The organism is Tardiphaga sp. GW821-FHT12E02 (genome assembly GCF_058807155.1).
Map to the genome: position 1 here is coordinate 342,203 of NZ_JBXAQK010000002.1, position 112,579 is coordinate 454,781.

At 62.5% G+C, this 112,579-nt stretch carries 104 protein-coding genes, 1 other RNA gene and 1 pseudogene (1 of these 106 only partly in view); 49 read left to right on the forward strand and 57 right to left on the reverse strand.

What is annotated here, in order from left to right:
- From AC1RQ5_RS29170 to AC1RQ5_RS29200, 7 genes and pseudogenes are all read left to right on the forward strand, one after another.
- Positions 1-387, forward strand: the 3' portion of a protein-coding gene (locus AC1RQ5_RS29170) for a glyoxalase (RefSeq protein WP_493204210.1). 519 nt of this gene lie to the left of the window's left edge; the window shows 387 of its 906 coding nt (coding positions 520-906); the start codon falls outside the window, past its left edge; it ends in the stop codon at positions 385-387.
- A gap of 46 nt (positions 388-433) precedes the next feature.
- Positions 434-1,789 carry an alginate export family protein gene (locus AC1RQ5_RS29175; protein ID WP_493204212.1) on the forward strand — a complete coding sequence of 452 codons (1,356 nt, stop codon included), beginning with the start codon at positions 434-436 and terminating at the stop codon, positions 1,787-1,789.
- Between the two features lie 622 nt (positions 1,790-2,411).
- Positions 2,412-2,654, forward strand: a pseudogene (locus AC1RQ5_RS29180) (histidine kinase dimerization/phosphoacceptor domain -containing protein); the annotation flags it as partial.
- Positions 2,655-2,678: 24 nt separating this feature from the next.
- Complete coding sequence (locus AC1RQ5_RS29185; RefSeq protein ID WP_398475804.1) at positions 2,679-3,086, forward strand: sensor histidine kinase; 408 nt, start codon at positions 2,679-2,681, stop codon at positions 3,084-3,086.
- Entirely contained in the window at positions 3,083-4,225 is a 1,143-nt protein-coding gene (locus tag AC1RQ5_RS29190; protein WP_493204214.1) for a sensor histidine kinase, read from the forward strand. Before AC1RQ5_RS29185 ends, AC1RQ5_RS29190 begins: the two co-directional genes overlap by 4 nt.
- A gap of 8 nt (positions 4,226-4,233) precedes the next feature.
- Positions 4,234-4,863, forward strand: a complete 630-nt coding sequence (locus AC1RQ5_RS29195; protein WP_493204535.1) for a response regulator transcription factor — start codon at positions 4,234-4,236, stop codon at positions 4,861-4,863.
- A 144-nt stretch (positions 4,864-5,007) separates the two neighbouring features.
- Positions 5,008-5,961: a helix-turn-helix domain-containing protein gene (locus AC1RQ5_RS29200; RefSeq protein WP_493204216.1), complete on the forward strand. Its 954-nt coding sequence runs from the start codon at positions 5,008-5,010 to the stop codon at positions 5,959-5,961.
- 34 nt (positions 5,962-5,995) lie between these two features.
- Here the strand turns inward: AC1RQ5_RS29200 and AC1RQ5_RS29205 are convergent, their stop codons facing one another.
- Entirely contained in the window at positions 5,996-6,817 is an 822-nt protein-coding gene (locus AC1RQ5_RS29205; protein WP_493204218.1) for a creatininase family protein, read from the reverse strand.
- A 130-nt stretch (positions 6,818-6,947) separates the two neighbouring features.
- Here AC1RQ5_RS29205 and AC1RQ5_RS29210 point away from each other — a divergent pair, with 130 nt between their 5' ends.
- The 6 genes from AC1RQ5_RS29210 (at position 6,948) to AC1RQ5_RS29235 (ending at position 12,035) form a co-directional block, all read left to right on the forward strand.
- Positions 6,948-7,937 (forward strand): ABC transporter substrate-binding protein, encoded by a 990-nt coding sequence (locus tag AC1RQ5_RS29210; RefSeq protein WP_493204536.1) that lies wholly within the window; start codon positions 6,948-6,950, stop codon positions 7,935-7,937.
- Positions 7,938-7,940: 3 nt separating this feature from the next.
- Positions 7,941-8,723, forward strand: coding sequence for an ABC transporter ATP-binding protein (locus tag AC1RQ5_RS29215; protein WP_493204219.1), 783 nt, complete (start codon positions 7,941-7,943; stop codon positions 8,721-8,723).
- Positions 8,720-9,544 carry an ABC transporter permease gene (locus tag AC1RQ5_RS29220; RefSeq protein ID WP_493204220.1) on the forward strand — a complete coding sequence of 275 codons (825 nt, stop codon included), beginning with the start codon at positions 8,720-8,722 and terminating at the stop codon, positions 9,542-9,544. Before AC1RQ5_RS29215 ends, AC1RQ5_RS29220 begins: the two co-directional genes overlap by 4 nt.
- Positions 9,544-10,527 (forward strand): 2-hydroxyacid dehydrogenase, encoded by a 984-nt coding sequence (locus AC1RQ5_RS29225; RefSeq protein WP_493204222.1) that lies wholly within the window; start codon positions 9,544-9,546, stop codon positions 10,525-10,527. Before AC1RQ5_RS29220 ends, AC1RQ5_RS29225 begins: the two co-directional genes overlap by 1 nt.
- Before the next feature lie 20 nt (positions 10,528-10,547).
- Positions 10,548-11,231 (forward strand): AprI/Inh family metalloprotease inhibitor, encoded by a 684-nt coding sequence (locus AC1RQ5_RS29230; protein ID WP_493204537.1) that lies wholly within the window; start codon positions 10,548-10,550, stop codon positions 11,229-11,231.
- 117 nt (positions 11,232-11,348) lie between these two features.
- Positions 11,349-12,035 (forward strand): tetratricopeptide repeat protein, encoded by a 687-nt coding sequence (locus AC1RQ5_RS29235; protein WP_493204224.1) that lies wholly within the window; start codon positions 11,349-11,351, stop codon positions 12,033-12,035.
- A 3-nt stretch (positions 12,036-12,038) separates the two neighbouring features.
- Here the strand turns inward: AC1RQ5_RS29235 and radC are convergent, their stop codons facing one another.
- From radC to AC1RQ5_RS29255, 4 genes are all read right to left on the reverse strand, one after another.
- Positions 12,039-12,752, reverse strand: coding sequence for a RadC family protein (gene radC, locus AC1RQ5_RS29240; RefSeq protein WP_493204225.1), 714 nt, complete (start codon positions 12,750-12,752; stop codon positions 12,039-12,041).
- 90 nt (positions 12,753-12,842) lie between these two features.
- The gene (gene map / locus AC1RQ5_RS29245; protein WP_493204226.1) at positions 12,843-13,664 is read right to left on the reverse strand and encodes a type I methionyl aminopeptidase; all 822 of its coding nucleotides are present in this window, start codon (positions 13,662-13,664) and stop codon (positions 12,843-12,845) included.
- 118 nt (positions 13,665-13,782) lie between these two features.
- Positions 13,783-14,496: a DNA/RNA nuclease SfsA gene (gene sfsA, locus AC1RQ5_RS29250; protein WP_493204228.1), complete on the reverse strand. Its 714-nt coding sequence runs from the start codon at positions 14,494-14,496 to the stop codon at positions 13,783-13,785.
- Positions 14,497-14,500: 4 nt separating this feature from the next.
- Complete coding sequence (locus AC1RQ5_RS29255) at positions 14,501-15,823, reverse strand: mechanosensitive ion channel family protein (RefSeq protein ID WP_493204229.1); 1,323 nt, start codon at positions 15,821-15,823, stop codon at positions 14,501-14,503.
- Positions 15,824-16,024: 201 nt separating this feature from the next.
- On the opposite strand from AC1RQ5_RS29255, the gene AC1RQ5_RS29260 reads away from it, so the two are divergent.
- A complete protein-coding gene (locus AC1RQ5_RS29260) occupies positions 16,025-17,821 on the forward strand; it encodes a potassium/proton antiporter (RefSeq protein WP_493204230.1) in 1,797 nt (598 codons plus the stop codon).
- A 3-nt stretch (positions 17,822-17,824) separates the two neighbouring features.
- Here the strand turns inward: AC1RQ5_RS29260 and modC are convergent, their stop codons facing one another.
- From modC to mepA, 6 genes are all read right to left on the reverse strand, one after another.
- On the reverse strand, positions 17,825-18,505 hold the full coding sequence (modC, locus tag AC1RQ5_RS29265; protein WP_493204231.1) for a molybdenum ABC transporter ATP-binding protein: 681 nt from the start codon (positions 18,503-18,505) through the stop codon (positions 17,825-17,827).
- A 1-nt stretch (position 18,506) separates the two neighbouring features.
- Positions 18,507-19,202 carry a molybdate ABC transporter permease subunit gene (modB, locus tag AC1RQ5_RS29270; protein WP_398475676.1) on the reverse strand — a complete coding sequence of 232 codons (696 nt, stop codon included), beginning with the start codon at positions 19,200-19,202 and terminating at the stop codon, positions 18,507-18,509.
- 1 nt (position 19,203) lies between these two features.
- On the reverse strand, positions 19,204-19,989 hold the full coding sequence (gene modA / locus AC1RQ5_RS29275) for a molybdate ABC transporter substrate-binding protein (protein ID WP_493204234.1): 786 nt from the start codon (positions 19,987-19,989) through the stop codon (positions 19,204-19,206).
- Positions 19,990-20,162: 173 nt separating this feature from the next.
- A complete protein-coding gene (locus tag AC1RQ5_RS29280; RefSeq protein WP_493204235.1) occupies positions 20,163-20,660 on the reverse strand; it encodes a hypothetical protein in 498 nt (165 codons plus the stop codon).
- A 2-nt stretch (positions 20,661-20,662) separates the two neighbouring features.
- Positions 20,663-20,872 (reverse strand): TOBE domain-containing protein, encoded by a 210-nt coding sequence (locus AC1RQ5_RS29285; protein WP_398475670.1) that lies wholly within the window; start codon positions 20,870-20,872, stop codon positions 20,663-20,665.
- A gap of 26 nt (positions 20,873-20,898) precedes the next feature.
- Positions 20,899-21,834, reverse strand: a complete 936-nt coding sequence (gene mepA / locus AC1RQ5_RS29290) for a penicillin-insensitive murein endopeptidase (protein ID WP_493204237.1) — start codon at positions 21,832-21,834, stop codon at positions 20,899-20,901.
- A 367-nt stretch (positions 21,835-22,201) separates the two neighbouring features.
- Between mepA and AC1RQ5_RS29295 the strand changes: the two genes are divergently transcribed.
- The 3 genes from AC1RQ5_RS29295 to AC1RQ5_RS29305 all read left to right on the forward strand — a co-directional run bounded on the left by AC1RQ5_RS29295 (position 22,202) and on the right by AC1RQ5_RS29305 (position 27,343).
- Positions 22,202-24,424: a putative bifunctional diguanylate cyclase/phosphodiesterase gene (locus AC1RQ5_RS29295; RefSeq protein WP_493204239.1), complete on the forward strand. Its 2,223-nt coding sequence runs from the start codon at positions 22,202-22,204 to the stop codon at positions 24,422-24,424.
- A gap of 167 nt (positions 24,425-24,591) precedes the next feature.
- Positions 24,592-25,209, forward strand: a complete 618-nt coding sequence (locus AC1RQ5_RS29300; protein ID WP_493204241.1) for a glutathione S-transferase family protein — start codon at positions 24,592-24,594, stop codon at positions 25,207-25,209.
- 58 nt (positions 25,210-25,267) lie between these two features.
- Positions 25,268-27,343 carry a 2Fe-2S iron-sulfur cluster-binding protein gene (locus tag AC1RQ5_RS29305; protein ID WP_493204243.1) on the forward strand — a complete coding sequence of 692 codons (2,076 nt, stop codon included), beginning with the start codon at positions 25,268-25,270 and terminating at the stop codon, positions 27,341-27,343.
- A gap of 163 nt (positions 27,344-27,506) precedes the next feature.
- Here AC1RQ5_RS29305 and AC1RQ5_RS29310 read toward each other — a convergent pair whose 3' ends face one another.
- Positions 27,507-28,730: an ABC transporter substrate-binding protein gene (locus tag AC1RQ5_RS29310; protein WP_493204245.1), complete on the reverse strand. Its 1,224-nt coding sequence runs from the start codon at positions 28,728-28,730 to the stop codon at positions 27,507-27,509.
- A 366-nt stretch (positions 28,731-29,096) separates the two neighbouring features.
- The gene (gene lepA, locus AC1RQ5_RS29315; protein ID WP_493204247.1) at positions 29,097-30,902 is read right to left on the reverse strand and encodes a translation elongation factor 4; all 1,806 of its coding nucleotides are present in this window, start codon (positions 30,900-30,902) and stop codon (positions 29,097-29,099) included.
- 187 nt (positions 30,903-31,089) lie between these two features.
- Here lepA and AC1RQ5_RS29320 point away from each other — a divergent pair, with 187 nt between their 5' ends.
- Positions 31,090-32,694, forward strand: a complete 1,605-nt coding sequence (locus AC1RQ5_RS29320; protein ID WP_493204249.1) for a glycosyltransferase family 39 protein — start codon at positions 31,090-31,092, stop codon at positions 32,692-32,694.
- Positions 32,695-32,697: 3 nt separating this feature from the next.
- On the opposite strand, the gene AC1RQ5_RS29325 is transcribed toward AC1RQ5_RS29320, so the two are convergent.
- The 5 genes from AC1RQ5_RS29325 to AC1RQ5_RS29345 all read right to left on the reverse strand — a co-directional run bounded on the left by AC1RQ5_RS29325 (position 32,698) and on the right by AC1RQ5_RS29345 (position 36,685).
- Complete coding sequence (locus AC1RQ5_RS29325) at positions 32,698-32,973, reverse strand: HPr family phosphocarrier protein (RefSeq protein WP_398475650.1); 276 nt, start codon at positions 32,971-32,973, stop codon at positions 32,698-32,700.
- Positions 32,970-33,371, reverse strand: a complete 402-nt coding sequence (locus AC1RQ5_RS29330; protein WP_211911731.1) for a PTS sugar transporter subunit IIA — start codon at positions 33,369-33,371, stop codon at positions 32,970-32,972. Before AC1RQ5_RS29330 ends, AC1RQ5_RS29325 begins: the two co-directional genes overlap by 4 nt.
- A gap of 191 nt (positions 33,372-33,562) precedes the next feature.
- A complete protein-coding gene (locus AC1RQ5_RS29335; RefSeq protein WP_493204252.1) occupies positions 33,563-34,033 on the reverse strand; it encodes an HPr kinase/phosphorylase in 471 nt (156 codons plus the stop codon).
- A complete protein-coding gene (locus AC1RQ5_RS29340; protein ID WP_493204253.1) occupies positions 34,030-35,835 on the reverse strand; it encodes a stimulus-sensing domain-containing protein in 1,806 nt (601 codons plus the stop codon). The genes AC1RQ5_RS29335 and AC1RQ5_RS29340 overlap by 4 nt, the downstream gene beginning before the upstream one ends.
- Before the next feature lie 148 nt (positions 35,836-35,983).
- A complete protein-coding gene (locus AC1RQ5_RS29345) occupies positions 35,984-36,685 on the reverse strand; it encodes a response regulator transcription factor (protein WP_211911734.1) in 702 nt (233 codons plus the stop codon).
- 216 nt (positions 36,686-36,901) lie between these two features.
- Between AC1RQ5_RS29345 and AC1RQ5_RS29350 the strand changes: the two genes are divergently transcribed.
- From AC1RQ5_RS29350 to AC1RQ5_RS29360, 3 genes are all read left to right on the forward strand, one after another.
- On the forward strand, positions 36,902-37,642 hold the full coding sequence (locus tag AC1RQ5_RS29350; RefSeq protein WP_493204256.1) for a HugZ family pyridoxamine 5'-phosphate oxidase: 741 nt from the start codon (positions 36,902-36,904) through the stop codon (positions 37,640-37,642).
- A gap of 182 nt (positions 37,643-37,824) precedes the next feature.
- Positions 37,825-39,438, forward strand: a complete 1,614-nt coding sequence (locus AC1RQ5_RS29355; protein WP_493204258.1) for a phosphoenolpyruvate carboxykinase — start codon at positions 37,825-37,827, stop codon at positions 39,436-39,438.
- Between the two features lie 229 nt (positions 39,439-39,667).
- Positions 39,668-40,105, forward strand: a complete 438-nt coding sequence (locus AC1RQ5_RS29360) for an EamA family transporter (RefSeq protein ID WP_493204259.1) — start codon at positions 39,668-39,670, stop codon at positions 40,103-40,105.
- Positions 40,106-40,157: 52 nt separating this feature from the next.
- Here the strand turns inward: AC1RQ5_RS29360 and AC1RQ5_RS29365 are convergent, their stop codons facing one another.
- The 3 genes from AC1RQ5_RS29365 to AC1RQ5_RS29375 form a co-directional block, all read right to left on the reverse strand.
- The gene (locus AC1RQ5_RS29365) at positions 40,158-41,027 is read right to left on the reverse strand and encodes a hypothetical protein (protein WP_493204261.1); all 870 of its coding nucleotides are present in this window, start codon (positions 41,025-41,027) and stop codon (positions 40,158-40,160) included.
- A 228-nt stretch (positions 41,028-41,255) separates the two neighbouring features.
- Positions 41,256-41,729 carry a hypothetical protein gene (locus tag AC1RQ5_RS29370; RefSeq protein WP_493204263.1) on the reverse strand — a complete coding sequence of 158 codons (474 nt, stop codon included), beginning with the start codon at positions 41,727-41,729 and terminating at the stop codon, positions 41,256-41,258.
- A gap of 65 nt (positions 41,730-41,794) precedes the next feature.
- On the reverse strand, positions 41,795-42,385 hold the full coding sequence (locus AC1RQ5_RS29375; protein WP_493204265.1) for a hypothetical protein: 591 nt from the start codon (positions 42,383-42,385) through the stop codon (positions 41,795-41,797).
- A gap of 133 nt (positions 42,386-42,518) precedes the next feature.
- On the opposite strand from AC1RQ5_RS29375, the gene AC1RQ5_RS29380 reads away from it, so the two are divergent.
- Positions 42,519-43,184 (forward strand): response regulator, encoded by a 666-nt coding sequence (locus AC1RQ5_RS29380; protein WP_398475630.1) that lies wholly within the window; start codon positions 42,519-42,521, stop codon positions 43,182-43,184.
- Positions 43,184-44,578 (forward strand): sensor histidine kinase, encoded by a 1,395-nt coding sequence (locus AC1RQ5_RS29385; protein WP_493204268.1) that lies wholly within the window; start codon positions 43,184-43,186, stop codon positions 44,576-44,578. The genes AC1RQ5_RS29380 and AC1RQ5_RS29385 overlap by 1 nt, the downstream gene beginning before the upstream one ends.
- A 4-nt stretch (positions 44,579-44,582) precedes the next feature.
- Here AC1RQ5_RS29385 and AC1RQ5_RS29390 read toward each other — a convergent pair whose 3' ends face one another.
- On the reverse strand, positions 44,583-47,114 hold the full coding sequence (locus AC1RQ5_RS29390; RefSeq protein ID WP_398475626.1) for a glycogen/starch/alpha-glucan phosphorylase: 2,532 nt from the start codon (positions 47,112-47,114) through the stop codon (positions 44,583-44,585).
- Positions 47,115-47,380: 266 nt separating this feature from the next.
- Here AC1RQ5_RS29390 and AC1RQ5_RS29395 point away from each other — a divergent pair, with 266 nt between their 5' ends.
- The 3 genes from AC1RQ5_RS29395 (at position 47,381) to AC1RQ5_RS29405 (ending at position 50,635) form a co-directional block, all read left to right on the forward strand.
- The gene (locus AC1RQ5_RS29395; protein ID WP_493204270.1) at positions 47,381-47,812 is read left to right on the forward strand and encodes a hypothetical protein; all 432 of its coding nucleotides are present in this window, start codon (positions 47,381-47,383) and stop codon (positions 47,810-47,812) included.
- Positions 47,813-48,053: 241 nt separating this feature from the next.
- Complete coding sequence (locus tag AC1RQ5_RS29400; RefSeq protein ID WP_493204272.1) at positions 48,054-49,193, forward strand: helix-turn-helix transcriptional regulator; 1,140 nt, start codon at positions 48,054-48,056, stop codon at positions 49,191-49,193.
- A gap of 179 nt (positions 49,194-49,372) precedes the next feature.
- A complete protein-coding gene (locus AC1RQ5_RS29405; protein WP_493204274.1) occupies positions 49,373-50,635 on the forward strand; it encodes an Lpg1974 family pore-forming outer membrane protein in 1,263 nt (420 codons plus the stop codon).
- Positions 50,636-50,641: 6 nt separating this feature from the next.
- Here AC1RQ5_RS29405 and AC1RQ5_RS29410 read toward each other — a convergent pair whose 3' ends face one another.
- The 3 genes from AC1RQ5_RS29410 to pyrE all read right to left on the reverse strand — a co-directional run bounded on the left by AC1RQ5_RS29410 (position 50,642) and on the right by pyrE (position 53,604).
- Positions 50,642-51,469 (reverse strand): DUF2865 domain-containing protein, encoded by an 828-nt coding sequence (locus AC1RQ5_RS29410; RefSeq protein WP_493204275.1) that lies wholly within the window; start codon positions 51,467-51,469, stop codon positions 50,642-50,644.
- 101 nt (positions 51,470-51,570) lie between these two features.
- Positions 51,571-52,989, reverse strand: coding sequence for a sodium:proton antiporter (locus AC1RQ5_RS29415; RefSeq protein ID WP_493204277.1), 1,419 nt, complete (start codon positions 52,987-52,989; stop codon positions 51,571-51,573).
- Between the two features lie 51 nt (positions 52,990-53,040).
- On the reverse strand, positions 53,041-53,604 hold the full coding sequence (pyrE, locus tag AC1RQ5_RS29420) for an orotate phosphoribosyltransferase (RefSeq protein WP_398464630.1): 564 nt from the start codon (positions 53,602-53,604) through the stop codon (positions 53,041-53,043).
- 142 nt (positions 53,605-53,746) lie between these two features.
- Between pyrE and AC1RQ5_RS29425 the strand changes: the two genes are divergently transcribed.
- Positions 53,747-54,373 carry a glutathione S-transferase family protein gene (locus tag AC1RQ5_RS29425; RefSeq protein WP_493204278.1) on the forward strand — a complete coding sequence of 209 codons (627 nt, stop codon included), beginning with the start codon at positions 53,747-53,749 and terminating at the stop codon, positions 54,371-54,373.
- 106 nt (positions 54,374-54,479) lie between these two features.
- On the opposite strand, the gene polA is transcribed toward AC1RQ5_RS29425, so the two are convergent.
- Both polA and AC1RQ5_RS29435 read right to left on the reverse strand, forming a co-directional pair.
- Positions 54,480-57,506 carry a DNA polymerase I gene (gene polA / locus AC1RQ5_RS29430; protein WP_493204280.1) on the reverse strand — a complete coding sequence of 1,009 codons (3,027 nt, stop codon included), beginning with the start codon at positions 57,504-57,506 and terminating at the stop codon, positions 54,480-54,482.
- A gap of 159 nt (positions 57,507-57,665) precedes the next feature.
- Complete coding sequence (locus tag AC1RQ5_RS29435) at positions 57,666-58,724, reverse strand: acyltransferase family protein (protein WP_493204282.1); 1,059 nt, start codon at positions 58,722-58,724, stop codon at positions 57,666-57,668.
- Positions 58,725-58,874: 150 nt separating this feature from the next.
- Here AC1RQ5_RS29435 and hrpB point away from each other — a divergent pair, with 150 nt between their 5' ends.
- The 3 genes from hrpB (at position 58,875) to AC1RQ5_RS29450 (ending at position 63,636) form a co-directional block, all read left to right on the forward strand.
- Complete coding sequence (gene hrpB, locus AC1RQ5_RS29440) at positions 58,875-61,346, forward strand: ATP-dependent helicase HrpB (protein WP_493204283.1); 2,472 nt, start codon at positions 58,875-58,877, stop codon at positions 61,344-61,346.
- Positions 61,347-61,474: 128 nt separating this feature from the next.
- Complete coding sequence (locus AC1RQ5_RS29445) at positions 61,475-61,996, forward strand: TIGR02281 family clan AA aspartic protease (RefSeq protein ID WP_398483207.1); 522 nt, start codon at positions 61,475-61,477, stop codon at positions 61,994-61,996.
- Between the two features lie 140 nt (positions 61,997-62,136).
- Positions 62,137-63,636: a phosphomannomutase/phosphoglucomutase gene (locus AC1RQ5_RS29450; RefSeq protein ID WP_398483209.1), complete on the forward strand. Its 1,500-nt coding sequence runs from the start codon at positions 62,137-62,139 to the stop codon at positions 63,634-63,636.
- A 129-nt stretch (positions 63,637-63,765) separates the two neighbouring features.
- Here the strand turns inward: AC1RQ5_RS29450 and AC1RQ5_RS29455 are convergent, their stop codons facing one another.
- From AC1RQ5_RS29455 to AC1RQ5_RS29470, 4 genes are all read right to left on the reverse strand, one after another.
- On the reverse strand, positions 63,766-64,275 hold the full coding sequence (locus tag AC1RQ5_RS29455; RefSeq protein ID WP_493204285.1) for an Lrp/AsnC family transcriptional regulator: 510 nt from the start codon (positions 64,273-64,275) through the stop codon (positions 63,766-63,768).
- Between the two features lie 183 nt (positions 64,276-64,458).
- Positions 64,459-65,397, reverse strand: a complete 939-nt coding sequence (locus AC1RQ5_RS29460; protein ID WP_493204538.1) for a sugar kinase — start codon at positions 65,395-65,397, stop codon at positions 64,459-64,461.
- A 21-nt stretch (positions 65,398-65,418) separates the two neighbouring features.
- The gene (nudC, locus tag AC1RQ5_RS29465; protein WP_493204287.1) at positions 65,419-66,357 is read right to left on the reverse strand and encodes an NAD(+) diphosphatase; all 939 of its coding nucleotides are present in this window, start codon (positions 66,355-66,357) and stop codon (positions 65,419-65,421) included.
- Between the two features lie 5 nt (positions 66,358-66,362).
- Entirely contained in the window at positions 66,363-66,785 is a 423-nt protein-coding gene (locus tag AC1RQ5_RS29470) for an HIT domain-containing protein (protein ID WP_493204289.1), read from the reverse strand.
- A gap of 181 nt (positions 66,786-66,966) precedes the next feature.
- On the opposite strand from AC1RQ5_RS29470, the gene ffs reads away from it, so the two are divergent.
- The 5 genes from ffs to AC1RQ5_RS29495 all read left to right on the forward strand — a co-directional run bounded on the left by ffs (position 66,967) and on the right by AC1RQ5_RS29495 (position 70,493).
- Positions 66,967-67,063, forward strand: an RNA gene (gene ffs, locus AC1RQ5_RS29475) — signal recognition particle sRNA small type.
- Between the two features lie 147 nt (positions 67,064-67,210).
- The gene (locus AC1RQ5_RS29480) at positions 67,211-69,079 is read left to right on the forward strand and encodes a DNA polymerase III subunit gamma/tau (RefSeq protein ID WP_493204539.1); all 1,869 of its coding nucleotides are present in this window, start codon (positions 67,211-67,213) and stop codon (positions 69,077-69,079) included.
- A 15-nt stretch (positions 69,080-69,094) separates the two neighbouring features.
- A complete protein-coding gene (locus tag AC1RQ5_RS29485; protein ID WP_398464868.1) occupies positions 69,095-69,415 on the forward strand; it encodes a YbaB/EbfC family nucleoid-associated protein in 321 nt (106 codons plus the stop codon).
- 15 nt (positions 69,416-69,430) lie between these two features.
- Positions 69,431-70,033 carry a recombination mediator RecR gene (recR, locus tag AC1RQ5_RS29490; RefSeq protein WP_398483220.1) on the forward strand — a complete coding sequence of 201 codons (603 nt, stop codon included), beginning with the start codon at positions 69,431-69,433 and terminating at the stop codon, positions 70,031-70,033.
- Positions 70,034-70,049: 16 nt separating this feature from the next.
- Positions 70,050-70,493, forward strand: coding sequence for a hypothetical protein (locus tag AC1RQ5_RS29495; protein ID WP_493204292.1), 444 nt, complete (start codon positions 70,050-70,052; stop codon positions 70,491-70,493).
- Positions 70,494-70,604: 111 nt separating this feature from the next.
- On the opposite strand, the gene AC1RQ5_RS29500 is transcribed toward AC1RQ5_RS29495, so the two are convergent.
- Together AC1RQ5_RS29500 and AC1RQ5_RS29505 are read right to left on the reverse strand one after the other, a co-directional pair.
- The gene (locus AC1RQ5_RS29500; protein ID WP_493204294.1) at positions 70,605-70,907 is read right to left on the reverse strand and encodes a GIY-YIG nuclease family protein; all 303 of its coding nucleotides are present in this window, start codon (positions 70,905-70,907) and stop codon (positions 70,605-70,607) included.
- A 129-nt stretch (positions 70,908-71,036) separates the two neighbouring features.
- Positions 71,037-72,398: an AmpG family muropeptide MFS transporter gene (locus tag AC1RQ5_RS29505; protein WP_493204296.1), complete on the reverse strand. Its 1,362-nt coding sequence runs from the start codon at positions 72,396-72,398 to the stop codon at positions 71,037-71,039.
- A gap of 362 nt (positions 72,399-72,760) precedes the next feature.
- On the opposite strand from AC1RQ5_RS29505, the gene def reads away from it, so the two are divergent.
- From def to truA, 3 genes are all read left to right on the forward strand, one after another.
- A complete protein-coding gene (def, locus tag AC1RQ5_RS29510; RefSeq protein WP_398484574.1) occupies positions 72,761-73,282 on the forward strand; it encodes a peptide deformylase in 522 nt (173 codons plus the stop codon).
- 280 nt (positions 73,283-73,562) lie between these two features.
- Positions 73,563-74,495: a methionyl-tRNA formyltransferase gene (gene fmt / locus AC1RQ5_RS29515; RefSeq protein WP_493204298.1), complete on the forward strand. Its 933-nt coding sequence runs from the start codon at positions 73,563-73,565 to the stop codon at positions 74,493-74,495.
- Positions 74,495-75,235, forward strand: a complete 741-nt coding sequence (gene truA / locus AC1RQ5_RS29520) for a tRNA pseudouridine(38-40) synthase TruA (RefSeq protein ID WP_493204300.1) — start codon at positions 74,495-74,497, stop codon at positions 75,233-75,235. Before fmt ends, truA begins: the two co-directional genes overlap by 1 nt.
- A gap of 15 nt (positions 75,236-75,250) precedes the next feature.
- On the opposite strand, the gene AC1RQ5_RS29525 is transcribed toward truA, so the two are convergent.
- The 18 genes from AC1RQ5_RS29525 to AC1RQ5_RS29610 form a co-directional block, all read right to left on the reverse strand.
- Positions 75,251-77,107 (reverse strand): bifunctional sugar phosphate isomerase/epimerase/4-hydroxyphenylpyruvate dioxygenase family protein, encoded by a 1,857-nt coding sequence (locus AC1RQ5_RS29525; protein WP_493204302.1) that lies wholly within the window; start codon positions 77,105-77,107, stop codon positions 75,251-75,253.
- Complete coding sequence (locus AC1RQ5_RS29530; RefSeq protein WP_493204304.1) at positions 77,104-77,844, reverse strand: ABC transporter ATP-binding protein; 741 nt, start codon at positions 77,842-77,844, stop codon at positions 77,104-77,106. Before AC1RQ5_RS29530 ends, AC1RQ5_RS29525 begins: the two co-directional genes overlap by 4 nt.
- Positions 77,845-77,944: 100 nt before the next feature.
- The gene (locus AC1RQ5_RS29535) at positions 77,945-78,688 is read right to left on the reverse strand and encodes an ABC transporter ATP-binding protein (protein ID WP_493204306.1); all 744 of its coding nucleotides are present in this window, start codon (positions 78,686-78,688) and stop codon (positions 77,945-77,947) included.
- Entirely contained in the window at positions 78,685-79,677 is a 993-nt protein-coding gene (locus tag AC1RQ5_RS29540; RefSeq protein ID WP_493204308.1) for a branched-chain amino acid ABC transporter permease, read from the reverse strand. The genes AC1RQ5_RS29535 and AC1RQ5_RS29540 overlap by 4 nt, the downstream gene beginning before the upstream one ends.
- Entirely contained in the window at positions 79,674-80,549 is an 876-nt protein-coding gene (locus AC1RQ5_RS29545) for a branched-chain amino acid ABC transporter permease (protein ID WP_493204310.1), read from the reverse strand. The genes AC1RQ5_RS29540 and AC1RQ5_RS29545 overlap by 4 nt, the downstream gene beginning before the upstream one ends.
- Before the next feature lie 217 nt (positions 80,550-80,766).
- On the reverse strand, positions 80,767-81,900 hold the full coding sequence (locus AC1RQ5_RS29550) for an ABC transporter substrate-binding protein (RefSeq protein ID WP_493204311.1): 1,134 nt from the start codon (positions 81,898-81,900) through the stop codon (positions 80,767-80,769).
- A gap of 63 nt (positions 81,901-81,963) precedes the next feature.
- The gene (locus AC1RQ5_RS29555; protein ID WP_493204313.1) at positions 81,964-82,848 is read right to left on the reverse strand and encodes a shikimate dehydrogenase; all 885 of its coding nucleotides are present in this window, start codon (positions 82,846-82,848) and stop codon (positions 81,964-81,966) included.
- A gap of 105 nt (positions 82,849-82,953) precedes the next feature.
- Positions 82,954-83,892, reverse strand: coding sequence for a LysR family transcriptional regulator (locus AC1RQ5_RS29560; RefSeq protein ID WP_493204314.1), 939 nt, complete (start codon positions 83,890-83,892; stop codon positions 82,954-82,956).
- A gap of 49 nt (positions 83,893-83,941) precedes the next feature.
- Positions 83,942-84,301 carry a Rieske (2Fe-2S) protein gene (locus AC1RQ5_RS29565; protein WP_493204316.1) on the reverse strand — a complete coding sequence of 120 codons (360 nt, stop codon included), beginning with the start codon at positions 84,299-84,301 and terminating at the stop codon, positions 83,942-83,944.
- Positions 84,273-84,977 (reverse strand): ABC transporter ATP-binding protein, encoded by a 705-nt coding sequence (locus AC1RQ5_RS29570; protein ID WP_493204318.1) that lies wholly within the window; start codon positions 84,975-84,977, stop codon positions 84,273-84,275. The genes AC1RQ5_RS29565 and AC1RQ5_RS29570 overlap by 29 nt, the downstream gene beginning before the upstream one ends.
- Complete coding sequence (locus tag AC1RQ5_RS29575) at positions 84,970-85,770, reverse strand: ABC transporter ATP-binding protein (protein ID WP_493204319.1); 801 nt, start codon at positions 85,768-85,770, stop codon at positions 84,970-84,972. Before AC1RQ5_RS29575 ends, AC1RQ5_RS29570 begins: the two co-directional genes overlap by 8 nt.
- Positions 85,770-86,813, reverse strand: coding sequence for a branched-chain amino acid ABC transporter permease (locus AC1RQ5_RS29580; RefSeq protein ID WP_493204321.1), 1,044 nt, complete (start codon positions 86,811-86,813; stop codon positions 85,770-85,772). The genes AC1RQ5_RS29575 and AC1RQ5_RS29580 overlap by 1 nt, the downstream gene beginning before the upstream one ends.
- Complete coding sequence (locus AC1RQ5_RS29585) at positions 86,810-87,682, reverse strand: branched-chain amino acid ABC transporter permease (protein WP_493204323.1); 873 nt, start codon at positions 87,680-87,682, stop codon at positions 86,810-86,812. Before AC1RQ5_RS29585 ends, AC1RQ5_RS29580 begins: the two co-directional genes overlap by 4 nt.
- A 162-nt stretch (positions 87,683-87,844) precedes the next feature.
- Positions 87,845-88,999, reverse strand: a complete 1,155-nt coding sequence (locus tag AC1RQ5_RS29590; RefSeq protein WP_493204324.1) for an ABC transporter substrate-binding protein — start codon at positions 88,997-88,999, stop codon at positions 87,845-87,847.
- Positions 89,000-89,078: 79 nt separating this feature from the next.
- On the reverse strand, positions 89,079-90,278 hold the full coding sequence (locus AC1RQ5_RS29595; protein WP_493204325.1) for a xanthine dehydrogenase family Fe-S subunit: 1,200 nt from the start codon (positions 90,276-90,278) through the stop codon (positions 89,079-89,081).
- Complete coding sequence (locus AC1RQ5_RS29600; protein ID WP_493204327.1) at positions 90,275-91,108, reverse strand: FAD binding domain-containing protein; 834 nt, start codon at positions 91,106-91,108, stop codon at positions 90,275-90,277. Before AC1RQ5_RS29600 ends, AC1RQ5_RS29595 begins: the two co-directional genes overlap by 4 nt.
- The gene (locus tag AC1RQ5_RS29605) at positions 91,105-93,486 is read right to left on the reverse strand and encodes a xanthine dehydrogenase family protein molybdopterin-binding subunit (RefSeq protein ID WP_493204329.1); all 2,382 of its coding nucleotides are present in this window, start codon (positions 93,484-93,486) and stop codon (positions 91,105-91,107) included. The genes AC1RQ5_RS29600 and AC1RQ5_RS29605 overlap by 4 nt, the downstream gene beginning before the upstream one ends.
- Before the next feature lie 39 nt (positions 93,487-93,525).
- Complete coding sequence (locus AC1RQ5_RS29610) at positions 93,526-94,803, reverse strand: amidohydrolase/deacetylase family metallohydrolase (protein ID WP_493204331.1); 1,278 nt, start codon at positions 94,801-94,803, stop codon at positions 93,526-93,528.
- A 158-nt stretch (positions 94,804-94,961) separates the two neighbouring features.
- Here AC1RQ5_RS29610 and AC1RQ5_RS29615 point away from each other — a divergent pair, with 158 nt between their 5' ends.
- From AC1RQ5_RS29615 to AC1RQ5_RS29630, 4 genes are all read left to right on the forward strand, one after another.
- Positions 94,962-95,462, forward strand: a complete 501-nt coding sequence (locus tag AC1RQ5_RS29615; protein ID WP_398477764.1) for a MarR family winged helix-turn-helix transcriptional regulator — start codon at positions 94,962-94,964, stop codon at positions 95,460-95,462.
- Positions 95,463-95,804: 342 nt separating this feature from the next.
- A complete protein-coding gene (locus tag AC1RQ5_RS29620) occupies positions 95,805-96,854 on the forward strand; it encodes a PspA/IM30 family protein (protein WP_493204332.1) in 1,050 nt (349 codons plus the stop codon).
- The gene (locus AC1RQ5_RS29625) at positions 96,854-97,498 is read left to right on the forward strand and encodes an OB-fold-containig protein (RefSeq protein WP_493204334.1); all 645 of its coding nucleotides are present in this window, start codon (positions 96,854-96,856) and stop codon (positions 97,496-97,498) included. Before AC1RQ5_RS29620 ends, AC1RQ5_RS29625 begins: the two co-directional genes overlap by 1 nt.
- Before the next feature lie 5 nt (positions 97,499-97,503).
- Positions 97,504-99,243 (forward strand): flotillin family protein, encoded by a 1,740-nt coding sequence (locus tag AC1RQ5_RS29630; protein ID WP_493204336.1) that lies wholly within the window; start codon positions 97,504-97,506, stop codon positions 99,241-99,243.
- Between the two features lie 98 nt (positions 99,244-99,341).
- Here AC1RQ5_RS29630 and AC1RQ5_RS29635 read toward each other — a convergent pair whose 3' ends face one another.
- Positions 99,342-100,970, reverse strand: a complete 1,629-nt coding sequence (locus AC1RQ5_RS29635; protein ID WP_493204338.1) for an isocitrate lyase — start codon at positions 100,968-100,970, stop codon at positions 99,342-99,344.
- Between the two features lie 151 nt (positions 100,971-101,121).
- Between AC1RQ5_RS29635 and AC1RQ5_RS29640 the strand changes: the two genes are divergently transcribed.
- Positions 101,122-102,558 (forward strand): helix-turn-helix domain-containing protein, encoded by a 1,437-nt coding sequence (locus tag AC1RQ5_RS29640; protein WP_493204339.1) that lies wholly within the window; start codon positions 101,122-101,124, stop codon positions 102,556-102,558.
- Positions 102,559-102,636: 78 nt separating this feature from the next.
- Positions 102,637-103,815 (forward strand): M20 aminoacylase family protein, encoded by a 1,179-nt coding sequence (locus AC1RQ5_RS29645; RefSeq protein ID WP_493204341.1) that lies wholly within the window; start codon positions 102,637-102,639, stop codon positions 103,813-103,815.
- A gap of 6 nt (positions 103,816-103,821) precedes the next feature.
- Here the strand turns inward: AC1RQ5_RS29645 and AC1RQ5_RS29650 are convergent, their stop codons facing one another.
- Complete coding sequence (locus AC1RQ5_RS29650) at positions 103,822-104,499, reverse strand: GntR family transcriptional regulator (protein ID WP_398477779.1); 678 nt, start codon at positions 104,497-104,499, stop codon at positions 103,822-103,824.
- 171 nt (positions 104,500-104,670) lie between these two features.
- Here AC1RQ5_RS29650 and AC1RQ5_RS29655 point away from each other — a divergent pair, with 171 nt between their 5' ends.
- From AC1RQ5_RS29655 to AC1RQ5_RS29670, 4 genes are all read left to right on the forward strand, one after another.
- Positions 104,671-105,294 (forward strand): TRAP transporter small permease, encoded by a 624-nt coding sequence (locus AC1RQ5_RS29655; protein ID WP_493204343.1) that lies wholly within the window; start codon positions 104,671-104,673, stop codon positions 105,292-105,294.
- A gap of 1 nt (position 105,295) precedes the next feature.
- Positions 105,296-106,561: a TRAP transporter large permease gene (locus AC1RQ5_RS29660; protein ID WP_493204345.1), complete on the forward strand. Its 1,266-nt coding sequence runs from the start codon at positions 105,296-105,298 to the stop codon at positions 106,559-106,561.
- Positions 106,562-106,584: 23 nt separating this feature from the next.
- Positions 106,585-107,568 carry a TRAP transporter substrate-binding protein gene (locus AC1RQ5_RS29665; protein ID WP_398477785.1) on the forward strand — a complete coding sequence of 328 codons (984 nt, stop codon included), beginning with the start codon at positions 106,585-106,587 and terminating at the stop codon, positions 107,566-107,568.
- A gap of 168 nt (positions 107,569-107,736) precedes the next feature.
- Positions 107,737-108,663 carry a dihydrodipicolinate synthase family protein gene (locus AC1RQ5_RS29670; RefSeq protein ID WP_398477787.1) on the forward strand — a complete coding sequence of 309 codons (927 nt, stop codon included), beginning with the start codon at positions 107,737-107,739 and terminating at the stop codon, positions 108,661-108,663.
- A 51-nt stretch (positions 108,664-108,714) separates the two neighbouring features.
- Here AC1RQ5_RS29670 and AC1RQ5_RS29675 read toward each other — a convergent pair whose 3' ends face one another.
- Together AC1RQ5_RS29675 and AC1RQ5_RS29680 are read right to left on the reverse strand one after the other, a co-directional pair.
- Positions 108,715-108,873 (reverse strand): hypothetical protein, encoded by a 159-nt coding sequence (locus AC1RQ5_RS29675; RefSeq protein ID WP_398477789.1) that lies wholly within the window; start codon positions 108,871-108,873, stop codon positions 108,715-108,717.
- Positions 108,874-109,035: 162 nt separating this feature from the next.
- Positions 109,036-109,308: a hypothetical protein gene (locus tag AC1RQ5_RS29680; protein WP_493204347.1), complete on the reverse strand. Its 273-nt coding sequence runs from the start codon at positions 109,306-109,308 to the stop codon at positions 109,036-109,038.
- A 231-nt stretch (positions 109,309-109,539) separates the two neighbouring features.
- On the opposite strand from AC1RQ5_RS29680, the gene AC1RQ5_RS29685 reads away from it, so the two are divergent.
- Positions 109,540-110,589, forward strand: a complete 1,050-nt coding sequence (locus AC1RQ5_RS29685; RefSeq protein WP_493204349.1) for a HoxN/HupN/NixA family nickel/cobalt transporter — start codon at positions 109,540-109,542, stop codon at positions 110,587-110,589.
- Positions 110,590-110,598: 9 nt separating this feature from the next.
- Here the strand turns inward: AC1RQ5_RS29685 and AC1RQ5_RS29690 are convergent, their stop codons facing one another.
- The gene (locus tag AC1RQ5_RS29690; protein ID WP_398477795.1) at positions 110,599-111,414 is read right to left on the reverse strand and encodes a class II aldolase/adducin family protein; all 816 of its coding nucleotides are present in this window, start codon (positions 111,412-111,414) and stop codon (positions 110,599-110,601) included.
- Positions 111,415-111,468: 54 nt separating this feature from the next.
- A complete protein-coding gene (locus AC1RQ5_RS29695) occupies positions 111,469-112,509 on the reverse strand; it encodes an MBL fold metallo-hydrolase (RefSeq protein WP_493204351.1) in 1,041 nt (346 codons plus the stop codon).
- Positions 112,510-112,579 lie beyond the last annotated feature (70 nt).

Here is a 112,579-nt window from a genome sequence, read left to right on the forward strand (position 1 = left end):
CCGGAGAACCGTGTCTATCTGCCGGCGAGCCGGGCTGATAAATTCGTGAAGAGCTTTGTTGCGTTCTCGAAGGGCAATGTCGTCTCCGACACGGCCAAGGCGCCGGGCGTCGAGATCGGCCGCCCCAATGACAGCTATCGCCGCATTCGCATCGCCTCGAAATTCGGCAAGATCACCGTGCTGGTCACGGATGGTGTGCTGCCTTATCCCTATGGCCACGAGCTGACGGGCTATGAAGTGCCGTCGCTCGACGAGACGTTGGCCAAGGCGAAAACGGCCGGCGCCGCCGTGCTCGTCGAACCCTATGTGGCAGATGCACGTCGTGCGGCGCTGGTGAAATTTCCTGGAGGCTATGTTGCCGAGATTCATTCCGCTCTCGGCAAATAAAGCCGTCGCAGCGGCGATCGCGCTGGGACTCTGCACGATCGCAACAATGCCATCTTCGGCAGCTGCCGACGATGTCGCCACGGCGCCGGCGCGCCCCAAAATTCTCACCAATCGCTGGCAGGAGGACTGGTCCGCGCTCGCCAATCCGGCGCTGCGGACAGAGCCGTTCGACGCGCTGAAATACATCCCGCTCTTTGTCACCGATCCGAAAAGCTATGTTTCGCTCGGGGCCAATGTGCGTGAGCGGTTCGAGTTCAACGATGCGCCGAATTTTGGCATCGGCAATATGCGCGGTGATTCCTATCTGCTGCAGCGGCTGCAGATGCATGTCGATATTCGCCTGAACGAGAACTGGCAGATATTCACCCAACTCGAAGATGTTCGCACCATCGACAAAGCGAGCATTTCGCCTGTCGATCAGAATCAGCTCGATTTGCGGTTGGCGTTCATTGCCTATAGCGGGGCGCTGGGTGATGGCATCTTCAAGGCTCGGGTCGGCCGCCAGGACTTTGCCTTCGATCTGCAGCGCTTCGTGTCGTCGCGCGACGGGCCGAATGTGCGGCAATCCTTCGATGCCGTCTGGGCGAATTACGAAACCGGGCTGTGGCGCTTCATCGGTTTCGTCAGCCAGCCCGTGCAATATCGCTTCGGTGATGTGTTCGACGATTTCTCCGGCCAGAACTTCCGATTCAGCACTGCGCGTATCGAACGCAAGGTGTTCGGCGACAATGAGCTGTCGGGCTATTATTCGCTGTTCGAGCGATCGTCCGCCCGCTATCTCGATGCGCTTGGCGACGAGACCCGTCACGTCTTCGACATGCGCTTTGCCGGCAATGCCAACGGATTCGATTGGGATCTCGAGGCCATGGGCCAGACCGGGCATGTCGGCCCGAAGGATATCGATGCCTGGGCCTTGGGCGGCCGCATGGGCTACACGTTTTCAGACGTCGCCTGGACGCCCAGGATCGGCCTGCAGGCGGATGCTGCGTCGGGTGACGGTCGCGCGGGCGACAACACCATCGGCACCTTCAATCCGCTATTCCCGAACGGCTACTATTTTTCGCTGGGGGGCTATACGGGCTACGCGAACCTGATCCATCTCAAACCGACAGTGACGGTCAAGCCGATCGCCAATCTGACGGTGACCGCCGGCGTCGGCCTACAATGGCGCCAGACAGTTGCCGATGCCGTTTATGTCCAGCCCAACGTTGCCGTCGCCGGCACGGCCGGGTTGGGCAGTCGCTGGACCGGCGTGTATTCGCAATTGCGCGCCGACTACGTCTTCAATGCGAATCTGAGCGGGGCAGTCGAGGCCGTACACTATAAGATCGGCGATACGGTGCGGAATGCCGGTGGCCATGATAGCAACTATCTCGGGCTGGAGCTCAAATATGGGTGGTAACCGGGCGCGCTGCTGGCTGCGCGGGCGCGGTTTCAATTTGCACCGTCACAGAATAGGTTGAGCGCTCGCCCGCGATCAGACCCAGCTTTGGCGTGATGGTTCGGAACGATACCGATAAGTGGCTAATGCATAAGTGGCTGACATGTGGAATGAACGCGATCGAATCGCGGCCTTGCATCGATATGACATTCTCGATTCCTCATCCGATGCGGATTTCGAGGATTTCGTGCAGATCGCCTCGGATATTTGCAATGCGCCGATCGCCGCCATCAATCTGATCGACGGTGGTCGTCACTGGACGCTCACCGGCATCGCGCATGGTGACCCTGAATTGCCGCTCGATCATTCGATATGCGCGCAGGCGATACGTCAGACCGATCTGTTTGTCGTACCCGATCTGTCATCGGATACGCGCTTCCAGGACAATCCATTGGTCAGCGGCGGCCCCAAGCTGCGCTTCTATGCCGGGGCGTTGCTGGAAACGCAAAATGGTTTGCCCATCGGCACGGTCTGCGTGCTGGATCACGCGCCACGCCCGGATGGCCTCTCCGAGCGCCAGCGCTTCACGCTACAGGCGCTGGCGCGACAGATCATGACCCAGCTCGAACTGCGGCGTGCCATGATGGATATCACCAGCGGAAATGCCGCGCGTGAGCGGCTGGAAGCCTCATTGAGCGAAAAGGAAGCGCTGCTCAAGGAAGTGCATCATCGCGTCAAGAACAACTTGCAACTCATCAGCAGCCTTCTCAACCTGCAGGCTTCGCGGATCACCGATCCCATCACGTCGGCACTGTTTGCAGATAGTCGTAACCGCGTTCGGTCCATGGCGCTGGTTCACGAAAATCTCTATCGCGCTGGAAACTTCGCCGAGATCGAGATGCAGGCGCATGTGTTGAGTCTGTGCACGCATCTGCGCCGCGCCTATGGCCGAGCCGGTGTCGAGATCACAGCCGCAAGCGATGACGTGACCCTGGACATGGACCGCGCCGTATCATGCGGTCTTATCATCAACGAGCTCGTCTCAAACGCGTTCAAACATGCTTTCCCGGGGGACCGCAGCGGGTCGATCGAGGTCAGATTCAATCGCAGCGACGACGGGACGTGCATTCTGATCGTCGGAGACAATGGCGTTGGCATGCCCGAGCAGTTCGATTTTATCGAGACGCGGTCGCTCGGCCTGCAATTGGTGCGTGATCTCGTCGAGCAGTTGCATGGCAACTTCTCGATCGATCGCAACGGAGGCACGATCTGCACGCTGACATTCCAGTCTGGCCGTAATGTTAGGCAGACGCCATGACGATGCGCGCTCGCGTGATGGTGGTTGAAGACGATCGCATCGTCGCCCGCGATATCAGCGAACAGCTCGGCCGCATTGGTCACTCCGTCATCGGTGTGACCGCACGCGGCGAGGCGGCCGTCGAGCTCGCGATCAGCAACCGTCCCGATCTGGTGCTGATGGACATCCGCCTCGAAGGCGACATTGACGGCATCGATGCCGCCCGGCAGATCCGTGCGACATGCCAGATCCCTGTCGTATTCCTCACTGCCTATGCCGATGACGAGACAGTGCGACGCGCGAGTCAGGCCGAGCCATTCGGTTATTTGTTGAAGCCGTTCGAAGATCTGCAATTGCGCACCGTGATCGAAATGGCCCTGTACAAGGATCGGGCCGATCGCAAGTTGCGCGAAAGCGCTGCAGCCCTTCAGGTGGCGCAGGCGGAACTGGCGCGCATGTCGCGGGTCACCACCATGGGGCAGCTCACGGCGTCGATCGCGCATGAGGTCAATCAGCCGCTGATGGCCGTCGTCATGAATGCCGAAGCGTGCATGCAATGGCTCAAAGATGGCAACATTAATGTCGGTGAAGCCAGGGCTGCTGCGGAGCGGGCCATCGCCGAGGGACATCGCGCTGGCGCGATCATCCAGCGCGTGCGTGCGATCGCCCGCAACGCGCCGGTGGTGTTCGAGCCGCTCGACGTGAATGAGATGATCGAAAGCGTGCTCTTGATCGTGCAGCCGGAACTGTCGCGTCAAGGGATTGCGCTCGATGTCTATCTCCAGCCTGATCAGCCATCGATCACTGGCGACCGCGTGCAGTTGCAGCAGGTGCTTTTGAATCTTGTATCGAACGCAGCCGACGCCATCAATACGTCGGAGACGCGACAACGGCGTGTGACCGTGGTGTCGGCGATGGACACATCGGGAGAAGTTTGCGTCACCGTTGAGGATGCGGGAGCGGGCATCGACCCCGAACATCGCGATCTGATCTTCAATCCGTTCTTTACGACCAAGCAGGATGGCATCGGCATGGGGCTGGCGATCTGTCGATCCATCATCGACGCCCACGGGGGCAGGCTGTGGCCGGAGCCGCGCATGCCGATGGGAACACAATTTCGCTTCACCCTGCCTCGAGGCTCCCTGCAGGTGGCACCGTGATCGACAAGATGGAGCAGGTCCCGGCCATTGTCGCGGTCATCGACGACGACAAGGGGATACGCGAAGCACTGGATGGCATGCTGCGCTCGGTCGGCCTCCAGGTGGAATGCTTTGCAACGGTGCAGGAGTTTCTCGCCAAGGATGATCGGCAGAAGTTTGGCTGCATCGTGCTGGACGTCCATCTGCCCGGTCGCAATGGACTCGATTTTCTTGACGATCTGGCTGGGCTGCATGTCACGACACCGGTGATCGTCATCAGCGGCTTTGCCGACGTCCCCATGTCGGTGCGGGCCATGAAGGCGGGGGCCATCGAATTCCTGACCAAGCCCGTTCGTGCGATGGATCTGTTGGCGGCGGTCGAGATGGCGGTGAAGCGCGACCGCGCCACCAAACATGCGGCGGAGAAGATCGCCGGTCTCAGGGCGGATTACGAGACGCTGACGGTGAGGGAGCGTGAAGTGTTCGCGCATGTTGCTGATGGGCTGATGAACAAGCAGATCGCAGCAGCGCTGGGCCTCAGCGAGGCCACCATCAAGCTTCACCGTGGCACGATGATGCGAAAGATGCGGGCAAATTCGCTGGCGGATATCGTCCGGATGGCCGATCGGCTGGGGCACGAGCCGCCATCGCCTGCCTAGACCAAGGTCTAGTCGCCCTCCACCATGCTCCAATTGTCTGTCCGTATCCAATTCCGCATGTTGGACGCATGGATAGAGCGATTGGGGTGTATGATGACGGGTGCCCGAATTCCCGACCGCGCATCATATGCGGAGCCAGCCCATATGCGTGAGCAGTCGGCTGTGTCTCTCAAGCCAAAGGAATCGAAGATCGATGTGTTTGGCTGTCCTGCCAGCAAGCTTCACAAGGATCAGGAGCTGCGCGGCGCCGGAATCACGTTCTTCCGAAAAGGCAGCGACGACCCCAATCTTGGGCAGATCGCGACTGTTGCCGACGATCGCGGCTTCCTGATCGGCATTTCGCAAGGTCGCGGGCATCGAAGACGCATCTTTCAAGAGCATCATGCGACGAGCCACGAGTTCGAAGAGGGCTCGATCTATATCCGCAACCTCGCAGACGATTACCGCGCCGATCTGCGTGGCGCTTTCGATTTTCTGCTGATGGAGGTCTCCCGGCCGTTTCTGATTGAATTGGCGCGAGAACATGGCTGGCGTGGTGCCGTCGATCTTGCATGCCACGCTGGCGACATCGATCCCGTCTTGCTGAGGCTCGTCAGCGTGGTCGAGCCACTGCTGCAAAAGAGCAGCGAAGCGAGTCCGCTGTTCCTAGATCAGCTCGGTACGACGATCGGCATCCATCTGATCGAGCGATACAACAGCGCAACCAATCTTGAAGCTGCATCACAAGGTGCATCCTTGTCGCGGTCGCAACTGGCATTGGCCGTCGAGATGCTCAGCGGCAACGGCGCTGGCAACTTGCGGGTGGCGGATGTCGCCCAGGCATGCGGGTTATCGCGTGGCTATTTCATTCGCGGTTTCAAGAAGGCGACGGGCAAAGCGCCGCATCAATGGATGTTGTCGCAGCGTGTCGAACAGGCCCGCGGCCTCCTGATTGCCAATGACATGTCGCTGGCCGATGTCGCTCTGGCCTGTGGCTTCGCCGACCAAAGTCATTTCACGCGGGTGTTTTCAAGCGCGATCGGGATGCCACCGGGGGCCTGGCGCCGACTGACAAGCGATGATCGCGGCGCGCGCGCTGCAGCCAAACACGTCGATTGATTCCTGGGGAACAGTCGTCAGTTTGTTTGAAAAACTATCGACCCGCATCCGGCTCGCGATCGAACACCGTCGCATCAAAGCGGTGCATGTCATCCAGCAATTCGCAGAACGCCTTGGCGCCGTGCTTCAATAATTGCCCGCCCTTTTCTGCCGTCGCCTGGGTCGCATCGCCGATCGCGCCTGAGGGATGCAGGTCTTCCGCCTGCCAGGCGAATGGCGCCGGGCGGCCGGCGGAGAGCCAGCGATAGTCCTTTTCCATTGCGATGGTGGATGGCACGAAGTTCGCGATTTTGTCCTGGCGCACGTGTTGAGGATAGCGCGCCAGCATGATCGAGGTCTCGACCGCGCCGCCATGGATGCCGTGGCGAACTTCCTCGTCGCTGAACAGCCCCGGGGGCACACCAAACCGCGACCAGCTCGTGGTCGCAACCAGCATGCCGTATTCGGCGCGCAGATCCTGTGCGGCTAGCGTCATTGCCGCGCTGTTGCCGCCATGGCTGGTCACCATCACGAGCTTCTGCACGCCGGCACGCGCGATGCTCTCGCCGATCGCCGTCCAGCCCTGCAAGGCGATCTCGGTCGGCAGCGTGAGCGTGCCGGGAAAGGAGAGGTGCTCTGTCGAGATGCCGATCGGCTGCACCGGCAGGAAGGTGGCCGGGATATCCGCCGGCAATAGCCGCTGGACCTCGGCGAGATAGGCTTCGGCGATCAGGACGTCGGTTGCAAGCGGCAGATGCGGTCCATGCTGTTCCGTCGCGGCCAACGGCAGCACCGCAATCCATGAGAACGGATCGCCTTTGGCGATGTCGGGCCAATGGATGGCAGTCCAGTCAAGATGCGGTGCGGATGAAGTCATGGCAGGCATTTCTTTGCAGGGGAGCGGGGTAGTCAGTCGCGCGAATGCTTTCTATCATGGGGCAGAAATGTCACTGGAGTCCAATATGGGTCGGTTTCCCCTGCTGCGCGTGTTAACCATCGGCTTGGCGATGATGTCAGCGTCGCTGTCGCCCGTGCTGGCGCAAGGAAAACCCGACGGCAAGCTCGACAAGGTCAGCTTCGGCACCAATTGGGTCGCCGAGGCCGAGCATGGCGGCTTCTTCCAGGCCGTGGCTGACGGCACCTACAAGCAATACGGCCTCGACGTTACCATCGTGCCGGGCGGTCCGAACGTTAACAATCGTATCCTGCTCATCTCCGGCAAGCTGGATTTCTTCATGAGTGCCAATACGCTGCAGTCCTTCGACGCGGTGGCCAATAATGTGCCGGTGGTGGCGATCGCCGCGATTTTCCAGAAAGACCCGCAGGTCTTTGTGTCGCATCCCGATCCGAAGGTCACGAAGCTGGACGACCTCAAATCGAAGACGCTGTTCATTTCGAAGGAAGGCATTGTCGGCTACTTCCAGTGGATGAAGCTGGAATTCGGCTTCAGCGAGTCCAAGGTGAAGCCCTACAACTACAACGCCCAGCCTTTCCTCGTGGACAAGAATAGCGCCATGCAGGGTTATGTCACCTCCGAGCCGTTCCTGATCGAGAAACAGGCGGGCTTCAAACCCAATGTCATGCTGCTCGCGGACTACGGCCTCAATGGCTATTCGACGCTGATCGAGGCGCGGCGCGAGACCGTCGAGAAATCGCCTGACCTCGTACAGCGCTTCGTCGATGCCTCGATCATCGGCTGGTACAATTATCTCTATGGCGACAACAAAGCTGCCAATGCGCTGATCAAGAAGCTCAATCCGGAAATGACCGATGAGCTGCTGGCCTATTCCACAGCTGCGATGCGCGACAAGGGCATCGTCGATTCCGGCGATACGCTCAAGAACGGTATCGGCGCCATGAGCGACGAGCGCGCGGCGAGTTTCTTCGACAAGATGTCCCGTGCCGGCGTGGTCAAGCGCGATATCGATTACCGCCGTGCTTATACGCTGCAATTCGTCAACAAGGGCGTCGGCATCGATCTGCGGCCGAAGAAATAGCCGGTGTCGTCCGTGGCGCCTCAGGATCAGTTTGCGATACGCCTGCGCGGCGTGGCGAAAGTCTATGAGGGCGGCACGCGTGCGCTCGGCCCGCTCGATCTCGATATCCGCAAGGGTGAATTCGTCTCGCTGCTCGGGGCCTCCGGCTGCGGCAAGTCGACGGCGCTGCGCTTGATCGCTGGACTGGCCGCCCCATCCTTCGGCTCCATCGAGGTGCCGGCCCGCGCCTCGCGCCAGAGCATCGGCTTTGTATTCCAGGAGCCGACGCTGATGCCGTGGACGACGGTCCGCGAGAATGTGCGGCTGCCGCTCAAGCTCGCCCATGTGGCAGATGCGGAGTCGGCTCCGCGTGTCGCTGACGCTTTGGCGCAAGTGGGTCTCGCCGACTTCGCCGAAGCCTATCCGCGCGAATTGTCCGGCGGCATGAAGATGCGGGTGTCGCTGGCGCGGGCGCTGGTGACGTCGCCGGATATCCTGCTGCTCGACGAGCCATTCGCCGCGCTCGACGAAATCACGCGGTTCAAGCTCAACAACGATCTGCTGGCGCTATGGCGCAAGCTTGGCAAGACCATCGTCTTCGTGACGCATTCGGTCTATGAGGCGGTCTATCTGTCGCAGCGCGTGGTGATCATGACCTCGCGCCCCGGTCGAGTTCACACCGAACGCCGGATCGATGCCCGCGAGCCGCGAGATGACGCGTTTCGCACCTCTGTCGCCTATTCCGGTCATTGCCGCGATGTTTCGCAGGCACTGATGCAGGCGAGCGAGGCGGAGGCGCTGGCATGAAGGGGCTTGAGCCATTGCCGATGGTGGAGCGGGCGTCCGGTGATGGGCGCTGGCAGCGCATCATCTGGCCGGTGGTCGTGTTTCTCTGCGGCGTCGTTGCGTGGGATCTCGTCGTTCGACTCGGGGAGATCCAGCCTTACATTCTGCCGGGACCGCTCCTGGTCGGACAGACGCTGATGGCCGACTGGCCGATCCTCTCGGCTTCACTGGGTGTCACATTGCTAACGGCACTGGAAGGTTTTATCGCCGCGGCGATCGGCGGCATCGCGCTGGCGCTGCTGTTCAACCAGTCGAAATGGCTCGAATACTCCCTGCTGCCTTATGCCGTCGTGCTGCAGGTGACGCCGGTGATCGCCATTGCGCCCTTGATGCTGATCTATCTGCCGCAGGAGGCGGCCGTGGTCGCCTGCGCCTGGATCGTCGCCTTCTTCCCGGTGTTGGCTAATACGACGCTGGGGCTGAATTCGGTGGACCGCAATCTCGCCGGCCTGTTCCAGCTCAATGGCGCCTCGCGCTGGCAGACACTGCGTTATCTGCAACTGCCGTCGGCCATGCCCTATATTCTCGGCGGGCTGCGTATTGCAGGCGGTCTGTCCCTGATCGGGGCGGTCGCGGCCGAGATCGCAGCCGGTGCGGCCGGCGCTGGATCAGGGCTGGCCTATCGCATCACCGAATCCAGCTATCGCCTCAATATTCCCCGCATGTTTGCCGCGCTATTGTTACTGTCCGTGGCGGGGATTGTGATTTATATGCTGCTCGCGCTGGCGTCGCATTGGATGCTGCGGCGCTGGCATGAAAGTGCACTGCGAAAGGAAAAATAATGGGGACGGGAATCTCTTCGGACAAGATCGACCTGCTGATCTATGGGCCGTCAAAGCCGCTGATCGAGAATGGTTTTTCAGATCAGTTCGTGTTGCATAAATATGAAACCCAGCCCGATCTGGAGCGGCTGCCCCCCGGCATTGCCGAGAAGCTCCGCGGCATCGCCGTGACGGGCCTGGTGCCCACCAATGGCGCGGTGCTGTCGAAATATCCGAATATCGAGATCATCTCATCTTTCGGCGTTGGCTATGATCACATCGATGCGAAATATGCCGCCGAGCATAATATCATCGTCACCAATACGCCGGACGTGCTGACCGAAGAGGTTGCCGACGTCGCCCTCGGTCTGTTCATCGCCACCGCGCGCGAATTTATCAAGGCTGACAAATATGTCCGATCCGGCCTGTGGCTGACCCAGGGCTATCCGCTCACCGTCGGTTCGCTGCGTGATCGCAAGGTCGGCATGGTCGGCATGGGCCGCATCGGCCAGGCCATCGCGCGCCGTCTCGATGCCTCGCTGGTGCCTGTGGTTTATCACTCGCGCAATCCCGCCGCGGGCATTGCGTATCAGCACTATCCGAACCTCGTCGAGATGGCGAAGGCAGTGGATACGCTGATCGTCATCACCCCTGGCGGGCCATCGACGGCCAATCTCGTCAATGCCGAAGTGATGCAGGCGCTCGGCCCGCGCGGCATCATCGTGAATGTCGCGCGTGGTTCTGTCATCGACGAGCCAGCGCTGATCCAGGCGCTCAAATCGGGCACCATCCTCGCTGCCGGTCTCGACGTGTTCGCACAGGAGCCGAAGGTGCCGGATGAGTTGAAGGCGTTGCAAAACGTGGTTTTGCTGCCTCATGTCGGCTCGGCCTCGGTGGTGACGCGCAATGCCATGGATCAGATGGTGATCGACAACCTGAAGCTCTGGTTCGGCGGCAAGCCTGTGCTGACGCCGATTCCGGAAACTCCGGTCAAGGCCCGCTGAGCATGCGCGTGCCGGTTCGCATGATGCGGTTCGCGCTGGCTGTGGCCGGCGCGGTGGTCATTGGCGCACCGGCGCAGGCGCAGGATGCTGCGGCACTGAAGAAGAACATGATCGGGCAGTGGGAGCTCTCGACCACCGAGCGCAGCAAGACCTGTGTGGTCACGCTCAAGCCCGACAGTTCGCCGCAGGGCTTGAAGCTCGAACTCGAGCCCGATTGCCCCAAGGCGCTGCCCTTCACCAAGGATATCGTGGCCTGGGGTATCAAGGGCCTCGACATCGTCCGCCTGCAGACATCGGCGGGCGAGTCGGTGATCGACCTCACCGAAGTCGAGAGCGGCATTTTTGAGGGTATCCGTTCCGGCGAGGGTGTCTATATCCTGCAGAACCTTGCGGCCGCGCGGGCGTTGTCGAAGACGATGGATTCGATGATCGGCGACTGGTCCATCGTTCGCGGCAATGGCCGCGCCATTTGCGGCCTGACGCTCACCAACAACGAAGCCAGCCCCGACAATTTCCAGCTCTTTCTCAAGCCGCGTTGCGACCCTTTGGTCACAAATTTCAAGCCGAAGGAGTGGCGTCTGGAGCGTGGTGAATTGCTGATGTTTTCCGCGAGTGGCGAGACCTGGCACTTTGAGGCCGATGATAACGCCCAATGGCGGCGGATGCCGGATATGGCGGATCCATTGATCCTGCTGCGGCAGTAAATTTACCGCTTGACCAGCCGCATTTGCTGAACGCGAACCTGGGCGGGTTCGAACCTATTTCTGTTGCGGAAGACCAAGGGACATTCGGTCAGACCCTTGGAGGGTAAGATGAGATTTTTGGCTCTGTTGTTCTCGTGCCTTTTATTCTTCTCGCCGCCCGCCAAGGCAAACGATACGGCATCCTTCGAAGCCATGGCGGTCTTGGCGCAGAAGGGAGACGCCGAGGCGCAGTATCATCTTGGCATGATGTACAACAATGGCATTGGCACTCCGCAGGATCGCAGCCAGGCATTCGCGTGGTTTCAGAAATCAGCCGCCTCGAACCACCCGCTCGGCGCCTATAAGCTCGGCTGTTACTATGACGGCCAGGGCGAGGGCATCGTCGCTTCCGATTCTGATCAAGCCTTGAAATACAAACTCGTTGCTGCGGAGGCCGGCTATGCGCTCGCTCAGCACGATGTGGCCAATCTCTATGATCGGCGCGGAAATTCGGAACAGGCACTGAAATGGTGGAAGATGGCGGGCGATCAGGGATACCCCCGCGCTCTGTTCAGCCTTTTCCGCGCCTATTCGGAGGGTAAAGGTGCGCCGCAGGATCTCTCTTTGTCCTACGCGTATTTCAAGCTGTCAGACATGGCACCCCGGAAGAAAGTCGGCGAGATGGCAACCTTTCTATCCGCAGCGGAGCTCAAGGCTGCTGAGAAAATGGTGGCCGAAAGGAAGCCGCAAGTCACCGCTCTCACACTCAAGGCCAAAAAGGGCATCAGCGCCGCGGAAGACCACCTGAAGACCGCCAAGAACTAGAGGTCAGATTACCTTCATTCCCTTCAAGCTCGCATGCCCATTCTTGCCGACGATGATGTGGTCATGAACCGCGATACCGAGCGGTTTGCTCACGTCGATCACCGCCTTGGTCATCTGGATATCGGCCTGCGACGGCGTCGGATCGCCGGAGGGGTGATTATGCACCATGATGATCGCGGTTGCCGATAGCTCCAGCGCGCGTTTCACCACTTCGCGCGGATAGACCGGCGTGTGATCGATCGTACCGATTTGTTGCACCTCGTCGGCGATCAGCTGATTGCGTTTGTCGAGAAACAGGATGCGGAATTGCTCCTTATCGGCAAATGCCATGGTCGTGCGGCAATAGTCGATCACCGTGGCCCATGACGATAGCATGGTGCGCTGTTTGAGCTGGCCCTTGGCGACACGGCTGGAGGTGGCGGCGATCAGCTTGATTTCGGTGATGGCGGCTTCACCGAGACCGCCGATCTCGCGCAGCCGCGCATCGGGCGCATGCACGGTTTCCGCGAAGGAGCCGAAAGCCTGGATCAAGGCCTTGGCCAGTGGCTTCACATCTCGCCGCGGCAGCGCTCGAAACAGCACCAGCTCCAACAGCTCATAGTCACTGAGTGCTTCGGCACCGGCGCTGCGGAAACGCGCACGCAGCCGGTCGCGATGGCCGTGAAAATGCGGCGCTTCGGAAAGGCCGGGCAGGAGGCTGTTCGATGAGGCAGGCATGCGAACTCGCTGATGCGTGTTCGTGAGCATGCCGCGCTCGGCAGGGTTTGCAACCTAAAAATGCGTGACGGCTTGTCGCAATCGAGGAGCTCAGGCCCCTAGCAGCTTTTCGTTATGGCGCTTGGACAGGGTGAACACCTCGACGCCCGTCTCCGTCACGCCCACCGTGTGCTCGAACTGTGCCGACAGCGAACGATCGCGGGTCACCGCGGTCCAGCCGTCGGACAGCACTTTCACATGCGGCTTGCCGAGATTGATCATCGGTTCAATGGTGAACAACATGCCTGGGCGCAGCGTCACGCCTTCGCCAGGGCGGCCGACATGGATGATATTCGGTTCGTCATGGAACAGGCGACCAAGACCGTGGCCGCAGAAATCGCGCACCACGCTCATGCCCTGCGGTTCGACAAAGCTCTGGATCGCATGGCCGATATCGCCGGTGGTGTTGCCCGGCTTTACTGCCGCGATGCCGCGCATCATCGATTCATAGGTCACCTCGACCAGCCGCTCCGCCTTGCGCGGCAGTTCGCCGACGCCATACATGCGGCTCGAGTCGCCATACCAGCCATCGACGATGAAGGTGACGTCGATATTGACGATGTCGCCTTCCTTCAGCGCGCGCGCCTCCGGCATGCCGTGGCAGACCACGTGGTTGATCGAGGTGCAGGTGGAGAAGCGATAGCCGCGATACATCAGCGTCGCCGGGAAGGCGCCGTGGCTGAAGGCGAATTCGCGGACGAAATCGTCGATCGCCGAGGTCACGAGGCCGGGCTTGACCAGATCGGTGAGCGCATCCAGGCATTCCGACACCAGCGCACCGGCCTTGCGCATGGCCGCAAACGCCGATTCGCCGTGCAGTTTGATCTGCCCGGTCTTGCGCAGGGCGGTGTCGGAGGCGTCGGTGTAGCTCATGGGAAATTCTGGTTCTGTGACAATGGGATGATGCGCCCTAATCTAATGATCGGGGCGCTGAGCGCAAGCCAAAGCTGCCCTGTCGTGCTTCACGGGTGAGCGTCATGCCCCCGCCAAGTCACGGTTCGATCACCACTTTTCGGGCCAAGACGATGCTGCCGTGGTCGATTGCGCAGGTATAGGCCAGGACCTCGACGCCTGCAGCGCAAGCCTTGTCGAAGGCGCGGCCATAGGCGGGATCGATGTCTCGGGCGACGGCGACCCGCTGGCTCGACCCGATCTGCGCCACGAACAGCAGCACCGCGCGTGCACCAAGCGCCACCATGGCGGCGAGTTCCTCCAGATGCCGGGCGCCGCGGGCGGTCACCGAATCCGGAAACTCGGCCAACCCCGGCTTGCGCATCATGTGGACATTCTTGACCTCGACATAGCAGGGGGGCCGATCAGGATGCTCGAGCAGGAAGTCGACGCGCGATTTCTCGCCATATTTCACCTCGCGCCGAATCGAGGAGTAGCCCGTCAATTCCGGGATTGCACCTTCCGCCAGCGCCTCGGCGACGATGGCATTGGGATGGATCGTATTGACGCCGACGAGCTCCGGCCCGTTGCCGAAATCGGCTTCGACCAACTCCCATGAATAAGGCAGCTTTCGCGTCTTGCTCGTCGATAGTGACAGCCACACCCGCGCGCCGGGCGCCTGCAATCCGATCATCGCGCCGGGATTGGCCACATGCGCGGTGATGATGCTGCCGTCGGCCAGTTCGACATCGGCGAGAAAGCGTTTGTAGCGGCGAACGAGTATCGCCGGCACCAGGTCGAGCGGAAGCTTCATCGCCTTATTCCGGCCCGGCGGTTACTTCGGCGATCGTCTCCACCGGTAGCGCGCCGCCGCGAATCTTGATCTCGCGCACTGGGTAGGGCACGCGGATGCCTTCGCGCTTGAAGGCGTCCCACAGCGCCAGCATCACGTCGCTTTTCACGGCGTCCATTCCGTCCGGCGAGTCGATCCAGAAGGTGAGCGAAAAGCGCATCCCGGTTTCGGCGAATTCGCCAAGCAGGCAATTCGGTGGCTTCAAAGCCGAAGCGCGCGGCGAAGCGGCGGCGCAGTCGATGGCGAGCTGGCAGACGAGGCGCGGATCGGCGTCGTAATTGGTGCCGAAATTCACCTTCACCAGCGTGTCCTTGTCCGTATAGGTCCAGTTCACGACCTTCTTGGTGATCAGGTCCTCATTGGGGATCAGGAATTCGCGGCCGTCGCCGGCGGCGACCGAGATGTAGCGCGTGTTCATCGCGCTGATACGGCCCGAACTGTCGCCGATTGTGACGAGATCGCCGGGCTTCACCGATTTGTCTGCCAGGAGGATCACGCCGCTGATGAAATTGGCGACGATCTTCTGCAAGCCGAAGCCGATGCCCACGCCGACCGCGCCGGAAAACACCGCGAGCGCCGCGAGATTGATGCCGACTGCGCCCATCACCAGCGCCACGGCGAACACCATCATCAGCAATCGCACGAGCTTGGTGAGCAGCACCTGCACCGAGGGCGTCAGGTCATGGGATTGCCGGATGCGGCCTTCGAGGAAATTGCTGATGATATTGGCCACCCACAGCGCCAGTGCGAGCAGGACGGCCAGCTTGATGACCAGCAGCGGCGTCAGCCTGAGGCCGCCGAGATCGATGCCGGGGCCGTCGAGAAAGGTGATGGTCGGGGCCAGCAGATTGAGGATGCTCAGCGCGGCTACAAACCAGGCCGAGATCGACACCAGCCGCACGATCAGCGGGTTGTGAATGATGCTGGTCACGAGCCGGATCACCAGCCAGGCTAGCGCCAGTTTTGCGACGACCGCGAGCAGATAGCTGCGGCTCGGCAAAGTTGCGCTCAGCATGAGTTCTCGGGCGATGATCGTGAGGATCGCGAAAACGGCGGTCGATATACTGTCGATCAGCACGCGGATGAACATCCGCAGCGGCCCCGGCCATCCCATCACCAGCGATGTCAGATCGATTTTCGCGCGCACCAACGAGCCGATGCCTGCCGCGATGCCGGCGGCGGCCAGCATGAGGCCGAATTGGAGATAGAACCAAGGCGACGAAAATTCTGCGCCTAACGACTTCGCCGTTTCGAGGACGAATGTATGAGCATCGGCCAGATCAAACATCGAAGGGCGCTCGCGGATATATTTGATTCGAATGAGGCAGAGATTCACACAGCCGCCTTGGTGGCGCCATTGCGGCGTTGCCCTCGAGCCACCACATCGCAGCAATTATACCTACAGTCCAACCTCGGGCAGAAATTGTTTGGCGCCGCGTCATCGCGACGATAAGCATGGATTTGCTAGTCTTTCTGCCTTCGGAGACACATGGCCTCGCTCGACTCAGTCAGTATCGCGATCCTGCTCGGTGCCGTGCTCGTCATGGCGGGCATCCTGTCGAGCTTGCTCGCGCTGCGCTTCGGCGCACCATTGCTGCTGTTCTTCCTGTTCATCGGCATGGCGGCGGGCGAGGCCGGCCCTGGCGGCCTGCATTTCGATGACGTGAAAACGGCCTATGTGGTCGGCTCGGTGTCACTGGCCCTGATCCTGTTCGACGGCGGGCTGAAAACACATTTCAAGGCGATTCAGACGGTGCTGGCGCCATCGATGATGCTGGCGACGGTGGGCGTGTTGCTCACGGCGCTGATCACGGCACCGGTCGCCAAATACACGCTGGGCATGAGCTGGACCGAGGGCCTGCTAACCGGGGCCGTCATCGCCTCCACCGATGCTGCAGCCGTGTTCTTGCTGGTGCACGCGCAGGGCCTGCGTCTGCGTCCACGCGTCGGCGCCATGCTGGAAGTGGAATCCGGCACCAATGATCCTTTCGCGGTGTTTCTCACCCTGACGCTGGTGAAACTGCTGTCGCTGGGCGATGCCTCCGCCGGCCACGTGGTGATGGAATTCCTGCAGGAATCCGTGCTTGGCACGCTGATCGGCATGGTCGGTGGCCTGTTGGTGGTGATGGCGATGAACCGCGTGGCGCTCCCGCAGGGCCTGCATGCGCCCTTTGTCTGCACCGCAGCGCTGGTGATCTTTGGCCTCGCCCAGATCGCTCATGCCTCCGGCTTCCTCGCCGTCTATCTCGCCGGCATGGTGATCGGCAACCGGCCGACCCGCGCGCATAATTCGGTGGTCACCTTTCTCGACGCCGCCACCTGGCTGGCGCAGATCGTGATGTTCGTGATGCTAGGCCTGCTGGTGTCGCCCGAGCGGCTGGTGAGCAGCATCCTGCCGGCCATCGCTGTGGCGGTGGTGCTGATGGTGGTGGCTCGGCCGTTGGCGGTCTTTCTCTGTTTGCAGCCATTCCGGTTCAACTGGCGAGAAAAGGCGTTCGTGTCCTGGGTCGGCCTGCGGGGCGCGGTGGCGATCTTCCTGGCCTCGATCCCGATGCTGGTCGGGTTGCCCAATGCGCATTTGTATTTCGACGTCGCGTTCGTCGTGGTTATCATCTCGCTGCTGTTTCAGGGCTGGACGCTGGGTTATGCCGCCCGCCTGCTGCATGTGGCGCTGCCGCGCACCGATCGTGGGCCGCGACGTATTGAGCTGGATCTGCCCGGTCAGCTCGAGCAACAGCTGGTGGGTTATTCGGTCCGGCCGAAGAGCCTGTATCTCAAGCGCGGCCTGATCCCGTCCTGGTCGAAGCCGACGCTTGTGATCCGCGACGAGCAGATCCTGACGCCGGAGGAGGCCGCCCCGGTGGCCGCTGGTGATTATCTCTATCTGCTGGCGCCGCCGGAAAAAGCGGAGTCGCTCGACCGATTCTTCGTCGATATGCCGCCGAGCACGGCGCCGGATCCGCATCTGCTCGGCGACTTCATGGTGCCCGGCGAGACTACGCTCGGCGATCTCGCTGCCATCTATGGCATTGCCATCGATCCCACGCAGGCCTCGCTGACGCTGGCGGATTATTTCGACATTCATCTCGACCGCGCGCCGAAAGTCGGGGCGGCCGTGCCGATTGATACGATCGATCTCGTCGCCCGCAGCCTTGGCGGCGGCCGTGTGAATGTGGTCGGTCTGCGTCTGCCGGAAGACGAGCCGGAGCCATTGCCGCGGTTGAGCCGGGCACAGGTCTTTCGCGTCAAGCTGAAGCGAACCTTGGCGGGGTTGTCGGGAGCGTAGAGCTTACGCCGCCGGCTGCCAGCGCGGTAACACCTCCGTGCCGCCATGCCCTGCCACCCGGCCGCCCTTCAGCAACACCACATTCGTTGCCAACTGCCGCATCTCGTCGGCATCGTGGCTGACCAGCACCATCGGCACATCGCCTTCGTCGCGCAGGCGGATCAGATAGGGCATGATCTCGGCCTTGCGTGCTTCGTCCAGAGCCCCGAGCGGTTCGTCCAGCAGCAGTAATCGCGGTTGCGCCAGCAGTGCCCGGCCGAGCGCGACACGCTGGCGTTCGCCACCCGAGAGGCCACCCGGACGGCGCGTCAGCAGATGGCCGATATCCAGCATCGCAGTGATACGATCTTCTTCCGCCGCATCGCGCGTCAGATGGTTCATACGCCGGCCGTAGTCGAGATTCTGCGCCACGCTCAGATGCGGAAACAGGCGGGCGTCCTGAAAGACATAGCCGATACGGCGCCGATGCGCGGGCAGGTCGATATTCTTGCTGCGGTCGTAGAGAACGGCCTTGTCCATGGCGATGATGCCACGGTCAGGCTGTACGAGACCGGCGATCATGCTGATCAGCGATGTCTTGCCGGCGCCGGATGAGCCGAACAGGCCGGTGACACGGCCTTCGCTGGTGAAGGTGACGTCCACCGAAAAGTCGCCGAGTTGTTTGAAGACTTCCACTCGCAGCATGTCAGTTGCCATGCAGACGTTGCGTCGCGCGGCGCGCGAACCATTCCGAGAGGATCAGAGCGATGACCGCGATGCTGATCGAGATGATCACAAGACGCGACGCCGCAGCGTCACCGTCTGGCGTCTGGATCAGCGAATAGATTGCCGACGAGATCGTCTGGGTCTCGCCAGGAATATTTGAGACAAAGGTAATAGTCGCGCCAAATTCGCCGATGGCCTTGGCAAAGCCGAGCACCATGCCGGCGAGAACACCAGGCAATGCGAGCGGCAACGTCACGGTGATGAAAACCTTCCACGGCGATGCGCCAAGCGTGCTCGCGGCCTGTTCGAGTTTGCGATCGACGGCTTCGATGGATAGCCGGATCGGGCGCACCAGCAGCGGAAACGACATCACGCCGCAAGCCAGTGCTGCGCCGGTCCAACGGAAGGCGAAGACGATGCCGAAATGTTCGGCGAGAAACGAACCGAGCACGCCGCGCTTGCCGAGCATGATCAGCAACAAATAGCCGGTGACAACGGGCGGCAGCACCAGAGGCAAATAGATAAAGGCATCGATGAAAGCTTTACCCCAAAAATCACGGCGCGCCAGCAGCCACGCCACGGCGATGCCGAGCGGAGTCGAGATCAGGGTTGCGATCACGGCGACCCTGATCGAAAGCAGGATCGCCGTCCATTCTTCGGGAGTGATATCGAACACGTCAGCTGGTCGGCTTGGCCAGGAAGGTGAAGCCGTATTTCTCCATCACGGTCTTCGACGCCGAGCTTTTCAGGAAAGCGATATAGTCGGCGGCTTCGCTCTTGGCCTTGGCGGTCGCAGCCGCCGGATAGACGATTGCCGGATGCGAGTCCGCCGGGAAGGTGCCGATGACCTTCACGCCCGGATCGATCTTGGCGTCAGTCGCGTAGACGATGCCGAGCGGCGCCTCGCCGCGGGACACCAGCGTCAGCGCAGCGCGCACGCTTTCGGCCATTGCGAATTTCGGTTCTGCCGCGGTCCAGCTGCCAAGCTTTTCCAGTGCGGCCTTGGCATATTTGCCAACGGGCACCGACTTCACGTCGCCGGTGGCGATCTTGCCGTCGCCGGCGAGCTTGGCGAGGTCAAAACCCTGGCCGATGGTGACATTGGCGAGCTTGGAATCCTTGCCGGCGATCAGCACGATGCTGTTGCCGAGCAGGCTCACGCGGGAGGCTTCGTTGATGTCCTTCTTGCCGACCGAATAGTCCATCCATTCCTGGTCGGCGGAGATGAAGATGTCGGCTGGCGCGCCCTGTTCGATCTGCTTGGCGAGCGCAGAGCTTGCGGCGTAGCTGGACGTCACCTTGACGCCTGACTTGGCCGTATAGGCGGCGTTGAGTTCGTCGAGCGCGTTCTTCATCGAGGCGGCGGCGAAGACGGTCAGGCTCTTGTCCTGCGCATGGACAGGCGTGAAACTCGATCCGAGCAGGATCGAGACAGCGGCGAAAAGTCCGGCAATGCGTTTCATGTTGGCGCTCCATGCGTGAGCGCAGCGCGAAAGGCGCGCAGCTCAGGCGTTGGTGAGGTGGGATGAGCGACAGGCGGAAGCGCCGTTCCGGCAATCCCGGGGACTTACGGTCCATCCGGGATATCGCGCCGCGACAATACTCAGGCGGCTCTGAGGGGTAAAGGCCCCTTGCGCTATTCTGCGGGCAGCACCGCGACGTTGATGCTTGTTTCTGAAGCGCCGGAAATCTGCACGGCGAACGGGCCACCGGAGAGATCGAACTTGACCACCTTGCGAATGCCGGCGCAATCGGTGGCGCCGCTGAATTCCATCGGCTTCAACTGTTCGCCGTCCTGGATCACATCGATCCATGCATTGGAGGACAGGCTGATCGAATAGGCACCGGCTTTTGGGGGAGCTTTGAATTTCACGAAGCCCGCAAACGTGCCTTCTTTCGGTTTGCGTTCGGGTGCGCGCGGCAGCTTCGCCTCGGTCGGATTCTTGAGCTCCAGAGCCGCTTTTGCGGGGATTTCGAGCTCATTTCCAGAGGCCGTCTTGAGGCGATCTTGTGACATCAGTGCGGCACGCTCTTTGTCGATCGGCCACTTGAATTTGTCGCAGCCGCTTGGCTCGGCCGCCCATGCGGGCGCCGCGCTCAGCAGAGCAAGCGCGACAATCAGACGCGCGTGCATGATCAATCCACCGCAATCATGACGTCCGAGGCTTTCACGACGACGATCACCTTGCCGCCAACTTTGAGGGCGAGGTCGGCGACGGCTTCATTGGTGATCGAGGAGGTGACGACCTGGCCGCCGCCGATATCGACTCGGACATGGGAGGTGGTGGCGCCCTTGGTGACTTCGAGGACGGTGCCCTTGATCTGATTGCGTGCACTGATGCGCATGGGAATCTCCTTTGATTTGGGACGGACTATGGTGCGTTCAAAACCTGCCGGCAAGCTGCAGGCATGTCGGCCAGCGTCATCGGCGGCTTCGGCTTCGGCGGCACCGGCGGGGGTTTTGGATGCAGCACGGCGTCGCTGAACCAGTAGGCGAGATCACCGGCTGCGCAGCCTTCGCTTGCGGTCGGCGGTGGCTGGGATTCGCAATCTGCGGCGCCTGCGGGGCACTTGATGCGGATGTGGAAGTGATAGTCGTGGCCGTACATCGGCCGCACCTTGGAGAGCCAGCTGCGATCGCCCTTGGCTTCGCGGCACAGCGCTTTCTTGATCGCGGCATTGACGAAGATGCGCTCCACGCTCGGCTCCTGCGCGGCTGCGCGAATCACCGGCAGATGGCTCGGCGTCCAGGTGGCGGGATCGATGTCGAGGCGATCCTTGCGGACCATCATCACAGCTGACATCTCCTCACGCTCGTTGCGTGAGAGTTGCCGGTTCGGCATCGGCGTCAGCCAGATATCCGCATCGAGGCCGATCTGGTGACTGGCATGACCGGTGAGCATCGGCCCGCCGCGCGGCTGCGACATGTCGCCGACCAGAATGCCTGGCCAGCCCGCGACACGGTTTGCCTTGGCGGCGACGCGCTCGACCAGCTCGACCATCTGCGGATGCGCCCAGTTGCGGTTGCGCGACAGCCGCATCACCTGCCAGGTCGGGCCGTTCAGTGCCAGTGCCTCGGCGCCGGCGATGCAGCCTTTGGCGTAAAAGCCGATGACCTGCGGCGCCGAGCGGGTTGGCAGCGCCTTGCGGCCGAACAGCTCCTTGGCCGGTGTCGCGGGATCGTTGGGATTGGCGAGCGCGGGCAGCGGCCTTGGATCGACCGTGCCTTTGGTCTGCGCCAGCGCGCTGGTGGACGCTGAAGCGAGGGCAAGTGGCAGGATAAGGCTGAGAATCAGGCGGGAGCTCATGCCCGGACTATAGCCGAGCCCGACGACAAGTCAGCGCAGCGCTTCTGGCTCGCAGGATGTTTACCAGGCATTCACCATCCTCCCGCATGGCGCGATTTTTTGCTGCGGATTCATCGCAGCATTCAATGGCTGTCTCCAGCCCTCGCGAAGAGCAGGAATGGTCGGATGCTCCGCTTTGAGACGCTGCCGAGATTGGAATTAACCGGCTGTTAGTGCATCGCGCACGGGCTTGCCCGTTGTGTGTGCAGATACTGTGGTTATTCGCGCAGTGATTGCGGTAATCCCGTGGGGTTGTTGCGGTTGCTGATACCGTTTCTTCAGAGACTTCGGAACATAATGTCGCACGCAGGATGCGAGTAAAATCTGGATGCCGAAGGACCGGCCCAAAAAGACTGGACTGAAGGCATCGCACAAACCGCGCTTCAACCGCGCGAGGGGTGTTGCCAAGACGCCATTTTCAGCCGCGCCGAGATCCATCGGCGTGATCGGCGAACTCGCGCGTCAGCGCGCCCAGGCTGATGCGGCCATTGTCGATGCCCGCAAGTCGCACGAGCGGCTGCGTGAAGCCATCGATCTGCTGCCGCAGGGTATCGTGTTCCTGGATGCCGAAGGGCGATACATCCTCTGGAACAAGAAATACGCCGAAATCTACAATCGCAGTTCGGATCAGTTCGCGCCGGGCGCCCGGCTGCAGGATACGATCCGGGTCGGTGTCGAGCGTGGTGATTATCCGGACGCGCTTGGCCGCGAGGATGAGTGGATCGCCGAGCGCGTCGACAAGATGTTTCATCCCGGCGAGCGCCACGAACAGAAGCTGGCCGATGGCCGTGTGATCCTGATCGAAGAGCGCCTGACCGAAGACGGTGGCGTCGTCGGTTTGCGCGTCGATATCACCGAGCTGAAGCAGCGCGAGGCGTCGTTCCGCCTGCTGTTCGAAAGCAATCCGGTGCCGATGATCGTCTGCGCGTTGGCGGATGAGCGCATCCTCAGCGTCAATGATGCGGCGGCAGAACATTATGGCTATACGCGCGCGGAATTCGAGAAGCTGACGATCCGCCAGTTGCAGGCTTTCGAAGCGGCCCCGCCATGGGTCGGCGAACATGCCGCCGACGAGCAGGCGGCGCGGACATGGAAGCACGTCAAGGCCGATGGCGAGCTGATCGATCTCGCCATCTATTCCCGCCAGCTCGTCTATAACGAGCAGCCGGCTGTGATGCTGGCGCTGATGGACATCACCGAGCGCAAGCGCGCCGAGATGCGGCTGGCTTTCATGGCGCATCACGATTCGCTGACCGGTCTGCCGAATCGTAATCTGCTGCGCCAGCGGCTCGACGAAACGCTGTCCCATGTCCGCCGCAGCGGCGAAAAGCTCGCGGTGTTGTTTCTCGGCATCGACAATTTCAAGGGTGTCAACGATTCGCTCGGCCACGAGATCGGCGACAAGCTGCTGCGCGGCGTCGCGCGGCGGTTGCGCTCGTCGTTGCGCGAAGAGGATGCGCTGGCGCGTTTGAACTCTGACGAATTCGCGATCATCCAGACCGGCATCCATCGTCCCGAAGATGCCGCGCTGCTGGCGCGTCGCTTGTTGGACGCGATCGGCGAAACCTTCCTGCTCGACGGAAATTCGGTGGTGATCGGCGCCAGCGTCGGTATCGCCATGGCGCCGGGCGATGGCGATGAATCCGAACGGCTGCTGAAGAATGCCGATATGGCGCTATCGCGCGCCAAGAACGATACCCGCGGCAATTTCAGCTTCTTCGAAACCGGCATGGATGCGAAGGCGCAGGCGCGCCGCAAGATCGAGAACGATCTGCGCGCCGCGATCCAGGACGATCAGCTCCGGCCCTACTATCAACCCCTCATCGATCTGAAGACCGGCCGCATTACCGGATGCGAGGCGCTGGTGCGCTGGCCGCATCCCGAACATGGCATGATCTCGCCCGGCGAGTTCATTCCGGTGGCCGAAGACACCGGCCTGATCAATGCGCTGGGCGCGCAGATCCTGCGCCGCGCCTGCAACGATGCGGCACGCTGGCCCGATGAAGTGCGTGTCGCTGTCAATCTGTCGCCGCTGCAGTTCCGGGTCGGCAATCTGCTCTCGGTGGTGATGGATGCGCTGAAGCAATCCGGCCTGCCGCCGCGCCGGCTCGAGCTGGAAATCACCGAAACGCTCCTGCTCGAAAAGAGCAATCAGGTGCTGGCGACGCTGCACGCGCTGCGTGCGCTCGGCGTGCGGATCTCGATGGACGATTTCGGCACCGGTTATTCGTCGCTGAGCTATCTCCGCAGCTTCCCGTTCGACAAGATCAAGATCGACCAGTCCTTTGTGCGCGATCTCGGCGCCAATCGCGATGCGCAGGCGATCGTGTCGTCGATCATCAATCTCGGTATGGGCCTCGGCGTCACGATCACCGCTGAAGGCGTTGAGACCGAGGAAGAGCTTGCCTGCCTCCGGAATGAGGGCTGCCATGAAGGGCAGGGGTTTCTGTTCAGCCGCGCACGGCCGAACGATGAAATCGTCCAATTGTTGCGCGCGCAGGCGATGACGCTGAATGGCGATGACCAGCGGGACTGCGCACAAGTCGCGTGATCTGCTTTGCGCTTGACCTATGACGGTTCGGCCCGTTGAAAGTCCGATCATTTCATCTTGTGCAATAATGAAGTGCGTCGGCCGCGCATTCTCTCCAGGCGGGTCATGAAGCAGTTTGGACTGGCGGAACGGGAATAGACCCGTCCATCAATTCAGGGACTGCTTCCATGAAGCTTTATCACTTTCCACTGTCGGGTCACGCCCATCGCGCGCATCTGTTCGTTTCGCTGCTCGGTTTGCCCCATGAATTGATCGAGGTCGATCTGGCCGCCGGAGCGCACAAGACACCTGAATATCTGGCGCTCAATCCGTTCGGCCAGGTGCCGGTGCTCGATGATGACGGAACGATCATCTCAGATTCCAACGCGATCCTCGTTTATCTCGCGAAGACATCCGGCCAAAGCCAGTGGCTTCCGGAAGATGCAAAAGGCAGTGCTGCCGTTCAGCGCTGGCTGTCTGTTGCAGCCGGAGAACTTGCTTACGGGCCTGCAGCGGCACGGCTGATCACTGTCTTTGGTGCCCGCTTCAATCCGGATGAAGTGATTTCACGTGCACATATACTGCTCGGGCGGATCGAGGCGCATCTGGCCGGCCGCGACTGGCTCGTCGGTAACGGCCCGACGATCGCCGATGTCGCGCTCTACAGCTATATCGCGAGCGCTCCCGAGGGAAATGTCGATCTGTCCGGCTATCCCGGTGTCAATGCGTTCCTGCGTCGGGTCGAAGCTCTTCCAGGTTTTGTCCCTTTCGCCAAGACACCAGCTGGCCTGTCGGCCGCGGCTTGATGGCGATTGCCGGGCGTATGAAGGCATACGCCCGGTGTCTCTTCGTGAGGATGGACCGATGGCAGAGCTGCAGTCGCTGACGAAACTCGATATCTGGCACGCCGGTGAGAAGGCGATCCAGCAGCAAGTGGGCGTTTCTGATCAGATGGACGAGGTCGGCAAGCGCGTCGTGCGTGATTACATGCCGGCCCAGCATCGCGACTTCTATGCGCAGATTCCGTTCATCGCACTGGGCAGCGTGGATGGCGCCGGCGACGCCTGGGCGACATTCGCCATTGGCCAGCCTGGATTCATCTCGTCGCCGACGGCACAGTCACTCACCATCGACGCTCTGCGAGATCCTAGTGATCCCGCCAGCGCAGGTGTTCGCGAGGGCGACGCGATTGGCCTTCTCGGGATCGAGATGCATACCCGGCGACGAAACCGGGTGAATGGGATCGTCGGGCCATCGGCCGATGGTGCGATTCATTTCGACGTGGATCAAAGCTTTGGTAATTGCCCGCGTTACATCCAGCTCCGGGACTACGAGTTCGCCCGCGATCCGCGCGAGGCTTTCGATGGACATGTCGAAGAGAGCGCAATGCTCGATGCGCATGCGCGTGGCATGATCGAAGCATCTGATATGTTTTTCGTCGCCTCCTATGTGGAGCGCGAGGATCGGCGGCAGGTCGATGTGTCCAGCCGTGGCGGCAGGCCTGGCTTTGTGCGCATCAATGACGACGGCACGCTCACCATCCCTGATTTTGCCGGCAACCTGTTTTTTGCGACGCTGGGCAATATCCTGCTGAACGGAAAAGCCGGCCTGATGTTCGTCGACTATGAGACCGGCGATGTCCTGCAGATGACGGGGGAGGCGAAGGTGGTGCTCGACTCGCCGGAGATTGCGGCATTTCAAGGGGCCGAACGCCTTTGGACGTTCAAGCCACGCCGCGTCATCGTCCGGCGCGGCGCGTTGGCGCTGCGTTGGTCGTCGCAGGTTGCGGGTGCGTCGCCGGCGTCGCTGATGACCGGTGACTGGCAGCAAGCGGCCGATCGCCTGAAGGCAGCAGAGCTTGCGACCAAGTGGCGGCCATTCAAGGTCGCGCAGATTTTCGATGAGAGCGCAACGATACGGTCGTTTCATTTGCAGCCTGCCGACGGTGCCGGCCTCCTTCCGCATCGGGCTGGTCAGTATCTTCCGATCAGGCTGTCGGTCGGTGGCGCGGACAAGATGACCATCCGAACCTATACGCTCTCGGTTGCGCCCTCCGATCACGCCTATCGCATCAGCGTGAAGCGCGATGGAGTGGTGTCGCAATGGCTACACGATCACATCAGGCTGGGCGATATCATCGAGGCGAGAGCGCCAGGCGGTGATTTCACCATCGATCCCACGGAGCCGCGGCCGGTGGTGCTCGTCGGTGCCGGCATCGGCATCACGCCGATGCTCGCAATGTTGAAACACGTGGTCTATGAGGGGCTGCGGAAGCGGAACGTACGGTCCACGATCGTCGTTCAGGCGGCTCGTTCAAAAAAGGACCGCGCCTTCACGCGGGAGCTCGATGAACTTGAGCATGCGGCCGGCGGCGCGGTGCGCATTCTCCGGGTTCTCGGCGACGTCTCCGATGCTGAAGAGGTGGCCGATTATGACGCCGCGGGACGTGTCGACGCGGAGTTGCTGTCCCGCTTCATGCCGATCGAGGATTACGACGTCTATCTTTGCGGGCCGTCGCCATTCATGCAGACGATCTATGACGGGCTGCGGGCACGCAACATCCCGGATGCACGTATTCATGCGGAAGCGTTCGGACCAGCGTCACTGGTGCGCCAGCTGGACGGACAGGGCATGGCGCCGGAGCAGCGGCCGCCGTCATCCGTGCCAGTGCATGTGGTGTTTACAGAATCCCTGAAGGAGGCGCGCTGGACGCGGGATTCAGGCACCCTGCTGGATCTGGCGGAGGCGCGAGGGCTGAGGCCCGATTACAGTTGCCGCGCGGGGAACTGCGGCACCTGCAGGGTAAAGCTACTGGCAGGCGCTGTCACCTATACGCAGGAGCCCACAGCCGCGGTCGCCGATGATGAAGTGTTGATCTGCTGCGCAGTTCCGGCGGCTTCTGAAGGCGACGAAGCGAACCGCCTTCAGATCGCACTGTAGTGGTCCGGTGGTCATCACCTGCTCAGAGGCGGGCGCCAGTTGCATAGAGCTCAGTCATGGCCGGGCTTGTCCCGGCCATCCACGTCTTTGCTGAATTGAGAAAGGCGTGGATACGCGGGACAAGCCCGCGCATGACGAAGCTAGACTGTGGACCACAGCAATCTCAGTCCTTCTTCACATACTGGCAGCCGCCGTCCTTCATCGGGCGGAACACCTGGTCGCCGGGGACTTCGGCGAGGACCTTGTAATAGTCCCACGGATATTTCGACTCTTCCGGCTTCTTCACTTCCAGCAGGAACATGCTGTGCACCATGCGGCCGTCCTCGCGCAGCACGCCGTTGTCGGTGAACGCATCGCGGATCGGCGTTTCGCGCATCTTGGTGAGCACCGGCTTGGTGGCGCGGGTGCCGGCGGCCTGCACCGACTTCAGATAATGCAGCACGCCGCTATAGGTCGCGGCCTGGTTCATGGTCGGCATCCGCTTCATCTTGTCATAGAACTTCTTGCCGAAGGCGCGGGTGCGATCATTGAGATCCCAGTAATAGGCCTCGGTGATAATCAGGCCCTGGGCCATCTTGAGGCCGAGGGAGTGGATGTCCGAGATAAACATCACGATGCCCGCGAGCTTCTGGCCGCCGGCAACGATGCCGAATTCCGAGGCCTGCTTGATGGTGTTGATGGTGTCGCCACCGCCATTGGCCATGCCGACGATTTTTGCCTTGGACGACTGCGCCTGCAGCAGGAAGGACGAGAAATCCGCGGTGTTGAGCGGATGTTTGGAGCTGCCGACGATCTTGCCGCCGGCCTTGCGGATCACGTCGCCGGTGTCGCGCTCGATGGAATGGCCGAACAGATAGTCGGCCGTGATGAAGTACCAGCTGTCGCCGCCCTGCTTGACGATGGCGCTGCCGACGGTCTGGGCGTTGCCATAGGTGTCATAGGTCCAGTGCGCGGTATAGGGCGAACAGGATTTGCCGGTGATGTCCGATGACGCCGCATCGGTGACGATCATGATCTTCTCGAACTGCTTCGACATCTCCATTGCGGCGAGCGCGGTGGCGGAGGTCGGCAGGTCGATGATCATGTCGACGCCCTCGGCCTCGTACCATCGGCGCGCGATGGTCGCCGCCGCGTCGGCCTTATTCAACGGATCGGCGGTGACGAGTTCGATCGGCTTGTCGAACATCTTGCCGCCGAATTCCTCGATCGCGATCTTGGCCGCCTCGACATTCCCCTGGCCGCCGATATCGGCATAGACCGACGCGAAATCGGCAATGAGACCGATCTTGAGCGGGGCGTTACTGGGTGTTGCGAGCTGCTGGGCGTGAGCGGTGCCGAAAAGCAGTGAGACGGCAAACGTCGCCGCCAGCGCGCGATGCGCGGTCATGAAGTCCTCCCCGATTTTTCAAACGCGCCGTTTTCGGCGTCGTGAGGGGAGAATGAGGGGAGGCGGGCGGGGAGGCAAGGGGGGAAATTAGGTAGACTTGTCGCGGCCGTTGCGGTGACCGAAGTCAGCGCCGCAGGTGTTATTCTGCTGCGTCGGCCGAACGCTCGCCGGGCAAAGGTGCCTTCTGCCAGTCACCTGGAGCCAGTGTTTGGCTCACAAGAAGGATTTCGATCCCGAGTATCCGCCCGTCCGCGTGAACGTCGGGTTGGCGTGCAGTCCGTGAGCGGTCAGATCGAGTGGCTTTGACACGATTGCTGCCCCGTGGCCGGCGGCAGCCTAGCAGCAACAATAGCTGAATTACAGTTCTCAGCTATCCACCTTCAGCGCGGCAATGAACGCTTCCTGCGGGATGTCGACCTTGCCGAACTGCCGCATCTTCTTCTTGCCTTCCTTCTGCTTCTCCAGAAGTTTGCGCTTGCGGCTGATGTCGCCGCCATAGCACTTCGCGGTCACGTCCTTGCGCAGCGCGCGGACGGTTTCGCGGGCAATCACCTTGCCGCCGATCGCCGCCTGGATCGGGATGACGAACATGTGCGGCGGGATCAGTTCCTTCATCTTCTCGACCATGGAGCGGCCGCGGCCTTCGGCGCGGGTGCGGTGGACCAGCATGGACAGCGCATCGACCGGCTCGGCATTGACGAGGATCTGCATTTTGACGAGATCCGCGGCGCGGTAGTCGGTGAGGTGATAGTCGAACGAGGCGTAGCCCTTCGAGATCGACTTCAGGCGATCGTAGAAATCGAACACCACTTCATTGAGCGGCAGCTCATACTTCACCATCGCGCGGGTGCCGACGTAAGTGAGCTCTTTCTGATTGCCGCGGCGCTCCTGGCACAGCTTCAGCACGGAGCCGAGATATTCGTCGGGCGTGAGGATCGTGGCCTCGATCCACGGTTCGTGGATCTCCGCGATCTTCACCACATCCGGCATGTCGATCGGATTGTGGATCTCGATCTCGGTGCCGTCGGTCAGATACATGTGATAGATCACCGACGGTGCGGTGGCGATCAGGTTGAGATCGAATTCGCGGCTGAGGCGCTCCTGGATGATTTCCAGATGCAGCAGGCCGAGGAAGCCGCAGCGGAAACCGAAGCCGAGCGCGGCGGAGGTTTCCATTTCGAACGAGAACGATGCGTCGTTCAGGCGCAGCTTGCCCATGGCGCCGCGCAGCGTCTCGAAGTCGTCGGCATCCACCGGAAAGAGACCGCAGAACACGACGGGCACCGCGGGCTTGAAGCCCGGCAGCATCTCGGTGATCGGCTTCTTGTCATCGGTGATGGTATCGCCGACGCGGGTGTCGGCGACTTCCTTGATGGCGGCGGTGATAAAGCCGATCTCGCCCGGGCCGAGTTCGTCCACATTGACCATCTTGGGCGTGAAGTAACCGACGCGCTCGATGTCATAGGCCGCGTTGGTGCCCATCATGCGGACGCGCGAGCCCTTCTTGAGCACGCCATCGACGACGCGGACGAGCACGACGACGCCGAGATAGACGTCGTACCAGCTATCAACGAGCAGCGCTTTCAGGGTGGCATCGCGGTCGCCCTGCGGCGGCGGCAGGCGGTGGACGATGGCTTCCAGCACATCGGGCACGCCGAGACCCGTTTTCGCCGAGATCATCACCGCATCCGAGGCATCGATGCCGATGACGTCCTCGATCTGCTTCTTGACCTGGTCGGGCTCGGCGGCGGGCAGGTCGACCTTGTTCAATACCGGGACGATTTCGAGATTGGCATCGAGGGCGTGATAGACATTGGCCAGCGTCTGCGCTTCCACGCCCTGGGAGGCGTCGACCACCAGCAACGCGCCTTCGCAGGCGGCCAGCGAGCGGGAGACCTCATAGGCGAAGTCGACGTGGCCGGGCGTGTCCATCAGGTTGAAGATGTAATCCTTGCCGTCCTTGGCTTTGTAATGCAGGCGGACGGTCTGGGCCTTGATGGTAATGCCGCGCTCGCGCTCGATATCCATCGAGTCCAGCACCTGCTCCTTCATCTCGCGCGCCTGCAAGCCGCCGGTGATCTGGATCAGGCGGTCGGCCAGGGTCGACTTGCCATGGTCGATATGGGCGACGATGGAGAAGTTGCGGACGTTCGAAATCGGGGAGGTTGTCATCCGCGCGGGATAGCATCCGGGCCCTGATGCGGCAACCGAAATGGGGCTTTTCCGGAGGTTTCACAAGGCCGTTCCCGGTGACAATTTCCTCAAGGCATTCTGATTTCACTCGCTGGGAAAACAGGCTAGGCAGAGCCTCATGAAAAGGCCCAAGTCTCCTCGCGCATCTTCCCCCATCGCTGCCCCCGTGAAACGCCGCAGCCTCGTTGCGAGGCTCCGCCGGGGTGCCGCGCGCGTGGTCGCCTGGGCGATCGATCCGCAGCTGGCGCCGGTGCTGGTGGTCGGCTTCACCATCGCGCATGCGGTGCTCTGGACCGCCATCCTGACCCAGGTGAAGGCGGCGCAGGACGTGCATTTCGACGTCTCGGAAGCCTATGCCTGGGGCCAGAAGTTCCTCCTCGGCTATGGCAAGCATCCGCCGCTGTCGGGCTGGATCGCAGGCGTCTGGTTCAGCGTCTTCCCGACCACCGATTGGGCCTCCTATGCGCTGGCCATGGCCACGGTCGGTATCGGCATGATCGCCTGCTGGGCCATCGCGCTGCGCGTGGTCGATCATCGCCGGGCCTTTTTCGTGCTGGTGATGGTCGCGCTCTATCCGATCTTCAATTTCAAGGGTTTCAAGTTCAACGCCGATCTCGTCCAGCTGATCACGTTGCCGCTGCTGGTGCTGGCCTATCTGCATGCGTTCGAGAAGCGCACGATCCGCTCCGGCGTGCTGCTGGGCATCGCCGGTGCAGCGGCCCTGATGTGCAAATATTGGGTGGTGACAATGATCGGCGCCATCGGCCTTGCCGCGCTGATCCATCCGCAGCGGATGCTGTTCCTGCGCTCACCGGCACCGTGGTTGGCCATCGTCACCATGGTGGCGGCGCTGCTGCCGCATATCGACTGGGTGCGTAGCGTCGAATATGCGCCATTCCTCTATGCGAGCGGCCACTATGTGATTGCCTCGAAGTGGCAGAGTCTGCAGCTGGTCTGGGGCTATGTCGGACACAATGTCGCGCTGCTGCTTCTGCCGCTGGCGATTGCCGCAGCGGTGCTCGCCTGGGCGCCACGCTGGTGGTCACGGGCGGCGCGCGATCCACATGGCTTCGTGGTGCGGCCTTGGTCGATCCAGAACAATCCGTCCGTCAATCGCGATCAGGCGCTGAATATCTGGCTGATCCAGGCCATCGTCGCCATTGGGCCGCCGATCGGGGCGCTCTTCTTCGATATCTACATCAAGACCGACTGGGGAATCTCGCTGTTCTTCCTGGTGCCGCTCGCTTTCATTGCGATCCCGTCACTGCGGATGCCGCGCGTAGCACTGCCTAGGATTGCGGCGGTATGGCTGCTGTTGTCGCTGGTCACGCTGGGCCTTGCACCACAGATCGCGATTGCAAGCATGCCGCGCGACGCGAATGGCAATTTCGAACATGTGTCCTATTCGCAGCTCGCCAAACAGCTGACGGAGATGTGGCACACCCGTGCGCATGCGCGCTGGAGTGCGGTGGTCGGTTATGTCGAGGTAGCGGACCAGATGACGTTCTACAGCGTCGATCATCCGTTGCCCTTCGTGCCCAATGAAAAGGTCGGTTCCGGATTGCTGTCGTTCGAAGAGACCAAGCGCGCCGGCTATATCGGGATTTGCGATCCGGCCGATGCCCGGTTCGAGGTCTGCGAGACGTGGATGAAGGAGAATGCCGCGGGCGCGGAGCGCGTGGTGATCTCGACGCGCAGGTTCTTCCAGGGGCAGTCGGGAATTTCGTCGCGTTGGCACGTGTATTTCGTGCCGCCGGCCGGAGCGAAGTGACGCTTACTCTTCGCCGAACTTGTCGATCACGAGCTGCGAGATGGCGTCCAGCGCTTCCTGAGCTTCCGGGCCTTTGGCTGTGACCACGATGCTGGTGCCGATACCGGCAGCGAGCATCATCAGGCCCATGATCGAGGTGCCGCCGACGGTCTCGCCATTGCGCGTCACGGTAATGTCGGCGCTGAACTTCTCCACCATCTGCACGAATTTGGCGGAGGCGCGGGCGTGGAGGCCACGCTTGTTGGTGATGGGCAGTTCGCGGGAGAGAGTGTCGCTCATTTGCCGGCGAGCACACGGCTGGCGATGGTGACGTATTTGCGGCCAGCTTCCTGGGCCATGGCGATGGCGTCGGGGAGCGTGCGCTCTTCGCGGACCTTGGCGAGCTTCACCAGCATCGGCAGATTGATACCTGCGAGCACTTCGACCTTCGGCCGGCTCATGCAGGAGATCGCGAGGTTCGACGGCGTGCCGCCAAACATATCAGTGAGGATAGCAACGCCATCGCCGCTATCGACGCGGTTGACCGCTTCAATGATGTCGCTGCGACACAGATCGGAGTCATCTTCCGCTCCGATCGTCACGGCTTCGATTTGTTGTTGCGGACCCATTACGTGTTCGAGCGCCGCCTTAAACTCGTCGGCAAGGCGCCCATGGGTCACAAGTACCAGACCAATCATCGGAAACTCCTCGTGGACGCGTATGGTGCGCCGCACGAAAGCGCCACTTTGACCATCCAGAGCCCCCTTGCAAGGGGAGTCTTCGCGAAACTCCCTTAAAATACGACCTTTGTCGGGGGGAGCCTCAGGCGGGTCTCGTCGGTGGCGAGTGTGGGACTAATATGGTTACCAATTCCCTTCGGGCAATCGCGCTATGGTCGTAGCGACGATGTGCCCTCGGTTGTCGTCAGATGCGCCACCACTAATGGTAGCGGAGAGAAGCCGGATCCAACCGGGATTCGGGGAAGTTCAACGTTCTGAAGCCTGATTTGCAGCGCTTCCGGCTCCGGGAGCCGTGCCGCATCGGTCGCGTCTAGATCGACCACCAGCCCCACGATGGCGGCAGTGGCACAGTCGAGGCGCCTGATACCCAACCCGCGGATTTCCAGCAAGCCAACTAATTCAGGGGCCGGCCGAACCCGGAGCCGTCCGTCGTCGGTTGCTTCCAGAAAAGCACGGTCGTCGGCTACCAGCATGGCTTCCGGGATCTGGCCGGACTGGGAAGCCAGAATCAGGTCGAACACCAGCCGCGATTTGCCGGAGCCGGATGGCCCCCGGATCAGCACCGCCCGGTCGCCCACGAGGACGGCCGACGCGTGGATGCTGATATGGGGGGCGGTCATGTGGCCGGCAACCGCACCACGAAGCGGGCGCCGAGCACCGGCACCTCGCCGTCGGGACTGGCGGCGCCGATGCGGTTCTCGGCCCAGATGGTGCCGCCATGGGCTTCGACGATCTGTTTGGAGATCGACAGGCCGAGGCCGGAATTCTGGCCAAAGCCCTGATGCGGCCGGTCGGTGTAAAAGCGCTCGAAAATGCGCTCCAGCGCATCCGGGCCGATGCCGGGACCGTCGTCGTCCACCACGATCTCGATCTTCGCCTTCAGGCGGCGGCAGGCAATCCGCACCTTGCCACCGGGTTCCGAGAAGGATTGCGCGTTGGTGACGAGATTGGTGATGACCTGGCCAAGCCGCGAGTCATGGCCGGGCACGGAGAACGTATCGCTGGCCGCGCCTTCGAAACGGACCTCGACGCCGACATCGTGGCCGAGCTTGGTCTCGTTGGCGATGGCGGTCAGCGTATTCAACAGCGTGCGAATATTGACGGGGGCAACGTCGTTGCGCTGCAGCTCGGCATCGAGGCGGCTGGCGTCGGAAATATCCGAGATCAAACGATCGAGGCGGCGAACGTCGTGCTCGATCACTTCGAGCAAGCGGGCACGGCTGTTCTCATTTTTCGCCAGCGGCAGCGTTTCGACCGCGGAGCGCAGCGAGGTCAGCGGGTTCTTCAATTCGTGCGAGACGTCGGCGGCGAACATCTCGATCGCCTCGATGCGGTTATAAAGCGCACCGGTCATGTCGCGCAGCGCGCCTGAGAGATGGCCAATCTCGTCGCGGCGATCGGTGAAGTCAGGAATCTCGACGCGCGTGCGAATGCGGCGACGGACGCGCTCGGCACTGTCAGCGAGGCGACGCACCGGGCCGGCGATGGTCGAGGCGAGCAGCAGCGACAGCACGACCATGACCGCCATGGCGACGGCGAATACTTTCAGGATCGCGAGGCGCTCGGCAGTGACCATCTGGTCGATGTCGTCGCCCTGGGTGGAGAGCATCAAGGCGCCGTGCACGGCGCGGAAACGCTGCACGGGCACGGCGACCGAGACGATGACCTCGCCGCGCTCGTTGATGCGCACCATGCTGTTCTTGATGCCGCTCAGCGATTGCTGGACTTCCTGATAGCCATTGCCGTTTTCCGGACCGAGCTCGCGATAGAGCGGCAGGTCGCCGCGATTGAGCCAGGTACGGATGGCGATGGTGGTTTTTTCCAGCAGGCCCGGCTTCTCGGTGGTCGGCGGCGGCAGCTCGAAGCGCAGCACGTCGCCGCGGCCGTAAAGGCTGCGGCTGTCGAGCAGCAGCACGCCGTCGCGATCATAGATGCGCGCGCGGGTCTTGGTCGGCGAGATCAGCCGGCGCAGCACCGGGGCGACGCGCTCGGGATTGATCGGGAAATCGAGATTGTTGAATTCGTCCGGCGCGCCGTAGCTTTCACCCGGCTTGAGATCCAGCAGGCGATCGGGATCGATGGTGATGGTGTTGGTTTCGACCGTCGCTGAGGCTGCGATGGCGCCGGCGATGATTTCCGCTTGAGTGAGCAAACTCTGCGCGCGCGCATCGATCAGGCCGGCGCGGAACTGCGAGAGATAGAGCACGCCGGCGACGAGGGCGCACAGGCCGGCAAGATTGAGCGAAACGATGCGGCGCGTCAGGCTCGAAAAGGTGAGCGTGACAAAGAACTGCCGGACACTGCGCAGCCAATCGAGCGGGCGGCGCCAGCCGCCGGACGCGGTTTCGTCGGACGTATCGGAGTTGTGCGACGGTGAGCCGCCAGCGTCCCGTCGTCCATCAGGGAGCGTTCGATCCAGCAAAGTCTACACTGCCTGCTTGTTGTCGATGGCCATCATATACACCCGTCATTGCGAGGAGCGTAGCGACGAAGCAATCCAGTCTCTGGCCAAGATCTGGATTGCTTCGCTGCGCTCGCAATGACGGAGTAGGTGCAATGACGAAAGGCGATCAGGTTTCCTTGAAGCGGTAACCGACGCCGTACAGCGTCTCGATCATCTCGAAGTCGTCATCGACGACCTTGAACTTCTTGCGCAGGCGCTTGATGTGGCTGTCGATGGTGCGGTCGTCCACATAGACCTGATCGTCATAAGCGGCGTCCATCAGGGCGTTGCGGCTCTTCACCACGCCGGGGCGGGTAGCGAGCGCCTGCAGGATCAGGAATTCGGTGACGGTAAGGGTGACCGCCTCGTTCTTCCATGTGCACGTGTGGCGCTCCGGATCCATGCGCAGCAGGCCGCGATCGAGCGCCTTGGCGTCGGTCTCCTTCGGCGCAGCGGCCGGGTCCTTCGGCGCGGCACGGCGCAGCACGGCCTTAACGCGCTCGACCAGCAGGCGCTGGGAGAAAGGTTTGCGGATGAAATCGTCCGCGCCCATTTTCAGGCCGAACAATTCGTCGATCTCCTCGTCCTTCGAGGTGAGGAAAATCACCGGCAGGTCCGACTTCTGGCGCAGGCGGCGCAGCGTCTCCATGCCATCCATGCGGGGCATCTTGATGTCGAGGATCGCGAGATCCGGCTGGCTGGTGCGGAAACCGTCCAGGGCCGACGCGCCATCCGTATAGGTCATGATCCGATAGCCCTCGGCTTCGAGCGCGATCGATACGGATGTGAGAATGTTGCGGTCGTCGTCGACCAAAGCGATTGTGGGCATGAGCCTGCTTTCCGAAGCGGATGGTCTGTACGGCGGGGGATGGGATATTCCGCCGTATGAGGTGGCCTTAAGAACACAGTCAACCAGCAATGCAAGCTGGGCTGAAGTGTGGCCAAGTTCCATTAACGCCTGACATGGGCGCGGGTTCCATGTCTATATACGCCTCCTGCGACCCTGGGCAAAGTCGTTTTCGGCAATGATTATCGGGATTTAATGATGCAGCCGACAGATGATTTCGACCCCTCGCGCGTCACCCGGTCGCTGCTGCGCCGCAGCCGGCAAGGCGCGCTTGCAACCCTGACCGTCGAGGGCGGAGCGCCATATTGCTCCCTGGTGAACACTGCCAGCCATCCCGATGGCTCGCCGATTCTCCTCATTTCGCGACTGGCGCTGCATACGCGCAACCTGCTGGCTGATCCGCGGGTGTCGCTGATGCTGGATGAGAGAGCGCCGGGCGACCCGCTGGAAGGGGCCAGAATCATGCTGGGCGGGGAGGCCGAGGAAGCTGGTGAGGCCGAGCGCTCGTTGTTGCGCCGGCGCTATCTCGCCGTCCATCCATCGGCGCAAGTATTTGTAGATTTTAAGGATTTTTCGTTCTTCCGGATCAGGCCGACATCGCTACACTTGGTGGCCGGGTTCGGCCGCATCATCGATCTCGCACCTGAGCAATATCTCACCGATCTTACAGACGCCGAGAGTATGCTGGAGGCGGAGGAGGGGGCCGTGGACCATATGAACGCGGATCACCGTGATGCGCTCAATCTCTACGCAACAAAACTGCTTGGCGCGGAATCGGGCGATTGGCGCTGCACCGGCTGCGATCCGGACGGGCTCGATCTGCAGGGCGGAATGTCGGCGGCGCTCCGGCTCGACTTTCCGCGGCGGATCGTCACGCCGATAGATTTGCGAAAGGTTCTCCGGGAACTGGCAGAGCAGGCCCGCACTTTGAACGGTTGAGCCATACCCATGGCCGTGCTTGGAATAAACCACGTCAGGCGACGAGTGCTTGGCTTTTCACATCTTCGTCACTATTAGATCGCCCGATCAAAGCTGGAGCGGCTATAGTGTCGGTTACCGCTGCAATGCCGGGTTGGAGGCAACCTCGCATGTCGAATAGCGGGCTCTAAGGAGGACTATCCGTGCAAGAGACGGGCGTACGTAACGCGGCCTATGGCGCCGATAAATTCGGACTCAAGAACCTTAAAGCGGTGAACTGGAATCTCGGTGCGCCGCAGCTTTATGAGCATTCGCTGCGCAATGGCGAGGCTGAATTGTCGTCCGATGGCGCGCTCTGCGCAGACACCGGCGATTTCACCGGCCGCAGCCCGAAGGATAAGTTCACCGTCAAGGACGCGTCCACCGAACAGATGTGGTGGGCCGGCAATCAGTCGATCACGCCGGAGCAGTTCGAAGCGCTCTACACCGATTTCAAGAAGCACGCCGAAGGCATGACCCTGTTCGCGCAGGATCTCTATGGCGGCGCCGATCCGAGCTTCGCCATCAAGACCCGCGTGTTCACCGAACTCGCCTGGCACTCGCTGTTCATCCGCACCCTGCTGATCCGCCCGGAAGCAGCTGCGTTGGCTGATTTCGTGCCTGAACTCACCATCATCGACCTGCCGAGCTTCAAGGCCGATCCGAAACGTCACGGCTGTCGCTCGGAGAACGTCGTGGCCATCGATTTCGCCCGCAAGATCGTCCTGATCGGCGGGTCTTATTATGCCGGCGAGATGAAGAAGTCGGTCTTCACCACGCTGAACTACTATCTGCCCGCCAAGGGCGTTCTGCCGATGCATTGCTCCGCCAATGTCGGCGAGGGCGGCGATACCGCGATCTTCTTCGGTCTGTCGGGCACCGGCAAGACCACGCTCTCGGCCGATCCGAAGCGCACGCTGATCGGCGATGACGAGCATGGCTGGGGCAAGGACGGCGTCTTCAATTTCGAAGGCGGCTGCTATGCCAAGACCATCAAGCTGTCGGAAGAAGCCGAGCCGGCAATTTATGCTGCGTCGAAGCGTTTCGGTGCGGTGCTCGAGAACGTTGTTCTCGATGCCAATACCAAGGTGCCGGATTTCGACGATGGCTCGAAGACCGAGAACACCCGTTCGGCCTATCCGCTCGACTTCATTCCGAATGCCTCGCGCACCGGTCGCGCGCCGCAGCCGAAGAATGTGGTGATGCTCGCCGCGGACGCCTTCGGCGTGCTGCCGCCGATCGCCAAGCTGACCCCGGCACAGGCGATGTATCACTTCCTGTCCGGCTACACCGCCAAGGTGGCCGGCACCGAGCGCGGTCTCGGGAATGATCCGGAGCCGGAATTCTCCACCTGCTTCGGCTCGCCGTTCCTGCCGCTCGACCCATCGGTCTATGGCAACATGCTGCGTGACCTCATCGCCAAGCACAATGTCGATTGCTGGCTGGTGAACACCGGCTGGACCGGCGGCAAATATGGCGTCGGCTCGCGCATGCCGATCAAGGTGACCCGTGCGCTGCTGACGGGTGCGTTGAACGGTTCGCTGCGCAACGCCGAATTCCGCACCGACAAGTATTTTGGTTTCGCGGTGCCCACTGCGCTTGACGGCGTGCCGAGCGAGATCCTCGATCCGGTCAATACCTGGAAGGACAAGGCCGAGTTCGACGCGACTGCGCGAAAACTGGTCGGCATGTTCCAGAAGAATTTTGCCAAGTTCGAGGCACAGGTGGACGCGGAAGTCCGCGCTGCTGCGCCGGATGTGAAACTGGCGGCGGAGTAAGCGCTGCTGACATACGATAAGAAAAGGGCGGCCGCGAGGTCGCCCTTTTTGCGTTTCGCTATGTCGTCATCCGGCTTGACCGGGTGACCCAGTGAACAACGACGCCAATGATGTGTCGTGCGGATGCATGGATCGGCATGAACGCAATGTCACGGTGCAAACTTTATCTCCCGCGTATACTGGGTCGCCCGGTCAAGCCGGGCGACGACAAGAGAGACAGCAGGCTACGATGAAAAACCTCACCCTTACCTGGCCGTTCTGGGCCGTCCTCTCCGCTGCCTTCGCGGCACTCACGGCGATCTTCGCCAAGATCGGTATCGAGAACGTCAATTCAGATTTCGCCACCTTTATCCGCACCATCGTCATCCTGTTCGCCGCAGGACTTATGGTGGTCACCACCGGTCACTGGCAGTCGCCATCGACGATCTCGGGGAAGACATGGGTCTTCCTCGTTCTGTCTGGCTGCGCCACCGGTGCGTCGTGGATCTGCTATTTCCGTGCACTCAAGCTCGGCGATGCAGCGCGTGTGGCGCCGATCGACAAGCTCAGCGTGGTGTTCGTTGCGGTGTTTGCGGTGCTGTTTCTCGGTGAGAAACTATCGTTGCCGAATTGGCTCGGCGTGATTCTGATCGCCTGCGGCGCGGTGCTGGTCGCCTATCGGGCGTAAAACACGAAAGAGGCGGCCACGTGGGCCGCCTCTTGTTTGGTGCGAATACTGCTTACTTGGAAGCTGTCTTGCCGGTCGCGATGTTCGTCGCCGTGCCGGTCTTGAGGTCGATGCGGTAGACTTCACGCAGCACATTGCCGGCGAAGCCGAGCTCGACGATCGAGATCGTGTTCAGCGCGGTCGGGATGCCGGCCGGCAGGATCTGGTTGAACTCCGTCGCGGTCTGATCCATCGCAGCCTTGATCTCAGGCGTGAACTTCACATTGCTGTAGACCAGCGTATTGTGCGGATTGTGCGAGCGCAGCTCCTTGCCATCCTTCACCACATTGACGCCGCTGACGCCGACGGTCTTCACCAGATCCTTGGCGGCATCGCCCATCACGGCATAGACCGGGCCGGTGACGCGCGGCAGCGGGCCATCGCGCAGCGGTGCAAGCGCGGCCGTGGCCGTGGTGTTGAACGCCATCATGGCTTCATAGTCGGCGCCTTCCTTGACGACGCCGAGATCGAGCCACCATGGCTGGCCGGCGCCCTTGGCGGCTTCGGTGCTGTAGAAATTCTTCATGGTGACGTTCAGCGGCTTCGGCAGCTTGGGCAGCGCCTTCAGCATCTTGTCCGGGGTGGTCGGATCGGCACTGTGGATGTGCACCACGGTGATGTGCGGGATGTTGAAGCGCTGGGCTTCGTCCTCGAGCTTCGCGTTCAGCAGCTTCTCGCGCAGAATGCCCTTGATGGTGACGTCCATCTTGTCGTTGACGTCCTTCGGCAGCGTGTAGACCAGACCGAAGGTGCGTGCATGCGGGCGGAATTCCGAGGCGGACAGCGAGCCATTGTCGATGGCATCGGCGGCCTGGGCGGCGGAGATCAGCAGGGAAGCACCGGCGAGAACGAGCGCGGCGCGACGAGAAAATGTTGGAAGCATTGGAAAAGCCTTTAACGGAGAGGATGTCTGGGGCGCTGTGGTGATCCGACTGGTCAAAGTTTGGACTGTCATTTGATCACGACAAACGCCGCGCGACCATGCGGACGGTTTGTGACAGCTGCGTCTCATCCGTCACCAGAATGCCATGCTGCGGCAATTCGCGCAGCATGGCTTGTCCATTTGCGAATGATGCCGGGGTGGGCGACATCCTGAAATTGCGCGTGCCGCTCAGACTGCCTTCTGCAGCACCTCACTCCATTTCGGATCGAGTCCCTCGACAGGCTTCATCTTGCGGATATGTCCGTCCAGCTCGATATGCAGCTCGGCGAGCTCATGGTTGCGTCGCCCCAGCACTTCAAAATGCTTTGGCTTGCGACGCGGCTCGCCAAGCGGCTCGAAGCCGGCGGCGCGGGCAGCCTTCAGGGCATCGCGTGGCTCTCCAGGACCATGATGCTCATGGAGCTTCTTCTTGTGGTCGATCGTGATCACGGTCTTGCCGGAGACCAGGCGCGACACTTTCAATTCCGACGGCTTCAGCTCTCCTGACAGATCGACGGGATCACCGATGCGGAGCGTATACTGGTCGAGGCCTTTCGGCGTGATGTCGGCGAGGATGGCGCCGCGACTGGTTTCGACCACGAAGCGATGGCCGAAGACATGGGTGATCTTGCCGCTGATTGACGTGGTGTGGTGATCGGGCATAGCGAGTTCCTTGAATTCCGTTGTGCTGAAGAGGATGCTTGAGGGCGCCGGTCGGTTGCCTCGCGTCATCGCGGCGGTGGCGGCGGCGCGTCGTCATCTGGACCGCCCCGGTCGCTTGGCGGCGGCGGACCACGATCGGCGCGGGCGCCTGGGCCGTCTTTCGGTCCCTTGGGACCTTTCGGGCCTTTGGGTCCCTTGGGTCCCTTGGGCCCATCGGGCGGGCCGAAGGCTTCATTGCGGCCGTCGGCATGAACCACCACGTCGGGGCGTACCACGCCCCGATTGAACCGGCCTTGAACCGTGACCGTTTCACCCTTGGTGACCACCATGCGGTCCTCGCCGCGCGGACCGGTATCCACGAGTGCGCGGCCACTGGTGTCCTGGACCACGAACTTGTTACCGTAGATCTCGGCCACGTCGCCCTTGATGGCGACTGGGCTTCGCTCCTGCATATTGTCGATCGGCGCAGGCTGCAGCAGCATGACGCTGCGCGGCTGCCAGTTCTGGGCGAGCCGGGTGCCGCCAGCGCCGAGAGCTGCGCCGGCGATCAGCAGTGCCGCCACGGTGCCGGTGGCGATGGCGCTACGCGACAGGCGCTGGCGCCGTTGCGGGGGAGGCAGGGCTTTGGGCTCGGAGGTATGATCGGTGTCAGTCATGGCTTGGTCTCGCTGTCATCGTTGTCGATGGCCGGACCGTATCGGGCGCTGCCCAATCCACCCTGAACCGAACCGTTCAGGCTGAGTTAAGCTGGGCTGCCTAGAGCGTGGCGCAGATTTGACGAGAGCATCCATGAAAGTATTGCTGGTCGAGGATGACGCGCCATTGGCTGGCGAGATCGCGGCGGCTTTGCGCCGCGAGAATTTTGCCGTCGATATCGCGGCCGATGGCGAGGAAGGCCACTACCTCGGCGATACCGAATCCTACGACGTCGCTGTGCTCGATCTCGGCCTGCCGAAAATGCCCGGTGCAGCCGTGTTGCGCGCGTGGCGCAAGAGCAGCCGGCAATTGCCTGTTCTGATCCTGACGGCCCGCGATGGCTGGACCGAAAAGGTCGATGGCTTCAAGGCCGGCGCCGACGACTATCTGACCAAGCCGTTTCGGGTCGAGGAATTGATCATGCGGCTCCGCGCGCTGGTGCGCCGCTCGGCTGGACATGCCGCGCCGGAAATCACCTGCGGTGCGCTGAGCTTCGATGCGCCGACCGGCGTGTTCGCGCTCAACGGCCTACCGCTGAAACTGACGGCGCTGGAATGGCGCGTGTTGCAGTCGCTGATCCTGCGCAAGGACGTGGTGTTCGACCGGCTCGAACTCATGGAGAAAGTGTACGAAGGCGATGCCGGCACGGATTCTAACTCTCTCGAGGTCATCGTGGCGCGTCTACGCCGCAAGATCGGTCATGACATGATCGAGACCGTGCGTGGGCGCGGCTATCGTTTGACGGCGGGACCCGCATAATGTTGCGTGATGCATCGCTGAGCCGCCGGCTGTTGACCGCGGCCTGTGCCTTCATCGCACTGGCACTGGTGATCTCGACCGTCCTGATCGGCTTTGTCCTGCATCGGTTCGTGCAGGGACAGATCGACCAGCGTCTGGATACCCAGATCGTGTTTCTGTCATCGTTGCTACGTGCCGATGGCAATGGCCGCATCAGTCTTGCCGGCAGCGCCGATGGGCCACCTTTCGAGCGTCCGCGCCGCGGCTGGTATTGGCAGGTCACGGGCCCGAGGAATGTGCTGCGTTCGGCGTCGCTGGATGGCGCAGATCTCGACGCGGCAATGCCCGTTGCGGGCGACCAACGTCCGCCGCCACAGCCGAAGAAGGACCGCGATCCGCGCGAAGAACGCCCGCGTCCTGCCGATGGCGTCGGGCCGGATGACGAATACCTGCATTATCGCATCAAGCCCGTAAAGGTCGGCGCCTACGATGTGACCATTGTCACCTCGGCGCCGCGCGCGGCGGTACTCGGCCCGCTGCGCGAGGCGATGACCACGCTTGGCATTTCGCTGGCGGTGCTGGGGCTGGCGCTCATTCTCGCCATCATGTTGCAGGTGCGGCTGGGATTGCGTCCGCTCGAAAGGCTGCGGAGGGCGGTGGCGGATGTACGCAGCGGCCATCTCGCGCGGGTGCCATCGAAGCAGCCGCAGGAAATCCAGCCGCTGGTGGCAGAGCTCAATGCGTTGCTCGATCAGAATGCAAGCGGTCTCGAACGCGCGCGTCGCCATGTCGCCAATCTCGCACATGGGCTGAAGACGCCGCTGGCCACGCTGGCCATCGCAGCCTCCGCCGACCGCGACGGACATCCTGCGACGCTGCAGCCGCTGGTCGCGCAAATGGAGCGCCGTATCCGGCATCATCTCGGGCGTGCACGCGCCGCGGCCTTGAACGGCCCGGCGCGTGCGCAGACGGCGATTGCACCGCGTCTGCAGGATCTCGGCGATGTCCTTGGCAAGATCAACAGCGAGAAGACCATCGCATTCGTGATGGATGTGCCGGCCGATTGGCTGGTCGCCTGCGAACAACAGGATTTCGACGAGATGGCGGGCAATCTGCTCGACAACGCATTCAAGTGGGCGCGCGGCAAGGTGTCGATCCGCGGCGTGCGGCAGGATGCGTTGATCGCATTGACCATCGAGGATGACGGAAGAGGTCTGTCTGTCGATGAGCGTGCGCGGGTGTTGCGGCCTGGCGAACGACTTGACGAAAGCGCGCCTGGCTTCGGCTTTGGCGTCTCGATCACACGCGAACTGGCCGAGCTCTATGGCGGCGATGTCGCATTGGGGGCGTCGCCGCTGGGAGGTTTGTGCGTGACGCTGCGTCTCCCGGCGGCTAATGCCGCCGAGAGCAGGTAGTGAATCAGGTTGCCTTGCGCACCAGTTGCGCAAATGTCGTCGGCATCTGGCTCGCCACCGGCACGTGCCAGATGTCCTCGGCATATTCACGAATGGTGCGGTCAGACGAGAACCAGCCCATGCGCGCCGTATTGAGGATCGCCGCACGGCTCCAGGCCGAACCGGCCTGCCAGCGCGCATCGACGCTGCGCTGGGCGTCGTAATAGGAATCGAAATCCGCCGAGACCATGTAGTGGTCGAGATGGCGCAGCGCGTGGCCGATGCCGCCGAAACGGCCGGGATCGTCGGGCGAGAAGAAGCCGGTCTCGATGGCCTGGATGGCGCGGCCGAGATTGGGCGACTTGTTGATGACGTCCGACGCATCGAGACCGTTGTTACGGCGCGTAACGACCTCTTCGGCGGTCATGCCGAAGATCGCGATATTCTCCGGGCCGACATTGTCGCGGATTTCGATATTGGCGCCGTCCAGCGTGCCGATGGTCAGCGCGCCGTTCAGCGACAGTTTCATGTTGCCGGTGCCGGAGGCTTCCATACCGGCGGTGGAGATCTGCTCGGACAGATCGGCCGCCGGAATGATGATTTCCGCAAGACTCACATTGTAGTCGGGCAGGAAGGCGACCTTGAGCTGACCCTTGATGCTTTCGTCATTGTTCACCATCTGCGCGACATCGTTCGCGAGCTTGATGATCAGCTTGGCATAACGATAGCTCGCCGCTGCCTTGCCCGCAAAAATCTTCACGCGGGGCACCCAGTTCTTGTTGGGCTCGTCCTTCATCGCCTGATACAGCGCGACGGTCTCGACGATATTGAGCAACTGTCGCTTGTATTCGTGGATGCGCTTGATCTGTACGTCGAACAGCGCCGATGGATCGGCTTGCACGCCGAGCTTTTCGCCGATCACGCGGGCGAGGGCGAGCTTGTTGTGATGCTTGACCTTGCGGAATTCCTGCTGGAAAGCGGCGTCGCCCGCATAGGCTTCGAGCTTGATCAGGCGTGTGGGATCATCCAGCACCGCTTCGCCGCAGGTGGCGCGCAAGAGATCGGTGAGTTTCGGATTGGCCAGGGTCAGCCAGCGGCGGAAGGTGATGCCATTGGTCTTGTTGGTGATGCGGCCGGGATAGAGCTGGTTGAGATCGCGGAATACGGTCTCCTTCATCAGTTCCGAATGCATCGCCGACACGCCATTGATGCGATGCGAGCCGATGAAAGCAAGATTGCCCATGCGCACGCGGCGGCCGGCGCTTTCGTCGATGATCGACACCGAGGCGCGGTAGCCGGTATCGCCGGGGCGGATGGCGTCGGCACGGTCGAGATGTGCGACATTGATTCGGTAGATGATTTCGAGATGGCGCGGCAGCAGCCGCTCCATCAGCTCCACCGGCCAGGTCTCGAGCGCTTCCGGCAGCAGCGTGTGATTGGTGTAGGACAAAGTCGCATTGGTGATCTGCCAGGCGGCATCCCAGCGCATATTGTGCACGTCGATCAGGATGCGCATCAGCTCGGCGATGGCGAGGCTCGGGTGCGTATCGTTCATCTGCACCGCGGCCTTGTTGGCGAGACCGCGCAGATTGCCTTCGGATTCGAGGTGCCGCTTCACCAGGTCCTGCAGCGAGGCCGAGACGAAGAAATATTCCTGCCGCAGCCGCAGCTCGCGGCCGGCAGCGCTTTCGTCGTTCGGATAGAGGAATTTGCAGATCGCCTCGGCGCGCGATTGCTCGGCGCTGGCGCTGACATAGTCGCCTGAGTTGAACACGTCGAGACGCAGCGGATCCGGCGCACGCGCCGACCACAGGCGCAACGCGTTCACGTGCTGGCCGCGCCAGCCGACAATCGGCGTGTCAAAGGCGACGGCTTCCACGGTTTCGCCGGGATGCCACACGCTGCGCTGATGACCCTTGGCATCATCCACCACTTCGACGCTGCCGCCGAAGTGAATGTGATAGACGACCTCAGGCCGTGGCAGCTCCCACGGATTACCGAAGCCCAGCCACTCGTCGGGATATTCCTTCTGCCAGCCCTTGGAGATGACCTGCTTGAACAGGCCGAAGTCGTAGCGGATGCCATAGCCGTAAGCGGGAATGGCAAGGGTCGACATGCTCTCCATGAAGCAGGCGGCGAGGCGGCCGAGGCCGCCATTGCCGAGCGCCGCATCCGGCTCGCATTTGCGGAGTTCATCTAGGCCGACGCCGAGATCTTCCAGAGCCGCGCGAAACACCGGCAGCAGGCCCATATTGTTGAGCGCATCGGTGAACAGGCGGCCGATCAGGAATTCGAGCGACAGATAATAGACGCGCTTACGGCCGCCGTCGTAGCTCTCCTTCTCGGACAGCAACCAGCGATGCACGACACGATCGCGCAATGTCAGCGCGGCAGCCTTGTACCAGTCATGCTTGGTGGCGAAGGAAGGCTCCTTGCCGATGCCCAGCGTCAGCTTGACGAGAATGGCACTTTTTATCTCGGCGAGCAGAAGCTCGTCGATCGGTGCGTTCAGGGGCTGAAATTGTGCGGGCGTGGACTGGTCTGACAAACTGGTCATCCTGATTTTTGTCACGGCGTGAAAGCATACGCCCATTCATAGGTGGTCGGAAACCCATCGGGGTGAGGAGGTTTTGCTACTGCGATGCCGATGAATTGAGCAGCAATTATGAAGCTGCGGCTTTGATGGCAGGGCTCAACCGAATTGTCGCTTAAGATTCGGTTATGCATGAGAACAAATTAAGAACAAATTTCAAATCATTGATATATCATTCTGATTCGGCGGACCTGTTCGCCGTCCATGCTCTGCCTAGCCGTGAGGACGACATGTCCAGCATTGCCTATGATCAGTTCGCGCTCACCCGGATCGCCGATTTCGCGCGCTCGCTCACCCGCCTGCATCTTAACGCGCGTCGTTATCCCGTGGATGACGACCAGATCGACCGCGAATTCAATACGGTCTGCCTGTCGGTGTGGGGTTACACAACCGACGATGTCAGCGACGATCTGTTCTCGCTCGACGATCACGCCTGGCTCGATCAGCTCGATGAGGCGCATGCTCGGATGTTCGCCGCTGGACGGGGCTACGATCTCGATGGTGAGGACGGCTTGCTCACGGATTGGTGGGGCTATTGCTGGATGATCCTCGCCGAGAAGCGCGGTCTGCTGACGCCGGAGAACCGCGCCGCCGCGCGCGCCGAGATCGAGCAGAAATATCTGTCGACGGGAAATGTGGTGGGCGTGATCATCGGGCGATGATTGCGTCGCCGATCATCACGGACCTCTCATCGCGTGATGGGGCCACATGACTGCCCCCGCATGAAGCCAGCGATGACTGCGCATTTGTCGTTACGACATGCCGCATCATTGCGCGTTGTGTCTTATTTATGAATTTGACGCGGGCGGTTTTTGTATCCAGACTTTGCTGACGCAAGTGCAACAAAAACAATATGCGGGCTGTTTTGGTGCCCGATAATAATTTCAGTGCAAGAAACTGGACATGGTGTTTCCCGGCCCGGAGCTTTTATCCGGCGTGATCGATACGCTTTACGAGTCCGTTTCCGGCCCGTCGAAATGGCAGGTCGCGATCGATCGGCTCCGCGTTCTGTTCAACGGCTCGACGGCCTGCCTGGTGCGGAGTGGGCCCGACCTGCAGCCGAGCGACGCGGTCAGCTCGAATCCCGATCCCGAATTTCAGCTTCGTTATATCGAGGATCATGCGCCGTACCCGAACGTCTATGCAGATGCACTTGGCGTTGCTCCGGTCGGACTGATCTATAGCGATCGCGCACTGATCGGCGACGATGTGTTGCGTCGCAGCCGGTTCTGGAACGACTGGCTGGCGCCGCAGGACATGTATGGCGGTCTCGGCAGCAAGCTGATGACATCCGGCCCGTCGTTCTGGATCTTTGATGTGCAGCGGGGCCGTAATCAGCAGGCTTTCGATGCCAATGAGGTCGCATTGCTGCAATTGATCATGCCGCATCTGCGACGCGCGACCGAACTCGGCTGGCGGTTTCAGGCGGCCCAATTGCTGGCATCGAGCTACGTCAATCTCCCGTTCGGCGTGTTGGTAATCGACGGCCAGCTGCGCGTGATCCAGTCGAACGACGTCGCCGACACTATTCTGCTGCGGCAGGCGAGCATGTTGCGGATCAAGTCCGGCATGCTGACCAGCCGCGATCACAAAACCATGGCGGCGCTCCACAGATTGGTCGCGGATGCCTGTGCATTCGGCTCGGATGCCGCGCCCGGCACCGGCGGCGAATTGCTGCTGCGCGCTGCCGGCGATGATCCCGGCATCGATGTCGCGGTGACGGTCAGCCCGGCGGCACGCACGCAGCAGCACTTCCCGCAGTCGCGGCAGGCGATCATCTATCTGCGCGTCCTGACCCTGGCGCTGCCGGACGGTTTTGAGGATCACGCGCGGCAGCTGTTCGATCTGACGCCGGCTGAAGCGCGGCTCGCTGCGGCCCTGGCGAGCGGCCTTGCATTGAAGGACGCGGCGATCCAGCAGGGCATCCGCTTCACCACGGCGCGGTCCTATCTCGAAAACATCTTTCGCAAGACCGGCACGCGCCAGCAAAGCCAGCTGGTCGCTTTGCTCAAGAGCACGCAGCCGCTGATCGGAAAAGCCTAGCGGCTGACCGGTACTGTCGCAGGCATCGCAACTGCGCATTCCGCCATGTGGCGTCTTTGCCGCAGTGGCCGGCAAAGCCACCTTGCCACCGGCAAATGCCGGGTATTCGACGCAGCCTCGCTCGGAAACAGTCGCGGCAATGGCGCCGCAATGTTGGCGTGCGAAACAGTGGGGCGAGCATGAAGGCAATTCTGATCACGGCTCTGGCGCTCAGCGCCTGCGCAAGCCCGGCGGCTTACGCGGCCTCCAACGATGATGTGATGGCGCGCCTCGCCGCGCTGGAGAAGGAAAATGCCGCGATCCGCAAGGAAAATGCAGCGCTGCGCGAGAACAAGGCACTGCGGGCCCAGAATGCGGCGCTGAAGTCGTCACCGGGACCGGTGGCGATCTCGGCTCCCAACGCGAAGCGCGATGCTTACTCCGCCTATGCAGCTGATCTGCCGATGGCCTACAAAGCCTCGCCGGTGGAAAGCGCAGGACAACTTCGCCTTTGGGGCGAGGGCGGTGCGATTTGGTCGGGCGGCGATGTCACGACATCGCCGTACAACCTCTCGAATTTGCTTGGCAGCAACACGGCCGGTGCGTTCGATCTGGCACCCAAGCTCGGCTGGCAGGCGGCGGCGGGTTTCGACTATCGCTTCGCCGGATCGCCCTGGCATGTCAGCGCCCAGTTCAGATATGGCGAGAGCGGACGATTCTCGGGCACTGCAGCGGTCGGCGGCGCGCTAGATCCGGCGCTGATACCGCTGCTTGGTGGACCAATCGCCGGCGGTTCTGCGTCCGACACCCTGACTATCGGCTACAAGGAGACGCATTGGCTCGCGGACGGCGCTGTCGGCTACGACGTGCTTGGCAGCGGCCGCAATGCCATGCAGGTGAAGTTGGGGCTCCGCATTGCGGAAGTGGCCGGCAAGACCGATTCGCTCCAAAGCAACGCTTTGAGCGTGAATTTCAATGCGCCGTTCGATATCCTCGGCACGGGCATTCTGGTCAATTCGTTCGGCACGACCACAACGAACGCCATCACGACGCGCAGTTCGTTCTTGGGCGCGGGTCCACGGATCGGCGTCGAGGGATCGGCCCCACTGGGCGGCGGCTGGGCGCTGGATTATGCCGGCGACGCGGCGGTCCTGTTCGGCCGGCAGCGGCTGGTCAGCACCACGGTCAACAGCATCGTGTCGGACCCCGCAATCATCGCTGCGATCATCGGTGGCGGCGGCAGCACCGTGAATACCTCGACCGATCAGCGCTACGCCACCGTGTTCAATGCCGATCTGCAGGTCGGCGTGTCCTATTGGCTGACCGACCAGGTCAAGCTCAGCGCGAGCTATCGCCTCGACGCCTATCTCAACGTGCTGAACCAGACCTTCAGCACCACCAGCAACCAGACCATCGACCGCTACGTCCATGGCCCGCGCCTGGGTGTCAGCGCAACGTTCTGAGGGTTGTCAGTCGAGCTCGGCGCGTTTTGCGCCGGGCGCTGGCATTCGCTTCGGCGCGACCGTCGTGGCCGGCAGCGGCGCGATCTCGCGAGGTGTTTCCGCCATCGGCGCTTCGTCGGTGATCATCTCGGCGGCAACAGGCGCGACCTTCATCTCGCCGAGCCGGGCGCGGACATCGGATGTCAGGCCCGGATAGGACGAGACCGGCGTGAAGTCGGCCGTCTGGTTGTTGCCGGTGCGCATGCCATTGAAGGCGACGAGGCCGTTGGTGGTGGCGACCACATCGCCGGGACGCAGCGACGTGTCGAGCGAGAGGTCGATGGGGGCCAGGCCAGCGGGATCGCGGCCATTGCAGGTGCAATCAGCTTTCAGCGCCTTGCGATAGGCAAAGGCATTGGGCAGATCGGCATAGCGTTCGCCCGTCGATGATGACGCATAGTCGATGCTGCTGCCGAACATGACCTTGGTCGGCGAGGCCGGGCAGAAGGCCTGGCACATCTGCGCGGGGCTGGCGCCGCTGCGGCCGAGCGGAAAATATTTGCCGTCACAGGTGCGCACGCAGAAGGCCGGGCCGGAGCCGCCATAGCCGGCGCTGCGCTGGGGCGGCGGTTGTTCGGTGGGCGTGTTGAGGCCGAACGGATCGGAGAAGAAATCATTCTGCCGCGATGGTTCGCCGCGACGTTGCTGCTGCTTTTGCTGTGGCTGTCCGCCGCCGAACAGGAAATCGAAGAAGCCTTGCGCGGATGCGCCGTGTGGCGCGACCACGACACATGCGGCAAGGCCGATGGCGACAAACGGCCGGCGCAGGCGCGTAATTTTACGAGTGTGACGCAACGCCAGGCTCCGCAACGCATGATCAACAGCCGGAATCGCAGCATTCCAGCCTGGGGCGACGCTAGGCGGTTATGGTAAACGCGAAGTAACCACGAGCGATGTCAGAGGAAAAACACCCAGGTCGCGAGGAAGAACACCGGCAGCAGCACGGCGCCCGACCACAACATATAGCCGAAGAAGCTCGGCATCTTCACGCCGGCATCCCGCGCGATGGCATAGACCATGAAATTCGGCGCGTTGCCGATATAGGTATTTGCGCCCATGAACACGGCACCGGCGGAAATCGCCGCCAGCGTGGCCGCGCCTGATGTCATCAACGCCTTCGCATCGCCGCCGGCGAGTTCGAAGAAGACGAGATAGGTCGGTGCATTGTCGAGGAATGACGACAGGATGCCGGTGAGCCAGAAATAGGCGGCATTGTTCGGCGTGCCGTCGGCATGGGTCACCAGTGCGACGAGCGGTGCGAACGGGCCGTTGGTGCCTGCCTGCAGCATCGCCATCACAGGCACGATGCAGATGAAGATGCCGGCGAACAGAATCGCGACTTCCGCGATCGGTCCCCATTTGAAATCATTGGCCCTGCGATGCTCGGCTTTCGTCAGCGCCAGCGAAGCGAAAGTGACGATGACGAGGATCGCGTCGCGCAGCAGGTTCTGCAATTCGACGGGAGTGCCGAGCACGCTGAACGAAATGCCGGGCTTCCAGCTTCCGCTCATCAGGATCGCGGCGATGATGACGAGAAGCAGCAGGAGATTGGCCTTGCCATGCAGGCGTAGCGGCGTATCCGGTGTCGGGTCCTTCATCTTCGGCAGCCGTTCTTCGCGGCGATGCAGATAGATGTCGAGCGCCATAAAGATCGCCAGCACGATGCCGGCGACGAACAGCGTGTCGCGCCAGAGATGCTGCGTGGTCCAAAAGAAATCGACGCCGCGCAAAAAACCGAGAAATAGCGGTGGATCGCCGAGCGGCGATAGCGAGCCGCCGATATTCGAGACCAGGAAGATGAAGAACACGACCACATGGACATTGTGGCGCCGGTCATCATTGGCGCGCAGCAGAGGCCGGATCAGGATCATCGACGCGCCGGTGGTGCCGACGATGCTGGCCATCAGCGTGCCGAAAGCGAGCAGCACCGTGTTGGTGAACACGCTGTCATGCAGATTGCCTTGCAGATAGATGCCGCCTGACACGGTGAACAGAGCCAGCAGCAGCAGGATGAAGGGCAAATATTCGAGCAGCACAGTATGGGCCAGCGTATGCGTAACCACCGTGGTACCGGTCGTCAGCCACAGTGGCACGATGACCAGCGCCGCCCACAATGCAGCAAGCTTGCCGTAGTGGTGCTCCCAGAAGTGTGCATACAGCACCGGCCCGGTGGCGATGCTCAGCAGGATGCCGGCAAAGGGCAATGCCCAGAGCATCGACAGTTTCGCGCCATTCAGTCCTTCGGCCGCACAGGCTGCCTCTGGCACGAAGCTGATAATGGCGATGCAGAGGGCGAGGCTGAGAAAACGAGGCAAGAGCGGGCCTTTCGGAGACGATATTCGGTCTCGCGAAGAGGCCGGCGGTGCTCAACCCTTCAGGAATTCGGATGCCTTGTAAAGCGAGCGAAATGGCACACCGGCCGCTGCAAACGTCTCGCTGGCGCCTTCATCACGATCGACCATGGTGAACACGAGCGCCACTTCCGCACCGGCCTCGCGCACCGCATCGAGTGCCTTCACGGCCGAGCCGCCGGTGGTGGTGACGTCCTCGACGATAACGATGCGCTTGCCTTTGAGGCTCTCGGTCTTGGTGAGGCCTTCGATGGCAAGGCGGGCGCCATGCTCCTTCGGCTTCTTACGCACGAAGAAGGCGCCGATCGGCGCGCCCTTCATCCAGGACAGTTGCGCCAGCGCGCCGGCCAGCGGCACCGCGCCCATCTCGAGGCCGCCGACATAATCGAGCTTGTCGTCCTTGAGCGCCTCATAGGTCAGTTCGGCCAGCAGTGCGGCACCTTCGGGGTCGCACATGGTGGGCTTCAGGTTGAAATAGAAATTGCTCTTGCGGCCCGAGGCGAGCGTGATCTCGCCATAACCGAACGAACGGTCGCGGATGATCTCGTGCAGGCGGGCGCGGGCGGTTGTGTTGGACAAGGCGATCTCTCTTTCAGGTAAACCGCGGCAATTTACCGGCCTGGGACCGGATAGGCCAGAGCGCAAGGTGTCTCTTCAACAGCCGACATTTGCGGGGCGGGCGGACGATGATACAGGTTGAGAAAATCGGGAAGGGAAACGCATGACCATCGAATTTCACACCTGGAACACGCCGAATGGCCGCAAAATCTCGGTGGCGCTGGAGGAAATGGGGCTGGCCTACAAAGTGTTCCCGGTGAACATCTCGAAGGGCGACCAGCAGAAGCCGGATTTCCTGAAAATCAGCCCGAACAACAAGATTCCGGCCATCGTCGACCCCGATGGGCCGGACGGCAAGCCGGTCAGCGTGTTCGAATCCGGCGCCATTCTGCTCTATCTCGGCGAGAAGACCGGCAAGTTCCTGCCGAAATCGCTGGGCGATCGCATTCCGGTGCTGGAATGGCTGATGTGGCAGATGGGCGGATTCGGTCCGATGCCCGGCCAGGTGCATCATTTCATCGCGCTGGAGAACGAAGCGGATCGTGCCTACGGCCTCAAGCGCTTCTCCGATGAGACCCGCCGGCTTTACGGCGTGCTGGATCGGCGGCTGAAGGATCACGAATTCGTTGCGGGTACGCTGTCGGTGGCGGATTTCGCCATTCTCGGCTGGGCCTGGCGCCATCCGCGCCACAAAGTGGCGCTGGAGGATTTTCCGAATGTGAAGCGCTGGTACGAGCAGCTCATGGCCCGTCCGGCGGTGCAGCGCGGGTTTGAGGTGAAGCTGGACTAAAGCTCCGGACCATCAGCCGTCATTGCGAGCGCAGCGAAGCAATCCAGGAAAGCGAAGGACCGGATTGCTTCGTCGCTTTGCTCGTCGCAATGACGATGCGTGCGCTTTAATGCGCTTCTTCCCAGTTGTCCGCTGCCCGCGCATCGACCTGAAGCGGCACCGACAACAACACCGCTGGGAAAGGCGCGTCCTGCATCGTGTGCTGGACCACCGGCAGCGTTGCTGCCACCTCGTCGTCCGGCACCTCAAAGATCAATTCGTCATGAACCTGCAGCAGCATTTTGGCTGTCAGCTTTTTCTCGGCCAGTGCATCTTCCATGCGCGCCATGGCGCGGCGGATGATGTCGGCGGCGGTGCCCTGCAGGCGCGCATTGATCGCTGCGCGTTCGTTGAAGGCGCGGATCGATGGATTGCTCGCCTTGATCTCGGGATAGTGGCACTTGCGGCCGAACAGCGTGGTCACATAGCCATGCTCGCGGCAGAAGTCGCGCGTCGCGTCCATATAGGCGCGGATGCCGGGGAAGCGCTCAAAGTACTTCTTGATATAGGCCCCGGCCTCTTCGCGCGGGATGCTGAGCTGATTGGCGAGGCCGAAAGCCGAGATGCCGTAAATGATGCCGAAATTGATCGCCTTGGCGCGGCGGCGCACTTCGGCCGGCATGTCCTTCACCGGCACGCCGAACATTTCCGACGCCGTCATGGCGTGAATGTCGAGCCCATCCTGGAACGCCTGTTTCAGCACCGGGATATCGGCGATCTCGGCCAGCAGGCGCAGCTCGATCTGCGAATAGTCGGCCGAGACCAGCTTGTGGCCTTCGCTGGCCACGAAAGCGCGGCGGATCTTTCGCCCGTCCTCGGTGCGCACCGGGATGTTCTGCAGGTTCGGTTCGTTGGACGACAGGCGACCCGTCGTGGTCGCCGCCAGCGCGTAGGTGGTGTGCACGCGATGGGTCTGCGGATGCACGTAATTCGGCAGCGCGTCCGTATAGGTCGAGCGCAGCTTCGACACCTGCCGCCAGTCGAGAATTTTTCGCGGAAATTCGTGGCCCTGTTCGGCCAGCTCATCCAGCACCTGCGCCGAGGTCGACCATGCGCCGGTCTTGGTCTTCGAGCCGCCCGGCAGGCCCATCTTGCCGAACAGCACGTCGCCGAGCTGCTTCGGGCTGCCGATATTGAGATCCTCGCCGGCGATCTCCTTGATCTCGGATTCGATCCGCGCCGCGGTCTGCGCGAAATCCGCAGAAAGTTTCGAGAGGACCTGCCGATCGATGGAAATGCCGCGGCGTTCCATCCGCGCCAGCACGGAAATCAGCGGGCGCTCCAGCGTCTCATAGACCGTTGTCATGTGTTCGGCCGCGAGGCGCGGCTTCAGCACGGTCCAAAGCCGCAGCAAGACGTCGGCGTCCTCGGCGGCATATTCGGTGGCGCGGTCGATCTTCACTTGTTCGAAGGTCAGTTTGCCTTTGCCGGAGCCGATGATCTCGCCGTGGGTCAGCGTGGCGTGGCCGAGCCAGCTGTCGGCCAATGCATCCAGCCCATGCGCATTGCGGCCGGCATCAAGCGCATAGGACATCAATTGCACATCGTCATGATTGCGCAGCGTCACGCCGTGCTGAGCCAGCAGCACGGCGGTGAATTTGATGTTGAAGCCGATCTTGAGCAGACCCGGCGTTTCCAGCAGCGGCTTCAGTGTTTCCAGCGCATCAGCGGTCTTGAGTTGATCCGGCTCGAGGTCGGCGGCGAACAGTCCCGCGCCATCGCCGGACTGGCGATGGGCGAAGGGAATATACGCCGCGTCATTCGGGCCGAGCGCCAATGCGATGCCGATGATATCGGCTTGCATCGGATCGATCGAGCTTGCTTTGGCTTCGAACGCGAGGTGGCCGGTATCGAGGATGCGGGCGATCCATTTATCGAGGTCGGCCTGACTGCGAATGGTTTTGTAGCCATCGCGCTTCACCGGTGTGTTGCGCGCCGCTTCTGCTCGGGCCTTTGCGAAAGCGGCCGGCGTCAGCACATCCTTGCCGCCTGGACCCGTCGCGTGGGCGCCGATGCCGTTGGTCGTTTTCTTTGCCGCAGATGGTTGTTTGGTGTCGCCAAACAGATCCCCACCTTGCCCACCAGCTTCGCCGCTTTTCGCGGTTGGCTTTGCGGTGCCGCTTTCGGCCTCTGCCGTTACGTCGGCCACATCGATATGCGAATATTCGGCGACGCGGCGGGTGAGGGTCGTGAACTCCATTCGCTTCAAGAATGCGATCAGTTTTCGCGCATCGGGTTCATGCACCGCGAGATCGTCGAGCGGTACGTCGAGCGCCACCTTGTCATCCAACAGCACCAACTGCCGCGAGATCCGCGCTTTCTCCGCATGCTCGATCAGCGATTCCCGCCGCTTCGGCTGTTTGATTTCGGACGCGCGATTCAGCAGCGTCTCCAGATCGCCATATTCGGTGATGAGCTGCGCCGCCGTCTTGATGCCGATGCCCGGCACGCCCGGCACATTGTCCACACTGTCGCCGGCGAGTGCCTGCACCTCGACCACCTTTTCCGGTGGGACGCCGAATTTCTCGATCACCTCGGCAATGCCGAGGCGCTTGTCCTTCATGGTGTCATACATGGTGACGCAATCGGTCACGAGCTGCATCAGGTCCTTGTCGGACGACACGATGGTGGCCGTGGCGCCGCGCTCGCAGGCCTGCCGCACATAGGTGGCGATCAGGTCGTCGGCCTCGAAGCCGCCCTGTTCGATGCAGGGCAGGTCGAAGGCTCGCACGGCGTCGCGGATCAGCGCGAATTGCGGGATCAGGTCATCGGGCGCCGGCGGGCGGTGCGCCTTGTATTCCGGGTAGAGTTTGTTGCGAAACGTGATTTCGGACTTGTCGAAGATGATCGCCAGATGCGTCGGCCGGTTGTCCGGGGGCATGTCGCGCATCAGTTTCCACAGCATGTTGCAGAAGCCGAGCACCGCGTTGACCTGCAAGCCGTCGGATTTGCGGTTGAGCGGGGGCAATGCGTGATAGGCGCGGAAGATATAGGACGAGCCGTCCACCAGAAAGATGTGATCGCCTTTGCCCGGTGCGGTCGGGCTCGCGGCGGTGGCGGTATCGGCGGAGGTTTTTGTGGGGGCTTTCGACATGGCCGCAATTTAAGGATTTTTGCGGGGAATGACAGTCCCGACATCTCCTGTCATTGCCCGCGAAAGCGGGCAATCCAGTAACCGCCGGCGGCCGTGATAGAACGCCAGCTTCAGCGCGTACTGGGTTGCCCGGTCAAGCCGGGCAACGACAGGCAGAGGTCACTCCGCAGCCTGCAGCCGTGCGCCCTGCTTCCTCGGCGCGATCCAGAACGCCTGCGGTCGCTCGAACAGGAAATTCGCGCGCAGGCGCAGTGCCAGCCACCAGATCACCAATGCGCCGACCACGCCGCTGATGGTCACGAGCAGCGCGATGGTGCCGATATCGAGCGGAGCGAATTTCAGCAGCACGGCACGCGCGGTGGCCATTGGCAAGAAGAAGGCGAGATAGATCACGATGGAATGCTCACCGAGGAAACGAACGAAATTCAGCCACTGCATCTTCGCCAGCAGCGTGCCGACGACGATGATCGCCACGGCGCCGGCAAAGCCGAGCACGAGCGACATGACCGGCCATTCGCTGACGCCGCCATGCACGAGGGCAGCATTGGCCAGCGCCCAGATCGCAAGACCGACGATCGCAAACGCGGGCTTGGCGCGAGCTTGATTGGAAAGCGCGAACACCTGCGCGGCGAACAGATAGCCGGAATAAAAATAGACGAAGCGTGCGCAGAATTCGTCGATGGCGGTCCAGCCGGTGGCAACATGCAGGCTCTCCAGCAGTGCCGCGATGCCCCAGATCAGCACCGCCGGGACATTTCGCACGGCTTTGGTCAGCACAAAGAACACCGGCAGCAGATAGATGAACCACAGCGTGCCGAACGGATCGATATAGGACAGCAGATACAGCTTGATCACATAGGGCCAGCCATGCTCGGCGGCAAAGCCGGGGGCCTTGAAACCGAACTGGATGGTGACCCAGAGCACGTAGAAATACAGGAAATGGACGACCTTGCGGTCGAGATAGGTGCGCCAGTCGCGGTCGATCACCCGCGCCAGGAACAGGCCCGAGATCAGGAAGAAATCCGGCATCCGGAACGGTTTGGCGAATTCGACCACGTAATGCATGTAGCCGGTCTGGCCCGCGGCCAGCTCGGTGCCCAGCACCGAATGCATCATCACCACCATAATGATGCAGATGCCCTTGGCGTAGTCGACCCAGTCGACCCGCTCCGACGCGATGGCGCGCTCGGCGCCCGCATATGTGCCGCTTGTGGTCATCGCGATCCCTGTCGGCGCCCTGTTATTGCGCGCATCATCGGGACAATCGGTTTCAATTGCCTTGCAGTATCCATCGAAAATGGTGATCGGATGGTCACGCTTGCGCGAGTTTTCGCGGCTGGTTAATGGGCGTTAACAGATACGAGTGTCATGACCCGGACTTTCGGTACATCTTTGCCCATCGACGCCGTGCTGGGCGATCTCGCGAATGCGCTGCAATCGGCCAATGCGGCCGTGCTGGTGGCGCCGCCCGGCGCCGGCAAGACCACGCGCGTGCCGCTGGCGCTGCTCGATGTGCCCTGGCTCCAGGGCAAGAAGATCATCATGCTGGAGCCGCGCCGCATCGCCGCGCGCGCCAGCGCCGAACGCATGGCGAAGACGCTGGGTGAGCGGGCCGGCGAAACGGTCGGCTACCGCGTCCGCTTCGGCTCCAAAATCTCGCGCAGCACCCGAATCGAAGTCGTGACCGAGGGCATCTTTGCACGGCAGATCCTCGATGATCCCGAACTCACCGGGGTCGGCGCCGTGCTGTTCGACGAATTCCACGAGCGCTCCCTCGACGCCGATCTCGGTCTCGCGCTCGCGCGCGATGCGCAGACCGGATTGCGCGAGGATCTCCGCATTCTCGTGATGTCCGCCACCATCGATGGCGCACGGATCGCGAAGCTGCTCGGCGATGCTCCCGTGATTGCCAGCGAAGGCCGCGCTTTCCCGGTGGAGACGCGCTATCTCGGCCGCAAGCCCGATCAGCAGATCGAGCGCCAGATGGCCGACGCGATCGCATCGGCATTGCGTGCGGATAGTGGCTCCGTGCTCGCCTTCCTGCCCGGCGCCGCGGAAATCCGCCGTACGCAGAATTTCCTGGCCGAACGTGTGCAGGATGCGTCCATCGAGATCGTCCCATTGTTCGGTGCGCTCGATGCCGCCGTGCAGGACCGCGCGATCCAGCCGGCGCCGAAGGGCCAGCGCAAGGTGGTGCTCGCCACCTCCATCGCTGAGACGTCGCTAACCATCGAAGGTGTCCGCATCGTCGTCGATTGCGGCCTCGCGCGCGTACCGCGCTATGAGCCTGACATCGGCCTGACGCGGCTGGAAACCGTGCGCGCCTCCCGCGCCGCCGTGGATCAGCGCCGTGGTCGCGCAGGTCGTACCGAGCCGGGCATCAGCTATCGACTGTGGGACGAGCCGCAGACCGCGTCGCTGCCCGCTTACACGCAGCCGGAAATTCTCAGCGCGGATCTCTCGACGCTATTGCTTGATTGCGCGCAATGGGGCGTCAGCGATCCCGCGCAGCTCACTTTCCTCGATCCCCCGCCGCTGCCGGCGCTGAAGGAAGCGCGCAGCCTGCTGGTCGAACTTGGTGCTCTCGATGCCGATGGCCGCATCACGGAAGAGGGGCAAGCGCTGCGTGCACTGGCGCTGCCGCCGCGCCTCGCCCGGATGATCGTGGATTCAGCGCGTTTCGGTTATGGCGATGAGGCGGCCGAGATCGCTGCCATCCTCACGGAACGTGGCCTTGGTGGCGACAGTGTCGATCTCGATCATCGCCTCGATCAGTTTCGCCGTGATCGCTCGCAGCGGGCGAGCAGTGCGAGGCAGTTGGTGGAGCGCTGGGCGGCACAGGTGTCATCCCCGTCCACCGGTAGCACGGAGCCACTGTCCACCGGCGCCATGCTCGCTTTCGCCTTCCCGGATCGCATCGCCAAAAACCGCGGCAATGGCAGTTTCGTGCTCGCCAATGGCCGCGGCGCATCTGTCGAGCAAAGCGCTGCACTGGCAAAAATGCCCTATATCGCCGTCGGCGAACTCACTGGCACCGCTGCCAATGGCCGCATCCTGCTCGCGGCGCCGTTCTCGCAAGTCGAAATTGAGTCGCGCTTCGCCGATCAGATCGAGAATGCCGATGAGATCAGCTTCGATCGTGCCTCGACATCGCTCCGTGGCCGCCGCAAGCGCACGCTGCATGCGATCACGCTGTCGGAAGCGCCGCTGACGGTGACGGCCTCCGAAGACGCAGCGCGCGTTTTCGCCGATGGCCTGGCGATGCTTGGCCTCGATCGGCTGCCTTGGTCCAAGGCGCTGCAACAGTGGCGTGGCCGCGTCATGTTTTTGCGCGCCTCTGAGGGCGATGCCTGGCTTGATCTGTCGGATCAGGCGTTGATCGATACGCGTGAGACCTGGCTGATGCCCGCACTGTTCGGCAAAACCTCGCTCAGAGATTTTTCCGCAGGCGATCTGTCTGACGCCATCATGAACTTGCTCCCATGGGATCAGCGCGCCCGCCTCGACAAGGAGGCGCCGACTCATTTCGAAGCGCCGACCGGCAGCATGCTGGCCATCGATTACGAGGCCGAGCAGGGGCCGACCATCGCCGTCCGCCTGCAGGAACTGTTCGGATTGAGCAGCCATCCATCCGTCGCCAAGGGCAAGGTCCCGCTGGTGCTGGAATTGCTGTCGCCGGCGCAGCGGCCGGTGCAGGTGACGCGCGATTTGCCGGGCTTCTGGCGTGGCAGCTATCAGGATGTACGCTCGGACTTGCGCGGCCGCTATCCGCGCCATCCTTGGCCCGACGATCCTGCGACCGCCATGCCGACGCGGCGGGCCAAGCCGCGGGGAACATGACCCCGTCTTAACCCTTCGCTCATCCTTTTCGCGAAAATTGCACCGTGTCTGCCGGCCCAGTACGGACGGTGGCGGCGATCCGTGCTCGATTGCGGTTCCGTCGGGATGCATTGGGTAAAGGGTTGCGTATGCGTAGCATCATGTTTTTTGCAGCCGTGCTGATCGGGCTTGGTACCGTGATGGCGCAGGTTGCCGACAAGATGACGTCCACGCCTGCGATGGCACGCACGGAAGCTGCGCCCACCCGCCTTGCTTCTCTCAGCGCACCACAGGCCGGCATCCGTAGCCTGGCCATCCCCCGTGATTCCCGCGGTCACTTCCAGACCGAAGCGCGTATCGATGGTCAGCGCATCGGCTTCATGGTCGATACCGGCGCATCGGTGATCGCGCTCAACGAGACCTCGGCGGCCCGCTTCGGCCTGCGTCCCTCGCGCGCCGAATATAACGCCACGGTGACAACGGCGAATGGCAAGCTGAAAGCCGCGCGTGCAAAACTGCCGATGGTGCAGGTTGGCGATATCACGGTGCGTGATGTCGATGCCATGGTGCTGCCGGATGAGGCACTGTCGGAGAATCTGCTCGGCCTGTCGTTTCTCTCCAAGCTGAAGCGGTTCGAATATTCCAACGGACAGATGGTTCTCGAGCAGTAGTAACCTTTCCGCTTAACGCTGCGGCCCCATTTCAAACACCTTCGGTCACTTGAATACCGTCGTGCCTTCCCAATGGCGCGCAGGGCAGCTAAGGCTGTGCTATTCAAATAAAAAACATCATCATTCGCGAGAGGTCGTCGATGTTTCCGAAGCCCAAACCCTTGCTCGTGCCAAATACCTATGCCTACGAATCCGAGCCAATGGTGAAGGCCACTGGCTTTCGCGAATATGACGCGCGCTGGCTGTTCGGCAAGGAAATCAACCTGATGGGCGTGCAGGCGCTGGGCATGGGGCTCGGCGTGCTGATCGGCGAGCTTGGCCAGAAGCAGGAAATCGTCACCGGTCACGATTTCCGCGGCTACTCCGCCTCGATCAAATATGCGCTGATGACGGGCCTGATGGCGGCAGGCTGCAAGGTGCATGATATCGGCCTCGCCGTCACACCGATGGCCTATTTTGCGCAATTCGATCTCGACGTGCCCTGCGTCGCCATGGTCACCGCCTCGCATAACGACAATGGCTGGACCGGCGTGAAGATGGGCGCCAACAAGCCGCTGACGTTCGGCCCCGATGAAATGACGCGGTTGAAAGAGATCGTGCTCAACGCCGAGTTCAAGAACAAGGCTGGCGGTTCTTATCACTTCCATGAAAATTATCCGGCGCGTTACATCGCCGATCTCACCAATCGTCCTAAGCTCAAGCGCAAGCTGAAGGTCGTCGTCGCTTGCGGCAACGGCACCGCCGGCGCTTTCGCCCCGCAGGTGATGGAGGCGATCGGATGCGAGGTGATCCCGCTCGATGTCGAGCTCGATCACACTTTCCCGAAATACAATCCGAATCCGGAAGACATGGAGATGCTGCACGCGATCCGCGATGCGGTGCTCGAACACAAGGCCGATGTCGGCCTCGGTTTCGATGGTGACGGCGATCGTTGTGGCGTCGTCGATAACACCGGTGAGGAAATCTTCGCGGACAAGGTTGGCGTGATGCTCGCGCGCGACATGTCGGCGGTTCACAAGAATGCGGAATTCGTCGTCGACGTGAAATCGACGGGGCTCTTCATCACCGATCCCGTGCTGCAGGCACAGAATGCCAAGACGACATACTGGAAGACCGGCCATTCCTACATGAAGCGCCGTACCCATGAATTGAAGGCGTTGGCGGGCTTCGAGAAGTCCGGCCACTTCTTCTTCAATGCCCCGGTCGGTCGCGGCTATGACGATGGTCTCGTCTCGGCCATCGCAATCTGCGAGATGCTGGATCGTGCGCCCGGCAAGAGCATGGCGGATCTCAAGGAGGCGTTGCCGAAGACGTGGTCATCGCCGACTATGTCGCCGCATTGTGCCGACGAAACCAAATATGGCGTCGTCGATGCCGTGGTGAAGCATTTCGAGGCCGCGCAGAAGAAGGGCGACAAGGTCGCTGGTCAGCCGATCCGCGATCTGGTCACGGTCAACGGCGTGCGCGTCACCTGCGAGGATGGCAGCTGGGGTCTGGTGCGGGCTTCATCGAACAAGCCGGAACTGGTGGTCGTGGTCGAAAGCCCGGTATCGAAGCAGCGCATGCATGACATGTTCGATGCGGTCAATCTCGTGCTAAAGACGCATCCGGAAGTGGGTGCGTATAATCAGACGATCTGAGCTGTCGGTCTCAAACTGTCATCGCCCGCGAAAGCGGGCGATCCAGTAAACTCTAACTGTCGTGATAATGCGCCAATCAGGTGTGTACTGGGTCGCCCGGTCAAGCCGGGCGACGACAGTTGCAAGCCGTCAGTTCGCAGGCATCGGCGGCACGGGCAGTGCCGTCACCGACTTGATCTTTTCCATCGCGAATCGCGACGTCACGTTCTTCAGCGCCACGGCGCTGATCAGCTTCTTGTAGAACACGTCATAGCTCTGCATGTCGGCGACGACGACCCGCAGCATGTAATCGACGTCGCCGGCCATGCGATAGAATTCCATCACTTCCGGCATCGCGCTGACGGCTTCAGCAAACTTCTTCAGCCAGGCGTCAGAGTGGTCGCTGCTCTCCACCGAAACGAACACCGAGATGCCGAGTCCGATCTTGTTCTGATCGACGAGGGCGACCCGGCGCAGGATCACGCCATCCGCTTCGAGGCGCTGAATGCGCTTCCAGCATGGCGTCGATGACAGACCAACACGATCCCCGATTTCCGCCACGGACAGCGATGCGTCCTCCTGCAGGACGGTCAGAATCTTGCGATCGATCGCATCTAGACGGCGGGTCGATTCGGAGGCTTGGTCGAGGACATCGGTCATGAGAAGAACTTTGTTCTAATTATAGGGTCGATAGACCTAATATATGGAACAATCTTCTAAATCAAGGTGAGTGGATCTATGTTGTCGGATGGGCTGAACGTAGCGAAAACCCGTCATTTCTCACATGAGGACGATGGATTTTCACTCCAGCGTTTCGCGCCCTCGTCAACTCATCCTCCGGCTTCAGCTCAGCGCGCCCACTTTCGAATCCCGCAAAAGCTGTTCGACTTCAGCACGTTGCGGGCAGGCAAACGCGCCGCCATAGCGGGTGCATTTCAGAGCCGCGGCGGCCGAGGCGAAACGAAGCGCTTCCGGCACGGATTTGCCGCCGGCGAATTCCAGCGCGAAGGCGCCGTGGAAAATATCACCTGCCCCGAGCGTATCGACCACATGGACGGGGAAGGCCGGTGTCTCCTTCGGATTCCCCTGTTCGTCCAGCCATAGCGTCCCCTTGGGTCCACGGGTGACGGCAAGGAAGGACGAGGTCAGCGTGGCGAGCTTCTGCAGCGCCTTGAGGTTGTCATGAATGCCCGCGGTGGTCTGCAGTGCTTCGTCGGAGAAGATCAGATGCGAGGATGCGGTCAGCAGGCCCTCGCGCTGGGAGATGGTGCTGTCGATATCGACGACGACGGGAATGCCGCGATGGCGCGCCTCGATGCAGAGATCGGTGGCGAAGCCGGCGCAGCGGCTTTCGACCAGGATCGCGTCGCAGTCCTTCAGCAGGACATCGTGAGCCGGCAACTTCACGTCCCACAATTTTGGATCGCGAAAGGTGACGATGGTGCGTTCGCCCGTGGGATCGATCATGACCGCCGAAATCGGCGTCACGAGGCCCGGCATATGCACGAGATGCGTGGCATCGATGCCTTCCTTGGCGAGATCGTCGAACAGGAACTGGTCGGCAGTCTCGCTCTTGTCGCCCATCGGGCCGGTCATGGCGGCCTTGCCGCCCAGCCGGTTGACGCCGATCGCCGCATTCAGCGCATTGCCGCCGATGATCTGCGCAAAGCGCTGGGATGGAAATTTCTGGCCGCGGCCGGGCACGGATTCGACGGCGAAGGTCAGGTCGCGCACGGGCAGGCCGATGCACAGGACGCGCTTGGGCTGAGCAGTCATGGAAATCCCCGTTAGTCAGGCTTCGATTCAAGCTTGGTCGGGATGCAGCCACCGTCCAAGCAGATGATGCGCGATGGCAAAGGGATGCGGCCCCGCGAGCCCGTCCGGGTGCTCGCGCTTCCACATCAGCATTGCCTCGTCACGGTCAAACCACCGGGCGTCCTCAAGTTCCATTTTGTCGATAACGATGTCGTCGGTCAGGGCGCGCGCCGAGCAGCCGATCATCAGGGATGATGGATAGGGCCAGGGCTGCGTCATGTAGTAGGTGACGTCGGTGCAGCGGATGCCGGATTCCTCAAAGATCTCGCGCTTCACGGCATCCTCGATGGTCTCCGCCGCTTCGACGAAGCCGGCGAGGCACGAATACATACCCGGCGCGAACTGCTTCTGGCGGCCGAGCAGGCATTTGTCGCCCTTCTCCACCAGCATGATGACGACGGGATCGGTGCGCGGAAAATGCTCGGTCTTGCAACTCGGGCAGACACGCTTCCAGCCGCCTTCAGCCATCGAGGACTTGGCGCCGCAATTGGCGCAGAAGCCGTGGCGCTGATGCCAGGACACCATCGATTTGGCCTGCGCGATGGCCGAGAGCTGGTCCGGCGGCACCACGCCCTGCATCGCCATGCCACGCAACTCGGACACGGCCACATCGTCGCGGCCGACCAGCTTTTCCGCGGCGGGTGCGGAGATGCCCATGCCGAACACCGCCGCGCCATCGCGCAGGCCGAGAAAAATGGTGCCGGGATTGGCGCCGAATTTGACGGCCTCGTCGATGGAGAGCAGCGCGCGGACATTGTCGCCGTCCTTCTTCATCACCAGCGAGTCGCGATAGATCACGTAAGCGCGGCTGTCGCTCTTGTTTTCAAGGGCAAAGAGCTTTTCGTCGCTGAAGCGCAGATGCGCGGCGCGATCGAGGGTGTTGGAGATGAAGGCCGGCTGGCCGAGGGGAAACAGCTTGCTTGTCATATGATTCAACCGAGCCAGATCTTGCGACGGAGTTCCGAGATAAAACGCTGCACTTCCTCGGCATCATGCGCGAGCGGCGGCATCACGCCCCAGACCGGGCGCGGCCAGGCAGCGTCGGTCTTGCGACGTGCGATGATGTGGACGTGAAGCTGCGGCACGACATTGCCGAGGGCGGCGACATTAAGCTTGTCGCAACGGGTGACTTCCTTGAGCGCGCGGCCGACGCGATTGATCTCGGTCGTCAGCTGCGCCTGCGCGACCTCGTCGAGATCGATGATGTCGATGATGTCGGGGCGGCGTGGCACCAGCATCAGCCAGGGATAATGCGCGTCCTTCACCACCAGCACGCGGCTGAGGGGCAGGTCGCCGATGTCGATGGTGTCTTGCTGGAGCTGTCTGTGCAGCTCGAAGGCGGGCGTGGTGGCCATTCGGTCTCTCGATTTTTGTTGCGCAGCGTCGCAGGAACTGGCGGCGCAAACAACTCCGTGGTGCATGCTTTTGCGCGTATCCGCCACGATTTCTTGCGGCAACACGGAGGCAGATCCTGAGGCAAAGTTGCGGCACGCGCTGCGCTTGCTTTCCGGCCGGTTTGGCCCCAAATAGGCACCGGGAGATTGGCGGTGGACGAGCCACTCGCCAATCGGGTCAGGACCGGAAGGTAGCAGCCCTAACGAGATCCGGATCGGGTCGCTCGTCAGTCTCCTACTTGTTTTATCGAGCAAATTCGGCGTTTCGCGCTGGATTTCGCCCGGTGGACAGGCGGCATCCCGGCAGCAACATCGATGTTTTGCCGGTCGATCTGCCCGATGTTCCGCAAACCGGCCTCTTGAGACAACACATTGCGGATTTCTCGATGACCGATGCCGGCATGCCCCCTTCCGATGATGACGCCCAGGCCGGCTTCGCAATGAATGCGCCAACAGCGGCGACGCCCTATCGGGTGCTGGCCCGAAAATACCGGCCGGGAAACTTTGACGATCTGATCGGCCAGGAAGCGCTGGTGCGCACTGTCTCGAATGCGTTCGAGACCGGCCGGATTCCGCAGGCCTGGATCCTCACCGGCGTGCGCGGAGTCGGCAAGACCACCACGGCGCGCATTCTGGCGCGGGCGCTGAATTACGAGATGGCCGATGGCTCCGTGAAGGGGCCGACCATCCAGATGCCGACGCATGGCGTGCATTGCAAAGCTATTATGGAAAGCCGTCATATCGACGTGCTGGAAATGGATGCCGCCTCGCATACCGGCGTCGATGACGTCCGCCAGATCAATGACAGCGTGCGCTATGCGCCATCCAGCGCGCGCTACAAGGTCTATATCATCGACGAAGTCCACATGCTGTCGACGGCGGCCTTCAACGCGTTCCTGAAAACGCTGGAGGAGCCGCCGGAGCACGCCAAATTCGTGTTCGCGACCACCGAAATCCGCAAGGTGCCGATCACGGTGCTGTCGCGCTGCCAGCGCTTCGACCTGCGCCGCGTCGATGCCGATGTGCTGATGTCGCATCTGTCGAACATCGCCGGCAAGGAAGGCGTCGAGGTCGAGCCGGAAGCGCTCGGCATCATCGCGCGCGCAGCCGAAGGCTCGGTGCGCGATTCGCTGTCGCTGTTCGATCAGGCGATTGCTCATGCCGCGGGTCTCGTGAAGGCCGATGCGGTCCGGCAGATGCTTGGCCTCGCCGATCGCACCCGCGTCATCGATCTGTTCGATTCGCTGGCACGCGGCGATATCGCCGCGGCCTTCAAGGAATTCCGCGAGCAATACGATGTCGGCGCCGATCCGATCGTGGTGCTGAGCGACCTCGCCGAATTCGTCAATTTCGTCACCCGCGTCAAAATCGTGCCGGCGACGGCCGACAATGTCGCGTTCGGCGAGACCGAGCGCCTGCGGGCGCGAGACTTTGCATCAAAGCTTTCCATGCGCGTGTTGTCGCGGATGTGGCAGATGCTGCTGAAGGGCATCACCGAGGTGCAGGGCGCGACGCGTCCGGCTGCGGCGGCCGAGATGGTGCTGGTGCGCATCGCCTATGTCGCCGATCTGCCGACGCCGGATGAAGCCATTCGCATGATCGAACAGGGCGGCGGATCGTCGCCCGTGATTGGCAATGGCGGTGGCCGCCCCGCCCCGGCATTGAACGCACCCTCGGCGCAGTCGTCCACGCAGATGCCATCCATGTCGCCGCCCTCGGCGCCCACCATGTCGGGCGCACCGCGCGGCCCGACCATGCAGCGTGGCAATGCCGAGCCGGCGCCGCGGCCGCAGGTCGGCATGGCCGAAGCTCAGCCCGCGACGGTGCTGAAAATCTCGACCTTCCCCGAATTGATCGCATTGGCGGGCGAAAAGCGTGACCTGATGGTGCGCGGCGCGCTGGAAGCCGATGTGCGCCTGATCCGCATCGAGGATGGCCGGCTCGAACTTGCGATGGAGCGCACCGCCGCGCGCTCGCTGATCAATGACCTCTCGCGCAAACTGGAAATGTGGACGGGCCGACGCTGGGCCGTGATCGTGTCGAACGAGCAAGGCCAGGCGACGATCCGCGAGCAGGTGCAGGAGCAGAAGAACGAACGCCAGCGCAGCGCCGAAGCCGATCCGCGCGTGCAGGCGGTGTTCGCGAAATTCCCCGGCGCCAAGATGGAAGTGCGTTTGCTGGCCCCCGAAATTCCGGAAGGCGACGACGACGCCCTGATCACCGATGATGGCGCCGACCCCGGCGACGACGATTAAAAACGAGGACGAGTGATGGCTGACTTTCTCGGCATGATGAAGCAGGCGGCGCAGCTGCAGTCGAAGATGAAGGCGATGCAGGAAGAGCTCGACCATGTGGAGGTCGAGGGCGTGTCCGGCGGCGGTCTCGTCTCGGTGCGCATGACCGCAAAGACCGAAGTGAAAGCCGTGAAGATCGATCCGTCGCTGGTGAAGCCGGAAGATGTCGAGATTCTCGAGGACCTGCTGGTGACTGCGCTGGGTGATGCGCGCCGCAAGGCGGAAGCGGCGATGCAGGAGAAGATGCAGTCGCTGACTGGCGGCCTCGGCCTGCCGCCCGGAATGGGCCTCGGCTAAAGGTTTCGAACGACCATGGCCTCCGTTGCCGGACCTGAAATCGAGCGCCTGATCCAGTTGTTGGCGCGATTGCCCGGCCTCGGGCCGCGTTCGGCGCGGCGGGCGGCGCTGCATCTGATCAAGAAGCGCGATGCGTTGATGACGCCGCTGGCCGGCGCACTGCAGACGGCGATCGATCGCGTACAGGTCTGCAAGGTCTGCAGCAATATCGACACGCAATCGCCATGCACGATCTGTACGGATGCAAGGCGCGATCCGACGACCATTGTCGTCGTGGCCGATGTCGCTGATCTCTGGGCGCTGGAGCGCGCGAATGCGGCGCCCGGCAAATATCATGTGCTCGGCGGCACGCTGTCGCCGCTCGATGGTGTCGGGCCCGGCGATCTGACCATCGATGCGCTGGTCGCTCGGGCGCATGCGCCGGAAGTGACGGAAGTCATCCTGGCGCTGAATGCGACCGTGGATGGCCAGACGACAGCACATTACATCACCGACCTTCTTCAGGAGGCCAATGTGAAAGTGACCCGCCTGGCGCATGGCGTGCCGGTGGGCGGCGAGTTGGACTATCTCGACGAAGGCACGCTGTCGGCGGCGATGCGACAGCGGACTTTGTTTTAAGACGGGACTGTTTTCGATGACACGATCTGGATTCAAGGCGCAGCTTTGCGCGGCGATGCTTGTGATGGCGGGCGCAGGGACTTCGGTCGCTTATGCGGCGTCAGATGCTGAGCAAGCGCCGGCCAAGCCGGTGGCGCCGAAGGACATGAAGCTGGGTGATGTGCTCCATGGCCAGCTCAATGCCATGCGCAGCCGCGATGCCAAGGGCAAGCGCGTGGATGTGTATCAGGTGGTCACCGAACCGCGCCGCCTGCCAGCGCCGGCGGGGCTGTGCAATCTGGAGACGGGGCCGGAGACGTTCGAGATCGTGGTCGCCGGTGAAGCGCAGGCGACGCAGCTGAAGCGACTGGTCGGCAAGGAAGTGGCGTTCAAGGTCGCCGAGGTTGCATGCGCCGAGCAGGCCGGGCAGATGAGCGAAGCGCTGGTGACGAAGTGGAGTTTGGTGGGGAAGACGAATTAGGGCGGCCATCTGCTCTGTTGTCGTCGCCCGGCTTGACCGGGCGATCCAGTAAACGCTGAGGCTGCGGTGTGTACTGGATCACCCGGTCAAGCCGGGTGATGACAAGAGAGGCTATGCCTGTCTCAAAAGTGCTGGATACAGATCATCCCAGTTGGGATTATCCTTCTCGATCAGTGCGATCTTCCACTCACGCGTCCATTTCTTCAATCGCTTCTCGCGATGGATCGCGTATTCGATGTGGTCGAAACACTCGAAGTAAACCAGACGATCGACGTCGTACTTCTTCGTAAAACCCTCGGCAGTCTTCGCTCTATGTTCAGCGACACGGCGGATGATATTGTTCGTCACGCCGATGTAGAGCGTGCCGCCGATGCGACTGGCCAGGATATAGACGTAGAATGTGTACGTCCGCATCACTGAAGCTCGTGAGCGCGCGTTCAGTCTCCATCTGTCATCGCCCGACTTGATCGGGCGATCCAGTATACTCACAGATGATTGTGTGTACTGGGTCACCCGGTCAAGCCGGGTGACGACAACGGGCGGCTAGATCTTCATCGGCCCCAACGCCGCAAAATGCCCGCGTCGCTGCAGCCACAGCAGCAACACCAGGCTTGGCACCGCCACAATCACACTGATCACGAAGAACATCGGCCATCCCGTCGCCTGCGCGACATAGCCTGCGCCGGCTGACAGATAAGTCCGCCCCACCGCCGCGAGCGCCGTCAGCAATGCATATTGCGTGGCCGTGTGCAGCGGATTCTTGCAGAGCGCGGAGAGATAGGCGACGAAAATCACCGTGCCGATCGCACTGGTGAAATTCTCGACCGAGATTGCCAGCGCCAATGCCCATTGATTGACGCCGACCAGCGCCAGCCAGGCGAAAGCGAGATTCGATACCGCCTGAAGCACGGCACCGATCCACAGGCTCGCCGCCAGCGAATAGCGCCGCGCGACAAAACCGCCGGCAAAACCGCCGATCAGCGTGGCGGCGAGGCCGACGCCTTTGACGATGGCGGCGTAGTCATTGCGGGTGAAACCGAGATCGATGACGAAAGGGGCGGTCATCGTGCCCGAGAACGCGTCTGTGAATTTGAACAGCACGACGAAAGCGAGTGCGGCCCAGGCGTCCTTGCGTGCAAGAAATTCGGAGAACGCGCCGATGGCGGCGCGCAGCACGCGCTGGAACGCGCTTTCGCCGCGGGTAGCCGCTTCGGCCTGCGCGGATTGCTCGGGTTCGGTGGCGAGCAACGCCGTGACGGTGCCGATCAGCACCATCGCGGCCATCACCACATAGCCCCACATCCAGGCGGAGGAGCGTGCGATACCGGTGGCCTCGAAGGCGCTGACCAGGAACAGGATGCCGGCGGTGGAGATCAGCATGCCGATTCGATACGCCGCCACATAGGAGGCCATGCCGGCGGCCTGCTCGCTCTCCGGCAGGCTCTCGACGCGAAACGCATCGACCACGATGTCCTGAGTCGATGACATCGCAGCGACCAGCAGCGCGCCAAGCGCCACGAACAGTGGAGAGCGTGCGGGATCGGTAAGTGCGAGCAGCAGGATCGCGGCGATCAGCAGCAATTGCGAAAACACCAGCCAGCCGCGGCGGCGGCCGAAGGCGCGGGTGAAGAACGGCACATGCAGCGCGTCCACCAGCGGCGCCCAGAGGAATTTCAGCGTGTAGGGCGTGCCGACCAGCGCGAACAGGCCGATGGTGCCGAGGTCGACGCCGCTCTCGCGCATCCAGACCAGCAGTGTCGAGCCGGACAATGCGAGCGGCAGACCCGAGGACAGGCCGAGCATCAGCACGATCAGCACGCGCGGCTGCAGATAGACCGCCATGCTCTCGCGCCAGGTGGCGCGGGGCTGCAGGGTGGCGTCGGGCGTATCGGGCGCTGTGGTCATAGGTCTGAACTCTTCTTCACCTCTCCCCATCGGGGAGAGGTCGCGCGCATTTGCGCGCGGGTGAGGGGGCTTCCGCAAGTGACGTCGCCTGCGGCACCCCCTCACCCGCTCCGGCTTCGCTGCGCTACGCCGGATCGACCTCTCCCCGGTGGGGAGAGGTGAACCGAGCGTCGCTGCTCAATTCGCAAAGACGCCGATCGTGAACAAAAAGTAAACGTCCATGGTTAATGAAGCGTTGAGCGATATGGTTAATCAGTCCTCAACAGCCATGGTTAATCCTTTCCTAACGGACATGGTTACCGCAAGGTTAATGCCCATCCCGCGCATTGACCGCGCAACACGCGCGGATTAAATCGCCCGCCATGGCCATTCGTGAAATCATCATTCTGCCGGACAAACAGTTGCGGCTGATCTCCAAACCTGTCGAGACGGTGACGTCGGAGGTGCGCAAGCTCGCCGACGACATGTTCGAGACCATGTATGACGCCCCCGGCATCGGCCTGGCGGCGATCCAGATCGCGGTTCCGCTCCGCCTGATCACCATGGATCTCGCCAAGAAGGATGACGAGGAAGGCGGCAAGCAGCCGCGCGTCTTCATCAATCCGGAGATCATCTCGGCCTCGGAAGAGCTCTCGGTCTACGAGGAAGGCTGCCTGTCGATCCCGGAATATTACGAGGAAGTGGAACGCCCGGCGACGGTGCGCATCCGCTATCTCGATCTCGACGGCAAGCTCGTGGAAGAAGACGCTTCCGGCCTGTTTGCCACCTGCATCCAGCACGAGATCGACCATCTCAATGGCGTGCTGTTCGTCGATTACCTGTCGAAGCTCAAGCGTGATCGCGTGATGAAGAAATTCACGAAGATCGCCAAGCGCGTGGGCTGAGGCTCGCCAGTCTCCCCTGTAATGACAGGGCTAGCGCATATGGCGCTTGAGCGATGGGGATAGCGTGCGGCCTGCATGGTTCGAGACGCCCGCTTCCGCCTTCGCTCTTCGAGCTACGGCGGACAAGTTGCGGGCTCCTCACCATGAGGGGCTTCTATAGCGCCATACTCGACCCTCATCCTGAGGAGCGGCCGCTTGGCGCGTCTCGAAGGATGGCCGCGGGATGCTTCTCACGGTTCTTATGCGATAGACCTGCCATGATGACCGAGGAAGCCACCACATGTCGCTGCGTCTGATTTTCATGGGCACGCCGGATTTCGCCGTGCCGACGCTGCTCGAACTTGTGGCCCACGGCCATGAGGTCGTCGCCGTCTATACGCGCGAGGCGAAGCCGGCCGGGCGTGGCATGAAATTGCAGCCGACGCCGGTGGCGCGCGAGGCGGAGCGGCTCGGCATTCCCGTGCTGACTCCGAAGACGCTGCGCACCGAGGAAGCCGAGGCGCAGTTTCGCGTCTTCGATGCCGATGCCGCCGTGGTCGTCGCCTATGGCATGATCCTGCCGCAGAACATTCTCGATGCGGTGCCGCTCGGCTGCTTCAACCTGCATGGCTCGCTGCTGCCGCGCTGGCGCGGCGCGGCGCCGCTGCAGCGCGCCATCATGGCCGATGATGCCGAGAGCGGCGTCATGGTGATGAAGATGGATGTCGGCCTCGATACCGGCGATGTCGCCATGGCCGAGCGCCTGCCGATCACCGACAGTATGACGGCGATGGACCTGCATGACGCGCTGGCGCCGCTCGGCGCCGACCTGATGGTGCGGGCCATGGGGGCGCTCGATCGCGGCGGGCTGCAACTCGTCAAGCAGAGCGAGCAGGGCGTCGAATACGCCGCCAAGATCGACAAGGCCGAGGCCAAGATCGATTGGACCAGACCGGCACGTGCGGTACTGCGCCACATTCACGGCCTGTCGCCGTTTCCCGGCGCATGGTGTGAGGTGGATGTGGACGGCGAGACGGTGCGGCTCAAGATCCTGCGCTGTGAGTTGGCGAAGGGGGCGGGGGCGCCGGGCGCGTTGCTCGACGATCGCCTGACCATCGCCTGCGGCGATGGCGCCATCCGCATCCTCGAACTGCAGCGCGCCGGCAAGCAGGCGATGAAGCCCGACGAATTTTTGCGCGGCACCGCGTTGAAACCGCCCATGCGGGTAAGCTGATGCCGCGCTACAAGATGCTCATCGAATATGACGGCATGCCGTTCTCGGGCTGGCAGGTGCAGACCGATGCCACGCTGACCGTGCAGGGGGCGCTGGAACGCGCGGCCGAGGCGATCTGCGGCGAGCCGATCCGCGTCCATGGCGCCGGCCGCACCGATGCTGGTGTCCATGCACTGGGGCAGGTGGCGCATTGCGACGTGCCGAAAATCCTGGTGCCCGGACGTTTTCGTGATGGCATGAATGCGCATCTGCGGCCGCATCCGGTGGCGGTGCTGTCAGCCGATGTGGTGCCGGATGATTTCGAGGCGCGGTTCTCGGCGATCAAGCGGCACTACATTTATCGCATCACCAACCGCCGCGCGAATCTCGCGGTCGATATGGGGCATGTGTGGCGCGTGCCGAAACCGCTCGATGTCGCGCTGATGCGCGAAGGCGCCCAGCGGCTGCTCGGCCGGCATGACTTTACGACGTTTCGCGATACCGAATGCCAGGCGAAATCGCCGATCCGTACGCTGGATCAGCTTGATGTGGATCAGGACGGCGAGGCGGTGACGATCCGCACCTCGGCGCGGTCGTTCCTGCACAGCCAGGTGCGTTCGATGGTGGGCTCGCTGGTCTGGGTCGGCCATGGCCGCTGGACACCGGACGATATGAGCGCCGCACTCGAAGCCAAGAACCGCGCCGCCTGCGGCATCGTCGCGCCGCCGGACGGGCTGTATCTCGCGAAAGTGGATTACTGACGTCGCCGATGCCGCTCAGCTGCGCGGCACGGTGATGGGCCGCGCCTCGCGGGCCTGTGCGGCCAGCCGGATGCCGGCATTAGGCGCGCCGAAACCCTGATAGTTTCGCCGCTCCACGATCTCGAAGAAGAAGCGTTCGTCGAACACGTTGGTGTAGATCTGGAAGAACTCGCCGTCGCCTTCGCGGTCGTAGAGGATCTGGTTGTCGCGCAGCGCCGCCATCAACCCGGCATCGAGGCCGTATTTGGCGTCCACATCGTCATAGTAATTGTCGGGGATGCGCAGGAATTTTGCGCCACGCGCGCGCATGCCGGCGACGGTCTTGAAGATGTCGTCGCACAGGAAGGCGATGTGCTGCACGCCGGAGCCGAAGAATGCCGAGATGAAGCGGTTCGACAACGTGCGCGTGGCTGAGGAGCCGTTCAGCACCATGCGCAGCGCCGCGTTGGGCGAGATCAGCGCCTGGCTCTGCACGAGGCCGACGGGATCGGGCACCTCCATGCCGGGCAGGCGCTGCAGATCGAGGATGCCGGTGTAGAACAAGAGCCAGGACAGCATCTCGTCATAGGGCATCGATTGCGAGATGTGATCGACTGAGATCAGATGATCCGCGCTCGCATCGCTGGCGACCGGCGCAAAATCGGTGTCCCAGTTGTTGCCGGCTTCATCGAGGAAATAGAGCAGGCTGCCGCCGACACCGTGGATGGCGGGGATTTCCAATTCGCCGGGGCCGACCGACTGATAGAAGGTGCGCGCCTGCATCGCTTCTGCGCGCTCCATGACCTGCCTGGCATTGCCGACATCGAGCGCGATGGCGCAGACGCCGGCACCATGCGTGACGTAGTGCGAATGCGCAAAACCGTCGGGCTCGCTGTTGACCACGAGATCGATCGATCCCTGCGACCAGCGCGCGACATCCTTGCTGCGATGCGCGCCGGTCTTGCGGAAACCGAGTTGCCCCAGCCATGTGGAGAGTTCGGCGGCCTTGGTCTCGTTGACGGCGAATTCGAGAAAGCCGGTGCCGAGCGTCGGCGACTTCGGCGCCAGCACCTCCGCGGGCTTGGCCAGCTGGTCCTGCAGCAGGATCAGCGAACGCAATCCGTCGGTGGCGGTGCGCACGGCGGAGCCGGCGCGGAACTGGTCGTTGAAGATTTCCAGCGACCATGGGCCGCGATAGCCGGCGGCCTGCACGGCCTCCATGAACTTGACCACGGGCAGATCGCCCTGGCCGGGGAAGCAGCGGAAATGCCGGCTCCAGGACAGCACGTCGAGGCCGAGTTGTGGCGCATCGGCGAGCTGCACGAGGAAGATCTTGTCGGCCGGGATCGAGGCGATCGGGCCCGTCGGGAAGCCCGGCGCCAGTGCGTGAAAGCTGTCGAGGATGACGCCGATATTTTTGTGATCGGCGCGGCGCACGATCTCCCAGGCGTCGCGATAGTCGTTGACATGCGCGCCCCAGGCGAGGGCCTCGAAGCCGACCTTGATATTGTGCTTGGCGGCGAGGTCGCCGAGGTCGCGGAAATCGGCGGCGGCGCGGTCGATGCCGCCCTGCGAGGCCGGCGAGATGTTGCTGCAGATCAGCATCAGGTCGGTGCGCAGCTCGTGCATCAACGCGAATTTGCGCTCGGCGCGCGCAAAGTTGCGGCTGCGCTGCGGTTCGGGCATGCCTTCGAAATCGCGGAACGGCTGGAAGGCGCAGATCCCGAGATTCAACTCGCCGCAGAGATCGCTGACATCGCGCGGCGAGCCGTTGAAGGAGAGGAGATCCGCCTCGAAGATCTCGACCTCCTCGAAGCCCGCGGCGGCGATGGCGCGAAGCTTTTCGTCCAGCGTGCCGGAGAGCGAAACCGTGGCGATCGAGCGGGTGTTCATGCAGCCGTCTCCGTCATGGCGCCACCGAGGAATAACTGGCCGATGCGCGGATCGTTCAGCACCTTGTCGGCCTTGTCCATCAAACGGGTCTGGCCGAGTTCGAGCACGATGCCGAAATCGGAAATCTCCAGCGCCGAGCGCGCGTTCTGTTCGATCATCAGGATCGAAACACCTCGGTCGCGGAGCTCCTTCAGGATGTTGAAGGTCTGCTGCACCATTAGCGGCGACAGGCCGATGGAGGGCTCGTCGATCAGCACCAGTTGCGGATTGAGTAGCAGGCCGCGGGCGATCTCTAGCTGCTTCTGCTCGCCGCCGGACAGCGTCGATGCCTGCTGCCTTGCCTTGGTGCGCAGCACCGGGAATTTGTCGAGCGCCGACTCGATGCGTGCTGGCAGGTCGGTGATGTCACGGCCGGCGGCGACGGCGCCGAGCTCGATATTATGGCGCACCGACAGTTCCGGAAAGATGTTGCGGCCCTGCGGCACATAGCAGATGCCGGCCGACAGCAGCGCGCGCTGGCTGAGGCCGGTGACGTCACGGCCCTTGAAGGTGATCCTGCCGTCGCGGAGCTTCAGCAGGCCGAAGATCGCCTTGAACACGGTGCTCTTGCCGGCACCGTTCGGCCCGATCACGGTGGTGATCGATCCCGCCGGCACGGAAAATGTCGTGCCGTTGAGGATCGTCATCTTGCCGTAGCCGCCGACGAGGTTCTGGACGTGGAGGATGTCGTCGCTCATGGAGATCTCCGAAACGTTTTGCTGGGCGCGCTTTCACCTCTCCCCGGTGGGGAGAGGTGTCCGCGCCTCATGGATGGTATTTCGTCTGGAGCGCGCATCCTCAATGCCCCAGATACGCTTCGATCACGGCGGGATTGGCGCGGACTTCGTCGGGCCTGCCCATGGCCAGCACCTTGCCCTCTGCCATCACCATCACGCGCGTACACAGCGACATCACGAATTCCATATTGTGCTCGATGACCACGAAGGTGGCGCGCTTCTCCTGATTGATGGCGCGCAGCCGGTCCTTGAGATCGGCGAGCATCGTGAGATTGACGCCACCGGCAGGTTCATCGAGCAGCACCAGGCGCGGCCCGCCCATGAAGGCCATGGCGGCGTCGAGCAGTTTCTGCTGGCCGTAGGAGAGGCCGCCGGCGGGCTCATCGGCGAGATGATCGAGCTTGAAGAAGCCGATCATCTGGTTGGCGGCCTCGGTAAGGCCGGCATCGGAGGGGCCGGCGAGGCGCGTCAGCATGTTGCCCTGATGCTCCTGGCCAGCGAGGATCAGGTTCTCGCGCACCGAGAGTTTTGGAAACACCTGCAGCAGCTGGAAGGTGCGGCTAACGCCGAGCTTGTTGAGTTCTGACGGGCGCAGGCCGGTGACCGTGCGGCCGTCGAGCTTGACCTCGCCATCGGATGGGGTGAGCTGGCCGAGGATGCAGTTGAACAGTGTCGACTTGCCGCAGCCGTTCGGACCGATCAGGCCGAGGATCTCGCCTTCCTGTACATCGAAGGACACGCCATTGACGGCTGTGATGCCGCCGAAGCGCTTGCTGATATTGGAGACTTCGAGGACGGCGCTCACGGCGTCACCTCCAGCTTGGCTGTCGCGGTCGCACGTTTGGCGGACGCAGCCTTGGTGCGGCGCTCGGCAATGAAGCGATCGAGGATGCCGAGGATGCCCGACGGCGAATAGATGAGGAGGCCGATGACGGCGACGGCATAGATCATCAGGTAATAGCCCTGCGTGAAGCGCAGCCACTCCGGCAAGAGCACGGCGATCATGGCGCCGAGGAACGGGCCGAAGAAGAAGCCGGAGCCGCCGACGATCACCATCATCAGGAGATCGAGCGACAGCGACAGGTGAAACGGCACGGGATCGACATATTGCGTGAGCGGCGCATAGAGCACGCCGGCGACGCCGCCGAGCGCCGAACCGATCGCGAAGGCCATCAGGGTGTAATGGCGGGTGTCGATGCCGAGCGACAGCGCGCGGATCGGGTTTTCGCGCAGCGCCACGAAGGCGCGGCCCCAGGGCGAGCGGATCAGCCACCAGACGGCGAGCGAGACGAGGCCGAGCGAGCCCAGGCAGAAGTAATAGAACGGCAGCGGCCGCCTTGTGGGATAGCCGAAGATTTCCGGGCGCGGGATGTTGCTGATGCCGTAGATGCCCTTGGTCAGCCATTCCTCGTTGCGGAAGACGAGGAAGGCCAGCGTCGAGAAGGCGAGGGTGACGAAAGCGAGATAGTGATGCTGCACGCGCAGCGCGGGATAACCGAGGATCCAGCCGACCGCGAAGCACAGCACGATGGCGATGCCGAGGGCTGCGATCAGCGGCATGCCGTTCGAGGTCATGATCGCCGCTGTATAGGCGCCAATGCCGACAAAGGCGCCCTGCGCCAGCGAGACCTGGCCGGCATAGCCGAGGGTGAGGTTGAGGCCCATGGCGGCGATGGTCATGACCGCCCACTGGCTGAGAATGAACAGGCCGTAGCGGTTGAAATTCATCGGCACGATGATGAGCGCCGCAATGGCGACGACGCCGAAGCCGAGCTTGAGGAGTTTCGTGTTCATACGGTGCGCTCCTCGGGACGGCCGAGCAGGCCCTGCGGACGGAACAGGATGATCGCGATCAGCAGCACCAGCGGCACGGCGGCGCGATATTGCGTGGAGACGTAGGCGGCGGCGAGATTATCAACGACGCCGATCAGGAGGCCGCCGGCGATGGCGCCGCGGATCTGGTTGAAGCCGCCGACGATGGCCGCGATGAAAGCGGCCTGGCCGAGCACTTCGCCGTTGGAGAATTTGGCGAGATAGATGGGCGTGACCAGCAGCGAGGCCAGCGCCACGAGAAAGGCGTTGATCAGGAAGGTCAGCAGGATCATGCGTTCGACGGGGACGCCGACGATGCGGGCGACCGTCGGGTTCTGAGCTGCGGCCTGCATCTGGTGGCCGATGGAGGTGCGGTTCAGGAGCGCGGTGAGCGCGACAACCGCGATGACGGCGACAGCGAGCACGCCGATGCTCTGCAAGGCGACGGCGCGGCCGAGAATGAAGATATCACCAGCGGGAACGATGGAGGGGAAGGGCGAGGCTTCCGCGCTCCAGAACTGTTTGGCGGATTCCTTGATGCCAATGGCCAGCGCCATGGTGGCGATCGCCAGCGGCAGCACGCCATGGCGCAGCATCGGATCAACCAGCAGCATCTTGAAGCCGAGGCCGAGCAGCAGCATCGACAGCGCGATGCCGACCAGGATGGCGACCCAGAACGGCGCGCCGGTATGCAGCACGCCGAGCATCAAAAAGGCCGGCAGCATGACGAATTCGCCCTGCGCGAAATTGATGGTCTGTGAGGTCTGCCACAAGAGCGTGAAGCCGACCGCGACGATGGCGTAAATGGCGCCGGTAGCGAGACCTGCGATCAGGAGGTCGAGAAGATTGGACATGGTGGTTCTCTCGGTACTGCGCGCATGCGCAGTTAAAGGCTGGTAGTCGCGACGCTCCGACCGTGCGCTCCCTCGCCCCGCTTGCGGGGAGAGGGCGGGGTGAGGGGAGCCTCCGCAGGCTCCGAGCGTGTGGAGAGCCCCCTCACCCGACTTCCACGCGCTGCGCGCGTTACAGTCGACCTCTCCCCGCAAGCGGGGAGAGGTTAGAAATTGCGTTCTAATTATTCAGCTTTGGCAGCACCTGTTTCACCACCTGCTTGCCTTCGACGATCTCGACCAGGAAACCCTGACGGTCGATGTCGCCATTGGCGTCGAACGTGGCGTCCATCAGGATGCCCGGCTCCTTGGCCGCGGTGATGGTGAAGCCGTGCAGCGCATCGGCAAAGCCCTTCGAGTCCACCTTGCCCATCTTCTCGGTGGTGGCCTTGATCATGTAGATCGCGAGCCAGCCCTTGAGGCCATTATGGTCGGGGACGTAGTTGTACTTTTTCACGAACTTTTCCCGGAAGGCCTTGATGAGATCCACCGGGGCATCAGTGGTGAGGCCGACATGGCCGCGGGCGCCGTTGGCCGCATCGCCGGCGAGCTCGACCACCTTCTGGCCGACCAGCGTGGTCTCGCCGACCAGCGGCACGGTGATGCCCTGGCGCTTCAGCTCTTTCAGGATACGCGCGCTCTCTTCCTCGTTGACATAGACGAAGACCGCATCGGGCGCCGCCGCCTTGATCTTGGTGACGTCGGCAGCAAAGTCGGCCTGGCCCGCTTCCGTCGAGAGATCGGCCGCGACCTTGATATTGTACTTGGCGAATTCCTTGCTGATGGAATCGCGGCCGCCCTTACCGAAGTCGTTATTGACCCAGACGATGGCGACCGACTTCGCCTTCAGTTCATCGTTGATATACTTGGCGACCTTCGGCATCGACGACTGCTGGCCGAACGAGGTGCGAAACAGAAACTTGTTGCCGGCCTGGGTGAGTTCGGCCGCTTCGCCGCCCATGATCTGCGCGATACCGGCTTCCGCTGCGAGCGGCGCCGTCACCTTCACCGAGCCGGAATAGCCGGGCCCGAGCAGGACATAGGGCTCGGCGTCGAGCGCCTTCTGCACCTGGGCGCGGGCGACGCCGGGATTGGACTGCGAATCCGCATGGGTCACTTCCAGCTTGCGGCCGAGCACGCCGCCCTTGCCGTTGATCTCCTCGATGGCGAGGTCGATGCCGTTCTTCCAGTTGTTGCCGACGGTGGCGCCGCCGCCGGAGAGTTCGGCGACATTGGCGAGCTTGATGCTTTGCGCGGATGCTGGGATGGCGAAAACGGTGGCGAGCATGACGCTCGCCAAAAATACTGGCTTCATGATTTCCTCCTGTGTGTTTTGTTCGTTGCTGGTGCGGTCTTATGAATGACCGCTTGTTATTGATCAGGCAGCGTTGGGCGGATACCTTTTCCTCATGACGTCGTCGAAAGCAATTCCCATTTCGGTGGCGGACGGCGCCATGCCGGTGAACAGCTCGAAGGCGTCCGCCGCCTGATAGATCGCGAGATCGCGCCCGGTCATCACCTGTGCGCCCCTGGCCTTGGCGGCATTGAGCAGCGGAGTCCACAGCGGCGAATAGACGGCGTCGGCGACCCACAGACCGGCATGGAGTAAAACATCCGGCACCGGCGTGCCGCGATCGGGCAGCATGCCGATGGGGGTGCCATTGACGAGGCCGGAGGCGCCGGTGAGCGCGTCCTCGACGCTGTCGGCGCGGCGGATGGACTGGCGATGCTGCAGTTGCGCGACGAGCTGGTCCGCCTTGGCGATATCGGTATCGACAAGACGGATGTCGGAGACACCGAGATCGGCCAGCGCAAAAGCGATCGCCTTGCCGACGCCGCCGGTGCCGATCACGGCCACGGGGCCGCGGTCCGAGCGGGAGACGAATTCTTTCGCAGCGCGGGCGAAGCCGGACGTGTCGGTGTTGTGGCCGGTGAGCTTGCCATTGCGCGCGACCACGGTGTTGACCGCGCCGATGGCGCGGGCGCCGGGGGACAGATCGTCGAGCAGTGCGACCACGGCTTCCTTGTAGGGGAAGGTGACATTGATGCCGGCAAAGCCGAGCCGGCGGATGCCGTCGAGGATGGCGTGGAGCTGGTCGTGCCCGGCGCCGGCCACTTCGATCAGGTGATAGTGGCAGCGCACGCCCAGCGCATCGGCCGCGCGCTCGTGCATCGCAGGCGATGCCGAGTGGGCGATGGGGGCGCCAAGCAGGCCGGTGAGAAAACGGCCGGCGATGGGGGTGGGCGTCAGGATGGCGGTCATGCGAGACGTCTTGAATGAGGGCTGGTTGATCAATCAACCGGCCTGAGGATAGCGCGGCAGCGATCTAACACAATTACCACTTTATGCCACAAACATAACATGATGTTACGTCTTGCGGGCGCGCCCTGAGGGCCTGGCGCCCGCATTGCGGGCCGGATTGATCCCCTGCATCTCGGCACGCAGGCAGGCGATGAAATGATCCACATGCAGCGACAGCGGCGCGCCGCGCTTGACCGCGACATAGGTATCGAACTTGGTGGGCTCGACGATCCTGATGATCGCGACGCCGGGATAGCCGCCATGGGCGACGGTGAACTGGTCGATCACGGCGATGCCGAGTCCGGCCTTCACCAGCGCGCAGACCGTGGTGCCGAAACGCGCGCGGATGGTGATGTCGTAGGTGAGTTTGTTGCGTGCAAAGATCTCCGCCATGATGCGGCCATAGGGATCGTTGGGATCGATGCCGATCAGCGGATAGTTGATGATCTCCTTCGCCGAGACCTGCTTGCGGCCGGCGAGTTCATGGCCCTCGGGCACGATGCAGAACAGTTCGCCCGAGGCCAGCGGCAGGAAATCGAGGCCGGGATGTTCGAGGCGGTAGCTCATGGCGACGCATTCGCCGCGATCGAGCAGCAGATAGTCGATGGCTTCCTCGAGCTTGAGGATGTTGATGTCGATGCGCAGCTTGGGATAGCGCCGCCGTACCTGTTCGATGGCGCGGGGCACCATGATCTGCGAGATCGATGGCACCGAGCCGATGCGTAGCTCCGACAATGCGCCGCGCCCGATATTGGAGATGGTCTCGCTGAGATCGTCGACCTTCTTGTAGACGCCGTTGATCTGCTCAAAGATGTTCTGCGCTTCCGGCGTCGGAAAGTAGCGCCCGTTCTGGCGCTGGAAGAAGCGGATGCCGAGGGATTTTTCGGTATATTTCACCAGACGGCTGATGCCCGGCGCGGAAACGTTGAGCAATTTCGCTGCGCCGCCGATGGTGCCTGTCACCATCACGGCGCGAATGACTTCAACCTGTCGCAGCGTCATCATGATGATCGGGCCCCGGCGCGAGGCATCCCTTATGCCGGAACATCTTCGCTCAGCGCAACTCCGCGAGGCTGTCGCGGTCGATCCAGACATGGGTGTCGTCGATACGCAGGCGGAACCGGCGCAGCGGGCGGCTCGGCCAGCCCGGCGAGATGTCGCCGGTCGTGAGACTGAACGAGGCGCGGTGATGCGGGCAATGCAGCCGGCCTCCGGCGACATGGCCGCGGGAGAGATCCGCCTGCTCATGCGGGCAGGCGCGCTCGCAGGCGATGATCCCGTCGCCGTCTTGGATGATGAGGATGCCGATGCCGGCGACCTTGGCACAGACGATCGCTTGCTCCGCCAGCCGGGCGCGCGGGCAGACGGCGATCCAGCGGTCGCCGCTATCCGCCGAGATAGGCGCGTCGCACATGTTCATTGGCAATCAGCTCGGCACCGCCGCCGGACAACACCACGCGACCGGATTCCAGCAGATAGGCATGGTCGCACATCTCCAATGCGGCGAAGGCATTCTGCTCGACGAGCAGCACCGTGGTGCCGGAGTCGCGGATGGCCCGGATGATCGCAAAGGTCCGCTCGACGATGTTTGGCGCGAGGCCGAGGGAGGGTTCGTCGAACATCACAAGGCGCGGGCGCGACATCAGCGCGCGGCCGATGGCCAGCATCTGCTGTTCACCGCCGGAGAGGGTGCCCGCCGTCTGCTTGCGGCGTTCGGCGAGGCGCGGGAATTCGGTGTAGATGCGCTCGCGGTCGACCGCGACCTCGCTGGTGTCCTTGCGCAGATAGGCGCCCATGTCGAGATTTTCCGCCACCGTCATATGCGGGAAGACGCGGCGGCCTTCAGGACAATGGGCGATGCCCTTGGTGAGCACGCGCTGGGTGCCGATGCCGGTGATGTCCTCGCCGTCGAACATCATCTGTCCGGAGCGCGCCGGGACCAGGCCGGAAATGGCGCGCAGCGTGGTGCTCTTGCCGGCGCCATTGGCGCCGATCAGCGCCACGAGCTGCCCGGCCTTGACCGAGAGCGAGATGCCCTTGAGGGCGGTGACCTGCCCATAGGCGCAGACCATGTCGCGGATCTCAAGCATGGGCTGCGACTTCCTTGACGACGTCCTTGGCGCTCTGGCCGAGATAGGCCTCGATGACAGCCGGATTCTTGCGGATCTCGTCGGGCGGGCCTTCGGCGATGATGCGGCCGTAATTCAACACGACGATGCGATCGGAGACGCTCATCACCATCGGCATGTCGTGCTCGACGAGGAGGATGGTGATGCCGCTGTCGCGGATGCGGCGGATGAGTTGCACGAAGGTGTGCGTCTCCGAAGCATTCATGCCGGACACGGGCTCGTCCATCAGCAGCATTTTTGGCTGTGCGGCGAGGGCAAGGGCCACGCCGACCAGGCGCTGCTCACCGTAGGACAGCGAGCCCGCCATTTCATTGGCGCGAGCCTCCAGCCCGACCAGGCGCACCAGTTCGCCCGCGCGCTCGCGCATGGCCTGCTCCGATGCGCGGGCGCGGGGCAGGCGGAGAATGGCTTCGACGAGGCCGAGCTTGCCCTGGCGGTGCAGGCCGATCAGCACATTGTCGAACACGGTGTCGTTGGGAAACACGCTGGTGCGCTGGAAGGTGCGGATCAGGCCGAGATCGGCGATCTCGTGGGGCTTCAAGCCGCGCAGATCCTGGCCGCAATATTTCACGGCACCCTTGGTCGGCGTGAGGAAGCCGGTCATGACGTTGAAGGCGGTGGTCTTGCCGGCGCCGTTGGGGCCGATCAGGCTGACGATCTCGCCCTGGCCGACATGGAAATTCATGTCGGAGATCGCGACAAGGCCGCCGAACTGGACGCCGACATGTTCGATGCTGAGAACGGTCTCGGTCATCACGCATGCTCCTCGGCGGTACGTTCGGTGAGCACGACCGGCTTGGGCTTGGCGGGGGGCCTCCCGAAGCCGAGCTTTGGCGCCAGCGCCGGCACGATGCCGCGCGGCAGCACGAACAGGATGGCGATCAGCACCAGGCCGTAGGTGATCCACTGCGCCTCTGGCGCCATGACCGGGCGCAGCAGCACCGGCAGCAGGCCGAAGATGACGCCGCCGACCACCGGGCCGGCCAGCGAGCCCTTGCCGCCCGAGACGACCATGATCACCATCGTGACCGTGGAGATGAAGGCAAACACTTCGGGATCGATGATGCGGATGTAATGCGCATAGAGGCTGCCGGCGGCACCTGCGATGGCGGCGGAGATCACGGCGGTGAGGGTGAGTGCCTTGGTGACGTCGATGCCAACGGAGACCGCGAGCGTCTCGTTCTCCATCAATCCGCGCATCGCACGTCCGTAATGCGAATGGACGAGGCGCGAGATCAGGAAATAGGAGATCGCCGCCACCGTCAGCACCAGATAGTAATTCTGCAGTTTGGTCTTGAGGGTGAGATAGCCGAGATAGGGCAGGCCGATGGTGATCGAGGGAATGTTGGTGAGCGCCAGCGGGCCCTGGGTCAGTTCGACCCAGTTCAGCGCCACAAGGCGCACGACTTCCGCGAAAGAGATCGTGACGATCACGAAATAGGCGCCGCGCACGCGGAACGACAGTTTGCCGACAAGATAGCCGCAGAAACCGGAGATCACGACAGCGAGCGCAAAACCCGCGATCGGCGGCCATGGCGTGTGGACAATGTGAAAATCGCCGATGATCGGAACGTCATAGCCGAGCGATGTCAGCGCGCTGACATAGGCGCCGATGCCGAAGAAGGCGATATGGCCGAGGCTGAGCTGCCCGGTGAAGCCGAGCAGCAGGTTCATGCTCATGGCGCCGATGATGAAGATGCCGGTCGTGATCAGCGCATTGAGCAGATACGGATCCTTCAGCCACAGCGGAACGGAGATGAAGAAGGCCAGCGTGATGAGAGAAAACACCCGGGTCATCCGACGCGCTCCGCACGAGCAAACAGGCCGGTGGGTTTGAACACCAGCACGGCGATGATGATGAGGAAGCCCATGGCGTCGCGGTAGCCCGACGACACGTAGCCGGCGCCGAGCTCTTCAGCGAGCGCCAGGATGAAGCCGCCGATGACGGCGCCGGTGATATTGCCGAGGCCACCGAGAATGACGATCGCGAAGGCTTTCACCGCGGCGAGATCGCCCATCTGCGGGAAGACCACATAGACCGGGCCGAGCAGCGCGCCGGCTGCGGCTGCGAGGCTTGAGCCGATGGCGAAGGTCGACGTGTAGATCCAGCCGACATTGACGCCCATCAGGGCCGCAGTGTCGTGATCCTGAAAGGTCGCGCGCATCGCCTTGCCGAGCTTGGTGAGGTTGATCAGCGAATACGCGATCACGATCAAAAGGGCCGCGGCGCACAGCACGAACAGGCGCAGCCAGGACACCGAGACGGGACCGATCACCAGCGGCGCGTCGGGGAAGGGATTGTCGATGGATTTGGCGACGCCCCCCCAGATCCACAGCGCTCCGGACTGCATGGCGATCCAGGCGCCGATCATCACCAGCATGGTGGTGTCGATATCGGCGCCCCGCAACGGGCGCAGCAGCGTGATCTCGATAGCGGCGCCAAGCAGCCAGCCGGCGAGAATGGCAATGGGCAGCGCGAGAAAGAAATTCACGCCGAGCTGATGCACGACGATGAACATCATATAGGCGCCGAATGTGTAGAGAATGCCGTGGGTGAAGTTCACCACATTCATGATGCCGAAGATCAGCGTCAGCCCGATGCCGAGCAGCGCATAGGTGCCGCCGAGCACGAGCATGTTGACGAGGTGTTGGAGGAGCTGGTCCACGGGTTCTTTCCGATTTCAGTTGGGTTGCTAACCTCTCCCCGCTTGCGGGGAGAGGTCGGATTGCGGAGCAATCCGGGTGAGGGGGCTATCCACGCGCTCCGAGCGTGCGGTGAGTCCCCTCACCCCGACCCTCTCCCCGTAAGAACGGGGAGAGGGCGACGCTCACAGATCCTTCATGTGGATTTTGCCGTCGGCGATCTCGACCAGGTAGACGTTCGGGAAGCTCTGGCCGCTTTCCGAACCGGCGGGGCCGGACTTCTTGAACACGATGTCGCCGTTCAGGCCCTTGACGTCGATCTTCCAGAGCGCGTCCTTGATTGCGGCCGGCTCGGCCTTGCCGGCCTTCTCGATCGCAGCCGCGATGGTGCGGATGCCGTCATAGCCGCGGAAGCTCTCGGTGCAGCCGGCGAAGTCGAAGCCGCGCTTTTTCCACTCGCTGATGAAATAGGTCGTGGCTTCCGGATTGGGCGTCTTTTCCGGCATCCAGGGCAGGAAGGTGGTCAGATGCATCGTGTTGTTCGCGGCAGCGCCGGCCTGGGCGATGATCTGGTCCGGATTCTGCGAGCCGCCGGTGGTGATGATGCGCTTCTTCAGACCGAGGGCTGCGGCCTGCTTGAAGATCAGCGTCAGCTGATCGACGGCGGCGGTGATGATCACCGTCTCGGAATCCGTGGCCTTGATCTTGGCAAGCTGGGCGCTCATGTCCTGCGCCGACTGGTCCATGGTCTCGGTGAGGCCGATGGTGATGCCCTTTTCCTTCATCATCTTGCTGAAGTCCTCGGCGGTGCCGCGGCCCCAGTCATTGTTGATGACGAGGAAATCCACCTTCTTCAGTGCCAGCTTGTCGACGATGCCCTTGAAAGCCGCGGCTTCAACGAAGGACGGCGGCGAGATGCGGAACACGTAGGGATTGCCTGAGGTGGTGATCTTCGAGGCCGACGAGGTCTCCACCACCATCGCTGTTTCGTATTCGACGAGCTTCGGCATCACGGCGAGGGTGAGGCTCGATCCCCAGGCGCCGAGCAACACCGGCGTCTTGTCGCGGGTGATCAGTTTCTCGGCAACGGCTGCCGCTTCCGTCGGGTTGCTCTTGTTGTCCTCGATGATGAGCTCGATCTTCTTGCCGAGCACGCCGCCCTTGGCATTGATCTCGTCGGCGGCGATCTTGGCGCCGTTGACGACATAGGTGCCCGACGCGGCGAACGCGCCGGTCAGGGGTTCATTGACGCCGATCTTGATGGTCTGCGCGAAAGACGCGCTGCCGAGCATGGCGAGCGCGAAGGCGGTCGCGGTGGCTGCCTTGAATGTCCGTATCATGTGGTCCTCCAGTGAAACGCTGATGAAACTTGCGCCGTCCAAACCTCGTCGCCGCGCATGATGCGTGAGCGCCGATCCCTCATGTCGCGTCTCCGCGTCCGCTGAGCCGGCGCAGCAATCGTGCCGCACGCGCGCGCAGAAGGCCGAGGAGAAGCGAGATTCCGTTCAGGTCCGCCGCCGGAGACGGTGCGGATGTCGTATCGCCGGACAGGCGCCGGTCGAGATTGCCGGCGAACTCGGCCACCAGCCGTGCGGCCAGGTCTCGCACGAGGCCGCTGCGTCCGACCTGCGCCAGCATGCCGGTGAGGCTGTAGCCGATGGCGAGTTCGACGCGTGTGGCCGTGCCGTTGTTCTCGGGCACAAGCCGATAGCGAATTTCACCTTGTGTCATGGAGCGGCTGCGCTGGTCGTTGCCGATACCGATAATGCGGCCGCTGCGATTGGCTTCGTCGCGCTCGACGCGCGCGGCGCCGTTGAAGTTTGCCGAGATCGGGCCGATCTTCACCCTGATCGCGCCTTCGACGCGTTCCGGGCGCGGCGTGCCGGTGAGCGCTGCGCCGGGCAGGCAAGAGGCGACGGCCGCGATATCGTCGAACAGGGCGAACACCTTTGCGGGCGGATGCGCGACGGTGAAATTCTGGTCCATCACGGTGGATGGCGTGAAGTCAGGAATGGCGAGCGGCGCAATGGCGACAGTATCGGTTACGATCGCGGCCGCCGGGGCGAGCTTCTGCGACACGGTGCAGGCGCTGTGGCCGGATCCCGCCGGGCCAAGCGCGGTCCGCCCGGCATTTGGCTCCGATACGATATCGCGCGCACGGCGCGCCTCGATCACCGCCTTCACCGCGCGCACGATGCCCACATAGCCGGTGCAGCGGCACAGATTGCCGCTCATACCGATGCGGATGGCTTTGTCGTCCGCGTCGGGCAGGCGCAGCACAAGATCGCGGGCAGAGACCAGCATGCCCGGCGTACAGTAGCCGCATTGCAGGGCGTGTTCGCGGGTGAAGGCGGCGCGCAGCTCGGTGGCGATCTCGTCGTCGTCGAGGCCTTCGATGGTGGTGACGGCGGCGCCGTCGCAGGCGGTTGCGAAAGTGATGCAGGACCGGGTCGGCACGCCATCGACCAAGATGGTGCAGGCGCCACAGACGCCGTGCTCGCAGCCGAGATGCGTGCCGGTGAGATCCAGCGTGTCGCGCATCATGTCGGCGAGGCTGGTGCGCGGCTCGATGGCGCGCTGCACGCTGCGCTTGTTGACGGTGAGTTCGATGGTGTTCATGCGGCCTCCGCGACGGCTTTGCGGAGCACGGCGACATGGATGTGCCGGTCGGCGGCGTCGGCCATGCCGGCATCGGCGAGCAGCCGGTCGGCAACGCGCGCATCGAAGCGCGATGCGAATGAGGAATCGATTGTGCCGCCGAACAATTCGCTGGCGTCGTCCACGACAATGGGGGCCGCTTCCACGGCACCGATGACGACGCGTGCCTTGCCGGCATCCGGATCGATCAGCACTGCGCCGATCGCGTGGGCGAATTCGCCGGTTTTGCGGCAGCTCTTGACATAGCCCCAGCGCGCGGTCCCCGACATGACTGGCACATGCACGGCTTCCAGCATCTCGCCGGATGCAATCACGCTTTCGAGCGCGCCGAGGATGAAATCCTTCATGGCCACGCGACGTGTGCCGGTGACGCTGCGCAGCGACAGCGATGCGCCGAGCGCGGTGAGCGACGACACCCAGTCGGCCGAGGGATCGGCATGGCTGAGCGAGCCGCCGATGGTGCCGCGATTGCGGACGGCGCGATAGGCGATGTTCGCCGCCACGCGCTGCATGACGCCGCGGGTGACATCCGGCACGCGACCATCCTCGATATCCGCATGGGTGACGCAGGCGCCAAGCGTGAGTTCGCTGCCGCTGACATCCGCGCGCTTGAGGTCGGGGATGGCGGTAATATCGAGGATCGTGTCGGGTGCAACAAGACGCAGATTGAGCATTGGGCCGAGCGACTGGCCCCCGGCGATGATCTTCACCATGCCATCCGCGCCCGTCATGACGGACAAGGCCGAGGCGATGTCGCGCGGGCGTTCATAGCTGAAAGGTGCCGGTTTCATGCCGCCGGCCTTTCCGCTTCGCGCGCGGCAAGCAGGGCTTCGACGATCCGCTTCGGGGTAATCGGCGAATGCAGCATCTCGGCGCCGAGGCCGCGCAGCGCATCATTGACGGCATTGCCGATAGCGGCCGGCGGCGCGATGGCACCGCCTTCGCCAATTCCCTTGACGCCGAACTTGGTATAGGGCGACGGCGTTTCCATATGGTCGAGCCAGGGCTCGGGCACTTCGGTGGGGCCGGGCAGGAGATAGTCCGCAAGCGTTGTGTTGAGCGGCTGGCCGGCGCGGTCGAACGGCATCTCCTCATACAGTGCTGTGCCGATGCCCTGCGCGAGGCCGCCATAGATCTGGCCGTCGACGATCATCGGGTTGACCAGCACGCCGCCGTCCTCGACGATGACGTAGTCGAGGATTTCCACATCGCCGAGATCGGGATCGATGGCGACGGTCACCGCGTGGGCGGCATAGCTGAATGTGCCGGTGTCGCGTTTCGGCTTGTAGCCGGATGTCGCTTCCAGTCCGGCAGGATCGACATCGCCGGGCAGATCCTGCGGGCGACGATACCAGGTGTGGGCAATTTCCTTCAGCGTGACGCTGCCATTCGGTCCACGGATCTCGCCATCCACCAGCACGACGCTGGCCTCGTCCACCTGCAGCAGCTTGGCGCCGATCTTCTTGGCGCGTTCGGCGAGCTCGTGGCAGGCGGTCGCCACAGCGCCGCCAGCCATCACCATGGAGCGCGAACCCCAGGTGCCGGTGGAGTAGGGCGTCATCGCGGTATCGCCGTGAATGAGGCGGATCTTGCTGACGTCGATGCCGAGCAATTCGTTCGCGACCTGGGCCATGGTGGTTTCCATGCCCTGGCCATGCGAATGCACGCCGACGCGGAGTTCAAGACCGCCATCGGGCGTCATGCGCGCGGTGGCCTGTTCGTGGCCGGGCACCATGGGAATGCCCCAGCCGGAGTAGACCGAGGTGCCATGCGCGGCCTGCTCGCAATAGATGGACAGGCCGACGCCGATCAGGCGGCCATCGTCCTCGCCCTTGCGCTGGCGGGCGCGGATGCTGTCGATATCGATCTGCTTCAGCGCGCGGCGCATCGCTTCGGGATAGTCGCCGCTGTCGAAGTGCTTTTTGGTGATGTTGTCGAACGGCATCTGCTCCGGGCCGGGCAGGTTGCGTAGGCGGACGTCGCCGGGTTCGAGGCCGGCTTCCACAGCGACGAGATCGAGCATCAGTTCAAGCGCAAAGCAGACACCGGTGCGGGCGACGCCGCGATAGGGCAGGATCGGGCATTTGTTCGTCGCCACCGAAAAGGTGCGGCAGCGATAGGCCGGCATCTTGTAGGGGCCGGGCAGGATGCTGACGACTTGCGCAGCTTCGAGGCAGGCCGAGAACGGATAGGACGAGTAGGCGCCGGAATCGACCAGCGCTTCGCAATCGATGCCGCGCAGCGTGCCGTCGCGATCGGCATAGACGGTGATCTTGTAAAAATGTTCGCGGCAGTTTGCGGCAGCGGTCAGGTGCTCGCGGCGATCCTCGATCCAGCGCACCGGAAATCCGCGCTTCATGGTCAGCCAGGACAGGCAGACTTCTTCCGGCAGCAGGATGCCCTTGTGGCCGAAGCCGCCGCCGACATCGGGCGAGACAATCCGGATCTGTCCTTGATCCATCTCAAGGCAGTCGGACAAACCATTGCGCACGATGTGCGGCATCTGGCTGCCCGAATAAAGCGTGAGCTGATCAAGACGATGATCGTAACTGGCGACGACACCCCGACCTTCCAGCGGCGACATGCATTGCCGCGCGGTCGAGATTTCGCGTGTCACTTTGATCGGCGCATCGAGCGCGGCATCGATATTGGTCTCGAAGAAGCTTTCGAGAAAGACATTGTCGCCCCAGTGTTCATGGACGAGCGGCGCACCAGGCTCCAGCGCCTTGCGCATGTCATAGACGGCGGGCAGCTCTTCGAGATCGAGCGTGACGGCGGCCGCAATGTCCTCCGCCTCAGCACGCGTTGGCGCCACGCACATGGCGATGAGTTCGCCGACCTGGCGCACTTTGCCGGTGGCGAGGATCGGCTGGTCGGACACCTTGAAGCCGACAAGCGAGGTCACCGCACGGATCGGCTTGATGCCGACGAGATCCTCGGCAGTGAAGACGACATCGCGATAGCGTTCGGGAACATGGATGCCCCTGATGCGCGCGTGCGCCAGCGGGCTGCGCACGAAGGCGACGTCCTGCAGGCCGGCTAGCCGGATATCGCCGACGAACTGGCCGCGGCCGCGCATCAGGCGATCGTCCTCCTTGCGCGGCACGCGCGCACCGACGCCCTGCCGTGAGGCAGGGCTGGCTGGCGCGATGTCTCGCTCGTTACGCATCGATGAACTCCCGACGTCTTCAGATGAGACTTGCAAGCCTCAGGCCGCGACGGCCGCAGGCAGGATCGGGGCAACGGCGTCGTAGCGGACGCCGCTGCGCAGGCAGAAGGCCGGCTGCAGCAGGCCGTCGGACACGGTTCGGGTGTCCTCGTTGTCGCGCAGGATGAACTTGCCGGGCACCTGCGAGATCACCGAGACATCGGCATCCATGCCGACCTTCATCGAGCCGATCTTGTCGGACAGGCCGACCATCTTGGCGGGGTTTGATGTCACCATGGGCACGACCTGTTCCAGCGTCAGGCCGAGCGCGATCATCGAGCTCATCGCCTGCACCAGGCTGAATTTGGCCTGGCCCTTGAACGGATGGTTCTCGTCATCCTCGTGCTCGTCCGGCGTTCCGGCGGGGACGGGGACATCGGTGTTGTAGCCGTGGATGTCGGCGCCGAGCGTGTTCGGCACGATGCCGGCGGCAATCGCCTTCTTGGCGAGGCGATAGGAGAAGTGGCTTCCGTGGCCGACATCGATCTTGAGGCCGCGATCGATCGCCGCCTGGATCACCGGATGCACTTCGCCTTCGCGATTGACGAAGCCGCCGGGATGCCGCGTGAAGGGATGTGCGAGGACATCGCCTTCCTTCAGCAGCGGAATGACGCGCTCGAGGATTGTGTCGACGTCCTCGCCATTGTTGCCGGATTCCGGCAGGCCCCAGAGCTGGCCGAAATGTACATAGACCGGCAGTTCGGTGCGCTTGCCGATTTCCGCTGCCATCTCCATCACGCGGATGCCCCAGCGCGCAAAGCCGCCGATTTCCGCATGGGCCTTGATGCCGCGCACGAGATCGCGATTGGCGAGTGCCGATTTCACGGTCGCATCGATATCGACGCCATCGGGGCTGTAGAGATTGGGATAGAAGTGGCCTTCGAGGCCGCCGACGAGATAGGCCGAGAGAAACGCGTAGACGCGCGATTTCGCTGGCTCGGCGATGAAATGACGGAAGGCCGGCAGCGTCATGCATGACGGGCCGCCCTGATCGATCAGCGTCGTGACGCCCGACTGCACGCCGACCATGTCGGGATTCATGCCGAAGCGACCGGAGACATATTGAAAGACATGACCGTGCGTATCGATCAGGCCAGGCAGCACCAGCTTGCCCGTGACGTCGATCACCTCGCGTGCGCTGGTCGGCAGAATGTCCGACTGCACCGCGGCGATCTTGCCGTTGCGGATGGCGACATCCTTCATGCCGTCGATCCCGGCCGCGGGATCGATCACGCGGCCGCCGCGCAGCAGGATGTCGTATGAGGCAGTAACGGACATGATTGGTCTCCCAAATTCTTTGCGCTTACGTGCTCTCCGTCCGGCTTTTCACGCACCGGGAAAATACGAAGCATGCTTCGTATTTGACTAAAGCAAGGTGCGTGCCATGATTGACCGAAGGCAATTCACCGGCGTGAGTCGGGAGCAGGAGAGGCGTGTTGTCGAAGACGAATAAGCCGCGTGGTGTTGCTGCGCACAAACCCTGGCCGCTGGAGCAGCGGCCCGGTTACCTGATCCGCCGGTTGCACCAGATCCATGTCGCGCTTTTCCAGGAGGCGTGCGCAGGCTTCGACATGACACCGCTACAATACAGTTTGCTATCGGCACTCGCCGTGCGTGGAACGGCGGACCAAACCAGCTTAGCTGCTGATATTGCTCTGGATCGTACAACGACGACCGGCGCGCTGAAGCGGCTGGAAGCGCGCAAACTGGTCGAGCGGCCGGTGAGCGACGACGATCGCCGCGCGCGGATCTGCAAGCTCACGCCGGCTGGTGCCTCGATGCTGGGCAAGATTGAAAGTGCTGCGCGCGATGCCCATCGCAACACGCTGGATCCGCTCGGCAAGGCGGAGCAGGTGGCATTCATCGCCATGATGCAGCGCATTGTCGCGGCGCATGCCGGCGCCCCGGATGCCGTTCTGGCGGCGGACGGAGCCTGATCGACCTTAGAATGACTAAAAAGTCGCCGGGGATGTCGCGAATTCAGGCAATGGCCTGACGGCCCGATCGCAGCGTCGGTCATTCGTATCTGGAAGGTCGAAGCTCGCTCACCTGCGCCAAGGCGCCGCGTGTTGCGATTGAACCGCGTCGGCCCGCGCACCGACCGATCTGATGTGAACACGCATCATCAGCCGTCTCCCGAGCAACGGGACATCTGCAAACCTTATAAATTTACCTCTCTGGGCTTGAAAGCACCGAATTGGTGCTTTAATGGTCATTCCATGTCACCCCGATATAGCTCAGCTCTGTCGATGACCTTGAGCCCGTCCCAAGAGGACCGGGTGAAGCTGTTCGCCACCCTGGCGGCCTATCGTCAGGCGCTGCGGCTGCTCGATCAAACCCGGGGTGCCAATCTCGTGTCGCTGCATGAAGCGGCCTATGAGACCATTCGGGACACGACAGGTCTTCCGGCGCGACTGGTCACGCTCGCGCTACGCGATCACGGACGTCACAAGGGCGAGGACAATGTCAGCGCCATCCCGCTCGATGCCAAGCTGTTCGCGATCAAGGGGCCGGACAGCGTCAGCATCTCCACAGTGCTGGGGCGTGTCATCCTCCCCTACACAATGAACGGCTATCACCTCGGCTGGAACGATTTCGCCGAGGCCCGTCTCGTCTTTCACACAGATCACATCGAACTCTGCGCCGGCATCCAGGCTGGCGTGCATCCACACAAGGAGGGATCAATGTCGAATGAAGGAATCCTCGCGCGTCTCGGGCGTGTGATTGCGGGCGTCGTCAACAATGCTGTCGATACGGCAGAGGCGTCCAATCCGATCGCGGTAGCGCAGCAGGCGCTGCGCGAGATCGACAAGATTTCCGACGAAGCGCGCGCGGCGCTGAGCGTGGCCGTGGCTGCGGGTCATCGGCTGAAAGCCAAGGCGGATGATCTCGATGCCGAGATCCGCGATCTCGATGACAAGATCAAGGTCGGCCTCACAAACGGCCGCGAGGATCTCGCCCGCGCAGCCACGGGTGTGCAGATCGATCTCGAAGCGCAGCGCGAGGCGCTTGCCAAGGCGATCGCGGAAAATGCCGGCGAGATCGCCGAGGCCCAGGCGGCTTTGCGCTCCATCGCATCGGCACGCGATGATGCGAAGAAGCGGCTGGATGATGCGCAGCGCGCGCAGAAGGTCGTGCATGGATCCGACGCGACGCCGTCGGAGCGCAACGATCGCAGGCTCGCCGATGCGTTGAGCGCGGTGGAGCGCGTCACGGGCGTGCCGGTCAAACCGCTGTCCGGGGCCGCCGAGGTGGAAGAGCTCGGGCAGATCCAGCGGCAGAATGCGATCGAAGCTCGGTTAAAGGCGTTTCGCGAAGGCGAGCGCTGATGCCTGCGATCGTTCAGCCTGGCACGGAGCCGTTCTGGCTGGCGCTCATGGTGGTCGCCGGGCTCGGTGTGGTCGAAGTCCTGTCGCTGCTGCTCGGCGCATCGATCTCCGGCCTGCTCGATGACGGCTTTGGCTTTCACAGCCCCGGCCATGCAGATGCCAGCGTGCTTGGCGGCTGGATGTCCTGGCTGAATGCGGGCGGCGTGCCAGTGCTGGTGCTGGTGGTCGTGTTCTTTTCCGCTTTCGCGGCGATCGGCTTCGCTCTGCAGTCGGTCGCGTCGAACATCGTGATGCCATTGCCGCTTCCGCTTGCCGTGCCGGCATCGGTGGCATTGGCGCTGCCCGTGACGCGGTGGGCGAGCCGTGGTCTGGCGCGGATCATCCCGCGGGATGAAAGCAATGCCGTCAGCCAGTCCGACTTCATCGGCCTTCTCGGCACCGTCGCGTTAGGACCGCTCGATCAAGGTTTTCCCGGCACTGTCCGGGTTCGGGATCGCTACGGCAATATCCATGTTCTGCGTGCCACGGCCGCTCCCGGCCATGTCATCGAAACAGGGGCTCTGGTCGTCATCGCAGATGGCAGTGACGGCCTCTTTCAGGCAATTCCGGCGCCGCCCGAACTGGCGCCCCATCACGGAGGCTAGACGCCATGGATTTCTTTTCGCTCGGCCTGACCGCAGGCACCATTATCATCGGGCTTGTCGTCATCAGCGTCATCATGATGTCGCTCTATACCCGCGCCACGCGGGACAAGGCCTATGTGCGCACCGGTCTTGGCGGCAAGAAGGTCGTGCTCGATGGCGGCTCGGTGATCCTGCCGATCTTCCACTCCTATTCCTGGGTGTCGCTCTCGACCCTACGTCTCGAAGTGAAGCGCGCCGAAAATGAATCGATGATCACCAAGGACCGCATGCGTGCGGACATCACCGCGGAATTCTACGTGCGCGTGAAGCCGGATGCGGAGAATATCGCGCTGGCAGCGCAAACCCTCGGCGACCGCACCAATGACGCGGATGCGCTGAAGACCCTGGTGGAAGCGAAGTTCGTCGATGGCCTGCGCTCGGTCGCTGCCACCATGTCGCTGCGCGACCTGCAGGAGCAGCGTGCGGAATTCGTCAAGTCGGTGCAGGCGGCCGTCGCGCATGACCTGCAGTCGAACGGTCTCGAACTGGAATCGGTGTCGCTGACCCGGCTCGACCAGACCGATATCAAGCACTTCAATCCCAATAACAGCTTTGACGCGGAAGGCCTCACGGCGCTCACCAAGATCACCGAAGAGCGCAAGCGCGAGCGAAACCAGATCGTCCGCGACAACGAAGTCGAGATCGCCACCAAGGATCGTGAAGCCAGCCTGCGCCGCCTGACCATCGAGCGCGAGCAGCGCGATGCCGAGCTGTCGCAGGAACGCGACATCGCCAACAAGACCGCGGAAACGCGCGCCGAAGCCGCGCGGGCCGAACAGGCTGCGCGTCTCAGCGAGGAAACCTCGCGCCTCGATGCGGAACGCGGCATCGCCGAGCGCGATGCCCAGACGCGCCAGGCCCGTGAAAGCGCGCGCATCGAAGCCGAGCGCGGCATTGCCGAACGCGAGGCGGAGGCGCGCAAGGTGACGGAAACTGCTCGTATCGATGCGGCGATTGCGGTCGCGCAGAAGACCGAGGAAGAGCAGGCCGCACGCGCCCGTGCCGACGAAGCCAAGGCGGCTGCGACGACCGCGGAAGAGCAGGTCGTCACGGCACGCGAAGTTGAGATCGCCGAACGTGCGAAGCGCATCGCTGTCCTGGACGCGCGCAAGACCGCTGAGCGCGAAGCGACGGCAATCACAGTGAAAGCCGAAGCCGAAAAGGAAGCGGCTGCCAATCTGGCCGCCTCCGTCAAGATCCAGGCCGAAGCCGAAGCCGCCGCAGCCAAGATCCGTGCGCAGGGCGTGATCGAACTCGGCGAGGCCGAAGCGCGTGCCGAGCGGGCCAAGAACGAAGCGCGCAATGCACTGTCGCCAGCGATCATCGAGTTCGAACTGTCGCGTGCCCGCATCGATATCATCCCGGAAGCGCTCGAACAGGCCATGAAGCCGATCGAGAAGATTTCGGACATCCGCATCTTCAATGCAGGTGGCTTCGGCGGGCTTGGTGGCACGAATGGACATCGCAGTGACGGCAATGCCGTGTCGGATCTGTCGAGCCAGCTGCTGAACTTCACCGCGCAGAAGCCGATTCTCGACGAGATCCTGTCGCAGGCAGGTTTCAAGGGCGCTGATCCGACACAGGCATTGCTGGCGGCGTCGGTCGGCAATCTGAAAGGGGAGCCGGCAAAGGTTACGACACAGCCCGTCGCCGCTCATGTCCCGAAAAATGATCACCCTGTGAAAGGCGACGGGCTGGCGGGCTGATCCGCGCACCGCAAACGTCCTCACATCTCAAACGACAATCGGCCTGGAGCGGGAAGCTCCAGGCCGATTGCTTATTTAAACGGTGGTTCCGGTTCTGATCAGAACTGGTTCATCGTGTTATGCGCGCCGCCGGCCTTCAGAGCCGCTTCACCCGCAAAATATTCCTTGTGGTCGTCGCCGATGTCGGAGCCGGCCATGTTCTGATGCTTCACGCAGGCGATGCCCTGACGGATCTCCTCGCGCTGAACGTTCTTCACATAGCCCAGCATGCCCTGCTCGCCGAAATAGGCCTTGGCGAGCGTGTCGGTGGACAGCGCAGCGGTGTGATAGGTCGGCAGCGTGATCAGGTGGTGGAAGATGCCGGCGCGCTTGGCCGAGTCCGCCTGGAAAGTGCGGATCAGCTCGTCGGCCTGCTTCGCCAGCTCGGTCCCGTCATATTCTTCCTTCATCAGCTCGGCGCGGTTGTACTTGCTGACATCCTTGCCGGCGGCCTTCATCTCGTCGAACACCTGCCAACGGAAGTTCAGCGTCCAGTTGAACGACGGCGAGTTGTTGTAGGCGAGCTTCGCATTCGGCACGACTTCGCGGATACGATCGACCATCACTGCGATCTGCTCGATATTCGGCTTTTCGGTTTCGATCCAGAGCAGGTCGGAACCGTTCTGCAGCGAAGTGATGCAGTCGAGCACGACGCGGTCCTGACCGGTGCCTTCGCGGAACTGATACAGATTGCTCGGCAGGCGCTTCGGACGCATCAGTTTGCCGTTGCGGGTAATGACGACATCGCCATTGCCGATCTTGGACGCATCGACTTCCTCGCAATCCAGGAAGCTGTTGTACTGGTCGCCGAGATCGCCCGGCTTGTGGCTGACGGCGATCTGCTGGGTCAGGCCTGCGCCGAGCGAGTCGGTGCGGGTGACGACGACGCCGTCTTCGACACCGAGTTCGAGGAAGGCGTGACGGCACGCGCGGATCTTCGCCAGGAAGACCTCATGCGGCACGGTGACCTTGCCGTCCTGATGGCCGCACTGCTTTTCGTCCGAGACCTGGTTCTCGATCTGCAGCGCGCAGGCGCCGGCTTCGATCATCTTCTTGGCGAGCAGATAGGTCGCTTCCGCATTGCCGAAGCCGGCATCGATATCGGCGATGACGGGAACGACATGGGTCTGGAAGTTGTCGATCGAGGCGATCAGCTCTTCTTCCTTGACCTTGTCACCGGCCTTGCGGGCGGCATCGAGCGCGCGGAACGTGTTGCTCAGCTCGCGGGAATCCGCCTGACGCAGGAAGGTGTAGAGTTCTTCGATCAGCGCCGGCACCGAGGTCTTCTCATGCATCGACTGATCCGGCAGCGGGCCGAATTCCGAACGCAGGGCGGCGATCATCCAGCCCGAGAGATAGAGATAGGTGCGGTCGGTGGTGCCAAAGTGCTTCTTGACGGAGATCAGCTTCTGCTGCGCGATGAAGCCGTGCCAGCAGCCGAGCGACTGGGTGTACTTGGTGGCATCATTGTCGTAGCGCGCCATGTCGGCGCGCATCTGCGCAGCGGTGAAGCGCGCAATGTCGAGGCCGGTCTTGAAACGGTTCTGCAGGCGCATGCGGGCGATGGCCTCGGCACCCACGCCGTTCCAGGTCGGCTTGGTCTTGAGCAGCGCAGCCGCGGCTTCGACTTCGCTCGCATAGGAGCCGGTGCGGGTGAACTGATCGATATCGCGCGGTTGGAAATTCATGGGTCCGATCCCTTCGTGTTCGACTGTGTGTCTAACGCCTGTTCTAAGCGCGGGATCGGCAGGAGCTAGACGGAACGCAGATAACTTGTCATACTTTACAAGATGGTCGTGTAATGTTGTAAAGTATAACAAGTGGTATCAAGGTAGCGAGATGGCGCCCTCTGGTGGTCGTTCTGTTTTCATCGGTCCGCGCCTGCGGCGGCTGCGGCGCGATCTCGGCCTCACGCAGGCTGATATGGCCGCAGATCTGGAGATTTCGGCGCCCTATGTCGCTCTGCTGGAGCGCAACCAGCGGCCAATGACGGCCGACATGCTGCTCCGCCTGGCGCGTACTTATACGATCGATCTCGCCGACCTCGCGGGCGACGGCGGCGCCGACTCGACCGCGCGGCTGCAGTCGATCCTGAAGGAGCCGATGTTTTCGGACATCGATATTCCTCAGCTCGAAATCAGCGATCTCGCGGTCTCCTATCCCGGCATGGCGGAGGCATTCCTGCGCCTCTACACGGCGTATCGCGAGGAGCAGCTTGCACTTGCCGAGCGCCGCGGGCCTGCGCCTGCTGGCGTGGCATCGGAGGAGGGCGGTGGTTACGACGCCAATGATCCTGTCGCGGAAGTCCGCCGTTTCCTTGCGGCCCGCAAAAATAATTTCGCTGCGATCGATGATGCTGCCGAGCGGCTTGCGCAGGCGACGTCCGGTGCGAGCGGTTTCATCGAGCGCCTGAAGACGCGGCACAAACTGCAGGTGCGCTACATGCCGCCGGACGTCATGCTCGGCTCCGTGCGCCGTCTCGATCTGCATCGCAGGCAGTTGCTGCTGGAAGACTCGCTGGACACTGCGAGTCTGAACTTCCAGCTTGCGCAGCAGCTCGCTTATTTGGAGCTGGGGAGCGAAATCACCACGGCACTGGAAGACAGCCAGTTCACCAGCAAGAGTGCCGAGCTGCTCGCGCGCCGCGCGCTGGCAAGCTATGCCGCAGGCGCGATCGTGATGCCCTATGCGGCCTTCGCGCGCGCTGCCGAAACGCGCCGCTACGATCTGGAAGCGCTGGCGCGCCAGTTCGGCGTGAGTTTCGAGCAATGCGCGCATCGCATCACCACCCTGCAGCGGCCGGGTTCGGAGAAAGTCCCGTTCTTTCTCATCCGCGTCGATCCCGCCGGCAATATCTCGAAACTGCTCGATGGCGCCGGCTTCCCGTTCGCAAAGCATGGCGGCGCCTGTCCGCTCTGGTCCGTGCACAATGTGTTCCGCACGCCGCGCGAACTCGTCACGCAGTGGCTGGAATTGCCCGATGGCCAGCGCTTCTTCTCCATCGCGCGCACGGTGACGGCGGGCGGCGGCTCGTTCGGCGCCCAGCGCATCGAGCGCGCCATCGCGGTCGGATGCGCGGCCGAACATGCGGGCCAGTTGATATATACCCGCGATGGCGCAGGACCGCGGGCGGATGCGCCGACGCCGGTGGGGGTGGCGTGCCGCGTGTGCCATCGCCCACGTTGTACAGCACGCTCGGCACTTCCTATCGGTCGTGAACTCTTGCCCGACGATTTCAGAACGCTCAGCGTGCCGTTCGGATTTTCAGCCGAATGACGCTGCTTTGCGCTTGGCGCTGTGGGGTGATTGAGGCAGCATCGCGCCGCCTCAATCGCAAACGTCAGTGAGACCCTCATGAGCCCGCGCACCCGCCTCGATGAACTGCATGCCGAAATGACCGAATGGCGTCGTGATTTTCACGCGCATCCGGAGATCGGTTTCGAGGAGGAGCGCACCAGCGAGATCGTCGCCAAGCGTCTCGCGGAATGGGGCATTGAAGTGCATCGCGGCTTTGGCGGCACCGGCCTTGTCGGGGTGATCCGCGGCAAGCATGGCGCCGCCGGCAGCAACCGCGCCATCGGCCTGCGCGCCGATATGGACGCATTGCCGATGGACGAGGGCAACGACTTTGCCCATCGCTCGCAGAATCCCGGTCGCATGCACGCCTGCGGCCATGACGGCCACACCACCATGCTGCTCGGCGCCGCCAAATATCTCGCGGAGACGCGCAATTTTGCCGGCACCGTGCATCTGATTTTCCAGCCTGCCGAAGAAGGTCTCGCCGGCGCCAAGGCGATGATGGATGACGGGCTGTTCGAACGCTTCCCCTGCGATTCCATCTACGGCATTCACAACAGCCCGGACCTGCCGCTCGGCACCGTGCGGGCGCTGACGGGCACCGCGCTGGCGGCGATCGATTATTTCACCATCACGCTGCGCGGCCGCTCGTCCCATGGCGCGCATCCACAGCAGGGCATCGACACGGTGGCAATGGCGGCGCAGGTGATCAACGCACTCAACGCGATCCCGTCGCGCCAGATCGATGCGCTGGAATCGGCGATCATCTCCATCGGCCAGATCCATGGCGGCACCTCGAATATCGTGTTGCCGGAAACGGTGGAGCTGCGCGGCTCCGTGCGCACGCTGAAGCCCGAAGTGCGCGACCGCGTCGAAGAACTGTTCAAGCGTGCGGTGAAGCTGACCTGCGAAGCGCAAGGCGGCAGCGCCGAGATCGACTACAAGCGCGCCTATCCGCCGACCATCAACACGGCCGACGAAGCAGCGCGCGCGGCGCAGGCCGCTGCAGCCGTGCCGGGGGTCACCGAGGTGCAGCGCGAGGGCAATCCGGTTCTGGCCGGCGAGGATTTTGCGTTCATGCTGGAGAAGAACCGCGGCGCCTATATCTTCTTCGGCCAGCGCGGCGCGGACAAAGGCGGGGTGCCCGTGCACAATCCCGGCTATGACTTCAACGATGATCTGCTGCCGATCGGCGCCAGCTATTTTGCGGCGCTTGTCGAGCAGGAGCTCGCATAAACGCGATCAGGCCGCGCCACTCTTCTCGATGGTGCGGCCGACCACGCGCAGGAGGTCGCTGCGCACGGCTTCAATATGTTGCTTGAGAAAGCTGCAGGCATCCGCGATCTGCCCTGCGCGGCAGAGGGCGATCAGCTGCGCATGTTCCTTTTCCGCGATCCCCATCGCTTCGGTATTCGATAGCTGCATCCGCGTATAGCGATCGCTGGTCTGCAGCAGCGCCGTCACGATGTTCTGGGTGCGCGGTTGCCGCGCATTCACATACATGGCCATGTGAAACTCGGCATTGATCTGGCCCCATTCGCTGACATTGCCCGCCGCGATTGCGCCCTCGAAGCGCCTCTGGATGGCATCCAGGGTCGCGAAATCGTCCGCCGAGAAATGCGGCGCGGACTGCGCCAGCATGCGTGGCTCCAGCATCACCCGCAGGTCGAACACGTCATTGATCTCGTCGAGCGACAGCTCCGACACCACAGCGCCCTTCTGCGGCACGATCCGCACCAGCCCTTCGGCTTCGAGCTGGAACAGCGCCTCGCGCACCGGGATCCGGCTCACCCCATAGGTCTCGCCCAGCGCGTCCTGGCGCAGCTGCGCGCCCGCCGGATAGGTCCCGTCCAGGATCGCCTGTCGCAGCTGATCAGTGATCATGGCCGAGAGCGTGCGGTGCTTCATCGGTTCGCTCATTGATATATCTAGCCTTTTCGCCGCCGATCCTGCCGATATCTCAGTGTTCTCGCTGCTGCACAAAACCGCCTCAAGCCGTGAATTTGTGCAGGTAATCGTTTGACTCGCAAAATGTATAAATTATACGATCTTAAAAATCACCTCACTTTTGTGACATGCGGGGGAGCATTCATGAGTGATCAGACGATGTCGTCGGCGCGCGAGGTCGGGTTCCGCCACATGGTGATGGCGGCGTCCCGCGGTCTGCTCGCCTTCGAGCGCCTCGCGATCATGGGCTTCATGTATCTGCTGACGGCGCTGATCCTGGTGAATGTCGTCACCCGCTATTCGCATATGCCGATCTACTGGATCGACGAATCCGCGGTCTATTCGGTGGTCTGGCTGACCTTTATCGGCGCGTCGGCGATGACGCGGCTGCGGCTCGATTTTGCGGTCACCATGATGACGGAGCGGCTGTCGGCGTCGAGGCAGCGCCTGTTCAAGATCATCGCCACCGGCATGGTGATCGTGTTCGGCATCAGCCTGATGATCACCTGTGTGCTGTGGATGGATCCGGTCGGCATCGCCAGCGCGGGTTTCGACGCCAAGAAGTTTGCCGGCCAGACCTTCAACTTCCTCTACACGGAGCGCACCCAGACGCTGAACTGGCCGACCTGGGTCCTGTATCTGACGCTACCGATCTTCGCGGTGTCGATGACCATCCATGGCATCGCCAACCTGCTGGAAGATCTCGATCTCGTTCCGCGCGTGGCGCCAAAGGGCTTCCAGCTGTCCGAGCTGGACGGGGTGAACTGACATGATCACCTCCGCTGCTTTCATGATCATCATGCTGGTCGGCGTGCCGATCGGCCTCTGTCTCTGCCTTGCCGGCTTCGTCTACATCATGGCGTCTGGCAATCCGGTACTGTTCCAGTCCTATCCGCTGCAATTGTTCGGCGGCGTCGATAGCTATGGCTTGATCGCGATCCCGCTTTTCATCCTGATCGGCGAGATCATGAATGGCGGCGGCATCACCCAGCGCATCGTCGATATGGCCATGGCCTTTATCGGCTCGCTGCGCGGCGGCCTCGCTTATGTGAACGTGCTCGCCAACATGTTCATCTCCTCGATCCTCGGCTCGGCCACGGCACAGGTCGCCATCATGGCGCAGATCATGGTGCCGGAGATGGAGAAGAAGGGATACGACAAGACCTTCGCGGCCGGCCTCACGGCCTATGGCGGCATGCTCGGCCCCATCATCCCGCCCTCGGTGATGTTCGTGGTTTACAGCGTGCTGGCGCAGGTCTCGGTCAGCGACATGCTGATCGCAGGCATCATTCCCGGCGTCATCCTCACGGTGATGTTCTGCGTGATCATCGCCATCATGGGCTATATCCATAACTATCCGCGCGCGGACTACCAGACGCCGAAGCAGCGCGTGATGACCATCCTGCGGACCTGCCCGACGCTTTTGATCCCGATCGTAATCGTCGGCTCGATTTTGTCAGGCCTTGCCAATGCCACGGAGTCCGCAGCCGTGGGCGCCGTGGCCTCGGCGCTGATCGGCAAGTACTGGACGAAAGAATTCCACTGGTCGCAGCTGCCGCAGATGATGCTTCGGTCCGGCATCTATTCGGCCATCGTGCTGTTTCTGGTCGCGGCTGCTGCCGTGTTCTCCTGGGTGCTGATCTTCGGCAAGGTGCCGCAGGAAACCGCGGCCTGGATCCAGACCGTGGCCAAGGATCCGATCAGCTTCATGCTGCTTTGTAACGTCATCCTGCTGGTCATCGGCACGGTGATCGACGGCGTGCCGGGTCTCATCATGACGGTGCCGATCCTGCTGCCGATCGCCACCGAGATCTATCACATCGATCCCCGCCAGTTCGGCGTCGTTGTCGTCATCAATCTCGTGCTCGGCCTGCTGTCGCCGCCCGTCGGGCTCTGCTTCTTCGTCGCTGCGGCCGTCACCGGCGCCAAGCCCGGCAAGATGTTCATGGTGACGCTGCCGTTCTTCTTCATCTCTTGCGTCCTCCTGATTTTACTCTCGCTGTTTCCGTATCTGTCTCTTGCTCTCATCAAGTAACGCATCACTAAGGAGCTCTCGTCATGACCATCTCACGTCGTCGCTTCCTCGCAGCATCGGCTGCGGCCTCTGTCTTCGCGCCGTCGCTGTCGCTCGCACAGGCCAAGGAAATGCGCCTCGGCCTGATCACGCCGAACGGCCATTCCTGGAACAAGGCCGCTTTGAAGCTGGCCGATCAACTCAAGGAAGAGACCAAAGGCCGTCTGACCATGACGGTGTTTCACTCTGGCCAGCTCGGCAATGAAGCGGCCATGATGCAGCAGCTGCAGACCGGCGCGCTTGATATGGGGTTCATCCAGGCTGCCGAGCTCGGCTCGCGCGTGCCGCATATCGCTGCAATCAATGCGCCTTATATTGTGCGCTCGACGCCGTCGGTGGCGAAATTCGTGCGGCATCCGGTGGCGGTGAAGCTGTTCGACGTGCTGCCCGCGGAAACCGGCACCATCGGTCTCGGCTGGGGCATTACCGGCATGCGCGCGGTATTCTCGGTGCGCGACCTCAAGACCCTCGACGATATCAAGGGCATGAAGCTGCGCATCAATCCGACGCCGGTCTATCGCGATTTCTATTCGTCGCTGGGCGCAGCACCGACGCCGATCCCCACGCCGCAGGTGTTCGACGCCATGTCCAATGGCCAGGTCGATGGACTCGAGGCCGATCTGGAATTCTCCTGGAATCAGCGCTTCGACAAGGTGTCGAAATCGATCCTGCAGATGAATGCCGTCTTCATGCCGATGGCCGCCGTCGTCTCCGGCCGCGTCTGGCAGTCATTGCCGGCCGCCGACAAGGAGCTGATCACCAAGGCGGTGAAGTCCACGCTCGATGCGCAGATCGATGATCTGGCGGGCGCCGAGCCGGCCTTGATCGAGAATTTCAAGGGCACGTCGGTGCCGGTGCGTCAGGTTGCAGCGAAGGATACCGAAGCCGTCATCGCCGAATTCGACAAGCTCTGGCTGCCCAAGGCGCCGGTGCTGGCCGAACTGCGCAAGGTCGGTGCCACGCTATAGACGAAAACCTCTCCGTCATTGCGAGCGCAGCGAAGCAATCCAGAAGCCAAGTGAAGAAAGACTGGGTTGCTGCGTCGCTTCGCTCCTCGCAATGACGGCATTTTCCTATCTGCCATCGTTCTCACAAGCCGGCGCGCACCACGCGCCGGCACATAACGGAGTTTTGCCATGAGTCCCCGCATCTCCTGGGAAGGCGTCTTCCCGGCCGTCACCACCCAGTTTCACGACGATCTCTCGCTCGACATCGATGCCACCGCCAAGGTGATGGACGGCCTGATCCGCGATGGCGTGTCCGGCCTGATCATCTGCGGCTCGGTCGGCGAGAACACCTCGCTCGAGCGCAAGGAGAAGATCGCGATCATGGAAACGGCGAAGTCCGTCGCCAAAGGGCGCGTGCCGGTGCTGTGCGGGATCGCCGAATTCACCACGGCTTTTGCCGTCGAGACTGCCAAGGAAGCCGCGCGTGTCGGTATCGACGGCATCATGGTGATGCCGGCGCTGGTCTATTCGTCGAAGCCACACGAGACGGCCGCACATTTCCGGTCGGTGGCGACGGCGACCGATCTGCCGGTCATGCTCTACAACAATCCGCCGATCTACAAGAACGACGTCACGCCCGACATTCTGGCGACGCTCGCCGATGTCGAGACGGTGGTGTGCTTCAAGGACTCCTCCGGCGACACCCGCCGCTTCATCGACACCCGCAACATGGTCGGCGATCGCTTCGTGCTGTTCGCCGGCCTTGATGATGTCATCGTCGAAAGCGTCGCCATGGGCGCCGTCGGTTGGGTGTCCGGCATGTCGAACGCCTTTCCGCGCGAGGGCGAGACGCTGTTCCGCCTCGCGAAGGCTGGCCGTTATGCCGAGGCGATGAAGATCTATGAATGGTTCATGCCGCTGCTGCATCTCGATGCGCGGCCGGATCTCGTCCAGTGCATCAAGCTCTGCGAAAACATCATGGGGCGCGGCACTGCGCTGACGCGCCCGCCGCGTCTCGCCTTGCTGCCGCATGAGAAAGCGGACGTCGAAGCCATGATGGCCAAGGCGCTGCGCACACGCCCGACTCTGCCAGAAGTCGGGTTGAAGGCAGCCTGAGCGACCAGGCTCCTTCATGCAAAACGGCGCGCCAGCAATGGCGCGCCGTTTTCATGTCTCGTTGTCGCGTTTCTCGAACATCTCGGCTTCGTCGTCGCGATCGCGCTTCGGAGAGGCGATATCGCCGTCCTCTTCGTCGTCATCGACAGGTGGTCGAGGTGTCGGCTTATCCGACGTGTCCTTTGGCTCGCGGCCGGATCGTGGTGTCATCGCGTTCCCCGCATTCGCGTCATGCGGGTGATTGAAGCAGATTTCGCGGCGATGAGGCAATCCACTCTTGTCGTCGCCCCACTTGATCGGGCGATCCAGTACACTCGGACAGAGCGGTGTATACTGGGCCACCCGGTCAGGCCGGGTGGCGACATCCGATCGTTACGTCCGAAACCCGCCCTTACGCTGCTCGGCGAGCCATGCGGCGAGAGCAACCGACTTCTCGGCCGGTTTGCCGGCTGAACTCTTCCCGGATGACGTCTTGCCGGTCGTGCTCCGGCCGGACTTGGCCGCAACCTTCTTCTTCGGCGCCGCTTGTGGCATCGCTGCCTCGCGGGCGAGCCGCATCTCTTTCAGGCGCGCCATATTGTCGAGCACCGCCTTTTGGGCGGCATCGCGCTCGGCTTTGGTGGATTTGTCGTTATCTGCGGACATCAATTCAGCTTCGTTCTGGAATTTGGGGTGTCAGCGCCACGGGCATCGGAGCAAGCGTCGCGCGATCGTTGCGTGGCTATATAAATGCCCGTACCCGTTCAGCCAACAGCCGATCACGCCGGTGGGCCATTTCTGAGGCACATGCGCGAGATTTCATGCGAAATCGCCGCAGTTGCGTCACTATCGCCGGTCTGAGACAATCGCTCCCGTCAATCGGACCGATTTCTCCCCATGCTTCGTACGCTTTTCAACGATGGCGCCGACAATCTGCGCGGCCGCATCATCGCCATCTACGCCATTCTCATTCCGGCCAATGTGCTGGCCTGGATCTGGGCACTGGTCGCGTTTCGCGATCAGCCGGTGCTGCTGGGTACCGCTATTCTGGCTTACACATTCGGTCTGCGCCACGCCTTCGATGCCGATCACATTGCGGCCATCGACAATATCACGCGCAAACTGATGCAGTCGGGCAAGCGCCCGATCTCGGTCGGTATGTTCTTCTCGCTCGGCCATTCCACCGTGGTGATCGTGGCCTCGATCTTCGTGGCGCTGGCAGTGTCCGCGCTGCAGGAGCGGTTCGACAATTTCAAGGAAGTGGGCGGGCTGATCGGCACCGGCGTCTCGGCGTTCTTCCTGCTGGTGGTCGGCATCGCCAATCTTTTCATTCTCATCGCCGTCTATCGCGTGTTCCGGTCGGTGAAACGCGGTGAGCGATTCATCGAAGAGGATCTCAATGCCGTGCTGGCCCAGCGCGGCATTATCGGCCGCGCGCTGCGCCGTCTGTTCGGGGCGATCACCAAGAGCTGGCACATGTATCCGCTCGGCATCCTGTTCGGCCTCGGCTTCGACACCGCCAGCGAAATCGCACTGCTCGGCATCGCTGCCTCACAGAGCGCCGAGGGCATGTCGATGCTGTCGATCCTGATCTTTCCGGCACTGTTCACGGCCGGCATGTCGTTGGTGGATGCGACGGATTCGATCCTGATGGTGCGCGCCTATGGCTGGGCCTTCGTGAAGCCGATCCGCAAGCTCTATTACAACATGATGATCACGGCGGTGTCGGTGATCGTGGCGCTGGTGATCGGCGGCATCGAAGCGCTCGGCCTGATCGGCCGCAAGCTCGATCTCTCAGGCAGTTTCTGGGAAGCCATCGAGGGGCTGAACGAGAATCTCGGTGCGATGGGCTATCTGATCGTCGCGATCTTCCTCGTCAGCTGGCTGGTCTCCGTCGCCATCTATCGCATCAAGGGCTATGATGATATCGAGGTGCGCGAGGCGTGAGCCTCGCGGTCATTTGCCCGGCATCTTCTCCAGCGCGGCACGCTTCCAGAGGTCCCAGGCGCGGCCGTGGATCTGGTCGATCACCGCCAGCGTCTTCGCGCTTTCATCGTTTTGCAGATAGGTGACGGTGCCGCCCAGCGCGAGCGCCTGCGATTGCAGTTGCGCATTGACGTTGCTGTAATGCGCACGGAACACCGCCATCGGGATGGCGGCGGCGACCACCACGCTGCCGTGGCCGCGCATCAGCGCGACGTTGCGGCCACCCAGTGTTTCCGCCAGTGCCTTGCCGAGCTGCGGCGTGCTCACCAGCATGTTGCTGGCGCCCGCGGTGTCGCGGATGTCGAAGATCGGCACATCAGGTGCGAGAAACGCACCGAGATGAAAGATCGGCCGCAGTGGCACATTGCTCGCGCCGAACGGGATGATGCCCGGCGAGTGCGTATGCACGACGGCTTTCACGTCCGGTCGCGCCTTGTAGATCTCGCCATGGATGAAGCGCTCGAGGAAGCTCGCACGTCCGCGCGCATCCACCGGATTGGAATCGAGATCGTATTCGAGGATGTCGTCCGCCGTGACCAGCGCCGGCGCCAGCGAGCGGCCCATCAGATAGCGATTGGGATCGGTCGGGTGCCGCATGCTGACATGGCCGAAGCCATCGATGACATTGAGATCGGTGAGGACGCGGTTGGCGACCACGAGATCCTGCATCAGCGCGGGATCGAAGGGACCGGCAGACGCTGGCGCTGCAGTCTGCGCGCTGGCGGGGTGGATTGCGAAAATGAGCGATGCGGTCAGCAACAGCCGTGCGGCCAGGCGCATGGACATGATCGGAATCCTCCCGGATGGCGCGGGCGATTGATTCCGCCTTACGCGCTTGATCTATGCAGCTAATACCGGCCCGCCGGCCTTCTTCCAAGCATCAATGCCGCCATCGAGGTGCGCGGCATGCGCAATGCCGGCATCTTTCGCCGCGTTGACCGCCATCGCCGAGCGCTCGCCATACGCACAGAAGAATACCAGGCGGCGACGCGTCGCGCTGGCGACTTCGCGCAGCATGCCGCCGGGCTTGAGATTGTCGGCAATCGACGGATAGGGCGCATGCAGCGCGCCGGACAGCGTGCCGAATTTTGCGCGTTCGCCACTTTCGCGGAGATCCACCAGCAGCATGTCGGGATCGCCGAGATGGGCGATGGCTTCCTGCGGCGACAGCGCGAGGCCCTGTTTCACCAGCTCGTCCGGCTTGAGGCCGACTTTCATATTGGCGGGGATCACCACGTCCATGAGCTTGGGGTTCGGCAGGTTCAGCTTACCCATCAGCTCGATATATTCATCGACGGAGTTCACCTGCAGCCGCGGATTGAAGCGCTTTTCCTCGCCGATGGTGGAGACGGTGTCGCCTTTGTAGTCGTGTGCGGGGAAGACCATGGTCTCGTCCGGCAGTTTCAGCAGGCGATTGAACAGCGAGTCATATTGGGCGCGTGCGCTGCCGTTCTGGAAGTCGGTGCGGCCGGTGCCGCGAATGAGGAGCGTGTCGCCGGTGAAGACGCGATCCTTCATCATGTAGCTGTAGGAATCGTCGGTGTGGCCGGGCGTATACATCACGTCGAGGCTGACGCCCTCGATCATCACCTTGTCGCCATCGCTCACGCGCATCGCGACAACGTCGGCCTTGCTCTGGTCGCCCATGACCGTGACGCATTGCGTGCGCTCACGCAGTTCGGCGAGACCGGTGACGTGATCGGCATGGAGATGCGTATCGACGGCTTTCACCAGCCGCAGATCGAGTTCGCGCAGCAACTGGCAGTAACGATCGACCTTTTCCAGCACGGGATCGAGGATCAGCGCCTCGCCGCCGGGGCGGCTGGCGAGGAGATAGCTGTAGGTGCCCGAAACGCTGTCGAAGAGCTGTCGGAAGATCATGCCGCTCACCGTCAATCTTGGTCGAATATTCCATACAGTCAGTGTTAGGAAGAATAATAGCCCAAGATAT

What these genes read in the sequence shown, in the direction of transcription:
- AC1RQ5_RS29175 (WP_493204212.1), top strand. Translation starts at nt 434, where the DNA reads ATGCCATCTTCGGCAGCTGCCGACGATGTCGCCACGGCGCCGGCGCGC.
- AC1RQ5_RS29190 (WP_493204214.1), top strand. Translation starts at nt 3,083, where the DNA reads ATGACGATGCGCGCTCGCGTGATGGTGGTTGAAGACGATCGCATCGTC.
- AC1RQ5_RS29195 (WP_493204535.1), top strand. Translation starts at nt 4,234, where the DNA reads ATGGAGCAGGTCCCGGCCATTGTCGCGGTCATCGACGACGACAAGGGG.
- AC1RQ5_RS29200 (WP_493204216.1), top strand. Translation starts at nt 5,008, where the DNA reads ATGCGTGAGCAGTCGGCTGTGTCTCTCAAGCCAAAGGAATCGAAGATC.
- AC1RQ5_RS29205 (WP_493204218.1), bottom strand. Translation starts at nt 6,817, where the DNA reads ATGACTTCATCCGCACCGCATCTTGACTGGACTGCCATCCATTGGCCC.
- AC1RQ5_RS29210 (WP_493204536.1), top strand. Translation starts at nt 6,948, where the DNA reads ATGATGTCAGCGTCGCTGTCGCCCGTGCTGGCGCAAGGAAAACCCGAC.
- AC1RQ5_RS29220 (WP_493204220.1), top strand. Translation starts at nt 8,720, where the DNA reads ATGAAGGGGCTTGAGCCATTGCCGATGGTGGAGCGGGCGTCCGGTGAT.
- AC1RQ5_RS29225 (WP_493204222.1), top strand. Translation starts at nt 9,544, where the DNA reads ATGGGGACGGGAATCTCTTCGGACAAGATCGACCTGCTGATCTATGGG.
- AC1RQ5_RS29230 (WP_493204537.1), top strand. Translation starts at nt 10,548, where the DNA reads ATGATGCGGTTCGCGCTGGCTGTGGCCGGCGCGGTGGTCATTGGCGCA.
- radC (WP_493204225.1), bottom strand. Translation starts at nt 12,752, where the DNA reads ATGCCTGCCTCATCGAACAGCCTCCTGCCCGGCCTTTCCGAAGCGCCG.
- map (WP_493204226.1), bottom strand. Translation starts at nt 13,664, where the DNA reads ATGAGCTACACCGACGCCTCCGACACCGCCCTGCGCAAGACCGGGCAG.
- sfsA (WP_493204228.1), bottom strand. Translation starts at nt 14,496, where the DNA reads ATGAAGCTTCCGCTCGACCTGGTGCCGGCGATACTCGTTCGCCGCTAC.
- AC1RQ5_RS29255 (WP_493204229.1), bottom strand. Translation starts at nt 15,823, where the DNA reads ATGTTTGATCTGGCCGATGCTCATACATTCGTCCTCGAAACGGCGAAG.
- AC1RQ5_RS29260 (WP_493204230.1), top strand. Translation starts at nt 16,025, where the DNA reads ATGGCCTCGCTCGACTCAGTCAGTATCGCGATCCTGCTCGGTGCCGTG.
- modC (WP_493204231.1), bottom strand. Translation starts at nt 18,505, where the DNA reads ATGCTGCGAGTGGAAGTCTTCAAACAACTCGGCGACTTTTCGGTGGAC.
- modA (WP_493204234.1), bottom strand. Translation starts at nt 19,989, where the DNA reads ATGAAACGCATTGCCGGACTTTTCGCCGCTGTCTCGATCCTGCTCGGA.
- AC1RQ5_RS29280 (WP_493204235.1), bottom strand. Translation starts at nt 20,660, where the DNA reads ATGCACGCGCGTCTGATTGTCGCGCTTGCTCTGCTGAGCGCGGCGCCC.
- AC1RQ5_RS29285 (WP_398475670.1), bottom strand. Translation starts at nt 20,872, where the DNA reads ATGCGCATCAGTGCACGCAATCAGATCAAGGGCACCGTCCTCGAAGTC.
- mepA (WP_493204237.1), bottom strand. Translation starts at nt 21,834, where the DNA reads ATGAGCTCCCGCCTGATTCTCAGCCTTATCCTGCCACTTGCCCTCGCT.
- AC1RQ5_RS29295 (WP_493204239.1), top strand. Translation starts at nt 22,202, where the DNA reads ATGCCGAAGGACCGGCCCAAAAAGACTGGACTGAAGGCATCGCACAAA.
- AC1RQ5_RS29300 (WP_493204241.1), top strand. Translation starts at nt 24,592, where the DNA reads ATGAAGCTTTATCACTTTCCACTGTCGGGTCACGCCCATCGCGCGCAT.
- AC1RQ5_RS29305 (WP_493204243.1), top strand. Translation starts at nt 25,268, where the DNA reads ATGGCAGAGCTGCAGTCGCTGACGAAACTCGATATCTGGCACGCCGGT.
- AC1RQ5_RS29310 (WP_493204245.1), bottom strand. Translation starts at nt 28,730, where the DNA reads ATGACCGCGCATCGCGCGCTGGCGGCGACGTTTGCCGTCTCACTGCTT.
- lepA (WP_493204247.1), bottom strand. Translation starts at nt 30,902, where the DNA reads ATGACAACCTCCCCGATTTCGAACGTCCGCAACTTCTCCATCGTCGCC.
- AC1RQ5_RS29325 (WP_398475650.1), bottom strand. Translation starts at nt 32,973, where the DNA reads ATGAGCGACACTCTCTCCCGCGAACTGCCCATCACCAACAAGCGTGGC.
- AC1RQ5_RS29330 (WP_211911731.1), bottom strand. Translation starts at nt 33,371, where the DNA reads ATGATTGGTCTGGTACTTGTGACCCATGGGCGCCTTGCCGACGAGTTT.
- AC1RQ5_RS29335 (WP_493204252.1), bottom strand. Translation starts at nt 34,033, where the DNA reads ATGACCGCCCCCCATATCAGCATCCACGCGTCGGCCGTCCTCGTGGGC.
- AC1RQ5_RS29345 (WP_211911734.1), bottom strand. Translation starts at nt 36,685, where the DNA reads ATGCCCACAATCGCTTTGGTCGACGACGACCGCAACATTCTCACATCC.
- AC1RQ5_RS29350 (WP_493204256.1), top strand. Translation starts at nt 36,902, where the DNA reads ATGCAGCCGACAGATGATTTCGACCCCTCGCGCGTCACCCGGTCGCTG.
- AC1RQ5_RS29360 (WP_493204259.1), top strand. Translation starts at nt 39,668, where the DNA reads ATGAAAAACCTCACCCTTACCTGGCCGTTCTGGGCCGTCCTCTCCGCT.
- AC1RQ5_RS29365 (WP_493204261.1), bottom strand. Translation starts at nt 41,027, where the DNA reads ATGCTTCCAACATTTTCTCGTCGCGCCGCGCTCGTTCTCGCCGGTGCT.
- AC1RQ5_RS29370 (WP_493204263.1), bottom strand. Translation starts at nt 41,729, where the DNA reads ATGCCCGATCACCACACCACGTCAATCAGCGGCAAGATCACCCATGTC.
- AC1RQ5_RS29375 (WP_493204265.1), bottom strand. Translation starts at nt 42,385, where the DNA reads ATGACTGACACCGATCATACCTCCGAGCCCAAAGCCCTGCCTCCCCCG.
- AC1RQ5_RS29380 (WP_398475630.1), top strand. Translation starts at nt 42,519, where the DNA reads ATGAAAGTATTGCTGGTCGAGGATGACGCGCCATTGGCTGGCGAGATC.
- AC1RQ5_RS29385 (WP_493204268.1), top strand. Translation starts at nt 43,184, where the DNA reads ATGTTGCGTGATGCATCGCTGAGCCGCCGGCTGTTGACCGCGGCCTGT.
- AC1RQ5_RS29390 (WP_398475626.1), bottom strand. Translation starts at nt 47,114, where the DNA reads ATGACCAGTTTGTCAGACCAGTCCACGCCCGCACAATTTCAGCCCCTG.
- AC1RQ5_RS29395 (WP_493204270.1), top strand. Translation starts at nt 47,381, where the DNA reads ATGTCCAGCATTGCCTATGATCAGTTCGCGCTCACCCGGATCGCCGAT.
- AC1RQ5_RS29400 (WP_493204272.1), top strand. Translation starts at nt 48,054, where the DNA reads ATGGTGTTTCCCGGCCCGGAGCTTTTATCCGGCGTGATCGATACGCTT.
- AC1RQ5_RS29405 (WP_493204274.1), top strand. Translation starts at nt 49,373, where the DNA reads ATGAAGGCAATTCTGATCACGGCTCTGGCGCTCAGCGCCTGCGCAAGC.
- AC1RQ5_RS29425 (WP_493204278.1), top strand. Translation starts at nt 53,747, where the DNA reads ATGACCATCGAATTTCACACCTGGAACACGCCGAATGGCCGCAAAATC.
- polA (WP_493204280.1), bottom strand. Translation starts at nt 57,506, where the DNA reads ATGTCGAAAGCCCCCACAAAAACCTCCGCCGATACCGCCACCGCCGCG.
- AC1RQ5_RS29435 (WP_493204282.1), bottom strand. Translation starts at nt 58,724, where the DNA reads ATGACCACAAGCGGCACATATGCGGGCGCCGAGCGCGCCATCGCGTCG.
- hrpB (WP_493204283.1), top strand. Translation starts at nt 58,875, where the DNA reads ATGACCCGGACTTTCGGTACATCTTTGCCCATCGACGCCGTGCTGGGC.
- AC1RQ5_RS29445 (WP_398483207.1), top strand. Translation starts at nt 61,475, where the DNA reads ATGCGTAGCATCATGTTTTTTGCAGCCGTGCTGATCGGGCTTGGTACC.
- AC1RQ5_RS29450 (WP_398483209.1), top strand. Translation starts at nt 62,137, where the DNA reads ATGTTTCCGAAGCCCAAACCCTTGCTCGTGCCAAATACCTATGCCTAC.
- AC1RQ5_RS29455 (WP_493204285.1), bottom strand. Translation starts at nt 64,275, where the DNA reads ATGACCGATGTCCTCGACCAAGCCTCCGAATCGACCCGCCGTCTAGAT.
- nudC (WP_493204287.1), bottom strand. Translation starts at nt 66,357, where the DNA reads ATGACAAGCAAGCTGTTTCCCCTCGGCCAGCCGGCCTTCATCTCCAAC.
- AC1RQ5_RS29470 (WP_493204289.1), bottom strand. Translation starts at nt 66,785, where the DNA reads ATGGCCACCACGCCCGCCTTCGAGCTGCACAGACAGCTCCAGCAAGAC.
- AC1RQ5_RS29480 (WP_493204539.1), top strand. Translation starts at nt 67,211, where the DNA reads ATGACCGATGCCGGCATGCCCCCTTCCGATGATGACGCCCAGGCCGGC.
- AC1RQ5_RS29485 (WP_398464868.1), top strand. Translation starts at nt 69,095, where the DNA reads ATGGCTGACTTTCTCGGCATGATGAAGCAGGCGGCGCAGCTGCAGTCG.
- recR (WP_398483220.1), top strand. Translation starts at nt 69,431, where the DNA reads ATGGCCTCCGTTGCCGGACCTGAAATCGAGCGCCTGATCCAGTTGTTG.
- AC1RQ5_RS29495 (WP_493204292.1), top strand. Translation starts at nt 70,050, where the DNA reads ATGACACGATCTGGATTCAAGGCGCAGCTTTGCGCGGCGATGCTTGTG.
- AC1RQ5_RS29500 (WP_493204294.1), bottom strand. Translation starts at nt 70,907, where the DNA reads ATGCGGACGTACACATTCTACGTCTATATCCTGGCCAGTCGCATCGGC.
- AC1RQ5_RS29505 (WP_493204296.1), bottom strand. Translation starts at nt 72,398, where the DNA reads ATGACCACAGCGCCCGATACGCCCGACGCCACCCTGCAGCCCCGCGCC.
- def (WP_398484574.1), top strand. Translation starts at nt 72,761, where the DNA reads ATGGCCATTCGTGAAATCATCATTCTGCCGGACAAACAGTTGCGGCTG.
- fmt (WP_493204298.1), top strand. Translation starts at nt 73,563, where the DNA reads ATGTCGCTGCGTCTGATTTTCATGGGCACGCCGGATTTCGCCGTGCCG.
- truA (WP_493204300.1), top strand. Translation starts at nt 74,495, where the DNA reads ATGCCGCGCTACAAGATGCTCATCGAATATGACGGCATGCCGTTCTCG.
- AC1RQ5_RS29525 (WP_493204302.1), bottom strand. Translation starts at nt 77,107, where the DNA reads ATGAACACCCGCTCGATCGCCACGGTTTCGCTCTCCGGCACGCTGGAC.
- AC1RQ5_RS29530 (WP_493204304.1), bottom strand. Translation starts at nt 77,844, where the DNA reads ATGAGCGACGACATCCTCCACGTCCAGAACCTCGTCGGCGGCTACGGC.
- AC1RQ5_RS29540 (WP_493204308.1), bottom strand. Translation starts at nt 79,677, where the DNA reads ATGAACACGAAACTCCTCAAGCTCGGCTTCGGCGTCGTCGCCATTGCG.
- AC1RQ5_RS29545 (WP_493204310.1), bottom strand. Translation starts at nt 80,549, where the DNA reads ATGTCCAATCTTCTCGACCTCCTGATCGCAGGTCTCGCTACCGGCGCC.
- AC1RQ5_RS29550 (WP_493204311.1), bottom strand. Translation starts at nt 81,900, where the DNA reads ATGAAGCCAGTATTTTTGGCGAGCGTCATGCTCGCCACCGTTTTCGCC.
- AC1RQ5_RS29555 (WP_493204313.1), bottom strand. Translation starts at nt 82,848, where the DNA reads ATGACCGCCATCCTGACGCCCACCCCCATCGCCGGCCGTTTTCTCACC.
- AC1RQ5_RS29560 (WP_493204314.1), bottom strand. Translation starts at nt 83,892, where the DNA reads ATGATGACGCTGCGACAGGTTGAAGTCATTCGCGCCGTGATGGTGACA.
- AC1RQ5_RS29565 (WP_493204316.1), bottom strand. Translation starts at nt 84,301, where the DNA reads ATGTGCGACGCGCCTATCTCGGCGGATAGCGGCGACCGCTGGATCGCC.
- AC1RQ5_RS29570 (WP_493204318.1), bottom strand. Translation starts at nt 84,977, where the DNA reads ATGCTTGAGATCCGCGACATGGTCTGCGCCTATGGGCAGGTCACCGCC.
- AC1RQ5_RS29575 (WP_493204319.1), bottom strand. Translation starts at nt 85,770, where the DNA reads ATGACCGAGACCGTTCTCAGCATCGAACATGTCGGCGTCCAGTTCGGC.
- AC1RQ5_RS29580 (WP_493204321.1), bottom strand. Translation starts at nt 86,813, where the DNA reads ATGACCCGGGTGTTTTCTCTCATCACGCTGGCCTTCTTCATCTCCGTT.
- AC1RQ5_RS29590 (WP_493204324.1), bottom strand. Translation starts at nt 88,999, where the DNA reads ATGATACGGACATTCAAGGCAGCCACCGCGACCGCCTTCGCGCTCGCC.
- AC1RQ5_RS29595 (WP_493204325.1), bottom strand. Translation starts at nt 90,278, where the DNA reads ATGAACACCATCGAACTCACCGTCAACAAGCGCAGCGTGCAGCGCGCC.
- AC1RQ5_RS29600 (WP_493204327.1), bottom strand. Translation starts at nt 91,108, where the DNA reads ATGAAACCGGCACCTTTCAGCTATGAACGCCCGCGCGACATCGCCTCG.
- AC1RQ5_RS29605 (WP_493204329.1), bottom strand. Translation starts at nt 93,486, where the DNA reads ATGCGTAACGAGCGAGACATCGCGCCAGCCAGCCCTGCCTCACGGCAG.
- AC1RQ5_RS29610 (WP_493204331.1), bottom strand. Translation starts at nt 94,803, where the DNA reads ATGTCCGTTACTGCCTCATACGACATCCTGCTGCGCGGCGGCCGCGTG.
- AC1RQ5_RS29625 (WP_493204334.1), top strand. Translation starts at nt 96,854, where the DNA reads ATGCCTGCGATCGTTCAGCCTGGCACGGAGCCGTTCTGGCTGGCGCTC.
- AC1RQ5_RS29630 (WP_493204336.1), top strand. Translation starts at nt 97,504, where the DNA reads ATGGATTTCTTTTCGCTCGGCCTGACCGCAGGCACCATTATCATCGGG.
- AC1RQ5_RS29635 (WP_493204338.1), bottom strand. Translation starts at nt 100,970, where the DNA reads ATGAATTTCCAACCGCGCGATATCGATCAGTTCACCCGCACCGGCTCC.
- AC1RQ5_RS29640 (WP_493204339.1), top strand. Translation starts at nt 101,122, where the DNA reads ATGGCGCCCTCTGGTGGTCGTTCTGTTTTCATCGGTCCGCGCCTGCGG.
- AC1RQ5_RS29645 (WP_493204341.1), top strand. Translation starts at nt 102,637, where the DNA reads ATGAGCCCGCGCACCCGCCTCGATGAACTGCATGCCGAAATGACCGAA.
- AC1RQ5_RS29650 (WP_398477779.1), bottom strand. Translation starts at nt 104,499, where the DNA reads ATGAGCGAACCGATGAAGCACCGCACGCTCTCGGCCATGATCACTGAT.
- AC1RQ5_RS29655 (WP_493204343.1), top strand. Translation starts at nt 104,671, where the DNA reads ATGAGTGATCAGACGATGTCGTCGGCGCGCGAGGTCGGGTTCCGCCAC.
- AC1RQ5_RS29660 (WP_493204345.1), top strand. Translation starts at nt 105,296, where the DNA reads ATGATCACCTCCGCTGCTTTCATGATCATCATGCTGGTCGGCGTGCCG.
- AC1RQ5_RS29665 (WP_398477785.1), top strand. Translation starts at nt 106,585, where the DNA reads ATGACCATCTCACGTCGTCGCTTCCTCGCAGCATCGGCTGCGGCCTCT.
- AC1RQ5_RS29670 (WP_398477787.1), top strand. Translation starts at nt 107,737, where the DNA reads ATGAGTCCCCGCATCTCCTGGGAAGGCGTCTTCCCGGCCGTCACCACC.
- AC1RQ5_RS29675 (WP_398477789.1), bottom strand. Translation starts at nt 108,873, where the DNA reads ATGACACCACGATCCGGCCGCGAGCCAAAGGACACGTCGGATAAGCCG.
- AC1RQ5_RS29680 (WP_493204347.1), bottom strand. Translation starts at nt 109,308, where the DNA reads ATGTCCGCAGATAACGACAAATCCACCAAAGCCGAGCGCGATGCCGCC.
- AC1RQ5_RS29685 (WP_493204349.1), top strand. Translation starts at nt 109,540, where the DNA reads ATGCTTCGTACGCTTTTCAACGATGGCGCCGACAATCTGCGCGGCCGC.
- AC1RQ5_RS29690 (WP_398477795.1), bottom strand. Translation starts at nt 111,414, where the DNA reads ATGTCCATGCGCCTGGCCGCACGGCTGTTGCTGACCGCATCGCTCATT.
- AC1RQ5_RS29695 (WP_493204351.1), bottom strand. Translation starts at nt 112,509, where the DNA reads ATGATCTTCCGACAGCTCTTCGACAGCGTTTCGGGCACCTACAGCTAT.